General features: G+C 59.6%; 98 protein-coding genes, 1 other RNA gene and 3 pseudogenes (2 of these 102 cut by a window edge). 42 read left to right on the plus strand and 60 right to left on the minus strand.

The features are described 5' to 3' along the window. The 6 genes from carB to grpE form a co-directional block, all read right to left on the minus strand. A protein-coding gene (gene carB, locus ACP7BX_RS21145) for a carbamoyl-phosphate synthase large subunit (protein ID WP_038843804.1) crosses the window boundary here: on the minus strand, window positions 1–849 show its start. 2,373 nt of this gene lie to the left of the window's left edge; 849 of the gene's 3,222 nt are visible here — the first part of the coding sequence; the start codon lies at window positions 847–849; its stop codon lies off the left edge, out of view. A gap of 105 nt (window positions 850–954) precedes the next feature. Next, window positions 955–2,091, minus strand: coding sequence for a glutamine-hydrolyzing carbamoyl-phosphate synthase small subunit (carA, locus tag ACP7BX_RS21150; protein WP_033898257.1), 1,137 nt, complete (start codon window positions 2,089–2,091; stop codon window positions 955–957). Between the two features lie 258 nt (window positions 2,092–2,349). After that, on the minus strand, window positions 2,350–3,156 hold the full coding sequence (gene dapB / locus ACP7BX_RS21155; protein WP_033898256.1) for a 4-hydroxy-tetrahydrodipicolinate reductase: 807 nt from the start codon (window positions 3,154–3,156) through the stop codon (window positions 2,350–2,352). A 10-nt stretch (window positions 3,157–3,166) separates the two neighbouring features. Continuing rightward, a complete protein-coding gene (gene dnaJ / locus ACP7BX_RS21160; RefSeq protein WP_016976814.1) occupies window positions 3,167–4,291 on the minus strand; it encodes a molecular chaperone DnaJ in 1,125 nt (374 codons plus the stop codon). Between the two features lie 318 nt (window positions 4,292–4,609). Next, window positions 4,610–6,526: a molecular chaperone DnaK gene (dnaK, locus tag ACP7BX_RS21165; protein ID WP_025857104.1), complete on the minus strand. Its 1,917-nt coding sequence runs from the start codon at window positions 6,524–6,526 to the stop codon at window positions 4,610–4,612. A gap of 102 nt (window positions 6,527–6,628) precedes the next feature. After that, the gene (gene grpE / locus ACP7BX_RS21170; protein WP_016976812.1) at window positions 6,629–7,189 is read right to left on the minus strand and encodes a nucleotide exchange factor GrpE; all 561 of its coding nucleotides are present in this window, start codon (window positions 7,187–7,189) and stop codon (window positions 6,629–6,631) included. Between the two features lie 254 nt (window positions 7,190–7,443). Between grpE and recN the strand changes: the two genes are divergently transcribed. After that, window positions 7,444–9,117: a DNA repair protein RecN gene (gene recN / locus ACP7BX_RS21175; protein ID WP_426130045.1), complete on the plus strand. Its 1,674-nt coding sequence runs from the start codon at window positions 7,444–7,446 to the stop codon at window positions 9,115–9,117. A gap of 87 nt (window positions 9,118–9,204) precedes the next feature. Here the strand turns inward: recN and fur are convergent, their stop codons facing one another. Beyond that, on the minus strand, window positions 9,205–9,609 hold the full coding sequence (gene fur / locus ACP7BX_RS21180) for a ferric iron uptake transcriptional regulator (protein ID WP_003194220.1): 405 nt from the start codon (window positions 9,607–9,609) through the stop codon (window positions 9,205–9,207). A 98-nt stretch (window positions 9,610–9,707) separates the two neighbouring features. Between fur and ACP7BX_RS21185 the strand changes: the two genes are divergently transcribed. After that, window positions 9,708–10,235, plus strand: a complete 528-nt coding sequence (locus ACP7BX_RS21185; protein ID WP_016976810.1) for an outer membrane protein assembly factor BamE — start codon at window positions 9,708–9,710, stop codon at window positions 10,233–10,235. Window positions 10,236–10,301: 66 nt separating this feature from the next. Here the strand turns inward: ACP7BX_RS21185 and ACP7BX_RS21190 are convergent, their stop codons facing one another. Both ACP7BX_RS21190 and ACP7BX_RS21195 read right to left on the minus strand, forming a co-directional pair. Next, window positions 10,302–10,604: an RnfH family protein gene (locus ACP7BX_RS21190; RefSeq protein ID WP_269132054.1), complete on the minus strand. Its 303-nt coding sequence runs from the start codon at window positions 10,602–10,604 to the stop codon at window positions 10,302–10,304. Then, the gene (locus ACP7BX_RS21195) at window positions 10,597–11,031 is read right to left on the minus strand and encodes a type II toxin-antitoxin system RatA family toxin (RefSeq protein WP_005791512.1); all 435 of its coding nucleotides are present in this window, start codon (window positions 11,029–11,031) and stop codon (window positions 10,597–10,599) included. Before ACP7BX_RS21195 ends, ACP7BX_RS21190 begins: the two co-directional genes overlap by 8 nt. 167 nt (window positions 11,032–11,198) lie before the next feature. On the opposite strand from ACP7BX_RS21195, the gene smpB reads away from it, so the two are divergent. Further along, on the plus strand, window positions 11,199–11,681 hold the full coding sequence (gene smpB / locus ACP7BX_RS21200) for an SsrA-binding protein SmpB (protein WP_005791513.1): 483 nt from the start codon (window positions 11,199–11,201) through the stop codon (window positions 11,679–11,681). Between the two features lie 36 nt (window positions 11,682–11,717). Here smpB and ACP7BX_RS21205 read toward each other — a convergent pair whose 3' ends face one another. Next, complete coding sequence (locus ACP7BX_RS21205) at window positions 11,718–12,485, minus strand: GntR family transcriptional regulator (RefSeq protein ID WP_426130042.1); 768 nt, start codon at window positions 12,483–12,485, stop codon at window positions 11,718–11,720. 251 nt (window positions 12,486–12,736) lie between these two features. Between ACP7BX_RS21205 and ACP7BX_RS21210 the strand changes: the two genes are divergently transcribed. The 5 genes and pseudogenes from ACP7BX_RS21210 to ACP7BX_RS21230 form a co-directional block, all read left to right on the plus strand. After that, window positions 12,737–14,431: a lactate permease LctP family transporter gene (locus ACP7BX_RS21210; protein ID WP_426130040.1), complete on the plus strand. Its 1,695-nt coding sequence runs from the start codon at window positions 12,737–12,739 to the stop codon at window positions 14,429–14,431. Window positions 14,432–14,489: 58 nt separating this feature from the next. Beyond that, complete coding sequence (locus ACP7BX_RS21215) at window positions 14,490–17,300, plus strand: FAD-binding and (Fe-S)-binding domain-containing protein (protein WP_426130038.1); 2,811 nt, start codon at window positions 14,490–14,492, stop codon at window positions 17,298–17,300. Window positions 17,301–17,437: 137 nt separating this feature from the next. Continuing rightward, complete coding sequence (locus tag ACP7BX_RS21220; protein ID WP_033898249.1) at window positions 17,438–17,716, plus strand: hypothetical protein; 279 nt, start codon at window positions 17,438–17,440, stop codon at window positions 17,714–17,716. A gap of 104 nt (window positions 17,717–17,820) precedes the next feature. After that, window positions 17,821–18,217, plus strand: a transfer-messenger RNA (tmRNA) gene (gene ssrA, locus ACP7BX_RS21225). 182 nt (window positions 18,218–18,399) lie between these two features. Continuing rightward, window positions 18,400–18,780 (plus strand): annotated as a pseudogene (locus ACP7BX_RS21230) (integrase arm-type DNA-binding domain-containing protein); the annotation flags it as partial. 237 nt (window positions 18,781–19,017) lie between these two features. Here ACP7BX_RS21230 and ACP7BX_RS21235 read toward each other — a convergent pair. Next, window positions 19,018–20,700, minus strand: coding sequence for a DNA cytosine methyltransferase (locus tag ACP7BX_RS21235; RefSeq protein WP_426130036.1), 1,683 nt, complete (start codon window positions 20,698–20,700; stop codon window positions 19,018–19,020). 322 nt (window positions 20,701–21,022) lie between these two features. Between ACP7BX_RS21235 and ACP7BX_RS21240 the strand changes: the two genes are divergently transcribed. Beyond that, window positions 21,023–21,445 (plus strand): very short patch repair endonuclease, encoded by a 423-nt coding sequence (locus ACP7BX_RS21240; protein WP_426160666.1) that lies wholly within the window; start codon window positions 21,023–21,025, stop codon window positions 21,443–21,445. 50 nt (window positions 21,446–21,495) lie between these two features. Here the strand turns inward: ACP7BX_RS21240 and ACP7BX_RS21245 are convergent, their stop codons facing one another. From ACP7BX_RS21245 to ACP7BX_RS21265, 5 genes are read right to left on the minus strand one after another with little or no spacing between them, the layout of a single operon-like run. Next, window positions 21,496–22,431: a PD-(D/E)XK motif protein gene (locus ACP7BX_RS21245; protein WP_426130032.1), complete on the minus strand. Its 936-nt coding sequence runs from the start codon at window positions 22,429–22,431 to the stop codon at window positions 21,496–21,498. Continuing rightward, the gene (locus ACP7BX_RS21250; RefSeq protein WP_426130030.1) at window positions 22,424–23,122 is read right to left on the minus strand and encodes a hypothetical protein; all 699 of its coding nucleotides are present in this window, start codon (window positions 23,120–23,122) and stop codon (window positions 22,424–22,426) included. Before ACP7BX_RS21250 ends, ACP7BX_RS21245 begins: the two co-directional genes overlap by 8 nt. Next, window positions 23,119–24,078 (minus strand): hypothetical protein, encoded by a 960-nt coding sequence (locus tag ACP7BX_RS21255; RefSeq protein ID WP_426130028.1) that lies wholly within the window; start codon window positions 24,076–24,078, stop codon window positions 23,119–23,121. The genes ACP7BX_RS21250 and ACP7BX_RS21255 overlap by 4 nt, the downstream gene beginning before the upstream one ends. Then, complete coding sequence (locus ACP7BX_RS21260; RefSeq protein ID WP_426130026.1) at window positions 24,075–26,120, minus strand: hypothetical protein; 2,046 nt, start codon at window positions 26,118–26,120, stop codon at window positions 24,075–24,077. Before ACP7BX_RS21260 ends, ACP7BX_RS21255 begins: the two co-directional genes overlap by 4 nt. Before the next feature lie 3 nt (window positions 26,121–26,123). Continuing rightward, on the minus strand, window positions 26,124–28,952 hold the full coding sequence (locus ACP7BX_RS21265; protein ID WP_426130024.1) for a Z1 domain-containing protein: 2,829 nt from the start codon (window positions 28,950–28,952) through the stop codon (window positions 26,124–26,126). A 742-nt stretch (window positions 28,953–29,694) separates the two neighbouring features. On the opposite strand from ACP7BX_RS21265, the gene ACP7BX_RS21270 reads away from it, so the two are divergent. Beyond that, complete coding sequence (locus tag ACP7BX_RS21270; RefSeq protein WP_426130022.1) at window positions 29,695–29,946, plus strand: DUF6124 family protein; 252 nt, start codon at window positions 29,695–29,697, stop codon at window positions 29,944–29,946. A 43-nt stretch (window positions 29,947–29,989) separates the two neighbouring features. On the opposite strand, the gene ACP7BX_RS21275 is transcribed toward ACP7BX_RS21270, so the two are convergent. From ACP7BX_RS21275 to ACP7BX_RS21285, 3 genes are all read right to left on the minus strand, one after another. Next, window positions 29,990–32,398, minus strand: coding sequence for a TonB-dependent siderophore receptor (locus ACP7BX_RS21275; RefSeq protein WP_426130020.1), 2,409 nt, complete (start codon window positions 32,396–32,398; stop codon window positions 29,990–29,992). Between the two features lie 109 nt (window positions 32,399–32,507). Further along, the gene (locus ACP7BX_RS21280; RefSeq protein WP_426130018.1) at window positions 32,508–33,476 is read right to left on the minus strand and encodes a DUF4880 domain-containing protein; all 969 of its coding nucleotides are present in this window, start codon (window positions 33,474–33,476) and stop codon (window positions 32,508–32,510) included. Further along, window positions 33,473–33,982, minus strand: coding sequence for a sigma-70 family RNA polymerase sigma factor (locus ACP7BX_RS21285; protein WP_426130016.1), 510 nt, complete (start codon window positions 33,980–33,982; stop codon window positions 33,473–33,475). Before ACP7BX_RS21285 ends, ACP7BX_RS21280 begins: the two co-directional genes overlap by 4 nt. Before the next feature lie 405 nt (window positions 33,983–34,387). Between ACP7BX_RS21285 and ACP7BX_RS21290 the strand changes: the two genes are divergently transcribed. The 4 genes and pseudogenes from ACP7BX_RS21290 to ACP7BX_RS21305 all read left to right on the plus strand — a co-directional run bounded on the left by ACP7BX_RS21290 (window position 34,388) and on the right by ACP7BX_RS21305 (window position 38,057). Beyond that, on the plus strand, window positions 34,388–34,975 hold the full coding sequence (locus ACP7BX_RS21290) for a DUF433 domain-containing protein (protein ID WP_426130102.1): 588 nt from the start codon (window positions 34,388–34,390) through the stop codon (window positions 34,973–34,975). Continuing rightward, window positions 34,972–35,381: pseudogene (locus ACP7BX_RS21295) on the plus strand (hypothetical protein). Before ACP7BX_RS21290 ends, ACP7BX_RS21295 begins: the two are co-directional and overlap by 4 nt. A 92-nt stretch (window positions 35,382–35,473) precedes the next feature. Beyond that, on the plus strand, window positions 35,474–36,499 hold the full coding sequence (locus ACP7BX_RS21300; RefSeq protein ID WP_426130014.1) for a hypothetical protein: 1,026 nt from the start codon (window positions 35,474–35,476) through the stop codon (window positions 36,497–36,499). A gap of 124 nt (window positions 36,500–36,623) precedes the next feature. Next, entirely contained in the window at window positions 36,624–38,057 is a 1,434-nt protein-coding gene (locus tag ACP7BX_RS21305; protein WP_426130012.1) for an ArnT family glycosyltransferase, read from the plus strand. Between the two features lie 15 nt (window positions 38,058–38,072). On the opposite strand, the gene ACP7BX_RS21310 is transcribed toward ACP7BX_RS21305, so the two are convergent. After that, on the minus strand, window positions 38,073–38,561 hold the full coding sequence (locus ACP7BX_RS21310) for a TIGR00645 family protein (RefSeq protein ID WP_005791582.1): 489 nt from the start codon (window positions 38,559–38,561) through the stop codon (window positions 38,073–38,075). Between the two features lie 166 nt (window positions 38,562–38,727). On the opposite strand from ACP7BX_RS21310, the gene ACP7BX_RS21315 reads away from it, so the two are divergent. Continuing rightward, entirely contained in the window at window positions 38,728–40,551 is a 1,824-nt protein-coding gene (locus ACP7BX_RS21315; protein ID WP_426130010.1) for a hypothetical protein, read from the plus strand. Window positions 40,552–40,554: 3 nt separating this feature from the next. Here the strand turns inward: ACP7BX_RS21315 and ACP7BX_RS21320 are convergent, their stop codons facing one another. Together ACP7BX_RS21320 and ACP7BX_RS21325 are read right to left on the minus strand one after the other, a co-directional pair. After that, window positions 40,555–40,863 (minus strand): hypothetical protein, encoded by a 309-nt coding sequence (locus tag ACP7BX_RS21320; protein WP_033901571.1) that lies wholly within the window; start codon window positions 40,861–40,863, stop codon window positions 40,555–40,557. Between the two features lie 353 nt (window positions 40,864–41,216). Next, on the minus strand, window positions 41,217–43,655 hold the full coding sequence (locus tag ACP7BX_RS21325) for a Lon protease family protein (RefSeq protein ID WP_010206665.1): 2,439 nt from the start codon (window positions 43,653–43,655) through the stop codon (window positions 41,217–41,219). Window positions 43,656–43,922: 267 nt separating this feature from the next. Between ACP7BX_RS21325 and ACP7BX_RS21330 the strand changes: the two genes are divergently transcribed. From ACP7BX_RS21330 to ACP7BX_RS21345, 4 genes are all read left to right on the plus strand, one after another. Next, window positions 43,923–44,411, plus strand: coding sequence for a DUF3015 domain-containing protein (locus ACP7BX_RS21330; RefSeq protein WP_015885974.1), 489 nt, complete (start codon window positions 43,923–43,925; stop codon window positions 44,409–44,411). A 93-nt stretch (window positions 44,412–44,504) separates the two neighbouring features. Beyond that, window positions 44,505–46,358: a DUF4105 domain-containing protein gene (locus ACP7BX_RS21335; RefSeq protein ID WP_426130008.1), complete on the plus strand. Its 1,854-nt coding sequence runs from the start codon at window positions 44,505–44,507 to the stop codon at window positions 46,356–46,358. An 18-nt stretch (window positions 46,359–46,376) separates the two neighbouring features. Beyond that, window positions 46,377–46,676: a chorismate mutase gene (locus ACP7BX_RS21340; RefSeq protein ID WP_426130006.1), complete on the plus strand. Its 300-nt coding sequence runs from the start codon at window positions 46,377–46,379 to the stop codon at window positions 46,674–46,676. Window positions 46,677–46,893: 217 nt separating this feature from the next. Beyond that, complete coding sequence (locus tag ACP7BX_RS21345; protein ID WP_426130004.1) at window positions 46,894–47,979, plus strand: type I restriction endonuclease; 1,086 nt, start codon at window positions 46,894–46,896, stop codon at window positions 47,977–47,979. A 202-nt stretch (window positions 47,980–48,181) separates the two neighbouring features. Here ACP7BX_RS21345 and ACP7BX_RS21350 read toward each other — a convergent pair whose 3' ends face one another. Then, window positions 48,182–48,472, minus strand: a complete 291-nt coding sequence (locus ACP7BX_RS21350) for a DUF3077 domain-containing protein (RefSeq protein ID WP_177053193.1) — start codon at window positions 48,470–48,472, stop codon at window positions 48,182–48,184. A gap of 429 nt (window positions 48,473–48,901) precedes the next feature. Between ACP7BX_RS21350 and ACP7BX_RS21355 the strand changes: the two genes are divergently transcribed. Together ACP7BX_RS21355 and ACP7BX_RS21360 are read left to right on the plus strand one after the other, a co-directional pair. Next, the gene (locus tag ACP7BX_RS21355) at window positions 48,902–49,258 is read left to right on the plus strand and encodes a hypothetical protein (RefSeq protein WP_426130002.1); all 357 of its coding nucleotides are present in this window, start codon (window positions 48,902–48,904) and stop codon (window positions 49,256–49,258) included. A gap of 70 nt (window positions 49,259–49,328) precedes the next feature. Next, a pseudogene (locus tag ACP7BX_RS21360) lies at window positions 49,329–49,817 on the plus strand (GreA/GreB family elongation factor). Here the strand turns inward: ACP7BX_RS21360 and gdhA are convergent. Together gdhA and ettA are read right to left on the minus strand one after the other, a co-directional pair. Next, the gene (gene gdhA / locus ACP7BX_RS21365) at window positions 49,814–51,151 is read right to left on the minus strand and encodes an NADP-specific glutamate dehydrogenase (protein ID WP_426130000.1); all 1,338 of its coding nucleotides are present in this window, start codon (window positions 51,149–51,151) and stop codon (window positions 49,814–49,816) included. The pseudogene ACP7BX_RS21360 and the gene gdhA sit on opposite strands and share 4 nt — an antisense overlap. A gap of 245 nt (window positions 51,152–51,396) precedes the next feature. Further along, entirely contained in the window at window positions 51,397–53,061 is a 1,665-nt protein-coding gene (ettA, locus tag ACP7BX_RS21370) for an energy-dependent translational throttle protein EttA (RefSeq protein WP_033901566.1), read from the minus strand. A gap of 159 nt (window positions 53,062–53,220) precedes the next feature. On the opposite strand from ettA, the gene ACP7BX_RS21375 reads away from it, so the two are divergent. From ACP7BX_RS21375 to glyA, 3 genes are all read left to right on the plus strand, one after another. Then, window positions 53,221–53,832 (plus strand): LysE family translocator, encoded by a 612-nt coding sequence (locus ACP7BX_RS21375; protein ID WP_426129998.1) that lies wholly within the window; start codon window positions 53,221–53,223, stop codon window positions 53,830–53,832. Between the two features lie 116 nt (window positions 53,833–53,948). Further along, a complete protein-coding gene (locus ACP7BX_RS21380; RefSeq protein ID WP_426129996.1) occupies window positions 53,949–57,800 on the plus strand; it encodes an EAL domain-containing protein in 3,852 nt (1,283 codons plus the stop codon). A gap of 238 nt (window positions 57,801–58,038) precedes the next feature. Beyond that, complete coding sequence (gene glyA, locus ACP7BX_RS21385) at window positions 58,039–59,292, plus strand: serine hydroxymethyltransferase (RefSeq protein WP_426129994.1); 1,254 nt, start codon at window positions 58,039–58,041, stop codon at window positions 59,290–59,292. 45 nt (window positions 59,293–59,337) lie between these two features. On the opposite strand, the gene yjiA is transcribed toward glyA, so the two are convergent. The 3 genes from yjiA to ACP7BX_RS21400 form a co-directional block, all read right to left on the minus strand. Then, on the minus strand, window positions 59,338–60,297 hold the full coding sequence (gene yjiA, locus ACP7BX_RS21390) for a GTPase (RefSeq protein ID WP_426129992.1): 960 nt from the start codon (window positions 60,295–60,297) through the stop codon (window positions 59,338–59,340). Window positions 60,298–60,375: 78 nt separating this feature from the next. Continuing rightward, window positions 60,376–60,573, minus strand: coding sequence for a YbdD/YjiX family protein (locus ACP7BX_RS21395; RefSeq protein ID WP_016976771.1), 198 nt, complete (start codon window positions 60,571–60,573; stop codon window positions 60,376–60,378). Between the two features lie 15 nt (window positions 60,574–60,588). Then, window positions 60,589–62,655 (minus strand): carbon starvation CstA family protein, encoded by a 2,067-nt coding sequence (locus tag ACP7BX_RS21400; protein WP_314530792.1) that lies wholly within the window; start codon window positions 62,653–62,655, stop codon window positions 60,589–60,591. 174 nt (window positions 62,656–62,829) lie between these two features. Here ACP7BX_RS21400 and ACP7BX_RS21405 point away from each other — a divergent pair, with 174 nt between their 5' ends. Next, window positions 62,830–63,195: a PilZ domain-containing protein gene (locus tag ACP7BX_RS21405; protein ID WP_314530793.1), complete on the plus strand. Its 366-nt coding sequence runs from the start codon at window positions 62,830–62,832 to the stop codon at window positions 63,193–63,195. Here ACP7BX_RS21405 and radA read toward each other — a convergent pair. The 3 genes from radA to katB are packed head-to-tail and all read right to left on the minus strand — an operon-like array spanning window position 63,184 to window position 66,726. Continuing rightward, window positions 63,184–64,551, minus strand: a complete 1,368-nt coding sequence (gene radA / locus ACP7BX_RS21410) for a DNA repair protein RadA (RefSeq protein ID WP_016976768.1) — start codon at window positions 64,549–64,551, stop codon at window positions 63,184–63,186. The genes ACP7BX_RS21405 and radA overlap by 12 nt on opposite strands. 35 nt (window positions 64,552–64,586) lie before the next feature. Beyond that, window positions 64,587–65,126, minus strand: coding sequence for an ankyrin repeat domain-containing protein (locus tag ACP7BX_RS21415; RefSeq protein ID WP_177076905.1), 540 nt, complete (start codon window positions 65,124–65,126; stop codon window positions 64,587–64,589). A 58-nt stretch (window positions 65,127–65,184) separates the two neighbouring features. Next, a complete protein-coding gene (gene katB / locus ACP7BX_RS21420) occupies window positions 65,185–66,726 on the minus strand; it encodes a catalase KatB (protein ID WP_426129989.1) in 1,542 nt (513 codons plus the stop codon). A 287-nt stretch (window positions 66,727–67,013) separates the two neighbouring features. Between katB and mscL the strand changes: the two genes are divergently transcribed. Continuing rightward, window positions 67,014–67,433, plus strand: a complete 420-nt coding sequence (mscL, locus tag ACP7BX_RS21425) for a large-conductance mechanosensitive channel protein MscL (RefSeq protein WP_010206685.1) — start codon at window positions 67,014–67,016, stop codon at window positions 67,431–67,433. A gap of 45 nt (window positions 67,434–67,478) precedes the next feature. Here the strand turns inward: mscL and ACP7BX_RS21430 are convergent, their stop codons facing one another. After that, window positions 67,479–68,255 carry a ferredoxin--NADP reductase gene (locus ACP7BX_RS21430; protein WP_426129986.1) on the minus strand — a complete coding sequence of 259 codons (777 nt, stop codon included), beginning with the start codon at window positions 68,253–68,255 and terminating at the stop codon, window positions 67,479–67,481. Between the two features lie 381 nt (window positions 68,256–68,636). Here ACP7BX_RS21430 and ACP7BX_RS21435 point away from each other — a divergent pair, with 381 nt between their 5' ends. Together ACP7BX_RS21435 and ACP7BX_RS21440 are read left to right on the plus strand one after the other, a co-directional pair. Next, a complete protein-coding gene (locus ACP7BX_RS21435; protein ID WP_426129984.1) occupies window positions 68,637–69,347 on the plus strand; it encodes a helix-turn-helix transcriptional regulator in 711 nt (236 codons plus the stop codon). A 160-nt stretch (window positions 69,348–69,507) separates the two neighbouring features. Further along, entirely contained in the window at window positions 69,508–70,632 is a 1,125-nt protein-coding gene (locus ACP7BX_RS21440) for a methyltransferase (RefSeq protein WP_426129982.1), read from the plus strand. A gap of 79 nt (window positions 70,633–70,711) precedes the next feature. Here the strand turns inward: ACP7BX_RS21440 and ACP7BX_RS21445 are convergent, their stop codons facing one another. From ACP7BX_RS21445 to ACP7BX_RS21455, 3 genes are read right to left on the minus strand one after another with little or no spacing between them, the layout of a single operon-like run. Continuing rightward, window positions 70,712–70,879, minus strand: a complete 168-nt coding sequence (locus ACP7BX_RS21445) for a DUF2474 domain-containing protein (protein ID WP_010206690.1) — start codon at window positions 70,877–70,879, stop codon at window positions 70,712–70,714. Window positions 70,880–70,891: 12 nt separating this feature from the next. Further along, on the minus strand, window positions 70,892–71,899 hold the full coding sequence (gene cydB / locus ACP7BX_RS21450) for a cytochrome d ubiquinol oxidase subunit II (protein ID WP_015885994.1): 1,008 nt from the start codon (window positions 71,897–71,899) through the stop codon (window positions 70,892–70,894). A gap of 1 nt (window position 71,900) precedes the next feature. Beyond that, window positions 71,901–73,343, minus strand: a complete 1,443-nt coding sequence (locus tag ACP7BX_RS21455; protein ID WP_033897875.1) for a cytochrome ubiquinol oxidase subunit I — start codon at window positions 73,341–73,343, stop codon at window positions 71,901–71,903. Window positions 73,344–73,661: 318 nt separating this feature from the next. On the opposite strand from ACP7BX_RS21455, the gene ACP7BX_RS21460 reads away from it, so the two are divergent. Beyond that, window positions 73,662–74,903: an MFS transporter gene (locus ACP7BX_RS21460; RefSeq protein WP_177004277.1), complete on the plus strand. Its 1,242-nt coding sequence runs from the start codon at window positions 73,662–73,664 to the stop codon at window positions 74,901–74,903. On the opposite strand, the gene ACP7BX_RS21465 is transcribed toward ACP7BX_RS21460, so the two are convergent. The 4 genes from ACP7BX_RS21465 to ACP7BX_RS21480 all read right to left on the minus strand — a co-directional run bounded on the left by ACP7BX_RS21465 (window position 74,900) and on the right by ACP7BX_RS21480 (window position 79,115). Next, a complete protein-coding gene (locus ACP7BX_RS21465) occupies window positions 74,900–77,083 on the minus strand; it encodes a xanthine dehydrogenase family protein molybdopterin-binding subunit (protein WP_426129979.1) in 2,184 nt (727 codons plus the stop codon). The genes ACP7BX_RS21460 and ACP7BX_RS21465 overlap by 4 nt on opposite strands. Next, window positions 77,080–78,069 carry an FAD binding domain-containing protein gene (locus tag ACP7BX_RS21470; RefSeq protein WP_426129977.1) on the minus strand — a complete coding sequence of 330 codons (990 nt, stop codon included), beginning with the start codon at window positions 78,067–78,069 and terminating at the stop codon, window positions 77,080–77,082. The genes ACP7BX_RS21465 and ACP7BX_RS21470 overlap by 4 nt, the downstream gene beginning before the upstream one ends. Next, window positions 78,066–78,572 carry a (2Fe-2S)-binding protein gene (locus ACP7BX_RS21475; protein WP_426129975.1) on the minus strand — a complete coding sequence of 169 codons (507 nt, stop codon included), beginning with the start codon at window positions 78,570–78,572 and terminating at the stop codon, window positions 78,066–78,068. The genes ACP7BX_RS21470 and ACP7BX_RS21475 overlap by 4 nt, the downstream gene beginning before the upstream one ends. 96 nt (window positions 78,573–78,668) lie before the next feature. Next, on the minus strand, window positions 78,669–79,115 hold the full coding sequence (locus ACP7BX_RS21480; RefSeq protein ID WP_269132080.1) for a DUF4879 domain-containing protein: 447 nt from the start codon (window positions 79,113–79,115) through the stop codon (window positions 78,669–78,671). Between the two features lie 173 nt (window positions 79,116–79,288). Here ACP7BX_RS21480 and ACP7BX_RS21485 point away from each other — a divergent pair, with 173 nt between their 5' ends. Together ACP7BX_RS21485 and trmA are read left to right on the plus strand one after the other, a co-directional pair. Further along, the gene (locus ACP7BX_RS21485; protein ID WP_038847593.1) at window positions 79,289–80,584 is read left to right on the plus strand and encodes an NCS2 family permease; all 1,296 of its coding nucleotides are present in this window, start codon (window positions 79,289–79,291) and stop codon (window positions 80,582–80,584) included. Further along, window positions 80,581–81,660: a tRNA (uridine(54)-C5)-methyltransferase TrmA gene (gene trmA, locus ACP7BX_RS21490; protein ID WP_038847591.1), complete on the plus strand. Its 1,080-nt coding sequence runs from the start codon at window positions 80,581–80,583 to the stop codon at window positions 81,658–81,660. The genes ACP7BX_RS21485 and trmA overlap by 4 nt, the downstream gene beginning before the upstream one ends. Here the strand turns inward: trmA and ACP7BX_RS21495 are convergent. The 9 genes from ACP7BX_RS21495 to ACP7BX_RS21535 all read right to left on the minus strand — a co-directional run bounded on the left by ACP7BX_RS21495 (window position 81,643) and on the right by ACP7BX_RS21535 (window position 92,298). Continuing rightward, window positions 81,643–82,113: a DUF2442 domain-containing protein gene (locus ACP7BX_RS21495; protein WP_028618024.1), complete on the minus strand. Its 471-nt coding sequence runs from the start codon at window positions 82,111–82,113 to the stop codon at window positions 81,643–81,645. The two genes, trmA and ACP7BX_RS21495, sit on opposite strands and share 18 nt — an antisense overlap. Beyond that, complete coding sequence (locus tag ACP7BX_RS21500) at window positions 82,110–82,538, minus strand: DUF4160 domain-containing protein (RefSeq protein ID WP_426129972.1); 429 nt, start codon at window positions 82,536–82,538, stop codon at window positions 82,110–82,112. Before ACP7BX_RS21500 ends, ACP7BX_RS21495 begins: the two co-directional genes overlap by 4 nt. Before the next feature lie 134 nt (window positions 82,539–82,672). After that, window positions 82,673–83,989: a TolC family outer membrane protein gene (locus ACP7BX_RS21505; protein WP_426129970.1), complete on the minus strand. Its 1,317-nt coding sequence runs from the start codon at window positions 83,987–83,989 to the stop codon at window positions 82,673–82,675. Beyond that, complete coding sequence (locus ACP7BX_RS21510; protein ID WP_426129968.1) at window positions 83,986–85,311, minus strand: HlyD family type I secretion periplasmic adaptor subunit; 1,326 nt, start codon at window positions 85,309–85,311, stop codon at window positions 83,986–83,988. The genes ACP7BX_RS21505 and ACP7BX_RS21510 overlap by 4 nt, the downstream gene beginning before the upstream one ends. Continuing rightward, a complete protein-coding gene (locus ACP7BX_RS21515; RefSeq protein WP_426129966.1) occupies window positions 85,308–87,044 on the minus strand; it encodes a type I secretion system permease/ATPase in 1,737 nt (578 codons plus the stop codon). Before ACP7BX_RS21515 ends, ACP7BX_RS21510 begins: the two co-directional genes overlap by 4 nt. A gap of 161 nt (window positions 87,045–87,205) precedes the next feature. Beyond that, on the minus strand, window positions 87,206–87,826 hold the full coding sequence (locus ACP7BX_RS21520) for a heme acquisition protein HasA (protein WP_033897897.1): 621 nt from the start codon (window positions 87,824–87,826) through the stop codon (window positions 87,206–87,208). A gap of 81 nt (window positions 87,827–87,907) precedes the next feature. Further along, entirely contained in the window at window positions 87,908–90,565 is a 2,658-nt protein-coding gene (locus ACP7BX_RS21525) for a TonB-dependent hemoglobin/transferrin/lactoferrin family receptor (protein ID WP_426129964.1), read from the minus strand. Window positions 90,566–90,714: 149 nt separating this feature from the next. Then, the gene (locus ACP7BX_RS21530) at window positions 90,715–91,713 is read right to left on the minus strand and encodes a FecR family protein (RefSeq protein ID WP_426129962.1); all 999 of its coding nucleotides are present in this window, start codon (window positions 91,711–91,713) and stop codon (window positions 90,715–90,717) included. Between the two features lie 63 nt (window positions 91,714–91,776). Continuing rightward, window positions 91,777–92,298 (minus strand): RNA polymerase sigma factor, encoded by a 522-nt coding sequence (locus tag ACP7BX_RS21535; protein WP_028618031.1) that lies wholly within the window; start codon window positions 92,296–92,298, stop codon window positions 91,777–91,779. Between the two features lie 207 nt (window positions 92,299–92,505). Between ACP7BX_RS21535 and aroQ the strand changes: the two genes are divergently transcribed. Next, window positions 92,506–92,955: a type II 3-dehydroquinate dehydratase gene (gene aroQ / locus ACP7BX_RS21540; RefSeq protein WP_010206717.1), complete on the plus strand. Its 450-nt coding sequence runs from the start codon at window positions 92,506–92,508 to the stop codon at window positions 92,953–92,955. Then, entirely contained in the window at window positions 92,952–93,812 is an 861-nt protein-coding gene (locus ACP7BX_RS21545; RefSeq protein ID WP_426129960.1) for a shikimate dehydrogenase, read from the plus strand. The genes aroQ and ACP7BX_RS21545 overlap by 4 nt, the downstream gene beginning before the upstream one ends. Here ACP7BX_RS21545 and ACP7BX_RS21550 read toward each other — a convergent pair. Further along, complete coding sequence (locus tag ACP7BX_RS21550) at window positions 93,797–94,438, minus strand: TetR/AcrR family transcriptional regulator (RefSeq protein ID WP_033897904.1); 642 nt, start codon at window positions 94,436–94,438, stop codon at window positions 93,797–93,799. The two genes, ACP7BX_RS21545 and ACP7BX_RS21550, sit on opposite strands and share 16 nt — an antisense overlap. A gap of 78 nt (window positions 94,439–94,516) precedes the next feature. Further along, the gene (quiC, locus tag ACP7BX_RS21555) at window positions 94,517–96,418 is read right to left on the minus strand and encodes a 3-dehydroshikimate dehydratase QuiC (RefSeq protein ID WP_426129957.1); all 1,902 of its coding nucleotides are present in this window, start codon (window positions 96,416–96,418) and stop codon (window positions 94,517–94,519) included. Window positions 96,419–96,628: 210 nt separating this feature from the next. Between quiC and ACP7BX_RS21560 the strand changes: the two genes are divergently transcribed. Then, on the plus strand, window positions 96,629–97,963 hold the full coding sequence (locus ACP7BX_RS21560; RefSeq protein ID WP_016976741.1) for an MFS transporter: 1,335 nt from the start codon (window positions 96,629–96,631) through the stop codon (window positions 97,961–97,963). 2 nt (window positions 97,964–97,965) lie between these two features. On the opposite strand, the gene ACP7BX_RS21565 is transcribed toward ACP7BX_RS21560, so the two are convergent. Then, a complete protein-coding gene (locus tag ACP7BX_RS21565; protein ID WP_033897907.1) occupies window positions 97,966–98,844 on the minus strand; it encodes a DMT family transporter in 879 nt (292 codons plus the stop codon). 178 nt (window positions 98,845–99,022) lie between these two features. On the opposite strand from ACP7BX_RS21565, the gene ACP7BX_RS21570 reads away from it, so the two are divergent. Genes ACP7BX_RS21570 through ACP7BX_RS21580 form a run of 3 tightly spaced genes read left to right on the plus strand, consistent with a single transcriptional unit; the run spans window position 99,023 to window position 101,355 of the window. Beyond that, window positions 99,023–99,439: a lipoprotein gene (locus ACP7BX_RS21570; protein ID WP_426129955.1), complete on the plus strand. Its 417-nt coding sequence runs from the start codon at window positions 99,023–99,025 to the stop codon at window positions 99,437–99,439. 53 nt (window positions 99,440–99,492) lie between these two features. Then, window positions 99,493–100,377 carry a KPN_02809 family neutral zinc metallopeptidase gene (gene ypfJ / locus ACP7BX_RS21575; protein ID WP_426129953.1) on the plus strand — a complete coding sequence of 295 codons (885 nt, stop codon included), beginning with the start codon at window positions 99,493–99,495 and terminating at the stop codon, window positions 100,375–100,377. Further along, window positions 100,378–101,355 carry an alpha/beta hydrolase gene (locus ACP7BX_RS21580; RefSeq protein ID WP_426129951.1) on the plus strand — a complete coding sequence of 326 codons (978 nt, stop codon included), beginning with the start codon at window positions 100,378–100,380 and terminating at the stop codon, window positions 101,353–101,355. Window positions 101,356–101,434: 79 nt separating this feature from the next. Here ACP7BX_RS21580 and ACP7BX_RS21585 read toward each other — a convergent pair whose 3' ends face one another. The 3 genes from ACP7BX_RS21585 to ACP7BX_RS21595 are packed head-to-tail and all read right to left on the minus strand — an operon-like array spanning window position 101,435 to window position 103,496. Beyond that, entirely contained in the window at window positions 101,435–102,022 is a 588-nt protein-coding gene (locus ACP7BX_RS21585; protein WP_426129949.1) for an HAD family hydrolase, read from the minus strand. Next, window positions 102,019–102,888: an acyl-CoA thioesterase II gene (gene tesB / locus ACP7BX_RS21590; protein ID WP_426129947.1), complete on the minus strand. Its 870-nt coding sequence runs from the start codon at window positions 102,886–102,888 to the stop codon at window positions 102,019–102,021. Before tesB ends, ACP7BX_RS21585 begins: the two co-directional genes overlap by 4 nt. 38 nt (window positions 102,889–102,926) lie before the next feature. Next, window positions 102,927–103,496 (minus strand): GNAT family N-acetyltransferase, encoded by a 570-nt coding sequence (locus ACP7BX_RS21595; RefSeq protein WP_033897913.1) that lies wholly within the window; start codon window positions 103,494–103,496, stop codon window positions 102,927–102,929. Between the two features lie 75 nt (window positions 103,497–103,571). On the opposite strand from ACP7BX_RS21595, the gene ACP7BX_RS21600 reads away from it, so the two are divergent. The 3 genes from ACP7BX_RS21600 (at window position 103,572) to ACP7BX_RS21610 (ending at window position 109,349) form a co-directional block, all read left to right on the plus strand. Then, a complete protein-coding gene (locus tag ACP7BX_RS21600; RefSeq protein WP_061434273.1) occupies window positions 103,572–104,492 on the plus strand; it encodes a histone deacetylase family protein in 921 nt (306 codons plus the stop codon). Window positions 104,493–104,722: 230 nt separating this feature from the next. Next, the gene (locus tag ACP7BX_RS21605; RefSeq protein ID WP_426129944.1) at window positions 104,723–108,046 is read left to right on the plus strand and encodes a type III effector HrpK domain-containing protein; all 3,324 of its coding nucleotides are present in this window, start codon (window positions 104,723–104,725) and stop codon (window positions 108,044–108,046) included. 73 nt (window positions 108,047–108,119) lie between these two features. After that, window positions 108,120–109,349 (plus strand): TIGR03862 family flavoprotein, encoded by a 1,230-nt coding sequence (locus ACP7BX_RS21610; protein ID WP_426129942.1) that lies wholly within the window; start codon window positions 108,120–108,122, stop codon window positions 109,347–109,349. 166 nt (window positions 109,350–109,515) lie between these two features. On the opposite strand, the gene ACP7BX_RS21615 is transcribed toward ACP7BX_RS21610, so the two are convergent. Then, window positions 109,516–110,850 carry a DEAD/DEAH box helicase gene (locus ACP7BX_RS21615; RefSeq protein WP_178951439.1) on the minus strand — a complete coding sequence of 445 codons (1,335 nt, stop codon included), beginning with the start codon at window positions 110,848–110,850 and terminating at the stop codon, window positions 109,516–109,518. A 48-nt stretch (window positions 110,851–110,898) separates the two neighbouring features. Further along, window positions 110,899–111,795, minus strand: coding sequence for a drug/metabolite exporter YedA (gene yedA, locus ACP7BX_RS21620; RefSeq protein WP_033896507.1), 897 nt, complete (start codon window positions 111,793–111,795; stop codon window positions 110,899–110,901). Window positions 111,796–111,955: 160 nt separating this feature from the next. On the opposite strand from yedA, the gene ACP7BX_RS21625 reads away from it, so the two are divergent. Then, window positions 111,956–112,417, plus strand: coding sequence for an Lrp/AsnC family transcriptional regulator (locus ACP7BX_RS21625; RefSeq protein ID WP_016976725.1), 462 nt, complete (start codon window positions 111,956–111,958; stop codon window positions 112,415–112,417). Between the two features lie 89 nt (window positions 112,418–112,506). On the opposite strand, the gene ACP7BX_RS21630 is transcribed toward ACP7BX_RS21625, so the two are convergent. Continuing rightward, complete coding sequence (locus ACP7BX_RS21630) at window positions 112,507–112,755, minus strand: acyl carrier protein (protein ID WP_426129940.1); 249 nt, start codon at window positions 112,753–112,755, stop codon at window positions 112,507–112,509. 233 nt (window positions 112,756–112,988) lie between these two features. On the opposite strand from ACP7BX_RS21630, the gene ACP7BX_RS21635 reads away from it, so the two are divergent. Beyond that, a complete protein-coding gene (locus ACP7BX_RS21635) occupies window positions 112,989–113,288 on the plus strand; it encodes a DUF6124 family protein (RefSeq protein WP_426129938.1) in 300 nt (99 codons plus the stop codon). A 199-nt stretch (window positions 113,289–113,487) separates the two neighbouring features. Here the strand turns inward: ACP7BX_RS21635 and ACP7BX_RS21640 are convergent, their stop codons facing one another. From ACP7BX_RS21640 to ACP7BX_RS21650, 3 genes are all read right to left on the minus strand, one after another. Continuing rightward, window positions 113,488–114,099, minus strand: a complete 612-nt coding sequence (locus tag ACP7BX_RS21640) for a 3'-5' exonuclease (protein WP_095013631.1) — start codon at window positions 114,097–114,099, stop codon at window positions 113,488–113,490. Between the two features lie 25 nt (window positions 114,100–114,124). Then, window positions 114,125–114,601 carry an NYN domain-containing protein gene (locus ACP7BX_RS21645; protein ID WP_033896500.1) on the minus strand — a complete coding sequence of 159 codons (477 nt, stop codon included), beginning with the start codon at window positions 114,599–114,601 and terminating at the stop codon, window positions 114,125–114,127. A gap of 117 nt (window positions 114,602–114,718) precedes the next feature. Further along, a protein-coding gene (locus tag ACP7BX_RS21650) for a DUF2076 domain-containing protein (RefSeq protein WP_426129935.1) crosses the window boundary here: on the minus strand, window positions 114,719–115,343 show its 3' portion. The gene runs 113 nt beyond the window's last position; 625 of the gene's 738 nt are visible here — the last part of the coding sequence; its start codon lies beyond the right edge, outside the window; it ends in the stop codon at window positions 114,719–114,721.

Here is a 115,343-nt window from a genome sequence, read left to right on the forward strand (position 1 = left end):
GTTGGAACCGCCGGTTTCAACGCCGATCTCACGCAGTACCGCCAAGGAGGCGTTACGCATGATCTGGTATTCCTTGTCCGTCAGGGTCTGCGCCGGAGCAACGGTGATCGAGTCACCGGTGTGCACACCCATCGGATCGAAGTTTTCGATGGAACAGACGATGATGCAGTTGTCCTTTTTATCGCGGACAACCTCCATCTCATACTCTTTCCAGCCGATCAGGGATTCGTCAATCAGCAGCTCTTTGGTTGGCGACAGGTCCAGGCCACGGGAGCAGATTTCTTCGAACTCTTCACGGTTGTAAGCGATACCGCCACCGGTCCCGCCCATAGTGAAGGACGGACGGATGATGCACGGGAAGCCCAGCTTCTCGAGCACTGCGTTGGCTTCTTCCATGCTGTGGGCGATGCCCGAGCGCGGGCAGTCCAGGCCGATGGACTTCATCGCCTTGTCAAAGCGCGAACGGTCTTCGGCCTTGTCGATGGTGTCGGCATTGGCGCCGATCATTTCTACGCCGAACTTCTCCAGGACGCCTTCGCGCTCCAGGTCCAGGGCGCAGTTCAGAGCAGTTTGACCACCCATGGTTGGCAGCAGCGCGTCCGGACGCTCCTTCTCGATGATCTTGGCAACGGTCTGCCACTTGATCGGTTCGATGTAGGTGGCGTCAGCCATGTCCGGGTCGGTCATGATGGTGGCCGGGTTGGAGTTCACCAGGATGACGCGGTAACCCTCTTCGCGCAGGGCTTTACAAGCCTGGGCGCCGGAGTAGTCGAATTCGCAGGCCTGGCCGATCACGATCGGGCCAGCGCCGAGAATCAGGATGCTTTTTATGTCTGTACGTTTTGGCATGGGTTTGTCACTCAAATCCGCAGGTCAGTCGGCAAGCCGTCTTGAACAATCTTTGAAGAGCCTGTGGGGGCCGCCGACATTCGGGGCCGCCCGCAGGCCGCTCAGTCAGCGTCGCTTGGCCATCTCATTGATGAAACGGTCGAACAGCGGCGCTACGTCGTTCGGGCCCGGGCTCGCTTCAGGGTGGCCCTGGAAGCTGAACGCGCTCTTGTCGGTGCGCTCGATGCCCTGCAGGGAACCATCGAACAGCGACTTGTGAATGGCGCGAACGTTGCTCGGCAGGGTGGCTTCATCCACCGCAAAACCGTGGTTCTGGCTGGTGATCATCACGACGCCAGTGTCCAGGTCTTGTACCGGGTGGTTGGCGCCGTGGTGGCCGTGGCCCATTTTCAGGGTCTTGGCGCCGGAGGCCAGGGCCAGCAGTTGGTGACCGAGGCAGATACCGAATACCGGAATCTCGGTTTCCAGCACGTCCTTGATCGCCTGGATGGCATAGTCGCATGGCTCAGGGTCGCCTGGGCCGTTGGACAGGAACACGCCGTCCGGCTGCAAGGCGAGTACGTCGCTGGCAGGCGTTTGCGCCGGCACCACAGTCACGCGGCAGCCGCGCTCGACCAGCATGCGCAGGATGTTGTACTTGACGCCGTAGTCGTAGGCCACAACGTGATAAGGCAGGTCAGCAGCTTCGATGGTCGCATGGCTGTCGGTCTTCAAGTCCCAGACAGTGGAGCGCCACTCGTACTTCTCTTTGACGCTGACGACTTTTGCCAGGTCCATGCCTTTCAGGCCTGGGAAACCTTGCGCTGCGGCAATCGCCGCCTCTTCGGAGATATTGTCACCGACCATGATGCAGCCGTTCTGCGAGCCTTTTTCACGCAGGATGCGCGTGAGGCGGCGGGTATCGATACCGGCGATCGCCACAACATTGTTGGCTTTCAAGTAATCGGACAGCGACATCGTGTTACGCCAGTTGCTCGCAACCAGTGGCAGGTCACGAATCACCAGACCGGCCGACCAGACGCAATCAGACTCGACGTCTTCCGGTGTAGTACCGGTATTGCCGATGTGCGGATAAGTCAGGGTAACGATCTGTTGGGCGTAGGAAGGATCGGTAAGGATTTCCTGATAGCCGGTCATGGCAGTGTTAAACACTACCTCTCCAACGGTCTGACCGTCGGCTCCAATGGCTTCGCCGCGAAAAATGCTGCCATCAGCAAGGGCGAGTATGGCTGGCTTAGTCAAGAAGACCTCCCGTAAATAAAGCCTGAAAGGGCGATCGCAGGTGTAAAAAAGCGGAGTGACGTATGGACACGTCACTCCGCTTATTCACTGAATTATTCTGCGCGCTTTTAGTGAACACACTAAAGCTGTAGCTTACAGAAAAAGGCTTTTTTGGTCCACCGCTAATGAGCCTTAAAGGCAGGGGAATGCGACAGGACGTCGCTTAGCGGGTAAAAACGGGGCCTAAGCATAAGCTTGAGGCCCCGTTTTAGCTACTGATCAGTGCAGATCCAGCACATCGCGCATGTCGTACAGACCAGGCGTACGACCTTCCAACCAGAGCGCAGCACGTACCGCGCCCTTGGCAAACGTCATGCGGCTGGAGGCTTTGTGCGTGATTTCCAGGCGCTCACCTTCAGTGGCGAACAACACGGTGTGATCACCCACTACATCGCCGCCACGCACCGTCGCAAAACCAATGGTGTCACGCGCACGCGCACCGGTATGGCCTTCGCGACCGTACACCGCCACTTTCGACAGGTCTCGGCCCAGCGCATCGGCAATCGCCTCACCCATGCGCAACGCAGTGCCCGACGGCGCATCGATCTTGTGGCGATGGTGAGTCTCGATGATCTCGATATCCGCCTCATCCCCCAGCACGCGAGCAGCCAGATCCAGCAACTTGAGCGACAGGTTCACACCGACGCTGAAGTTAGCAGCGAAGACGACAGGAATATCTTTGCCCGCCTCCACCAATAACTGCTTCTGCTCAGCCGTCAAACCCGTGGTGCCGATCACCATGGCCTTGCCCGCCTTGCGGCAGAACGCCAGGTTTTTCAGCATCACGTCCGGCAGAGTGAAGTCGATCAGCACGTCGAACTCGTCCGCCACCTGCTCCAGGTTGCCGGACAACGAAACGCCGATGCGCCCCAACGAGGCCAACTCACCGGCATCCGCACCAATCAACGTGCTGCCCGGACGAACGATCGCAGCGGTCAGCCCGGAAGCCGGCGAGCGCTGCTGCACCGCCTCGACCAGCGTCTTGCCCATGCGCCCGGCAGCGCCCATTACGGCTATACGTCGCATACTCAATTCCTTACAGGTCGCCGAAGAAGCGCTTCACACCATCGAAAAAGCCCGCAGTCTTCGGCGAGTGAGAGTCGTCACCCTCCATCGAGCTGCGGAACTCTTCAAGCAATTCGCGCTGACGGCGATTCAGGTTGACCGGCGTTTCCACCGCCACACGGCACATCAGGTCGCCAGCACCGCCACCGCGCACCGGCGCAACGCCTTTGCCACGAATACGGAACTGCTTGCCGGTCTGGGTGCCTTCAGGGATCTTGAGCTTGACTCGACCATCAAGGGTCGGAATTTCCAGCTCGCCACCCAAGGCTGCATCGACAAAACTGATCGGCACTTCACAGAACAGGTGCTTGCCATCACGCTGGAAGATCGAGTGCTCGCGCACATTGATCACCACGTACAGGTCGCCCGTCGGACCGCCTTGGGTACCGGCCTCTCCTTCACCCGACAGACGAATGCGATCACCGGTATCCACGCCCGCCGGCACTTTCACCGAAAGGGTTTTGTACTCTTCGACACGGCCTTCGCCGTGGCACGAGTCGCACGGATCGGAAATGATCTTGCCCTGGCCATGACAGCGCGGGCAGGTCTGCTGCACCGAGAAAAAGCCCTGCTGCATGCGGACCTGGCCAATACCGCCGCACGTCGGGCACGTGATGGGCGAGGAGCCCTTCTTGGCACCCGAACCATCGCACGGCTTGCAGTTGACCAGCGTCGGCACACGGATATTGACGCTGGTGCCGCGCACGGCTTCTTCCAGGTTCAATTCCAGGGTGTAGCGCAAATCGCTGCCACGCTGGGCGCCGCCACGCTGACCACCGCGGCCACCGCCGAAGAAGTCGCTGAACACGTCACCGAAGATATCGGAGAAGTTCTGACCGCCAAACCCGGCACCGCCGCCACCCATGCTCGGGTCGACACCGGCATGGCCATACTGGTCGTAGGCCGCGCGCTTGTTGGGATCAGACAGACACTCGTAGGCCTCGTTGGCCTCTTTGAACATTTCTTCGGATTCTTTGCTATCCGGATTACGGTCCGGGTGGTGCTTCATCGCCAGGCGACGGTAGGCCTTCTTCAGGTCCGCCTCGCTGGAGCCGCGCTCCACACCCAACACTTCGTAATAGTCACGCTTTGCCATAAGTCTTTGCACTCTTATAGGACGTTCAGCCAGACCCTCCTGAGCCTTGCCAAACTCGTTGAGCCCCAATACAGGCCCGGACCCAACTCACGTCAATTCAACGATCCTGGTCATTACTACTTTTAGCCAGGTACCCGGCCAAAAATGCGGTATTTACTGCTCGGAAAGCAGGAGCATTCCCGATCACACCGCCAGCATCCGAACGCTGTCGCATGCTGTAAAAATTCGCATACCCCAGACACGCCAACGCGGGAGCAAGCTCCCGCGCGGCGACATCCTACCAGTCACCGCTTGATAGCGGTCAACCGGGCGACCAACTTACTTCTGGTCTTTGACTTCTTCGAACTCGGCATCGACAACGTCGTCGTGCTTGGCTTCAGGCTCTGCCTGTTGCGCAGCACCGTCAGCTGGCTGACCTTGTTCGGCGTACATTTTCTGCGCCACTGGAGCGGAGACTTTCGACAGCTCTTCGATCTTGGCTTCGATAGCGGCCTTGTCGTCGCCTTTGACAGCGGCTTCCAGGGCAACCACAGCAGCTTCGATTGCAGTCTTCTCTTCAGCAGTCACTTTATCGCCCGCATCAGCGACCATTTTGCGTGTCGAGTGAACCAGTGCATCACCCTGGTTACGGGCGCCAGCCAGTTCAGCAAACTTGGCATCCGCATCAGCGTTGGCTTCAGCATCACGGATCATCTGTTGAATTTCTTCATCAGACAGACCGGAGTTGGCCTTGATGGTGATCTTCTGCTCTTTGCCAGTTGCCTTGTCTTTCGCGCCGACGTGCAGGATGCCGTTGGCGTCGATGTCGAAGGTCACTTCAATTTGCGGCACGCCACGTGGTGCTGGTGGAATCTCGGCCAGGTCGAACTTGCCCAGGGACTTGTTCTGAGCAGCCTGCTTACGCTCACCTTGCAGCACGTGAATGGTCACAGCGCCCTGGTTGTCATCGGCAGTCGAGAACACTTGCGATTTCTTGGTAGGAATCGTGGTGTTTTTCTCGATCAGCGCGGTCATCACGCCGCCCATGGTTTCGATACCCAAGGTCAGCGGGCTGACGTCCAGCAGCAGCACGTCTTTCACGTCGCCGGCCAATACCGCACCCTGGATAGCAGCACCCATGGCAACCGCTTCGTCCGGGTTCACGTCTTTACGTGCTTCTTTACCGAAGAACTCGGTCACTTTCTGCTGAACCAGTGGCATACGGGTCTGACCGCCCACCAGGATCACGTCGTTGATGGAACCAACGTCGATACCGGCGTCTTTCAGCGCGATGCGGCAAGGTTCGATGGTGCGCTGAACCAGGTCTTCAACCAGCGCTTCCAACTTGGCGCGAGAAATCTTCACGTTCAAGTGCTTAGGACCGGTGGCATCTGCAGTGATGTACGGCAGGTTCACGTCGGTCGACATGCTCGAGGACAGCTCGATCTTGGCTTTCTCGGCAGCTTCTTTCAGGCGCTGCATCGCCAGCGGATCACCCTTGAGGTTCATGCCGCTTTCTTTCTTGAATTCGTCAACGAGGTAATCGATCAGACGAATGTCAAAGTCCTCACCGCCCAGGAAAGTGTCACCGTTGGTGGCCAACACTTCGAACTGGTGCTCGCCGTCAACTTCAGCGATCTCGATGACCGACACGTCGAACGTACCACCACCCAGGTCATAAACGATCACGGTGTGGTCGCCTTTGGCCTTGTCCATACCGTAGGCCAGGGCCGCTGCGGTAGGTTCGTTGATGATACGTTTTACGTCCAGGCCCGCGATGCGGCCGGCGTCTTTGGTCGCCTGGCGCTGGCTGTCGTTGAAGTAGGCCGGAACGGTGATCACCGCTTCAGTCACGGTTTCACCCAGGTAGTCTTCGGCGGTCTTCTTCATCTTTTTCAAGACTTCAGCCGAGATCTGCGGTGCCGACATTTTGTTGCCATTTACTTCAACCCAGGCGTCACCGTTGTCAGCCTTGGCGATTTTGTAAGGCACCATCTTGATGTCTTTTTGTACGACTTCTTCGTCGAACTTACGACCGATCAGACGCTTTACCGCATACAGGGTGTTGTGCGGGTTGGTCACAGCCTGGCGCTTGGCCGACTGACCAACGAGGATCTCGCCATCATTTGCGTAAGCAATGATCGACGGCGTGGTGCGCGCGCCTTCGGCGTTTTCGATTACTTTGGCTTTGCCGTTTTCCATGACGGAGACACAGGAGTTGGTGGTCCCCAGGTCGATACCGATAATTTTGCCCATGATTTACTCTCCCGAAACTTGAATTTGGTTGCCGCAGCAGTGGTGGCTAACTGCGGTAGCACTTAAACGCTTGACTTATAGATGGGGGCTTTGCAGCGTATTTCAAGCCTGCTCATCAATAGAAGGCGAAACCGGTGCAGGCGCCTTGCTCACGACGACCATCGCCGGGCGCAGCAGGCGACCATTGAGCAGATAACCCTTCTGGAACGTTTTGAGCACGCTGTTCGGCTCCAGGTCATGGCTTTCCTGCATGGCCATGGCTTGGTGATGCTCAGCGTTGAACGGCTCGCCGCCTTGTGGATCGATCGCTTCCAGCTGATAACGCTTCAGGGTGTCCTGGAACATTTTCAGGGTCAGTTCGATCCCTTCGCGCATCGGGCGGATGTTTTCGTCGTCCGGGTTGGACAATTCAAGGCCACGCTCCAGGCTGTCGATGATCGGCAGCAAGTCATTGGCGAATTTTTCCAACGCGAATTTGTGAGCCTTTTCTACATCCTGCTCGGCACGGCGGCGGACGTTCTGCAGATCAGCGGCAACACGCAACGACTGGTCCTGCGCAGCGGCCAATTGCTCTTCGAGCACTTGCACACGAGTCGCCAGCTCATCGCCGACAGCCGAATTGGCGTCTGGAGTTTGCGTATCCTGCGTCTGTTCGTCAGCCATAGTTTTCTCCTTTCAAAATCATGCGCGAACTCAACTCGCGCTTCTGTTCCGGTATATGGGGCCACAATTTTCAGGTTCAAGGGCGCAGGCGTTACCAAAAGTCTTTCGACTGACCTTCATCAATTCCTGCGTGGTCATTCCTGGTTGCGCTTAAAAATATCCAGATTCAAGCAAATCGAGCTAAGCACCAGGATTGTCAGCGCCGAACAAAACACTGTATAAATAACCAGACCTAAAGCCTGGGAGCGGCCGTCATGCTCGTGCACCTGTCCGTACATAACTACGCCATCGTTGAACACCTGGATCTCGAACTGGATCGCGGGATGAGCGTAATCACAGGCGAAACCGGCGCCGGCAAGTCGATCATGCTCGACGCGCTGGGCTTGACCCTGGGTGATCGCGCCGACAGTGGCGTGGTGCGCCCCGGTGCGGACAAGGCCGACATCCTGGCCACTTTCGACCTGGCGGATATTCCCGAGGCTGAGGCCTGGCTGTCCGAGCGCGACCTTAATGATGAAGGGCCGTGCATCCTGCGCCGGGTCATCACGGCGGAAGGCCGCTCCCGCGGGTATATCAACGGTACGCCCTGCCCGCTTGGCGACTTAAAGGCCCTGGGCGAACTGTTGATCGATATCCACAGCCAGCATGAACATCAATCCCTGCTGAAAACCGACACCCATCGCCGCCTGCTTGATGAGTACGCTGGCGCCACAGACCTGGCCCGCCAGGTGCAACTCGCCGCCCAGCGCTGGCGCCAGACTCGCCAGGAGCTGGAGCGAATCTCCAACTCCGGCGATGAGCAACGTGCTCGCCACCAATTGCTCAGCTACCAACTCGAAGAGCTGGAAAGCCTGGGCCTGGGCGAAACCGAACTGGAGCAGCTTGAGCAGGAACACAAGAACCTCACCAACGCGGAAACCCTGCTGGGCATTTGCCGCCAGGTGGTGGAGCAATGCAGTGAGAGTGACTCCGGCAATGTGCTCAACGCACTGACTGCCAGCCTCAATCGCCTGTCCAGTGTGAACAGCGCCTCCGGCTCACTGAGCGAGGCCACGACCTTGCTGACCAGTGCACAGATCCAGGTTGAGGAAGCCGTCGGCGAGTTGAATCGCTTTCTGGATCACTTCGATGCCGACCCGGCGCGTCTGCAGGAAATAGAAGAACGCCTGGATACTATCTATACCCTGGCGCGCAAACATCGCATCCAGCCCACCGAAGTGGCAACGATGCAGCAAAAGCTGCTGGATGAAATCGAGACCCTGAACGCCAACGATGAATCCATCGAGCGCCTGGGCGACGAGCTTGCCTCTTTTGCTCGCCACTATCAGGAGAAGGCGCGCGAACTCAGCGATTTGCGCCAGCAAGCAGCCACGGGCCTGGCCAGCGCAGTGGAGTTGGAGATCCAACGCCTGGGCATGCCTGGCGGGCGCTTCACCATTGAATTGCGCACCAACGCCAGCAACGAATTGCAGCCCCACGGGCTTGAGCAGGTCGAGCTACTGGTCAGCGCCAACCCTGGGCAGCCGCTCAAAGCGCTGGCAAAAGTGGCCTCCGGCGGTGAGCTGTCGCGAATCAGCCTGGCCATCCAGGTGATCACTGCGCAAACGTCTCGGGTGCCGACACTGGTGTTCGACGAAGTTGATGTGGGGATTGGCGGGCCGACGGCAGAAATTGTTGGCCAGTTGTTGCGACGCCTGGGGGATAGAGGCCAGGTGCTCACGGTAACGCACTTGCCGCAAGTAGCGGCCCAGGGGCATCAGCACCTGTTTGTGCACAAGGTACGCGGCAGCGATGCAACACACACAGCCGTGTCCAAGTTGAATAAGTCGGAACGCGTTGAAGAAGTGGCGCGCATGCTCGGCGGGATCGACTTGACCAAGGAGTCGTTGGCGCACGCGAAGAAAATGGTCGTGGCGGCGAAAGCCTGATCGGATAATTTTCGCTTCTTATAGAAAGCACGAAGGCGACCCTAGGGTCGCCTTCGATCGTTTTGCAGCGTCAATCTGCAGCGCTTGTTACTTTTTCTTACGGATGTACAGGACCAGATTATGGTCAACCAGATCGAAGCCATGTTCCTCAGCAATCTTGTGCTGCAGCGCTTCGATTTCCGGGCTGGTGAACTCGATGACCTCATTGGTATCCAGGTCCACCATGTGATCGTGATGACCACCGTCAGCCAGTTCAAATACTGCATGACCGCCGTCGAAATTATGACGAACCACCAGCCCTGCGGCTTCAAACTGGGTCAGTACACGGTAAACCGTGGCCAGGCCGACGTCCTCGTTAGACTCCATCAGCGCCTTGTAGACATCCTCGGCACTCATGTGACGCTGCTCAGCAGAATCGAGCATTTGTAGAATCTTGACTCGTGGCAGAGTCACTTTGAGACCGGCTTTGCGTAGTTCGCTATTTTCAACCATGGTTAGCTTTCTCGCGGATGCTGCTTCGCAGCTTCTCTTAATACGGGTATGATCGGCGTTTACGTTGTCCCAGCCAAGATAGTGGAAGTCGCCCACCGATGCAAAACACCAAGCTCTTGCTAACCAGTTTCACCTTTGTGGGACTGCTCGCACTCGCCGGTTGTTCATTCCCCGGGGTTTACAAAATCGACATCCAGCAGGGCAATGTCGTCACGCAGGACATGATAGACCAGTTACGCCCCGGAATGACCCGACGGCAAGTGCGGTTTATCATGGGTAACCCCCTGCTGACCGACACTTTCCATGCCGATCGCTGGGATTATCTCTACAGCCTCCAGCCTGGTGGCGGTGAACGCCAACAGGAGCGCGTCAGTGTCATTTTCAATGGCAATGACCAGCTTGTCAGCCTGTCCGGTGACTTCATGCCCGGCGTGAGCCGTGATGAAGCCTTGCTCGGCAAGGACAACGGTACCAACGTCACTGCGCCTGCGCAGGAAGGCGAGAAGCCGAAATCCGAAGTGCCGGCCAAGCCAGGCTCTCTGCTCGACAAGATCCAGAAAGACGTCGATGGCGTGGAAACGGTTCCCGTCCCAACGCCACAACCTCTGGACACCAGCCCGCAGTAAGTGTGCGGCGCTCAACAAAAAGCCCGGCACGCCGGGCTTTTTGTTGCCTGCCAATTGGTGGCCGACCTATGAATTCTGTTGCTTGGCCAGCGCCGCCTTGGCTGCGCGCAACCTGCGTATTTCTTTAGGGTCTGCCAGCAAGGGACGGTAAATCTCAATGCGATCACCCGCCTGCACACAACGTACCTCAGCGTCCGCGACCACTTTGCCGAATATACCCAAAACGCAGTCAGCCAGATCCAACTCGGGGAATTGCGCTGCAATGCCTGACGCTTGCACCGCCGACCGCAGACTGGTGCCAGCCGGCACCGTCACCGCCAGCAGTACTTGGCGATCCACAGCGGCGTACACCACTTCAATCTCAACCATGCAGTTGCTTGGCTCGCTGGCAGAATGCATCCACCAGCGTATTGGCCGCCTGATTGAACAAAGGCCCCAGCGTCGCGCGCACGATAGGCCCGGCGTAATCAAAGGAAAGATCCAGGCTGATTTTGCAGGCCTTGTCCGTCAAGGCCTTGAATACCCAAACCCCGTGTAGCTGAGTGAAGGGCCCCTCCTGCAAATTCATTTCAATGGATTTCCCAGGCACCAGCACATTGCGCGTCACAAAATGCTGGCTCAGGCCACCCTTCGCGACACCGACACTGGCGACCATGTGCTCATCACTGCTTTCCAGCACCTCGGCCGTTGAGCACCACGGCAGGAATTCCGGGTAACGCGCCACGTCGTTGACCAGGTCATAGAGCGCCTGTGCCGGATAGGGCAGCAGCGCCGAACGTTGAATATGCGTCGTCATGTGTGCGTTATTTCCACTGCTGAGGCAAAACATCGCGGAAGAAGAGCCCGATCCGCGAAAGAAAAAAACCAGAGAACTGCCCGCATTGTCCGGGATTCGTCCAACACGCTCAAGCACGCAGGTTGACCGTAGCCGACAGCCTCGCAACTCCCTATAATGCCGCCCCTATGGCTAAACAAAAGAAACACCCTACAGGGACCATCGCGCAAAATAAAAAGGCGCGACACGATTACTTCATCGAACATCGGTTCGAGGCTGGTCTGGTCCTGGCCGGCTGGGAAGTAAAGAGTCTGCGTGCGAGCAAGCTGCAACTGGTCGACAGTTATGTGCTGCTCAAGGATGGCGAGGCATGGCTGCTCGGCAGTCATATTACCCCGCTGACCACTGCGAGCACCCACGTGATTGCCGATCCGGTGCGCACGCGCAAGCTGCTGCTCAATGCCCGCGAGCTGGAAAAGCTCGCTGCCGCCGTACAGCAGAAGGGCTATGCCTGCGTCTGCCTGTCCTGGTACTGGAGCAAGCACCTGGTCAAGTGCGAGATCGCCTTGGGCAAGGGCAAGAAGGAATACGACAAGCGCGATACCGAGCGTGAGCGCGACTCCAATCGCGAACTGCATCGCGCCGTGCGCAATAAGGGCAAGGAAGACTGATCCTTGCTGTGATGTAGCCTTGGGAGCCGCCCTTGGCTACATCCCCTTGCGCCGCTCCGCACGCGCCACGCGCTGAACTTCCTGACGCACTTCTTCCAAAACTTCCTGCACATACAGCAGGTGACGTGTTGAGACTTCCCGTGCCTGCTCAGCCCGCCCCTCGGTAATCGCCAGGTACAGATCCCGGTGCTGACTGATCAGCATGTCGCGGGTTTCCGTACGCTGCTGGTACATGCCACCGATGTTGGTCACCACGTTGCGCTTGAGCAGGTCGAACAGACCGCGAATGGTGTGCAGCAACACGGCGTTATGGCTGGCCTCGGCAATAGCCAAGTGAAACCGCGCATCCGCTGCGCCCTCCTCGGCCCGACTCACCTCATCGGACCGGGTGTAGCAATCCTGTAGTGCTTCGAAGGCCGCCGTAAGTCGCTCGCGATCAACCTCCGTCGCGCGCAACGCAGCGTAGTAGGCGCAAGAGGCCTCAAGGGTCTGACGAAACTCCAGCAGATCACGCTGAGCCTCGGGGTTGTTCTCCAACAGGTGCAGCAGCGGATCACTGAACGTGGAACCCAAGGATTCAGCCACGTAGTTACCACCGCCCTGGCGGCTGACGAGCAAACCTTTGGCTGACAGCTTCTGGATCGCCTCCCGCAAAGAAGGGCGCGACACCCCGAATTGCTCAGCCAACGCGCGTTCGGCCGGCAAGCGCTCGCCCGACTTCAGCGTGCCCTCAAGGATCATGCCCTCAAGCTGCTCGACGATGTCATCGGACAAACGGCGCTGACGCACCTGATCAAACCCCATCACTTATTCTCCACCATCCCGACCACGCGCCGGGCCTCTATTCTCGCCTATCGCAGCGCTTGCAGCACCTATCAGAACGCCCTCGTTTCAGCCGATCAGCGCGCCCTGCCCACCCACTTACGACCAAAGTTTCGCGGGCGGCAAATTGACACACCCCTGCCAAGGCTTTTACTCTAGCCCACAGCGATTGTAAATTGGTATTACCAATTATCCAAGCTGACCAAACAACAACAATCAGGGGCCACCCCACTATGCAAACCTGGCAACAGCTCTACAGTCCACTCGGCAGTCTCGGCCTGTCCGCATTGGCGGCCGTTATTCCGATCGTATTCTTCTTCCTGGCCTTGGCTGTGTTCCGCCTCAAAGGCCATGTGGCTGGCAGCATCACCCTGGCGCTGTCGATATTGGTAGCGATCTTCGCCTTCCAGATGCCGGTGGACATGGCACTGGCCGCCGCTGGTTATGGTTTTGCCTACGGCCTGTGGCCTATCGCGTGGATCATCGTCGCGGCGGTGTTCCTCTACAAACTCACGGTCAAAAGCGGCCAGTTCGAGATCATCCGCAGCTCGGTCCTGTCGATCACTGACGACCAACGTCTGCAAGTGCTGCTGATCGGCTTCTGCTTCGGCGCCTTCCTCGAGGGTGCGGCCGGTTTCGGTGCGCCCGTAGCGATCACCGCAGCACTGCTGGTCGGCCTGGGCTTCAACCCGCTGTATGCCGCCGGCTTGTGCCTGATTGCCAACACCGCTCCCGTGGCCTTTGGTGCGCTGGGTATCCCGATTATCGTTGCGGGCCAGGTGACCGGCATCGACGCGTTCAAGATCGGCGCCATGACCGGTCGCCAACTGCCGCTGCTGTCGCTGTTCGTGCCGTTCTGGTTGGTGTTCATGATGGACGGTGTACGCGGCGTGCGTGAAACCTGGCCGGCTGCGCTGGTCGCAGGCTTGAGCTTTGCCATCACCCAGTACTTCACGTCCAACTTTATCGGCCCGGAACTGCCGGACATCACCTCGGCCCTGGCCAGCCTGATTTCCCTGACGCTGTTCCTGAAAATCTGGCAGCCCAAACGCACTGCAGGCGCACAAATCGCTGGCGCTACTTCCAGCGCCGCAGTCACTGCCAGCGCCGGCGGTTTCGGCCTGCCACGCAACACCATCGTCTCGCCCTACAGCCTCGGGCAGATTTTCAAGGCTTGGTCGCCGTTCCTGATTCTCACCGTGCTGGTCACCATTTGGACCCTCAAGCCGTTCAAGGCGATGTTCGCTGCCGGCGGCTCGATGTACAGCTGGGTGTTCAACTTCGCGATCCCGCACCTGGATCAACTGGTGATCAAGGTCGCGCCAATCGTGACCAACCCCACCGCGATCCCGGCCGTGTTCAAACTCGACCCGATTTCGGCGACCGGCACTGCGATTTTCTTCTCTGCGCTGGTCTCGATGCTGGTACTGAAAATCGACGTAAAAACTGGTCTTACCACTTTAAAAGAGACCTTCTGCGAACTGCGCTGGCCGATCCTGTCGATTGGGATGGTGCTGGCCTTCGCCTTCGTCACCAACTACTCCGGCATGTCTTCGACCATGGCACTGGTATTGGCTGGCACTGGCGCAGCCTTCCCGTTCTTCTCGCCGTTCCTGGGTTGGCTGGGGGTTTTCCTGACGGGCTCCGACACTTCGTCCAACGCCCTGTTCAGCTCGTTGCAGGCCACCACCGCGCACCAGATCGGCGTCAATGACACCCTGCTGGTCGCTGCCAACACCAGCGGCGGCGTCACCGGCAAGATGATCTCGCCACAATCCATCGCCGTGGCGTGCGCCGCTACCGGCCTGGTGGGCAAGGAGTCCGACCTGTTCCGCTTTACCCTCAAGCACAGCTTGTTCTTTGCCACCATCGTCGGGTTGATCACCTTGGCCCAGGCCTACTGGTTCACCGGTATGCTGGTGCACTAACGACCTGCACGTAATGCCGCCGGATACGATTCCGGCGTCAGCTATTTCTGGAGGACCGATGAGCCTGCCTGCTGCTTTCCTGAGCGACGTCGCACAACTGATCCCGAAAGATCGACGTTTCGACGACCCACTTTCCACCCTCGCTTTCGGCACCGACGCCAGCTTTTACCGACTGATCCCACAACTGGTGATCCGCGTGGAGTCAGAAGACGAAGTCGTTGCCTTGCTGCAACTGGCTCAGCGCGACCACGTACCGGTGACCTTCCGCGCCGCTGGCACCAGCCTGTCCGGGCAAGCCATCAGCGATTCGGTACTGATCGTGCTGGGCGACAACTGGAATGGCCGCGAGATTCGCGGGCAAGGCACGCAAATCCGTCTGCAACCGGGTGTGATCGGTGCCCAGGCCAATGCGTGGCTGGCGCCGTTCGGGCGCAAGATCGGGCCAGACCCGGCGTCGATCAACGCCTGCAAGATCGGCGGTATCGTCGCCAACAATGCCAGCGGCATGTGCTGCGGCACCGCACAGAACACCTACCACACCCTGGCGGGCATACGCCTGGTACTGGCTGACGGCAGCCGCTTGGATACCGAAGACGCCACCAGCGTCAAAGCGTTTCGTGAACAACACGGCACGCTGCTGGAGCGGCTGGCGACATTGGGTCGCGAGACGCGGGCCAATGCCGAATTAGCAGCCAAGATTCGCCACAAGTACCGTCTGAAAAACACCACCGGGCTGTCGCTCAATGCCCTGGTGGATTTCGATGAACCGTTGGATATCCTCAGCCATCTGCTGGTGGGCTCCGAGGGCACCCTTGGGTTTATCAGCGCGGTCACCTACGACACCGTCATAGACCATCCGAACAAAGCCTCTGCGTTGATTGTGTTTCCAGATGTCGAGACCTGCTGCAACGCGGTCACCGTGCTCAAAACCCAGCCAGTCTCGGCCGTCGAGCTGCTGGACCGACGCAGCATGCGCTCGGTACAAAACAAGCCAGGCATGCCGGCTTTCGTACAGCAACTTTCGGAAAATGCCTGCGCCCTGTTGATCGAGTCCCGCGCAGCATCATCGACGTTGTTGCATGAGCAACTGGCGCTGATCATGGCCTCCCTGGCTCCATTCCCGGTAGAAAAACACGTCGACTTCACCGAAGACCCCACCGAGAACGCCCGACTGTGGGCAATCCGCAAAGACACCTTCCCTGCCGTCGGAGCCGTGCGCAAAACCGGCACCACCGTGATCATCGAAGACGTGACCTTCCCGGTTGAGCAACTGGCAATCGGCGTCAATCGCTTGATCGCGCTCTTCGACAAACATCACTACGACGAGGCGATCCTTTTCGGACACGCGCTGGAAGGTAATCTGCACTTCGTATTCACCCAAGGCTTCAACAGCGCGGAAGAAGTCACACGCTACCAAGCGTTCATGGACGACGTAGCGCAACTGGTGGCGGTGGAGTTCGGAGGTTCGCTTAAAGCCGAACACGGCACCGGGCGCAACATGGCGCCGTTCGTGGAGCTGGAATGGGGCAGCGACGCCTATCAATTGATGTGGCAACTCAAACGCCTGCTCGACCCCAACAGCATCCTCAACCCGGACGTGGTGCTCAGCGAAGACCCGCAAATCCACCTCAAGCACCTCAAGCCGCTACCCGCCGCTGATGAGCTTGTGGATAAGTGCATCGAATGCGGCTTCTGCGAACCGGTGTGCCCGTCGAAAGGCCTGACCTTGAGCCCGCGCCAGCGCATCGTGATCTGGCGCGACATTCAGGCGAAGAAACGCGCCGGTGTCGACACCACTGAGTTGGAAGCTGCATATCACTACCAGGGCATCGACACCTGCGCCGCGACCGGCCTTTGCGCCCAGCGCTGCCCTGTGGGAATCAATACCGGCGACCTGGTGAAAAAACTGCGTGGCCGAGACGCTGACCGTACAAAAACCGCCGAGTGGCTCGCCACCCACTTCTCCACCGCCCTGAAAGGCGCGCGCTTTACCCTGCATGTGGCCAATGGCGCTCGGATGCTGCTCGGCGCGCCGCGTCTGGCGAAGCTATCGGCCCGCGTGACCAAACTTTCCAAGGGGCAAATTCCGCAGTGGACCAACGCCATGCCGCAGCCGGAAAAAGCCATCCGTTTCAGCCCGGCAGTGACGGACGAACGGCCACGGGTGGTCTACCTGGCCGCCTGCGTTTCACGTGCCATGGGCCCGGCAGCGGGGGATAAAGAACAAATGTCGCTGTACGACAAAACCCGTGGCCTGCTGGAAAAAGCCGGTTACCAAGTCGTGTTCCCCGACAATCAGGACAGCCTCTGCTGCGGCCAACCCTTCGCCTCCAAAGGCTACGCCGAACAGGCCGAACACAAGCGCCAGGAGCTAATCGGCGCCTTGCTGCACGCCAGCCGTGGCGGGCTTGATCCGATCTATTGCGACACCAGCCCCTGCACCCTGCGCCTGGTGCAGGACCTGGGCGAAACGCGCCTGGACCTTTACGACCCCGTACGTTTTATCCGCACCCACCTGATGGACCGCCTCGACTTCACGCCCCAGGAAGCACCCATCGCCGTACACGTCACCTGCAGCACCCAACACCTGGGCGAAAGCCAGGCCCTGATCGACCTGGCCCGGCGCTGCTCCAACACCGTGGTCATCCCGGAAGGCATTCATTGCTGCGGGTTTGCCGGTGACAAGGGCTTCACCACGCCGGAACTCAACGCCCATTCACTGCGCACACTAAAAGAAGCGGTGCAATATTGCAGCGAAGGCATCTCCACCAGCCGCACTTGCGAGATCGGCCTGAGCCAGCACGGCGGCATTGATTATCACGGGTTGGTCTACCTGGTGGACCGCGTGACTCAGGCGCGCGTCCACTGATCCTGCAAAAAAAACAGAACCCCTGCGCGCCGGCGTAGTCATCTGCATAGGCCTCGACAAACGAGGCTCATCAGTGATGTCGCTGGCAGCCGTTGAACGCCAGCAGCGTCGAGCCCTTTTGCGCAAGGAGATACCCTATGAAGCGTTCCGCTCTTGCTGGCTTGTTCATTACCGCTGCGATGCTGGCTTCCCCTGCTTTTGCGGCGGGCGATAAAGACCTGTGCCAGATCAACCTGGACAAAATCAACAACGGTAAAGCGCTGCTTGCCACTGACACCAGCGGCAAAAGCGGCGAGATAGACACTGCAGTGTCCTCGGCCAAGGCTGCCCACGCTGCTGGGGATGACAAGAAGTGCATCGAGATCACCTCAAAGGCACTGCAAGACCTGCAGAACAGCGAAAAAGGCGGCCAGTAGCCCGATCAGTCACGGAAGGCCAACCTTCGGGTTGGCCTTCCGTGACGGTTTGGCGTACACTGCAAAGGCTTGTCACTCACTATGAAACAACGAGTTACAAGCACGGGGCCGTTTAGGATTCGACGCCGGTTGCGAAACTTTAGGTGCATGCCGAGTTGGTAACAGAACTCGTAAATCCACTGTTGCAACTTCTTATAGTTGCCAATGACGAAAACTACGGCCAGGAATTCGCTCTCGCTGCGTAAGCAGCCTTAGCCCTGAGCTTCTGGTACCTTCGGGTCCAGCAATCACCAGGGGATGTCTGTAAACCCAAAGTGATTGTCATATAGAACAGAATCGCCGTGCAGTACGTTGTGGACGAAGCGGCTAAAACTTACACAACTCGCCCAAAGCACCCTGCCCTTCGGGTCGCTGAGGGTTAACTTAATAGAAACGGCTACGCATGTAGTACCGACAGCGGAGTACTGGCGGACGGGGGTTCAAATCCCCCCGGCTCCACCACTTCATCATCTAAAGACGTCCACGGACGTCTTTTTTTGTGCCTGTAATCCAGTAAATACGGGGATTTCAGGTCCAACAGGGTCCGATGATATCTGAGCACATCCTACAATTCGTGTATTCCACGTGGTATTCCAAGCCTACGACAGATGTTTTTTGGAATACACGCAGTATCGGAGATTCTCATGAGCGCCCACGCCACTCGGCTTTCAGACGTCAAAGTCGCAGCAAAACCAAAGGAAAAAGACTACATCCTTACTGATGGCGACGGCCTCCAGATGAGAGTGAGGGCTAATGGCTCAAAGCTCGGGAATTTTAACTACATTCACCCAATCACTAAAAAGCGGATCAATATGGGCCTTGGTACGTTTCCGGAGGTGAGCTTGGCTCAAGCTAGAAAACAGACGGTAGAAGCCAGGGAGCTGGTGGCGCAAGGACTTGATCCGAAAGCGAAGCGTGAAGAGGATCGGCAAACGTTAACAGCGACTACAGAACATACCCTTAAAAACGTAGCCACCGCTTGGTTCGAGCTTAAGAAAGACTCGGTTACTATTGCTTATGCTGAAGGGCATACCTAGTAAAAGTGCATGTCCTCCCCTTCTTGCTGATCAAACCGTCACCTGCCTCAGCCGTTTACTGCCCCAATCGAGCTCAAACGCATCCAGCGTCAAATCCATCAGCCCCATTGCCTCATGGCCAGCGTGAATAGCACACTGCCTACACAGTCTGAAAACTTCAATATGGCCTTACTGAACCTTGAGCGCGATGCTACACACCGTGGGCCCAAAGCTGTCAGTAAGCGTCTATAGCAGAAGTGGTGATTCATTTTGTACAGGTCTTTTCATAATATCTTGACGTTCGGCAACCCGCCGACACACAACGTCATAAACAATTTCCGCGATTTTGTTTGCCAATAAAGGCGGTACCGCATTGCCCACTTGGTGGTACTGCTGGGTTCGATTCCCTTCGAAATAATAGTTATCTGGGAACGTCTGAAGCCGCGCGGCCTCGCGAACGGTCAAGCTACGACATTGCGCAGGGTCGTAATGAATAAAGTAGTGACCGTCCTTCGAGATATGACTGGTGATAGTCGTTGCCGGGAGCTCCGCGAGCTGCACCCTAAAGCGGTCAATGAATTTACCGCTTTCCCAATTCTTGTGAGCGGGAGCAAGGCCAGGTAGTGAAAATTGTTGATGGCCCTTTGGCGAATACTTGTTGTGCTCAGCGAAGGTGCTTGCAAAAGCGTATCGCCGCAGGTCGGACTGCATATGTCCGCGTGCATCGTGGCTCATCCAGTATTTGATATTGGCGTCTTGGTACCAGGCATCAAGGGTGGGTATACCCGTGTTGCCTAAACCTTGTTCCTTAGGCACTCGCTGACTGCCAGAACTCTGAGGCGCATTGAAAAGTGCTTGACGAGTAGCTCGCAGAGGCGCAATCAGTTTGCCATTTTCCATTTCCGCGTGACGCAGTAAATCGTCTACTTCGTCGGCAACCGCCCGGTACCAATCTTCTTGGGAGTCCGAACGCCGCGACAGCTTGCTTCTAAGCTTGGGCAGGCCGCCGATGGCTTGTCTGACCGATACCGGATCGGCTGTTTTCAGGAGGTCATGAAATGGGGTATTACCGTACTCGTCGAGCGCTATTCCCAGAAGAATGACTCGATGGCGAGCTTGTGGAATCCCGTATTTTTCTGCTTCGATGATAAAAGACTTCGGGTTTACCCTGCCGATGCAATCAGCAGAGCTGATCGACTCTTCGGAAACCAGAGAACAGATCTTGTATTTCTGCCCGCCCTCTACATGATCCAATGCTTGGGTAGGGTCCACTAGGTCTCTGAGAATCTGCGCAAAGATCCCTTCACCCCCAACCTTGGAAGACAATATCCCTTTGACATTTTCCATGACAAAAACAGTAGGGCGATAATTCTTGATGATGCGCAGATAATCTTTATACAGAAAATGCCGATGATCATTCTCAGCGACATAACCCTGCTTGCCTTGATTTCTAGCCCGACCAACGATTGAATACGCTTGGCATGGAGGGCCGCCTATGAGGACCCAGGGACGTCCATCTTTATTCAATCTGGCGTCGATGAGCTCATTTAGCTCAGAGTCGCCCTCCTCCGACCCTAGGGTGATCTGCCGTGCTTCCTCCTCGGCTCGAGTCCAGAAATCTCTCGTTTCAGGAGTGAAAGGCTCTGCGGCCTCACCATTGCAGTACCGGTAGTAGTCCTGAAGCCCTTTGGGATACTCGCGCTTGAGCAAGCGATAGAAGGCACGCAGTTTAAGTGTCTTCCTGGCTACAGGGTCCATTTCGGCGGAAACGATGATGTCGAATCGATTGCCATCACCTGAGGATGAAAAACCCTCACCCAGTCCGCCAGGGCCAGCGAAAAGGTCAACGATTTGGATAGCGTCCTCAACTGCAACAGCTGGCTCGGCGGTCGCCCTCGGCGGGAAAAGAGTGTTCTGGTATTGAGTCATGGGCTCATCAGTCAAGGAAACAGGAATGGCAACAGCGTAGTTAGCCGAGCAGCAATACTCTACCAGGATTGGCCCACCAGCGCAGCTTTAGCCGCGCTCACGACGATTGCCAACTAAAAGTTTTTCGGCGGAAATGACAATCTCAAATTATGGTCCATACGCAGCAAAATCGTTGTCCACCCCTCCGCGCCCAGCAAGAAAGTCAACGATTTATAGGCCTAGGGAGCGCTAGCGCAGTTGAAAGGTCATAACTTCAGCAAGAGCAAGCACATCTGGAGGGTGATCGGTGGACGTAGTCAGCAAAGAAGTCAGATCTCGCATGATGGCCAGCATCCGCGGCAGCAATACAATCCCAGAGATGAAGGTTCGAAAGCTGCTGCACAGTCATGGCTTCAGGTATCGATTGCACTCACGACAGCTTCCGGGTCGCCCCGACGTGGTGTTACCTCGGTACCGCCTCTGCTTATTCATTCATGGCTGCTTCTGGCACAGGCACCCCGGATGCCGGTACGCGACCAATCCCAAGTCTCGCGAAGATTTCTGGCGCGCAAAGTTCGAGCAGAACGTGAAGCGAGATATAAGAAACAGGGACGAACTGCTGCAACAGGGTTGGCGCGTCTTCGAACTCTGGGAGTGCGGAATCCGCAGACCGGAAGCAGAGATCCAATGGCTTCTGGAGGCCGTGCCGGATTGCGATCAACGTTATATTTCCTGGCCCGCTTTCCATACCGAGCCGTTCAGCTGACCGGGGCGCTCGGGCTACCGGGCCGGCAATTCCGAGCCTCCATCGAACCGTTACGCAACCTGAGTCAATCTCTGTAGCAGCTTGGACTTTAGACCAGAAAGATCAACGCTGTATTCGAACTGAACAACGCCTGCGGGTAACACCCCACCTATGAAACTTGCAGGCGTTATCCGGGGAAAACTGTCATCAACCGAATAGGACAGTGCCTCGAGCAGGTTGTATGCTTCTTTTCGTGCCGAACATCCTGCCTCCATGCCGAGACGCCGTAATGCTCCTTCCAGCACGGCGGCATCGATGCCGAGAGCAACGAGACGATCGCAAACGAGATCAATCGACAGACCTTCATCGACCGGCTCAAACCTGAAGTGAATCAGTTGTAGCGGCTTACCCGATGAGGCGGCCAGCTGGAACTGCCCGGAAATGTTGATCACGCTCCCGTAACGGCTGATCGTCGACTTGACTTCGTAGTCGGTCGTTGGAGTTCTAATGTCAACTACGCCGCCGAAAGGGCCGCTCCACTCATAGGAGACCCCTCCTATAACCAGCGTCTCCAAAGCCAGCAGTTCAGCGAGCACGTCATAGCCATGCTTGTCGACCAGCGCATTCCCCAGCAGGTGCCGCCACCTTTCCCACCAAACCAGAGGATCAGCCAGCAACGCTTGCCGTACCGCGGCGCCGGACTCGACGCTGACCATATGCTCGCAGATAACCCCGAACTCGTTGCGGAGCCATTCAATGGACGACTCCAACCGCAGGAAGCGTCTCTGATGTCCCGCGATCACCCGCTCCACTGTCCGGAGTTTGGCGCCAGCGAACACTTCCGAGATCTCCAAGGGGGCGGAGCACTCAACGGCAACGCCGAACCAGTCGCCTTCACGAAATACCCACGCAGGGCAGGCTGCTGGCATCGCCTTGATGGGCAACATCCGCCCGCTCTGGTCAAGGTTGGCAAAGCCTCCCTGAATCTCTTTCAACAAGTCAGTCATGATCGCGATTAATACCAATAGGGGCGCATCCTACATCCGCAAACAGTGCATCGACGTAGCCGAACAAACCGCCTTCGCAGAAAACGGGTTCCTTGAGCACGATCTGCGCCGTATTGAGCTTCATGATTGCCCTGAACTGTTCCTGGGAAGGTTTACGCAGCAATCGCATCCTGAAAATCAAGCGCGTCAGATCAATCCTGAAACCGCCCTTGCCTGGGCGCTCAACCAGTTGTACGACCGTATCGGTAGTCACGCTCTCCAACACCTTTCGAGTGTTTTCCTCGGTGCCCTGCCACGTTAGATGAACGGTCCACCACAACGCCCGTAACCAGATGCGGCTTCGGCCTTTCCAGTAACGCACGGGTGGTGCGCTGTCCCAACGATTTTTCACCAGATCAGGCAGTACACGCAGGGATAAATAGCGCCACCAGCCGTCATCAGCGGCGGTGCGAATGTCCATACCAGCCTCTCCCAAGACCTGGTACAGGGCAAGGCCAACTTTCATGTCATAGACGCCAGGGCCTGAGGCGTTGCTTCTGGCAATGGGGTCATACATCGACACAATGGCAAAGAGTTTGCGGCGTACCTCTTCCATTTCCGGACTGGAAGCTTCATGGAGAAATGAACCACTTTTGACCATCTCGTCAAAGTGGCGCTGCGACAGTTTGAGATTCAGTGTCGGGAAGCTCATACCGCGTTCTCCAGTGCCCGAATCCGCCGATCAAGCCAGCATTGGGTGGATATGAACAATTCCGGAAGCGAGGCTGTATTCAGATCACCCATTCGAATGAACGTATGCACTGCATCCGCAATACTCGCAATACCTTCATCGGTATCGAGCGTGTCCTGATATGTATCGAATTGTGCCCCCATGTCTGCTTTGACCTGCGCAATGACCAGGGCGAGCCATGCTGCGAACACCTGGCGCATTAACGGCGACTGCTCGATATTCAGCGCCCGACGGTCGCGCAACTGCTCAAAATGCGGGTGGGCATTGTTGAGTACCAGAGCGACATAGTCGCTTGAGAATGGCTCATCCTGCGGATCGCTCCAGCAAGCTTTTAACTCCCACAGTGGTCCGTCTGCACCAAGGGACTCCTCCACCACAGGGAAAAGGGAGCCGTCACCGTCGATGATGATTTCGATCGGTTGTGCCAAAGGCCCCAGTCGTGCACCTGGGTGATGCGCAAATCCGGGAACGAACTCTGCTTTGGATTGGCCTAGAAACGCCTGAACAGATAGAAAACCGCTCCCTCTGACGGTCCCGGGCTCCAGTTCGATGTTGAGCATCACACCGCCGCCTGCTTCTTCGTGACGCAGGCCATGAACGGGCCCAAGCATTCTCCAGCAGGAGTCTGCCGATGCCCATTCCAGTGCCAGCAACACTTCAGCGTCGCTGTTCGCCACCCCCTCAGGACCGAAGATAGCTTCCAGAAGCGGAGCACGCTCGATCAAGGATTGAACAATCAAGGGATGTTCGGCCGGATTCCAGTCACTGTCCTTGCCCAAAGCGTATTGATCGCCACTCACCTCCGTCGCCCCCGGATCAAGGCCATCATGTGACCGGAAAACAAAGAGCACTTCCGAATCGCTTGCGCCGCCGAGTGGCGCATTCAGCATTCGATATAGCGGCAATCGAGTACTCATTGCGCGGCTCCATTGGAATCCGAAATCCGCACACCAACCACCGGCCGCAACAACTTGCCACCAGGTTCATTTATCCTGACGTGAAGTTCCCCCTCCAGCACCAGCCCCGGTTGAACAAACGCAGTATCGACCGTGAGCCTGACACAGGTTCCGTCGCCCATTTCCGTGCACTTTACAGAAGGGATCGCACTGCTAATTAGGGGTGATTCCAATCGAAACGGAAACGTGCCGAGCCCGTTCACAATCCATCCCTCTAAGGGGATCGGCCCGGATTCGGAGTCCACGGAAACGGTGATTTCTCTGGGTATGTCTGGCTGCACAAGCCCCCACCTCAAGCACCATTTCATGACAATGGCGGATGCCGCATACTTGACTTCGGTTATTTCCAGTTCAGGCGAAGCCGCCGCCCCTTTTCTGGAACCTTGGCCGATGGACGGAGGCGGCACCGCTTTGCCAAACCGCCCATCCCCGCCAAATCCACGGCTGGGCAGCACGAGTTCGGCCAATTTGCGTGACATACGCATCGAAGGTTTGACGGTTACGCTGGGCTGGGACGGTACGCCGAAATCCTTCAGGATTCGGCCACACTGGCCACGAATCTTTTCAACCACTCGCCCTCCGTTCACGTCCACCCACGAGGCATGGTCCGCACGCTCGCAGCTTCTTAGATAACCTTCAAGATTCTGTATGTTCGAGCGCAACCCTCGGGCTGCGGATGGCTGGAGCTCCTGTGCCGAATCTGGAACAAAAAGCGCCACTACATATCGGCCGTCTGCAAAACCGGAGAACCCACCGGCCCAGCCTCGCGAATCGATACTGTCTTCCCAACAGATGTTCATTCCAGGCGAACGCATGAATGTTACTATCGGTCGATGGGGAGCGCCGCTGCCTGGCTTGGAGAAGATGCAGGTTTCCGGGCTGGGGGCGTTGTCTGGCGCCTCCATCTGCAATTGACGTGAGGTCAACGCCACGCCAAGCAGCCAGCCCGCGTGACCGGAGGCCACGAACTCACCTCGCAACTGGATAGCTTTGCAAAGCACCTCATCGCTCTTGATACCTCTGGCCGTCAAATAATCTGCCTCTTCAGGCACCTCTCCTATTGCGCGGTCATACAAGCACTGACTGGCCCGGAATATCGGCAACATATCCCCGCTGGCTATCTCCATGCCGTTAACCGAAGCACTCAGGTATCTACCACTGGCGAAGTAGGGGTTATCCAGGCGCGCACTGAACCAGCGCTGGATCGCAACATTTACGTAATCTTCGTAACTACTGTGCCACCACGGTGCCGGCCCGTCCTCATGGTCGAAGACGGGCAGCAGGTTTTCTTTGAGCAATGGGATGATGATTGCCGTGCCGGTTGTTTTACCGCTGAACGGCTGGGCACCCAATGCCTTCAGGATATTGTGGATGTACTCCGGCGCCGTGATTGCCTGCAGTCGATCATTCTCCCCCCACCAAGCAATGCCGGTTTGCGTGGTGACCTGCAAGCGGTCGACACGGTTTTCATCTTCGACCAGCGAAGCCACCAGCCGCTCTTCATATCCTTCTGAGGTCTCGATCCGGCTGTAGTATATGACGAGGCCTGCCCCCATGCGGAAGTAACAGGTCTTGCCCAATCCCCACGAACCGCCCGCACTATCATCAGTGCGAGTCCGGCCGATTTCGAACACGAGCTTCAGGAAATTGCCATGTTGACCATTGGCTAACACGCTGTCGAAGGTCATCGGCCCGGTCAGCCCCTCGGTACCTGAGTCACGGATCTCAAGCAGTTTCGGCGTACGTGGATAGCGTTTTCCGAGCATCTGCAGGTTCAGCCCTTCACTGAAGATGGAGGCGATGGCCTCCAGAGAATGCTCGCGGATATGGAAATCCACTGACACCGGCAGTTCCTGATTATCTTTGCGCCCTGCGTCGAGCGCGTTCTGAACGGATTCGCGTACCAGCAAGTCCAACAATGGCGTTTCTTCATTCTGCAGCGCGCGAAGCAGGAACGCACCGGACTCCTGCATGGGCTGCAGTGGGAGGCTGTAATACTTCATGGATCAGATCGCGCCTACCGTTTCTTCAAGATTATTTTCCGATGGCGCGAAGGTCTCCGGAATATTGACTGTCACGTGAGTGACATAGCTTTTCTGCTTGCCTTGCGAACCCGGCAGATAAAGGCTGATACCTACGATGTGCGCTTTGGCATTAAGCGATTGCCTCTCTCGGCGCGGCGCACGGGCGACCTTTGTAGAAGGTTCATAGGGGCTGTCTTTGTCGATGAGATAGATCAGCAGTTGAGGTACTGTTCCGACACCACCTTTGTCGCGCTCCTCTGCCACTTGGAAATTACTAGACCCCGGCTTCGGAAGACCAACCTCTTGAAGCGCATAGGCATCCGCCAGCAAGTCCTTCGGATCTCGCAGCGTACCAATGGACACACCATCATCCGAACGCTTATCGGCGAAGCGGCTACGGTTGATCCGGCCAATAGTCTCGCCGGAAATCTCCCAGCTATTTTCCGGTTTCGGTGTGTTGCCCGCCACTACGACATTCCACTCCGTATAGCCAGCGTCTCTATTGTGCTCACCGAGCCATGTCAAAAAAGCTGGCATGTCGGAGAAGAACTGATTACCGGGATGAAACGAGAGGTCCGCAAGATATCTGACTACCTGACCGACGTCGACATTACGCCAGACGAGGCTATTGGCCCCCTTCAATTCGGTTTTTTTGAGGTTGGTACCTGCCGAGCTCAGAAATTTCTCTGTACACAACAAATTGTTATTGAGCACCGCAGCAGCATCATCGCCGTCATGAAAAACGGTTGTTTGCCGATTGATTCCCGAAAAGTCGAATTTCGCCTTGATCGCGCGCTGCATCCTGTTCGCACCTGTCGGGCGAAGCCATGCGAGCCGAGCATGGACACGGACCCGAGGCCCGAACTCTTCAGGCTTGGCACCGGCATGCATGAAGCGCTGTAGATCGTCACGAAGTTCCTCTTCCGCGACGGTCATGAACTCGTACTTTTCTCTCGTATCATCGGACATCCACACGCGAGGCAACAGTTCATAGCCTCTGCGGTAACCAAACCAGCGCCCCATCTGCATCAGGGAATCTGCCTGCGCCGAGCCACGCAGGAAGAATGTGCTGACGAGGTTTTCAATCGTCAGCCCGCGAGAAAGAGTGCCACCGCCGATAACGATAAACGCTGTGCAGTAATTCAGAGCGTGCTCAGCGTCAGGGTAGAATAGCCGCCTGACCTCGTTCTCATCAGTCACACCGTTATTGGCACAGTTATCAACACAGATATGGATGCCCTGGTGGTATGTCCGTTGCAAATCCGCATCCAGCTGGATAGCTGTCACCGCATCCAGCAGTGTCCGCACTTCTGCAAAAAAATAGTCAAACGCCGGGAGTTCACGAAGCTCGGAGAGCCGGCCATAGTCAGGGAAACGGTCGGCAAACTGCGCACCATCGAGTTGTGACGAAACGTTGTCCCACACGGGCCTGAACGTAGCGGCCAACTGATCATCAGCGTACTTCGACCACGCTTGGAGCGCTGCCTGCACGGCTTTGCTCATGTACTCATGATCAAGCTGCCTCGCACTTGTATGGATCAACATGCTCACAGGCTTTGCAGCGCCGGACAATCGCATTACGGCTACACAGCACAGGTACCAGATCAGGCTTTCTTGCAGCGCGTGAGGCAGTGTCAAGTCTTCCCCTCGGTGAAGGCTACCCACCTGTTCCACGTCTTTTGTAGAGACTTCACGAACGATTCCAAGCGGCTCTTTATCATGTTCGGCGTAACCGAAAATCTGCACGGGCCCGAAATGTTCGTCCGCCTGCGGCAGCGCTGCAATGAAATCCGAAGGGTAAAGCGTCTCTCCTGGTCCTTCATTGAGAAAGTTGGCGGAGGGTGTGGCGGTGAACGCAACGTAGTTCACACATTGCAGAGGCAAACTGATCAATTGAAGGATGAGTTTGTTGATGGCCGTTCGCTCAGCCTTCGAAACGTCATTTGAATTGATGCCCGCTTGATCCGCCTCGTCATCAATCACCACGAGCCGCATCTGCGACATCCCCAGCGGGTGCGCTTTGATCCACGCAATGAGATGCTTCAACCGAGCCGGGTTCTTCAGGCAAACAACAAGGTGGCGGTCTCTTCGGCCAGCGTCGAACTGCATGTCCTGCGCACGGGCACCATAAGGACTGTTCTTCGATGGATGCTCGATCGCCTTCCAACTGACGTTACCATCATGCTGGAACAGATCGCCGACCAGACGCTTATTGGTTTGTACCCGAAGGTTCTCAAGGGTGCCGGTGAGCACGACGAACAGGTTCCATCTATAGTCGGCTGCCATGGAAATCAGGCCCGCCATGTTGGCCGTCTTGCCGGATTGTACATGTCCGACCACCAATCCTTTTACAGGCATGCGATCTTGGGTGGTCTGCCGCAGATGCCGAAGGACGCGCACCGCAGACTTTTGAATATTATCGACCGAGGCTTGCTTCCAGCCCTGCGCGATCAGGTGTTTTCTGTAGAGCTGCCATGCACTTCGCGCGTCTTGCGGCACTGCCATACCAGGCTCGGCTTCTTCCGCCCCAACAACAATTAAGGGTCTTGCCGCGGCGACAGATTGCTGCTCGGCCTGTTCCTTGTGCCGAACGATCTTCTGCCAACATTCAAGGCGCTCTTGCGGGCTATTGCCCAGTGAAGGCCAGTCGTCCATTTGCTCCTGCAACAGGAACCAGTCGTTGGCCTTCTCAAGTGACTGTTCCGTCCGGCCGAGTCTGGCGATATCTTCCCAACTCCAGCTTTTAAGGCGCCGTCCATCAATGAACGCACGACATTTATCGTACGCTGGGTTGATACTGTAATCAGCCATTAGCATCCCTACTGTATTCGGAAGACAACTCGAAGCAGGAACATCCCTACACTCAAGTCAAGGCTAAGGATAGTGGCACAGAGCCGGTCACCTTACAAAACCCGGCTGCTAGAAAGTGGTGAATTACGAGGTTTCTAGAGAATCCGGGGCGATTCAAAATGAAGCGAACGGCAAGTCGCAGGGGGAAACAGCAATCAGATTTTAATCAGAACCGAATATAATGGCAGGCCAATTCAAGCCGTTTGCGAAGTGAAATGGACTCAGTATTCCAAAAGGCATTCCAATACTCGCAAAAAACTAAAAATATATACAAATCAATATATTATTGAGCCGGTTCAGATTACCCCGGCCACCAATTCGAAGCATCGACAGAACCCGCCTAGTGCGGGTTTTGTTGTTTCTGGGGTTTGGAAAGCCCGACAGGATGGACCTTCAGAATTTTCCTTCAACCTATCGCGCCACTGATGAACTGGTGCAACTCCCCCCACGCAGATAGCCTCCTCCAGTCGCTGCAAAATCAGCGACCGGGTTTAGCAGCTCGTTTACTATCAAGGCTTGCAAAGCCACCATTCGTTCTAGCGATGCTTTCAGCATCTGCTGGTTCGTATTATGGCGGCTGTGCGTGGGGCACTTTCGGGTGCGCCGGGTTCCTTGATTCCTGGTCTGCTAACCCGCGTACAGTCGCCACCCTTTTCGTTTAGCAGCGATGTCTGGCGACTCCATCAATCAAGGAGTTTCAGCCATGAAAAAGATCACCCCCAATCCCCCCTCCGCAAACCTCTTTACAATCTCTCCGGACATCACCTGCGAAACCCTGCTGATCCAAGCCAGCGAAACCCTCGCCTCACTCAACGCCATGACCACCGACCTGGCCTTCGAACTCGAAGGTGCCAGCCGTCACAAGCTACTGGCCAGCCAGCAGTTGATCGTGCTGAGCGAACTGTTGGTAGAGCGAGTACGGGTCCTCACCCAAGACACACCAGCATTCCAATAACAAAAAAAGGCCGAGGTCACTCGGCCTTTTACTGTCCTCTGCCTCAGAAATCCCAACGCGTCGTGACCATCACGTTGCGTGGGTCACCGTAATACGCCGAGTCATAGAAGCCGATGTTGGTGAAGTACTTCTTGTCGAACAGGTTGTTGACGTTAAGCGTGGCCGACAGGTTCTGGGTCAGTTGATAGCGTGCCATCACGTCCACCAGCCAGTACGGGTCCTGGGTGAATTTTTCTGAGCGACCGCCACCGGGATAACCCCAGTTACGCACGGTTTGCCAACCCGCGCTCTGCCAGCGTGTGCCACCACCGAGGGTGAGTTTGTCCAGGCGGCCTTGGAGTTTGTAACTGGTGTAGAAGGTGACCTGATCCTCGGGCTCCCAGGTCGCAACCTTTTTGCCATCAGCATCGCGGGCGATCTTGTGGGTGTAACCGGCCTGCAACTGCCAGCCTGGAGCGAGTTCGCCGGAGATTTCGGCTTCGTAGCCTTTGGTTTTGCTCTCGGTGCCCATGTACGCGTAATCGACGGCGGGCTGCGAGTTCCAGGCGGTATCGGCGATGGGGCGATTGGTCTCGTGCACTTCAAAGTAGGCGAGGCTGGCGTTCAGGCGGCCATCGAAGAATTCGCCCTTGAGGCCTATCTCGTAGTTTTTGCCCTCGTCGGGTTGAAGCATGGTGTTGGTTCGATCGCGATACTGGGTCTGCGGCTTGAAGATTTCGGTGTAGCTGGCGTAGGCGGTGAAGTTTTCGTTGAGGTCGTACGTCAGGCCGGCGTACGGCACTACCTTGCCGCTTTCTTCGGTGTCGCTGGTGCCGGTGACTTGATAGTTGGCAACCCGCGTGCCCAACAACAGGTGCAGCGCATCGGTCAGGCTGAAGCGCCCGGTGACATAGGTGCCGGACTGGCGGGTGATTTCATCACTGAAGCGGGAGGCCTTGCCCCACGTAGGCTCGATAGCCTCGCCGTGCCAGTTGTAGAAATCATAGGAATTGTCGAAGTAGACGGGGTTACGGTAGTCCTTGCCCTTCCACCGTGAGCTGGAAACGGACTGCCCGATCACCAGTTCATGCTCACGCCCGAACAGCTCAAACGGCCCCGACGCGTACACATCCAGGCTGTCGCTGGTGGTGTCGCCGGTGTATTTGGCCGCATAGATCGAGCTGGCTGTCGCGGAATCCTGGGAGATGTAGCCCAGCGGTGCATCATAGCCGTTGACCTGATGGTTGTACTGGCCTTTGGTGACCCAGCCGTTGTCGAAGCTGTGTTCCAGGGTGGCGAAGACAGTGTGGCTGTATTGTTGCCATGAGCCCCATTTGGGCCCGTTGTTGAACGAGCGCGGCAGGTCGAGTTTGTTGCCGGTGGCGTCGAAGATGGTGCGGGTGCCGGTCCAGCTGGAACCTTTGGGGTCGCTGTCCTGGTAGTCGGCGCCCAGGGTCAGCAGGGTGTCCGGGGTCAGGTCGACTTCGAGGATGCCGTAGAGCACGCTGGTCTTGCGCGAGTAATGATCGAGGAACGATTTTTTGTCCTGATAGGCGGCCACTGCTCGACCGCGCACGTTCCCGGTTTCAGTCAGGGGACCGCTGACGTCGACCTGTGAGCGATAGTTATCCCAGGAGCCCGCGCCCAGTTCGATGCTGCTCTTGAACTCGGAAGTCGGCTTTTTGCGGATCAGGTTGATGGTGCCGCCAGGGCCGCCGGCACCGGTCAGCAGGCCGGTAGCGCCCTTCAGCACTTCGACGCGGTCGTAGATCGCCATGTCCGTCATGGTCTGGCCCGCTGAGTATTGGGCATCACGCAGGGTCGGTATGCCGTCGTACTGGAAGTTCTCGATGGAGAAACCGCGCGAGTAATAGTTGGTGCGTTCGGTGTCATAGGTCGACACGGTGATGCCCGGCGTGTGGCGCATCACGTCGTCGATGGACTTGAGGCCGAAGTCATCCATGACCTGGCGGGTGACCACCGAGATCGATTGCGGGGTTTCCCGTGGCGTCAGCACCAGCCGCGTGGCCGTGGCAATGGTGCCAGGGGTGTACGAGCCCGTGCCCTCGGTGACAGTGCCCAGTTGGTTGGCGCTGACTTGGGTGGTTTGCAATTCCACCTTGCCGTCCTGGGAGACCGGTTTGGCCACCACGCGATAGCCGCCCGGCTCACGCTCTGCCTGTAAATTCGCTGGGGCCAGCAGGCGCTCAAGGCCTTCATCCACAGAGAAACTGCCTTGCAAACCCTTGCTCTGAATGCCGGCAGCCAGCGCGGAATCGATACCGATCATCACACCCGCTTGCTGCCCAAACACCCCCAACACACGGTCAAGACTGCCGGGCGAAATGTCATACGCCTGAGGCTGGGATTGTTCCTGGGCGGGCGCCGCCGTGGCGGCCATGACACTGTGACTGGCGGTTGCCACCGATAAACCGAGGATAACGGTGCGCAAAGCGCTGACGCGGCTGAGCATAAAGACTGTCCTGTCGTGAAAGGGTTGGGTGGACGCTTTTTTCTGCGTCTTACCCGTCTTGATGCTCGAGACGTAAAAAACTGCCACGCGATGTAATAATAATTTCAGGTCAGGCCGGCACGACCGTGACCAGGTAGCCAAACACCCGTTGCACGCGTACAGGCAACACTTTGGCCAGCAGGTCCAGGCTGGCGTCGGGCTGGTCCAGCGAGAACGAACCCGATACCTGCAAACCCGCCACCGCGGGGTCACAGCGCAGCACGCCGCGACGGTAGCGATCGAGTTGCTCAAGTACCTCGCGCAGTGGCATGCGCTCGGCGATCAACAGGCCTTGGGTCCAGGCGTCGGCGCTGGATGGCACGGCGGCGAGCGGCCCGCCCTGCAGACGGTCGAAACTCAATTGGCGGCCCATGCCGAGCATGAGGCTCGCGCCGTGCGAAGGTTCGATGGAAGCGCTGCCCGCCAGCATCTGCACCTGCGTACCCTGCTGGCGGGGCAGGTCGTGGCTGATGATCATCCGCGACAGCGCCGCCGGGCGCACCCATCCATTAGACGTCTGGACCGTAGTGCCAGCGCTTGTGCCAGTGCTCAACAACAACCTGCCGAGGTTGAGTGCCAGGTGCGCACCACGGATATCCACAGCGGTGCGGGTATCCAATTGCAGCTCGCCGTTATCGGCCAGGCGCAGATGCCGTCGCTCCCCGGTAGCGGTGTGGTAATCGCTGAACAGCTCCGGCAACAGCACCCGCTCGCGCACGCTCAGGCCAAGCGCGGTGGCTACGCTCAAGCCTGCGAACCCCTTGAGGAGCGTGCGCCGCGACGGAACACTGCGTGCCCGTAGCAATTGTCGGGCATTGGACGCAGGCAGCGCCTGGGTGTTGAGGCGCATATCGCGGCTGAGCCCGGCCAAGCGCTGCCAGGCCAGTTCATGTTGCGGGTTCTCGTTGCGCCATTGCTGGCAGGCATGCTGCTCAGCGGCGCCGCAGGTGCCCGATTGCAACGCGACCATCCAGTTCAAGGCCTGGTCCAGCACGCATTCGTCCAAGGGTTGATCGTTGGCAGACTTGAAGCGGTTCATGCCGCGTACACCGCCAGGTAGCAATGGCGATAGGCTTTGAGCATGGCTTTTTGCACCACATTCACGCTGAGGTCCATGCGTTCGGCTATCTGTGGATAAGTCAGGCCATCCAGTTGTGACAGCAGGAAAATCTCGCGCACCTTGCTACCCAACCCATCCAGCACCTGGCCAACGGCATCCAACGCTTCGAGCACCAACAAGCGGGTTTCCGGCGAAGGCATGTGTTCGGGCTCCAGGACTGTCAGCGACTGCTCATAGGCACGTTCCAGCGCCTGACGACGGAAATACTGCCCACATAAACGGCTCGCGACCGTCGTGAGATACGCACGCGGCTCACGGAAAACCGGCACGGTGCCGCTGCTCAAAATCCGCACGAAGGTATCTTGCGCCAGATCCAGGGCCTGCTCCTGCCCGCCCAACTTGCGCCGCAGCAACTGCACTACCCAGCTATGGTGCTGGGCATAGAGCTCGCCCACGACCTGATGGGCAGAAGAAGATGAGACCATCGGTGTGATATCCAGGGGACGGCTGCGAAAAGTTACACATGATAATACTTCTCATTAGAGACGAGTTAGGAGTTTCTTCCCTGCCTCAAGAAGGTTTTTAGCTGTCACGGATTATCGACACGGACTACTTGCGCCGGCGCAAGTCACCGGAAAAGTCCTGCACGTTGGCGCGACGGGGATGAACTGGCGCGAATTGAATGGCTCGAATACGCTTCAACGACTGCTCGTCTGCCGATGATTGAAGGCGATCACTTGAGCCCCCACACTCCAGCACGCCAACCCACGACAAGGAGGCCGTTCATGCAAAACACTGTTTCGCCCAGCCCCCTGGTGGGCGTTGGTCTCTATACGCCCAGTGAAGCGTCCCTGTACACCGGCATTCCTGCGTCAGATATTCGTCGATGGTTGTTTGGCTATCGTGCCAAGGGCATTCATCATTCAGGGCTCTGGCAATCGGAACTGAGGGATGTTAACGATTGCATACTGAGTTTCCACGACCTGCTCGAAATCCGCTTTGTGCACGCATTTCGTCAGCATGGCGTGAGCTTGCAAGCCATTCGCTGCGCCTCTTGGCAGGCTTCTGAACTGTTTGGCCAGTCCTATCCATTTACCTGCAAACGCTTCCAAACAGACGGCCGCAGTATTTTCGCCACTGTTCTGGATGAAACGGGCGACGAAACACTGCTGGACCTGATCAAAAAACAGTACGCGTTCAAGCAGGTGATCAACCCATCGCTATATGAAGGGATCGACTACACCGGCAAAGGATCGGCCCAACGCTGGTACCCGATAAAACGCAGCAAGGCCATCGTCCTGGACCCCGCCAGAAATTTCGGCAAACCTGTTCTAACGGGGGCCGGTATCGACACTGCCGCACTGTTCAGTGCTTATGAGGCGGAAGGACAGGATACGAAACGTGTTGCCCTGCTCTATGAGATCTCAACATCTGCCGTAAAAGCCGCCATCAACTTCGAACAAAGGCATGCGGCTTGAACTTCCTTCTGGACCACAACCTGCCACCTGCACTAGCGCGAGCGTTGAACGAGCTTTCACACGTCTATGAGCATGGCGTAGTCCCACTCAAGGATAAATTCCCTCAGAGTGCGAGTGACATTGCCTGGATATCAGTGCTTCGCGACGAAGGCGACTGGGTTGTTATCTCTCAAGACCGATTTGCCAAAGGGCATGCTGAAAAGCAGGCATTCCGAGACTGCGGGCTGCCCATTTTTTTTGCCTGGCGAAACATTGGAGCAGCGAGACCTACTGGAATAAGGCACACAATCTTGTTCGCTGGTGGCCGGCCATCATGAAGCAATCAGCGCTGATAAGGGGAGGCGCCGCGTTCAGCGTGCCGTGGCGTTTTTCTGCGCCGGGTAAATTTGACCAGATAAAGATGTAAAGCCTTCAGCGTAAAACAGTCCCTGTCTGGAATAGCTCCGCACTTCCCATTACCCTGCTCTCCTCTATCAGACATCCGGAAGTCCGATACCCGTGTTCAAGCCACTCGCCGTTATCACCCTCGCCTGCGCTCCTCTGCTTGCCACCGCCGCCGACCTGGCCGGTGTCTGGGCGGGCACCTTGGGCAAATCCGTGATCACCGTCTGTTTCAACGGTGCCCACGGCGCCAATGGCAGTTATTACTACCAACGCATTCTCACGCCCATTCAACTGACCCAAGCCAACGCCAGCGAGCCCTGGGTGGAAGAAGGGCAAACTGGCTTTTGGCAGTTGGACGACCCGCAAGGCGATACGTTGACCGGCACCTGGAGCAAAGCCATTGGCGGCAAAAGCCTGGCGCTGATGCTCAAACGCGCGGACACGGACAGTTGTGCCAGCGACACCTACAACAACCCGCTTGAGGCCACGCCGCCTGCGGTGAAGGTCGAGAAGAAGACCTTCGCCGAACACGCCTATCAGGTGAAAACCCAAGGCGGACAGGTGATCCTGAAACTCGAAGGCGACGGGGAAGCCATCGATAAGATCAACCGGGATCTCGCACGCATGGCCATCAATCCGGATGGCCAGACCGATTTTTATAGAGAGCGGCGTAACTCACTGGACCAAAGCGGCAGCACCAGCACCAGCGAGATCACGGTGGAACCGTTCTATTGGTCATCGCACTGGATCACCGTGCGTTTCTATCGCTGGTCGGCGGGGTACGGACGCGGCGGCATCAGTTGGGGCCTGCACAGTTGGAACCTGCAAACCGGTGAAAAGGTCGACCCCTGGACCTGGCTGGGCGGCCATGAACAATGGGACAACCCCTATTCCGGCCAGGTCAAACTGCCCGTCACCTTCAGCGCCTGGCTGGCCAAGCAAACCACCGTCGACGAAGGGTGCCCGGCCGTGACCAGTTACTCCACCTTCGACTTGAGCTTCAACACCCAGGGCCTGCAACTCTCCACACCCGCCCAAGGCGATGGCTGTGACAACGAACTGAGTTTCACGTGGGAACAATTGGAACCGGTGCTGACAGCCCAAGGCAAAGCCGTTGTGCCCAGCTTGAAAGCGCCATAAAAACGTATTCAGCCTTACAAAAATCCAACACTCGTTCACGAAATATTCAGAAACGCCCACGGATACTAGCCCATTGCAATGACCGTTCCCCCGGACGGTCCTCCTGCCCTGGTAGCCACACTCCATGACACGTCCTGCTCCCCTGCTGCTCCTGCTTGCTGGTCTGTTGTTCTTCTTTGCCCTGGGCAACCATGAGCTGCAAGGCTCCACCGAAGCCCGGGTCGCCGGGATCGCCATGGCCATGCACCTGGACAATAACTGGGTAGTGCCTCAGTTGTTTCGTGAGCCGTTCCTGGAAAAACCACCTCTGAGCCTGTGGATCGACGCCGGGGCGATTCGCCTGTTCGGCGGCACCACCTGGGCGGTGCGCCTGGCTTCGGCGTTTGCTGGATTGTTCAGCGTGATGCTGCTTTACACCATGCTGCGCCGGTTCGGGCGACCGCAGACGCTGGCGTTCAGCGCGGCCTTGATCCTGGCGACCATGGCCAGTTACTGGAGCAACGCGCGTGGCGTGGGTGAGGACTCGCTGCTCACCCTCGGCGTGACCACCGCGCTGCTGGCGTTCTACCAGGCCGTGCGGCCCGATCGCCAGGGTTCCAGTACCGGCGCATGGGCACTGTTTACTGCCGGGATGGTAATCGCCACCCTCAGCAAAGGCGTGCTGGGCCTGGCCATGCCGGGCATTGTGATTTTTGTGTACCTGGCCAGCACCAGCCTGATGGACAAACGCCTGCAGATTGGCGACTGGCTCAAGCCTGCGCTGTTTACTTTGCTGGCACTGATACCGCTGGTGATCTGGCTGGGGTTCCTGTTCCAGCGCGGCGGTATGCAGGCGGTGGCCGAAGTGTTGCTGACCAACAGCGTCGGCCGTTTCAGCGGTTCGTTTGTCGAGGCTGGGCATTACGAGCCGTTCTACTACTACATCGCCAAGCTGCCCGAGGCGTTCCTGCCGTGGAATATCCTGGTGTATCTGGGCCTGTGGCACTTCCGAAAAAGCCTGGTGCGCAACCGCTACCACCTGTTTTTCAGCGTCTGGCTGGTGGCGCAGTTCACCCTGCTGACCCTGGCGTCGAGCAAACGCACCGTTTACCTGATGGCACTCGCACCGGCCGCTGCCGTGCTGGCCGCAGAATATGCACGGGTGCTGCTGGACTGGCTGAAAACCCACAAACCCGCACTGCATAAACATCACAGAACCGCAGTGGGTGGCGTGTTCACCCTGGCCGTGGGTTGCTACCTGATCGCCGCCTTCTGGTTCGCGCCCAAAGCCGATGTACGCCAGTCGTTCGTACCGGTGATCAGCCAGGTCCAGGCATTCAGAGACGAAGGTAAGGAAGTGGTGTTGTTCCAGCCCAACGAGCGCATCGCCGGGGCCAGCGTGTTCTATCTGCAGGCCTATTTGCCGATCCTGCAGACCGAAGCCGAGTTGCATCGCTACCTCGGCGCCAAGCCCGGCAACATTGCGTTGCTGGACCATACCAACGACCTGACCACCCCGGTGAAGGTGATCAAGCAGATGTCGATCAATCGCCAGCCTTACTACTTCGTCGAGCAGTAAGGCTGGCGCGGGGCATCAGTGCTTGGTGAGCTTGTCCAGGTAACCCATGGCAAACGCCGAGACCACGAAGGTCATGTGGATGATCACGTACCACATCAGGTGCTGCGGATCGACGTTCTTGGCGTCCATGAAGATACGCAGCAAGTGGATGGACGAAATCGCCACGATGGAGGCCGCCACTTTCATCTTCAACGACGAAGAGTCCATGGTGCCCAGCCAGTTGAGTTTTTCTTTGTTCTCATCGATATCCAGCTGCGAGACGAAGTTCTCGTAGCCGGAGATCATCACCATCACCAACAAGCCGCCGACCAGCGCCATGTCGATCAACGACAACAGCAACAGGATCACTTCAGCTTCCAGCATCGTGAAGATATTGGGAATGACGTGAATGATTTCCTGGAAGAACTTCAGCGCCAGGATCAACAAGCCCAAGGACAGCCCGAGATAAATAGGCGCCAACAGCCAGCGTGAGGCGTACATAGTATTTTCGATGAAGCGTTCCATGGGATCTCACACAACTAGGCTAGAAATGGCGGCGAGTATACCAGCCACCACAAGACAGCTGTAACCGCGAGAAAACTGACCTGTGCGGCATCTGTAAGAGAATTTTTCTGCTAGTGTCGAGCCCAATAACAACTCGGCTCGATGACGTCGGACAGGAAAAACTCAGATGATGGATGTGCGATCCCCCTTGGCCTGTATCGGCCTGTGCGCGGCATTGCTGCTGGCTGGCGGCTGCTCCCCCAGCGACGAGCAGAAGCAAACCACCCTCGAAGAGAAAACCGCCAAGTTCGAACAATCCCTCGATAGCATCCAGGACCCCAAGCTGCGCGACGCCGTCGCTGACCTCGGCGGTTCGCTGCTGTTGCTAGAGCGGGCGCGGGTCAAACTCGCCACCAAGCCCATCGAGGCCGAATACGGCGAGGACACCCTGGCCCTGCTCAAGCACTACCCCACGCCCCAGGCGCTGGTGGACACCTACATCAATGGCCTGTTCGTGCTGCGCAAGACCTCTCACTCCGACTATCTGACCGACCTGCAGCCGGTTTTCCCTTTCAACTTCAACATCCCGGACCAATTCCCGTTCCCCCACGGGCTGGAATGGCAGTCGGTGACCTTGAGCAACAACAAGGTCATCCCCTTCCAGCCGGAATGGTCGGAAACCGATCCGGGCATCCAACTGAGTCCCAGCAGTTCGAACCTGACCAACCCCGATGACCTGACGGTGACCTACCCGTTCATCGAGGGCATCGAGACGGAAAACAAGAGCCAGCCACAGCCTGTCAGCCTCAAGGGCACGGTTGAAGTGGTCGCGCCGGGCAAGGTGCTGACCTTTGACCTGTCGAAAAAGGACGTGGGCCACAAGCGCACCGAAGGCAACATCACCCTCAACCTGGTCTTGCTGGAAAAAAACTACGCCGAGATCGAGCTGACCAACAGCCAGCCACTGGCGCCGGAAGTCGGCGACGAATCGCCGAATCCGTTGCTGGTGCAGGCGCGGGACACCACTGGGCAATTCCTCACGCGCTCGGGTTCGATCAACGAAAGCAGCGCCCAGGTCGCGTTCTACGAGAAACAACTGGCCGAGATGCAAAAGCAGAAGGCCTGGTCGGAAGCGTTCGAAAAACAGCTGACCGACGAGCAGAAAGCCTTCGAACGCAAGCAGAGCAGCCATTACGCCAAGGTGTACTTCAATGGCGTGATCGACAACCTGCAAGTCAACGTGCTGGACTTCTCCACTGCCACACGTACCCGCAAAGACCTCGACCTGCCGGTGTTGCGCTTCGACAAGAACAGCCTGCAAAAAACCGTACAGGCCCTGCCGATGCCGGTCACCGTGTATGACGACAGCGCCGCCAACTGGCTCAAAGACGCGAGCATGACCGAAGACCAGCTGAAAAACAGCGTGACCATCAGCCAGTCGGTCGAGGACGCCAGCGCCGCGCACATCGTGTTTGACCACCCGTTCACCTTCAATGACGACCTGGTGGGCAGCGAGCGCAACAGCAGTGAATCACCGGTGACCTTCTTCACCGCCGACGAAAAAGGCGAGCGTGGCGAGCCGATTGAGCTGCCAACCGAGGCCTTCGAACTGAACCCGGCGCGTGGCACCCTGACCTATGACCTGAACCTGTTCCCGGAAAACCCGGCCTTTGTCGTGGGCTCGATTCCGCTGTTCCTGGCGACCATCGATAAGAACGAGATTGATGCAAGCAAGCTGCCCAAAGGGCTCGAACTCAAAGACAACGCGCTGATCGTCGACCAGAAGGCCTTCCCCGCCGACAGCTGGCGCTTCTACGCCAAGGACGCCAGCGGCAATTACCTCAAGGAAATCCTCGGCGTCAGCCACCGCGCCGAGGAATACGGTACGGCGATGTTTGACGTGCATTACTTCTACGGCCAGCCGACCACCCTGGAAAGCTACCAACGCACCGACCTGAGCACCGTGCAATACGGCTTCGAGGTCAAGCTGGACAAGCCCGAGAGCAAATAGCGGTCAGTGCTGGGTGTTACCGTTCAGCGCTCGCAGATGGGCCTGCATGTGCAGGCACCAGATCTGCGGGTCAGCCGCCGTCTCGTAGCCGTGCTGCGTCAGGCTGTCGACGATGGACTCCAGCATATTTTCCGCCACGAAGGGCCCTGGAAATGGGCCTTGGGACTTGATGGTGGAAGGCTGTTCACCGGTCATTCCGGCGGCAAACAACAACGTCCACATCCCGTTATCCCCCGCAAGAGGGCGAATGGAACATTCGATACGGGTGACCAGGCCGAAGCACTGGCGGGTAAGGCAAAGGTTGCGCGGCATGGCGGCGACCCTCGGTAGATCGGTGTTCAACCTGCGCCTGGGCGAGGCTGTTTCTATCCAGCGACTCCTGTGGATATCCCTTGAGCACAGAATAGAAGAAAACCACGACAAACCAAGGTTGTAGAGACCAACGGGCGCTGGCCCTACATCCGCGCCAAATTTGTGACGGTTCTGTTCACATTGTGGTGAGCGGGCTTGTTGTGGCTATGGGGCTTGTTGTGGTGAGCGGGCTTGCCCCGCGCTGGGCTGCGCAGCAGCCCCAATAGGACCGCTGCGGTGTGCCAGTGAGATTGAATTGTTTGGTTTTGGGGCTGCTTCGCAGCCCAACGCGGGGCAAGCCCGCTCACTACACATCAAGTCGGCTTGGCTTCGGCCAGTGCCTGCTGTGCCAACTCCTTCTCCGCTTCCTTCAGATCCTCTTCGCTGATCATCTCGGCAATCGCGCGCAACCGCTCGACCACGCGCGCGTTCACCGTGCCTTCCGGAAATTGCCCCTCGGCATCCGGCTCACCCGCATCCTCGCCCACCAGCAGGCTCAGCGCCTCGTCGGCCTGGCGCACCGCATAGATATGAAACTGCCCAGCGCGCACGGCCTGCAGCACCTTCTCATCGAGCATCAACGTGGCAACGTTGGCCTGGGGAATGATCGCCCCCTGCTCGCCGGTCAAACCGCGCGCTTCACACAGGCGGAAGAAACCTTCGATCTTCTCGTTGACCCCGCCCACCGCCTGCACTTCACCAAACTGGTTGATCGAGCCGGTGATGGCAAAGCACTGCTTGAGCGGCGTCTTCGACAACGCCGAGATCAAGGTGCACGCCTCGCCCAGGGACGCACTGTCGCCGTCCACATAACCGTAGGATTGCTCCAGCGCGATACTCGCCGAGATCGCCAGCGGGAATTCCTGGGCATAGCGACTGCCCAGGTAACCCGTGAGGATCATCACGCCCTTGGAGTGGATCGGCTGGCCGAGGTTGACCTCACGCTCGATGTCGACAATGCCACTGCCGCCCGGATACACCGTGGCGGAAATCCGCGCCGGTACGCCGAAGGCCGAGTCACCGACTTCCAGCACCGTCAGCCCATTGCACTTGCCCACCGCCGCACCGGCCGTGTCGATGAGGATGACCCCAGCGAGCATGTCGTCGAGAATCCGCGCCGACACGCGCCCAGTACGCGTGGCCTTGGCCTTGAGGGCGCGTTCGATATGGCCGGCATCGGTCATCTCGTCGCCCGCCAGGTGACGAATGAAATCCGCCTCGCTGACCAGTTGGAACAAGTCGCCAATACGCGCCGACAAACGCCCTTGGTGCTCTGCCAACCGCGCGCTGTAAGTCGCCAACCGCGCCACCGCATCCGACGTCAGCGGCGCCATGCCTTCTTCCGAGGTGCGGGTTTTGAGCAACTGGGCAAACTGCTCCAGGCTTTCGTCGACCATCGGGATGTCTTCGTCGAAGTCCACCAATACGCGGAACATCTCCTGGAAGTCCGGATCGGCGTCCTGCAACGCGTAGTACAGCTGACGCGAACCGATGATGATCACCTTGACCTGCAACGGGATCATCTGCGGGTTGAGGGTCACGGTGGCCAGGCGGCCCAGTTCGCCCAGCGGTGATTCCATCTTCAGTTTGCGCGACTGCAGGGAACGCTTGAGCGCGTCCCACACAAACGGCTCGCTGAGCATTTTTTCGGCTTCCAGGATCAGGAAACCGCCGTTGGCACGGTGCAGCGCGCCCGGACGCAACTGGCGATAAGTGGTGTAGAGCGCGCCCTGGTCGGTGCTGTATTCGATGCGGCCGAACAGGTTGTCGTAGGTCGGGTGCGGTTCAAACACCACCGGCGCGCCACCGTTGACCGGATGGCCCACCACCAGGCTTGGGCAGTACTGTTCTTCGAGCAGCTTGCGCGCCTGGGCGTCGGTCTTGGCGTCGTCCACCAATTGCTCGACCACGGTCTTGAGCAGGTACACCTGCATGGCTTGCAGGTAACCGCAGACGGCGGCGTTTTCTGCGTACTTTTCCGACAGCGGTGCAAGCAACGGCTGCAGGGCCAGGGTGATGGTTTCTTCGTTGAACTGACGCAGTTGGTTATTCGACTCACGCTTCCACTGCGGCAGGCTGGCCAGTTCTTCGTTGAGGCGCTCTTCCAGCTCGGAAATGTCCGTGTGGAAACGCTCGCGGTCGGCTTCCGGCAACTGCGAGAACTCGGCTTCGTCCAGCGCCTTGCCGTCGAGCATCGGCGTGAAGGCGATGTTGGTGCTGTCACGGTAGAGCGCCACGTCCTTTTCCAGGGCCAGGCGTTCGATCACGTCCAAGGCCTTGTCGTAGCGCTGGTTGAAGGCACGGTCGATGGCGCTTTTGCGCTGTTGATACGTCGGGTGTTCGAAGACCGCCGGAAAGGTGGCGACGAGGTTGTCGACCAACCCGTTGATGTCGTTGATGAACGCCGCCGCAGCGCCGCCCGGCAATTCCAGGGCGCGCGGTTCGCGAGGCTCATCGAAATTATTCACATAGACCCAATCCGCCGGGGTCTGCAGGCGCTTGCCTTCGGCTTTCAGGTAGCGTTTGACGAACGAAAAGCGGCCGGTACCCGGCTCGCCCATGACAAACACGTTGTAACCGGGGCGTGGCATGGCCACACCGAACTGCAAGGCTTCAACCGCACGTTCCTGGCCAAGCACACCGCGAAAGGGCTCCAAATCATTGGTGGTCGAGAAGCTGAACTGTTCAGCGGAGAAAGGGCGAGTCAGCGCTTCGGGCGCTAGACGCAAGCTGGCAGCAACAGGATCAGGCATCGGGCTTCCTTACATCAGGCGGGGCAGATGACGGCATTCTGGCTCCCGGTCACGCGCTCTGGCAAGGCGCGCTTTCGGGAAAGCATAGACGTGGGAGATGACCTGCAGAAATATCGCGACATCGCTGATTGTTTTATAAAAATGCACGGAACCCTTGGAACGTGCCTAAACTCCAAACTGCGCGGGTTGGACTAATAACTGGCCCCTAGGGCGCTGCGACGCGCCTGAACCCTTGTCCATTGGTTTGCACACAAAGAGAACAAAGCTATGAAACGGATCCTTCTCGGTACTCTCTTCACCGTCGTCTCCCTCAATGCAATGGCAGAAGCACCAGGTGGCCCGAACTGCGGTTGGGGCAACATGTTGTTCGAAGGCCAGCGCGGCACGCCAGCTCACTTCCTGGCTTCCACCACCAACGGTACTTCGGGTAACGCCACCTTCGGCATGACCTCGGGCACCAACGGTTGCAGCACCAACAGCGCCCTGACCTACGGCGGCAAGTCCTGGATTGCCATGAATGGCATGATGAACGAGCTGTCCGAAGACATGGCCAAGGGTAACGGCGAAGCGCTGACCACCTACGCCGTGGTACTGGGTGTGGCACCGGAAGATCGCGAGCACTTCGCGGCCGTGACCCACGAGCACTTCCAGCAGATCTTCAGCAAGGCTGACGTGACCGCTGACGACGTGCACAACAACACCATTGCCGTACTGAAAAGCGATGCCCGTCTGGCGAAATACGCAACCCAGGCTTAAGCTCGACCCGCCCGCGCCTACCCAGGCGCGGGCACTATTTTTTGGACCCGCCTCCCCTTTGGGTCTCTTTTATATCCGACTTAAGTTGCCCTTATGCTCAAACGCTTTGCCTGGATGGCACTCTTCGCCTGCGCCCCGCTGTACGCGGCCCCGCACCTTGATGATCAACGTTTGCAGCAATTGGCCAATGATCCGTTCTGGCTTTCCCTGGGCCATTACGAAGCCGGCAAGATCAGTGGCTGGCGCAGTTATGTCAGCGACAAAAAGTTCTTCCTCGCGCCCGATGGCGCCCACCACCCGGACGCCGAACTCAAGGCCACCGTTGACGCGCTCTACGCGCCGGCCAGCCTGGGTGAAAAACACGCCCAATGCGTTTACCCCGCACGGACCCGCTGGCTCAAGGATCAGTTGCACCTCACTGACCTGCCTGCCGTGGGCTGCACAGAATTCAAGCAATGGTTCAAGGACGTCGCCCCCCATAGCGCGGTGATGATCTTCCCGGCGGCCTACCTCAACAGCCCGTCGTCGATGTTCGGCCACACGCTGCTACGCATCGACCAGGCCGACGTGCAAAGTAACAACACTGCCCTGCTCAGTTATGCGATCAACTTCGGCGCCTACATCGAAGGCTCCGACAACAGCATCCTCTACGCCTGGAAAGGCCTGATGGGCGGTTATCCCGGCCTGTTCGCCCTGGTGCCTTATCAGGAAAAGCTCTCGGAGTACCGCAGCCTTGAGAACCGCGACCTGTGGGAATATCGCCTCAACCTCACGCAAGTCGAGACCGAGCGCATGGTCGAGCACGTGTGGGAGCTCAAGCAGATCCAGTTCGACTACTTCTTCTTTGACGAAAACTGCTCCTATCGTTTGCTGGAACTGCTGCAAGTGGCGCGTCCCGGCCTGCGCCTGACCGAGCAATTTCCGCTCACCGCCATCCCGACCGATACCGTAAAGGCCGTGAAAGACGCAGGCCTGGTAGAAAAGATCGACTACCGTCCTTCCCGTGAACGCGAGTTGCTGGAGCGCGCCAAGCCGCTGGACAGCGACGAACAGCAATGGGTATTGAAGGTCAGCGACGATCAGAAGCAATTGCAGGACCCCGCCTTCAAGGCCATCGCTAAAGATCGCCAGGCACTGATCATCGACGCCGCCTACCGCCTCGGCCGCTACCGCGCCAACGGCCTGGAGCGCGACACCGCCCGCTCCCAGCGCAGCTTTGAACTGCTGCGCGCAATCAACCAGAACCCGGCGCCCGACCTCAAGATCACCCCGCCCGGCCTGCCGGAAAACGGCCATGAATCACGCACCTGGCAAGCCGGCATCGGCACCCGTGGCGACAAGGCCTTTGGCGAGTACGGCCTGCGCATGGCCTACCACGACCTCAACGACAACGCCGAAGGCTTCCCCCTGGGCGCACAGATCGAAATCCTGCAGATGAAACTGCGCCAGTACGAAGGCAACCACTGGCAACTGCAGCAACTGGACCTGGCCACCATCCGCTCCCTGACCCCGCGCAACGCCTTGTTGCAGCCATGGTCATGGCAAGTCACCGGCGGCCTGGAACGCGTACCGGGCAAACACGACGACGAAACCCTGGTCGCCCACGTCAACGGCGGCGCCGGCGGCACCTGGCAACTGCGCGACGACATGCTCGGCTTCGCCCTCGGCACCGTGCGCGTGGAGCACAACAACGACTTCAACGAAGCCATCTCCCCCGCGGCCGGGTTCAATACCGGCGTGCTGTGGAAAAACCCGTTGGGTAACCTGAGCCTGGAAGCCAAGGGCGATTTCTTCACCAATGGCGAAGTGCGCCGTAGTATCAGCCTGAACCAGCAGTGGGAATTGTCGCGCAACCTGGGGCTACGCCTGAGCGCACAGCGTGAGTACAGCCACTTGTCGACGCCGGTGAATGAAGTGATGCTTGAGGTGAAGTGGTATCACTATTGACCCAGGAGCCCCAACAACATGGCTGTTAACTGCAAGACGCTGGAAGAGGTCCGCATAAACATCGACCGCCTTGACCAGCAGATCGTCGCCCTGCTGGCTGAGCGCGGTCGCTACGTGTCCCAGGCCGCAGGCTTTAAAAAAGACGCGGATGGCGTCAAGGCGCCGCAACGGGTTGAGCAAGTCATCGCCAAAGTACGTGGCCTGTCTCAGGAAACCGGCGCCAACCCGGATGTCACCGAGCAGGTGTACCGCGCGATGATTGCGGCGTTTATTCAGCAAGAGCTGGCCGAGCAGGCTGCGTTTGTGGAACGTCGCTAAAAACTACCAAATTTGTTCGTCCGATCAGAAAGTTTGAAAGCCGCCTTCAAGCCATTGATAACTAAGCAAGATGTCTTGAAGGTTTTTTAAGCTTTTTTGAGCAATCAAAAACTTGCTCTGGCTAAGCCTCGCTTTATGAGGATTTGTGTCTAGTCTCGGGTAGCAGTCAAATTGCCACCACTTCTATACACGGATCGGAATAGGTAAGAGGCTTACTATGGAATTTTTTGAAAAGCTCATGAGTCTGGCCGCAAAGGTCCGGTTGCAAGGCCCCGCCATTCAAACAGAAGAAGCAACAAAAAATGCTTTTGTAATGCCGTTCATCAATACGGTGTTGGGTTATGACGTATTTGATCCGCAGGAAGTGATGCCCGAATTTGTCTGTGATGTAGGCACAAAAAAGGGCGAAAAAATCGATTACGCCATCATGAAGGATGGCGAAGTTCAGATACTCATCGAATGCAAAAAAATCGGCGAGTCGCTTAGCATCAATCACGCCTCGCAGCTGTTTCGATACTTTCATGTCACCAGCGCAAGAATCTCGATTCTCACCAATGGTCAGGTCTACAGGTTTTTTACCGATCTGGATGCGCCCAATAAAATGGATGAAAAGCCGTTCCTGGAATTGGACCTGCTGGACATTGATGAATATTCGGTACCCGAACTGATCAAGCTCACCAAGTCGGCGTTCGATGTTGACTCCATCATCAACGCCGCTGGAGAGTTGAAGTACGTCAGCCAGCTAAAAAAGCTCATCGGCACCCAAGTCAGCAAGCCAGAAGATGACTTCGTGAAATTCTTCGCCTCCCGTGTCTATGAAGGGGTGATCACGCAAAAGGTGCGTGAGCAGTTTTTCGAGCTCACACGAAAAGCCCTAGCCCAGTTCTTGAACGATCAGATCAATGATCGCCTCAAGTCGGCCATGAGTGGCGCAATTCAGCCGACAATAGCTTCATTGACTGTCACGAACAGCGCGAATACAGATCTTCAGGAACGAGACGAATCAGAGGACAAGATCCTGACGACGCTTGAAGAACTGGAGGGTTATCACATCGTCCGCGCAGTCGTCCGCTCCGTTGTCGATGCCAAGCGAATCGTTCAACGCGATACCCAGAGCTATTTTGGGATATTACTGGACGACAACAATCGCAAGCCCATCTGTCGGCTCCACTTCAATCGCAGTCAAAAATACCTTGGGATATTCGACGAGGAAAAGAATGAAACCCGGCATGCTATTTCATCCATTGATGAGATTTACGAATATGCGGATCAATTGAAAAAAACAGTGGGTTATTACGAATGAAGGCCGCACCGGAGTATTTTCAGCCATCGAAAACCCTGTGGCGAGCGGGCTTGTCGAATCGTCGCACCGCCCGCGTTGGGCTGCGCAGCAGCCCCAAAACAATCAATTGAGGAGTGCCAGACACACCGCGCTACTCTTTATTGGGGCTGCTGCGCAGCCCAACACGGGGCAAGCCCGCTCGCCACAGAAGCAATTTCACCGCTTAAGTTGCCGGTGTCATCGCTTGGGTCAGGTCATCCACTACGGCTTTGCCCATCTCACACAGATAGTGCGCGGCCCAGGCGTATTGCTCGCCACGCACATCCATTGCAGCTTCCATGGCGAGTTTCTTGGAATAAAAAAGCAAAGTGGAGGCGTGCTCCAGCGCTTCCTCAATCGGCATGCCGGAATTGACACGAAACAGCGGTTTTTCGTTTTCGCCGTAATCGCCGAAGGTGACAACACCGAGGGTCGTAATGGAGGAAAGGGGTGGATCGGGGACGACTTTGGACATGGTGCACCTCTAAGTGAAATAAAGGACCACCACAACACGTCGCTAAACATGAAGGGGTGGCAGCTGTACGCAGGTTAGCGAACCGGTCACCTAGACACCCGGCAGATCCGAAGATCTCCCGCGCACAGCCGCCATAACACAGTTTCGACAGGCGCAAGAACCGCCTGCCGAGTGTGTAAAGGGCATGAGTCTTAGTGATTCGGGTCGCTAAACCCGTTCGCTGTTGTCACAGCGAAGCCAGGAGACTAGTAACCCAAACCCTAAGGCGCAATAGGGCCGAGATTCTCTAGGAAACGTCCTGCAATTTAAAGCGAATCGTCGTTGATGGCCCTTTAACCCAACACCTTTCTCACCTCCCTTTCACACCTCCCCGACAAATCTCCCTCTAGACTCTTCCCTATCTGCCGTGAAACGGCCAGGGAGTACGCCATGTGGCGGTATGCGGTAATGCTGTGTGCAGTAGCGTGGTTGGCCGGTTGCCAATCCACCCATCAGGAGTTGCTGGCCAAAGGTTACCCACCGGCATTTGCCGATGGTTTTGATGATGGTTGCAGCAGCGGTCGCCAGGCCGCTGGGGTGATCAGCGGGGAGTTTCGCAAGAATGTGCCGCGTTATCTGAAGGACCGTGAATACGCCGAAGGCTGGGAGGACGGTTTCCGTCAGTGCAAGGCCATGCGCGAGAACGAAGCGTTGCGTGACTACAAGGACAACCACTGGGATGACCGCGAGCGCGCCTGGCAACAGGAGAAAAACCGCGACGCCGCCAGGGCCTATCGTTCGCAATAGGTCGTTTCCAGACATCCAGCGAAACTAAAGCGCGGCGACCATGGCCCAAACTCCAGAGAGGGAGAACGTCATGAGCCGAGCTTTTGTAAACGAGGACAACGCCGCCGCCCAGGCTGATCAGCCGGTGGAACGTCAAGTGAGCGAGCAACCCAATCGCCTGACTGCGCAAGGTTTGGCGCAATTACAGGCCAAGGTTGCGCAGTTGCAGCACTAATACAGCGTTGAATCTGCCAAGGGCGATAAGCAGCGCCAGGCGGACCTTGAGCGGGATTTGCGCTACTTCAACCAGCGGGTGCAAAGCGCCCAGGTGGTCGCGCCGGCCATCTCCACCGACAAGGTGCAGATCGGCAGTTGGGTGACCTTCGCCAATGAGCAGGACGAACAACAACGCATCCAGTTGGTTGGTGAAGACCAGGCTGATGCGGGCGCAGGCTTGATCAACTGGGGTTCGCCCCTGGGCCGCGCGTTGCTGGGCGCCCAGGTGGGTGACGAGGTGCTGTGGCAGCGCCCCGTCGGCGATCAGTTGATCGAAGTGCTGCGGATCGAACCCGAAGCTTAGACGATGCCTTGGGCCAGCATCGCGTCGGCGACTTTGACGAAGCCGGCGATGTTCGCGCCTTTCACGTAGTTGATCCGGCCGTTTTCTTCGCCGTAGTGCACGCACGCATGGTGGATCGATTGCATGATGTTATGCAGCTTGCTGTCCACTTCACCGGCGGTCCACAGCAGGCGCATGGCGTTCTGCGACATTTCCAGGCCACTCACGGCCACGCCGCCAGCGTTAGAAGCTTTACCCGGCGCGAACAGAGTGCCCGCCTCGATAAAGATATCCACAGCCTCGAGCGTGGTCGGCATGTTGGCGCCTTCGGCCACGCAGATGCAGCCATTGCGCAGCAAAGTGCGGGCGGCGTCGGCATCCAGTTCGTTCTGGGTCGCGCAGGGCAACGCAATGTCGCAAGCCAGTTCCCATGGAGTCTGGCCTTTGCGGAACTCCAGGCCGAACCGCTCGGCCAGTTCGCTGATGCGGCCGCGCTGGACGTTTTTCAGCTCCAGCAGGGCCGACCATTGCTCTTCGGTCAAACCGCTTTCGGCGTACAGAGTGCCTTCGGAGTCGGACAGGGAAATCACCTTGCCGCCCAGGTCCATGACCTTACGCGCCGCGTATTGCGCCACGTTGCCGGAGCCGGACACCGCCACGCGCTTGCCCTCAACTCGCTGGTTGTTGCGCTTGAGCATCTCTTCAGCGAAATACACGCAGCCGAAACCGGTGGCTTCCGGGCGGATCAGGCTGCCGCCGTAGGTCATGCCCTTGCCGGTCAGCACGGAGGTGAACTGGTTGCTCAGACGCTTGTACTGGCCGAACAGGAAGCCGATCTCACGGGCGCCCACGCCGATATCGCCGGCCGGCACGTCCACGTCCGCGCCGATGTGGCGATACAGCTCGCTCATAAAGGCCTGGCAGAAGCGCATGACTTCAGCATCGCTCTTGCCCTTGGGGTCGAAGTCCGAGCCGCCTTTGCCGCCGCCCATGGGCAGCGAGGTCAGGGAGTTCTTGAAGGTCTGCTCGAAGGCGAGGAACTTCAGCACGCCCAGGTTCACCGATGGATGGAAGCGCAGGCCACCTTTATACGGGCCGATGGCGCTGTTCATCTGGATACGGAAACCGCGATTGACCTGGACCTTGCCATGATCATCCACCCACGACACCCGGAAGGTAATCGCGCGCTCCGGCTCGCAGATGCGCTCCAATATGCCCGAGGTCAGGTAGTGGGGGTTGGCTTCAAGAAACGGCCACAGGCTGCGTAGGACTTCTTCCACCGCCTGGTGGAATTCCGGCTGGTCTGGGTCGCGTTTCTTGAGGCGGGCAAGGAAGGATTCGACGGATTCGATCATGAAAAGTCTCGGCAAATTTTTAGTTGTTAACGGAGATTGAGCCGGACTTTATCAATTCATTCCGCACTGCGACAGGGCAAAATGTCGCCTTTGTGAATTTAAATGGTGCGTTTTATATAACTGTATCCAGTTTCAGGGACTTTTATGCACCCTTTCAGGGATCAAGCACGAACCGCGCGCACCATCAAATCCCAGGCAAAAAAACGGAGCCCGAAGGCTCCGCTCTTTCAATCCACCAACCCGAATCAGGCCAGTTTTTTGTGACGCACACGGTGCGGCTGGGCAGCAGCGTCGCCCAAGCGCTTTTTACGGTCCGCTTCGTACTCGGTGTAGTTACCTTCGAAGAACACCGCTTGCGAGTCGTCTTCGTACGCCAGGATGTGGGTCGCGACGCGGTCAAGGAACCACCGATCGTGAGAGATCACAATGGCGGCGCCCGGGAAGTCCAGCAGGGCTTCTTCCAGGGAGCGCAGGGTTTCAACGTCGAGGTCGTTGGACGGTTCGTCGAGCAGCAGGACGTTGCCGCCCTCTTTCAGGGTCAGGGCCAGGTGCAAGCGACCGCGCTCACCACCGGACAGGTCCTTGACGAACTTCTGCTGGTCGCCGCCCTTGAAGTTGAAACGGCCGACGTAGGTACGCGACGGGATTTCATAGTTGCCGATGCGGATCTGGTCGGAACCGTCGGAAATCTGCTGGAACACGGTCTTGCTGCCGTCCAGGTCTTCACGGCTCTGATCAACGCAAGCAAGCTGCACGGTTTCGCCGACTTCGATGGTGCCCGAATCCGGGGTTTCCTTGCCCATCAGCATGCGGAACAGCGTGGATTTACCCGCACCGTTACCACCAATAACGCCGACGATCGCGCCTTTTGGCATGGAGAACGACAGGTTGTCGATCAGCACGCGGTCGCCATAGCCTTTGGAAACGTTCTTGAACTCGATGACCTTGTCACCCAGGCGCGGACCGGCCGGGATGTAGATCTCGTTGGTTTCCGAACGCTTCTGGAATTCCTGCGATTGCATTTCTTCAAAGCGTTGCAGACGGGCCTTGGATTTGGACTGGCGGGCCTTGGCGCCTTTGCGCACCCACTCCAGTTCTTCCTTCATGGCTTTTTCATGGGCCGATTGCTGCTTGGATTCGGCGGCCAGACGGTCGGACTTGGCTTCCAGCCAACCGGAGTAGTTGCCCTCGTAAGGGATACCGGCGCCACGGTCGAGCTCGAGGATCCAGCCGGCCACGTTGTCCAGGAAGTACCGGTCGTGCGTGATCGCAACCACGGTGCCTGGGAAATCGTGTAGGAAGTGTTCCAGCCAGGCGACAGAATCGGCGTCCAAGTGGTTGGTAGGTTCGTCGAGCAGCAGCATGTCGGGGGCCGACAGCAGCAGGCGGCACAGGGCCACACGACGTTTTTCACCACCGGACAGGTGTTCGACCTTGGCGTCCCACGCCGGCAGGCGCAGTGCATCGGCGGCGACTTCCAGCTGGCGCTCCAGGTTGTGACCATCGCTGGCTTGCAGGATGGCTTCGAGCTTGGCCTGTTCGGCGGCCAGTTTGTCGAAGTCGGCATCTTCTTCAGCGTACGCCGCGTAGACCTCGTCCAGGCGCGCCTGGGCGTTCTTGATCACGCTGACGGCTTCTTCCACCACTTCACGCACGGTCTTGGTCGGGTCCAGGATCGGCTCTTGCGGCAGGTAGCCGATGTTCAGGTCAGGCATCGGGCGGGCTTCGCCTTCGAACTCGGTGTCGACGCCGGCCATGATTTTCAACAAGGTGGATTTACCCGAACCGTTGAGGCCGAGCACGCCGATCTTGGCGCCTGGGAAGAAGGACAGCGAAATGTTTTTCAGGATTTCCCGCTTCGGAGGGACAACTTTGCCCAGCCGATGCATGGTGAAGACGTATTGAGCCAAAATGTGGACCTCATAAAAGTAAGAACAGGCCTACGTAGCGTCATGGCGCTGTACATAGTGTTGCGAATCCTCAAGGTTAACCTAAGTGACCGAGCGTATCGAAGCCTATCTGTTAGATTAGCCGGCCAAAACCCTCAGGGGTTCCAGGAGACACCCTTCATGCTTGGCGTCCTATCCGCACTCGGGCTACTGCTATTAATGCCGGGGCCCACCAACACGCTGCTGCTGCGCTCGGGGTTACTCGTAGGATTCCGGCGCGCCTGGCCGCTGAGCCTGCTGGAATGCCTGGCCTACCTGACGCAGATCTCCTTTTGGGGCTACCTGCTCGGCCATATCGGCGACAACGCGCCCTGGGGCCTGAAGCTCATGCAGTTCGCCTCGGTCTGCTATTTGATCAGGACTTGCTACCTGCTGTGGTGCCATCCCGACGAAACACTCCACACCGAGCCGGAAGCACGGGTCTCCACGCTGAATTTCTTTTTGCTCACGCTGATCAACCCCAAGGGATTGCTGATCGTGTCGTTTATCGTCCCGATGCAGACGTTCACAGACTTGAACCTGTACGTGCATTTCGTCGCGCAGTTCACCGCCGTAGTGATACCGGTGGGCTGTGCCTGGGTGCTGCTGGGGGCCCGCATCAAACGCGGCGGATACGCATGGTTGACGCCGCACACCATCAACCGCACGGCTTCTGTGGTTATCAGCCTGTTCACGCTGGCGATCCTGACGCGGCTGGCGGACAGCCTGATCCCTACCAGCGGCGCTCTTTAGTGCCCGCCAGGCGGGGCTGGCACTTTGCCACAAGTCAAGGCATGCTAGCCGCCCTCCGGGCGTCCGGCTTATAGTGCACGTCGCGCGCCAGTCCAGCCAAACCGCAGGATCACAGCTTGTCCAAAGTCACGCCGCCAACTCCCCTGCGCGCCGCTCATATAGCGCCGGGAGCGCCCCTGCACGGCACCCTCAAAGGCGCATTGGCGACGCTCGTCCTTATGTTGCTCGCGTTATTGTTCTGGCAGTTGCTCGACCAGCTCCAGCAAAACCAGAAGAATCAACAGCAATACACCATCGACTACAGCGCCGATCTGGCTGAACAGATCAGCCTGAACATGGCCCTCAGCGCAAAAATCGCCCTGAACTTGCTGCCGATGGTCGAGCCACCGCGTGACAGCGAACAGCAACAGGCCCTGATGCGCACCTTGCAACGCTCGCTGCCGGAGCTGCGCAGCATCGCCCTGCTCGCCCCCAGCGGCGCGATGATCAGTGACAGCGCCACCGACAGCCAGGACGCCGCCTGGCTGGCAGAACTGGTGCAACGCAGCCACGCCCAATCCTATTACCTGAGCAACAGCAACGACGGCACGATTATCTATCTGTTGCTGCACCAACCCAGCGGCGGCTCGCGGATGTATTGGGCGCTGCGCCTGGCCCCCAACTACCTGAGCAATCTCACCCGCCAAGACGGCCAGGGCCAGCGCCCGCTGTGGGTCATCGAGAATCGCATCAACCATCGGGTTGTCAGCCGAGACAGCGGCATGCCAGCGCAGTGGGCGTCTGCGTTGACCCCGGACGAGCTGAATAAAAGCGTACTGGTCACGCCCCTGAGCAAGAGCGACTGGCAACTGCGTGGGCTGTTCGACCGGACGGCGGTGCTGGAACAACTGCTGCCGGCCTTTATCGGTAAATGCCTGCTGGGCCTGGCGTTCTCGCTGATCCCAGTGATCGTGCTGTTGAACATGCGTCGCCGCCAGCGCCAGGTGCATGAAGGCCGGCGGCGCTACCAGGACATTTTCGAAGGCACCGGCGTGGCCTTGTGCGTGCTCGACCTGTCGGGCCTGAATGCGTTTTTCGACAAGACCCGGCTGGAGACCCGCGAGCAACTGCACGCCTGGCTGCAGGACAGCCCTAACGAGCGCCAGCAACTGCTCAAGGAACTGCGCATCACCGAGGTCAACCAGGTGGCGGTGCGCCTGCTGAACGTGGGTTCCTGTGAAGAAGCCTGGGAGCGCCTGATCGATGATTGCCCGCGCAATGCCACGTCCATCGGCTACCAGATTCTTGAGGCGGTACTGACCCAGCAGAACCAGTTGGAACTGGAAATCCAGCTCAAGGACGTGGCCGGCAACGAGCAGTACCTGTGGCTGGTGATGCGTCTGCCGGAGCAGCAGGATGATTTCAAGGCAGTGATCCTCAGCATCAGCGATATCACCAGCCGCAAGTTGATCGAGTTGTCGCTGGTGGAGCGCGAGAGCTTCTGGTCGGACGTGGTGCGCACCGTGCCCGACCACCTGTATGTGCAGGATGTGATCAGCCAGCGCATGATTTTCAGCAACCATCACCTGGGCCACACCCTCGGCTACAACAAGGCCGAACTGCAGCAAATGGGCGAGTACTTCTGGGAAATCCTGCTGCACCCCGAAGACGCCGAGCATTACCACGACCTGCGCCAGCAGCAGCGCCAGATCGGCTACACCACCCAATTGCAATGCCAACTGCGTTTCCGCCATCGCAATAACCAATGGCGGCGCTTTGATATCCGCGAGCAGGCCCTGGCCCGCGACAAGACGGCGCAGATCACCCGCATCATCGGCGTGGCCAAGGACATCACCGACCAGATCGAGGCCAGCGAATCCCTGCGTGACAGCGAACAGCGCTACCGCATGCTGGCCGAAAGCATCAGCGACGTGATCTGCTCCACCGACAGCCAGTTGGCGCTCAACTACATCAGCCCTTCGGTCAACGCCGTGCTGGGTTATGACGTGGACTGGGTGTTCAAGAACGGCTGGCAGTCGATCATCGCCAACCCGCAGCAACTGAGCGGCATTTACAGCCTGGTGGAACAGGTCAGCCGCTCGCTGGGCGATCCTGAGGCGCTGAACCGGCTGCGTGATGAGATCCAGACCCAACTGTTCCTGTTCGACTGCCTGCGCGCAGACGGTCGCAAAGTGCCGATCGAGCTGCGACTGGTGCTGGTGTGGGATGAACACGGCGCCTTCGAGGGCATCCTCGGCGTGGGCCGCGACATCAGCCAGCAACGCCGCGCCGAGAAAGACCTGCGCATGGCGGCCACGGTATTCGAACACTCGACCTCGGCGATCCTGATTACCGACCCCGCGGGCTATATCGTGCAAGCCAACGAGGCGTTCAGCCGGGTCAGCGGCTATGCGGTCAGCGATGTGCTCGACCAGTTGCCGAACATGCTCACCGTCGACGAACAGCAGGAAGCCCATCTGCGCTACGTGCTCAAGCAACTGCACCAGCACAGCACCTGGGAAGGCGAAGTGTGGCTCAAGCGCCGCAACGGCGAGCATTACCCGGCGTGGGTGGGCATTACCGCCGTGTTCGACGATGAAGGCGACCTGGCCAGCTATGTGTGTTTCTTCAGTGACATCAGCGAGCGCAAGGCCAGCGAGCAGCGCATCCACCGCCTGGCCTACTACGACGCCCTGACCCACCTGCCCAACCGCACGCTGTTCCAGGATCGCCTGCACACCGCGTTGCAGTCGGCCGAACGGCAGAAGTCGTGGGTGGTGCTGATGTTCCTCGACCTCGACCGCTTCAAACCGATCAACGACTCCCTGGGCCACGCCGCTGGCGACCGCATGCTCAAGGAAATGGCCACGCGCCTGCTGGGTTGCGTGGCCGAAGACGACACCGTGGCGCGCATGGGCGGCGACGAGTTCACCCTGCTCCTGCAACCGCGGATCAGCCGCGAAATGGCGCTGAACCGTGCCATTCATGTGGCCGAGCAGATCCTCGCCAGCCTGGTGAAGCCCTTTGTACTGGAGGGCCGCGAGTTTTTTGTCACCGCCAGTATCGGTATCGCCCTGAGCCCCCAGGACGGCAACGAGCTGAGCCAGTTGATGAAAAACGCCGACACGGCGATGTATCACGCCAAGGAACGCGGCAAGAACAACTTCCAGTTCTACCAGGCCGATATGAACGCCAGCGCCCTGGAGCGCCTGGAGCTGGAAAGCGACCTGCGCCACGCTCTGGACCAGAATGAATTCGTGCTTTATTACCAACCGCAGTTCAGCGGCGACGGTAAACGCCTGACCGGCGCCGAAGCCCTGCTGCGCTGGCGCCACCCGCGTCGTGGCCTGGTGCCGCCGGGGGATTTCATCCCGGTGCTGGAGGAATTGGGCCTGGTGGTGGACGTGGGCGACTGGGTGATCAGCGAAGCCTGCCGACAGCTCAAGACCTGGCACCAGAACAAGGTGCGCGTGCCGAAAGTCTCGGTGAACATCTCGGCGCGGCAGTTCTCCGACGGCCAGTTGGGCACCCGCATCGCCACCATCCTCAAGGACACGGGCCTGCCGCCGGCGTGCCTGGAGCTGGAGCTGACCGAAAGTATCCTGATGCGTGAGGTCAACGAGGCCATGCAGATCCTCGACAGCCTGAAAAACCTGGGCCTGAGTATTGCGGTTGACGACTTTGGTACCGGTTATTCGTCGCTCAACTACCTCAAGCAATTCCCGATCGACGTGCTGAAGATCGACCGTACCTTCGTCGATGGCCTGCCATCAGGCGAGCAAGACGCACAAATCGCCCGCGCCATTATCGCCATGGCCCACAGCCTGAACCTGGCGGTGATCGCCGAGGGTGTGGAAACCCATGAGCAACTGGACTTCCTGCGTGAGCATGGCTGCGATGAAGTGCAGGGTTACCTGTTCGGGCGGCCGATGCCGGCGAACCGGTTCGAGGCGCAGTTCAGCAATGATGCGCTGTTCATGTTCGATTGAAGTGTTGTGGTGAGGCTGCTGGCCTCATCGCGGGCAAGCCCGCTCCCACATTTGGAATGCATTCCCCTGTGGGAGCTGGCTTGTCGGATCGCCGCACCGCTGCGATGAGGCCCTCACAGCCACCACTTATCCCCAGATGAGCCCCGCTTATCCGCGACATGATGTCCTTTCATATGCCATCTAAAACCCATTGGGTTAGAATGCCCTCCTTTTCTGCCCCCGATCCTTGAGGACCGCCATGTTCAGCCGTGATTTGACTATTGCCAAGTACGACGCCGATCTCTTCGCCGCCATGGAGCAAGAAGCCGTGCGCCAGGAAGAGCACATTGAGCTGATCGCTTCGGAAAACTACACCAGCCCAGCGGTGATGGAGGCTCAAGGTTCGGTCTTGACCAACAAGTACGCCGAAGGTTACCCAGGCAAGCGCTACTACGGTGGTTGCGAGTACGTCGATGTGGTTGAACAGCTGGCTATCGACCGCGCCAAAGAACTGTTCGGCGCCGACTACGCCAACGTCCAGCCGCACGCCGGTTCCCAAGCCAACAGCGCCGTCTACCTGGCCCTGCTGCAAGGCGGCGACACCATCCTGGGCATGAGCCTGGCCCACGGCGGTCACTTGACCCACGGCGCCAGCGTTTCCTCCTCCGGCAAACTGTACAACGCCGTTCAATACGGTATCGATGCCAACGGCCTGATCGACTACGACGAAGTCGAGCGCCTGGCGGTCGAGCACAAGCCAAAAATGATCGTGGCCGGTTTCTCTGCCTACTCGCAGATCCTGGACTTCCCACGTTTCCGCGCTATTGCGGACAAAGTCGGTGCTTACCTGTTCGTCGACATGGCTCACGTGGCTGGTCTGGTCGCCGCTGGCGTCTACCCGAACCCGGTGCCTTTCGCTGACGTGGTGACCACCACGACCCACAAGACCCTGCGCGGTCCACGTGGCGGCCTGATCCTGGCTCGCGCCAACGCCGACATCGAGAAGAAGCTGAACTCCGCTGTCTTCCCAGGCGCCCAAGGCGGCCCGCTGGAGCACGTGATCGCCGCCAAAGCGATCTGCTTCAAGGAAGCCCTGCAGCCTGAGTTCAAGACCTACCAGCAACAAGTGGTCAAGAACGCCCAGACCATGGCCAGCGTGTTCATCGAGCGTGGCTTCGACGTAGTCTCCGGCGGTACTGAAAACCACCTGTTCCTGCTGTCGCTGATCAAGCAGGACATTTCCGGTAAAGATGCTGACGCTGCCTTGGGCAAAGCCTTCATCACCGTGAACAAGAACTCCGTGCCGAACGACCCACGTTCGCCGTTCGTCACCTCCGGCCTGCGCTTCGGTACTCCGGCTGTGACCACGCGTGGCTTCAAGGAAGCAGAGTGCAAGGAACTGGCTGGCTGGATCTGCGACATCCTGGCTGACCTGAACAACGAAGTCGTGATCGACGCGGTGCGTGAGAAGGTCAAGGCCATCTGCAAGAAGCTGCCGGTGTACGGCGCTTGATTGCAGTTGCTTGAACAAGAAGCCCGGCTCTAGAGCCGGGCTTTTTTATGCCTGATAGACGCGCTGGAAACCTTCGCGAATCTTGTCTTCCGGCAGTTCATCGGCAATAAACACAATCACACTCTCCCGCGCCTCACCCTCTTCCCACTCCGTGTCCCAATCGAAGCCGTAGAGCTTGAGCACGCCCTGGAACACCATGCGGCGGTCTTCACCGGCAATGTTCAGCACGCCCTTGTAGCGCAGCAGTTGCTTGCCGTGGCCTTCGAGCAGTTCGTTCATGAACTCGCTCAGACGGTCGATATCCAGCGGCTGGTCGGTGCGCAACACCAGGCTGGAGATACGGTCGATGGACGGCGCAGCACGCACCGGGCGCAGGCTCATGGCGGCATTGAGGTTGAAACCGCGCACATCGAGCAGTTCAGCCAGGTCGATGTTGCCATGGTCCACCACCCGGATCGGCGCGCGGCGGTTGATGCGGGTGAGGCGCTCGCTGAGCGCGTCAAAGGTGGCGTCATCCACCAAGTCGCGTTTGCTCACCAGCAGGCGGTCGGCAAAGCCGATCTGGGCCTGGGCGATGGTCTGGGTCAGGTGGTGCTCAGCGTGGGCGGCGTCCACCAGGGTGATGATGCCATCGAGGATATAGCGCTCGCGCAGTTCCTCGTCGATGAAAAAGGTCTGGGCCACAGGGGCCGGGTCGGCCAGGCCGGTGCACTCGATCACCAGGCGGTCGAAGGCGATTTCGCCGCTGTCCAGGCGCTCCAGCAGCAGGTACAGGGCTTTGGTCAGATCGGTGTGGATGGTGCAGCACACGCAGCCGTTGGACAGGGTCATGACTTGTACCGGCTCGGCGCCCAATAGCTGGGTGTCGATACCGGCGTCGCTGAATTCGTTTTCGATCACGGCGATCTTCAGCCCGTGCTCGGCCTTGAGCAGGTGACGCAGCAAGGTGGTCTTGCCGGCGCCGAGGAAGCCGCTGAGGACGGTGACCGGAATGGGAGAGGACAAAAGCAGTTCTCCTTCAATAAACGGAAATAAAAATGGGAGCCCATTGGTATGGGCTCCCACAGGGGCCTGCCTAGCAGGTCAACAGCACTTGGGCCCACCCTTGCCGCCGTAACGGGCTTCCTGGCGTTCCCGGAAGAACGCCTTGTAGTCCATCACCGGCTTGTCCGGGTGTTTGGTTTGCATATGCTCGACGTACGTATCGTAGTCGGGCATGCCGACCATCAGGCGCGCGGCCTGACCGAGGTATTTACCGAGGCGATTGATGTCATTGAACATGGTTGCAATCCTCGATCACGCGTCCGGAACAGCCTGGAACGGGGCTTCTTTATCCGTACGTTCTTTGTTGCCCCAGGCGGCGACGCCGACCTTGAGCGCATAGAACAGGATACTGAACACCACGAACAGGAACAGCGCCGTCAGCGTTGCGTTGGTGTAGGCGTTCCAGATCACGTGCTGCATCTGGTCGATGCTCTTCGCCGGGGCGAGGATCTGGCCATTGGCCAATGCATCACTGTACTTCTTGGCCAGCGACAGGAAGCCGATCGCCGGGTTGGCGTCGAACAGCTTGATGAAGCCCGCGGTGGTGGTGCAGATCAGCAGCCAGACCGCCGGCAGCATGGTCACCCAGATGTAGCGTTGGCGTTTCATTTTGATCAGCACAACGGTAGCCAGCATCAGTGCGATACCTGCCAGCATCTGGTTGGAGATACCGAACAGCGGCCACAAGGTGTTGATGCCGCCCAGTGGGTCGATCACGCCTTGGTACAGCAGGTAACCCCACATGGCCACGCAACCGGCGGTCGCGATCAGGTTGGCGGTCCAGGACTCGGTGCGTTTCAGCGCCGGTACGAAGGAGCCCAACAGGTCTTGCAGCATGAAGCGACCGGCACGGGTGCCCGCGTCCACGGCCGTCAGGATGAACAACGCTTCGAACAGGATCGCGAAGTGGTACCAGAACGCCATGGTGTTTTCACCCGGCAGCACACTGTGCAGAATCTGCGCGATACCCACCGCCAGGGTCGGTGCACCGCCGGCACGCGCCAGGATGGTGGTTTCACCGATGTCATGGGCGACCGCCGTCAGTGCTTCCGGGGTAATGGCAAAGCCCCAGCTGCTGACAGTTTGCGCCACAGTCACTACATCACTGCCTACCACGGCGGCCGGGCTGTTCATGGCGAAGTACACGCCAGGCTCGATCACCGAAGCGGCAACCATCGCCATGATGGCCACGAACGACTCCATCAACATACCGCCGTAACCGATGTAGCGGGCGTTGGTTTCGTTATCCAGCAACTTGGGCGTGGTGCCCGAGGAGATCAGCGCGTGGAAACCCGAGACCGCGCCACAGGCAATGGTGATGAACAGGAACGGGAACAGGCCGCCCTTCCACACCGGGCCGGTGCCGTCGATGAACTGGGTCAGGGCCGGCATTTTCAGGTCGGGCATGGTGACCAGAATGCCGATCGCCAGGGCGATGATGGTGCCGATTTTGAGGAAGGTGGAGAGGTAGTCACGCGGCGCCAGGATCAGCCACACCGGCAGCACTGCGGCGACGAAACCGTAGCCGATCAGCATCCAGGTAATTTGAATGCCGGTGAAGGTGAAGGCCTTGGCCCAGACCGGGTCAGCGGCAATTTGCCCGCCCAGCCAGATCGAACCCAACAGCAACAGCACGCCGATGATCGAGATTTCACCGATGCGGCCCGGGCGGATGTAGCGCATGTAGATGCCCATGAACATCGCGATCGGGATGGTCGCCATCACCGTGAAGATGCCCCATGGGCTCTCGGCCAGGGCCTTGACCACGATCAGCGCCAGCACCGCGAGGATGATGATCATGATCAGGAAGCAGCCGAACAGCGCGATGGTCCCAGGGATACGGCCCATCTCTTCGCGAACCATGTCCCCCAGGGAACGGCCGTTGCGACGGGTGGACAGGAACAGGACCATGAAGTCCTGCACCGCACCGGCCAGCACCACGCCGGCAATCAGCCAGAGCGTGCCGGGCAGGTAGCCCATTTGCGCCGCCAGCACCGGGCCGACCAGCGGGCCTGCACCGGCAATCGCCGCAAAGTGGTGACCGAACAGGATGTGTTTGTTGGTCGGCACATAGTCCAGACCGTCATTATTGAGCACTGCGGGGGTGGCCCGCCGTGGATCGAGTTGCATCACGTTGTTAGCGATGAACAGACTGTAGTAACGGTACGCAACCAGGTAGATGGCCACAGCAGCGACCACAATCCACAAGGCGTTGATCGCCTCGCCGCGGCGCAAGGCCACTACGCCTAGGGCGCACGCTCCTACGATTGCCAGCACCAGCCAGGGTAGGTGGCGTAGCAGGCTATTATTATTTTTCATTTTTATATTCCAGCCAGGGTGGACAGAAAGGACAGCCATCCCGAGTTTAGCGCTGTTGGCCTCAAAGGCCACCCCCCTACGTTGGTCTAGAGCCTCCTGCACACAAAAAAAGCAGAAATACCGGGCCGATGATGGCGCAGGGCTACAATCCTTCTATCTCCAGAGGGTTTCACCATGACCGAGCAACCGTCTGATCGCCGCCGTTTCCGTCGCATCGCCTTTGATGCCAAGACGACCATTGCCCAAGACACTTGGAATTGGCCGGTGCAGCTGGTGGATTTATCGCTAAAGGGCTTGCTGGTGGAGCGCCCTGACGACTGGCGGGGTAATGGCAAGCGGCGATTTGACGTGGACATCCGGCTGGACCCACACGCGCATATAAAGATGCAGGTGAAGCTGGCCCATGAGGATCACGGGCAGTTGGGTTTCGTGTGCGAGCACATCGACCTGGACTCGATCAGCCATTTGCGACGACTGATCGAGCTGAACCTGGGTGATCAGCAAGAGTTGGAGCGCGAGCTGGGCGCCCTACTCGAATAGTGCATCCAATGCCTGTTCCAACCGCGTCACGCCAATGATCTTTATCCCCGGCGGCGACTCCTTCGGCGCATTGCCTTTGGGCACGATCGCGCGTTTGAAGCCGTGCTTGGCAGCTTCCTTCAAGCGTTCCTGGCCGCTGGGCACCGGACGCACTTCGCCCGACAGGCCCACCTCACCGAACACCAGCAAGTCATGGGGCAACGGCCGGTTACGCAGGCTGGACATCACCGCCGCCATCAACGCCAGGTCGGATGCAGTCTCCAGCACTTTGACCCCGCCGACCACGTTGAGGAACACGTCCTGGTCGTGGGTCGGGATGCCACCGTGACGGTGCAATACGGCGAGCAACATCGCCAGTCGGTTCTGATCAAGGCCCAACGTCACGCGGCGCGGGTTGGCCAGATGGCTGTCATCCACCAACGCCTGCACTTCCACCAGCATCGGGCGAGTGCCTTCCCACGTTGCCATCACCACGCTGCCGGGGACTTCTTCCTGGGCGCGAGTGAGAAAAATCGCTGAAGGGTTGGAGACTTCTTTAAGCCCCCGGTCCGTCATGGCGAACACGCCCAGTTCGTTGACCGCGCCGAAACGGTTCTTTACCGCGCGCAGCAAACGCAGACGGCCATCGGATTCGCCTTCGAAATACAGCACGGTGTCGACCATGTGCTCCAACACCCGTGGCCCGGCCAGTGCGCCCTCTTTGGTCACATGACCGACCAGGAAGATCGCCGTGCCACTCTGCTTGGCATAACGCACCAGCAGCGCCGCACTTTCACGCACCTGAGACACGCCGCCCGGCGCCGACTGCAATTGCTCGGTGAAAATCGTCTGGATCGAGTCGATCACCATGACCTTGGGTTTTTCGATACGCGCCGTGGCGATGATGCTTTCGATGCAGGTCTCGGTCATCACCCGCAGTTGATCCTGGGGCAGCCCCAGGCGACGGGCGCGCATGGCCACTTGTTGCTGGGATTCCTCGCCGGTGACATACAGCGCCGGCATGCGGCTGGCGATACTGCACAGCGTTTGCAGCAGGATTGTCGATTTGCCGATGCCTGGGTCGCCGCCGATCAGCACCACCGAGCCGTCCACCAGGCCGCCGCCCAGCACCCGGTCCAACTCACCGGAGGCCGTGGAGAAACGCGGGATCTCTTCGACACTGACTTCAGCCAGCGTCTTGATCTGCGCCTGCTGCCCAGTCCAGCCGGCACGGCCGGTGGGGGCTGCGGCGCCACCGCTCTCGATCATGGTTTCAGTCAGGGTGTTCCACGCACCGCACTCGGTGCATTGGCCAGCCCACTTGGGAAAGGTCGCGCCGCACTCCGTGCAGCCGTACATGCGCTTGGCCTTTGCCATTTGAGAACCTCCAACCGAAAAACCGCGATGATAGCTCAGCGCGACGCCGGGGTCCGGATTTCACCGCTGGCCAATCGTGAAGCGCTGTTGCCGATCGGGTCTTGCGCGTTGAGGTCGGCGCCTTTGGCCTTCAATTCATCCAGCAACTCAACCCGTTTGAACAGCCCGGCGTACATGGCCGCCGTCTGCCCGGCGCCGTTGCGTTGATCGGGGTTGCAGTCGGTCGCCAGCAGGCGCTGGGCAATTTTCAGCTCGCCCTTGAAGATCGCGCCCATCAGCGCCGTGTTGCCGCGTTTGTCCTGCACACAGGCGTCGGCACCCGCGCTGAGCAAGCGCTCCACAAACGGGCCCTGGCCGTGATAGGCGGCGAGGATCAACGCGGTGTAGCCCTTGTCGTCCTGGGTGTTGAGGCTGTAGCCGGAGTCGATAAAGGTGTTGAGCATGTCGAGGTCGCCTCGACGGGCGGCGTCGAAATAGTAGTCCTGCAACTGGGCCTTGAGCGCGACCGGGTCGGGAGACTCGGCATGGGCAACAAAGGCCAGCATGGCCATCAGCAATCCGATAGAAACTCGCATGGGTGTTCTCCTGCCAAAGGTCGACGCCTTATCAAGGGCGCCGACCAGAACCAACGGATCAGTCAGTCAGTTTGTCCGCCAGCGCCTTCACGCGCGCCAGGTCACCCTTGGCAACCTTGGCCACGCCAGTGCCATATTCCGGGTCGGCCTTGTACAAGAACGACAGGATGATGTGCTTGCTCTCGTCATCGGTGGTCGCCAGCGAGCCACCAAAATTCTCGATCAAGTCCTGGCGCTCTTTCTTCGTGAAGGAGCGGTACAGATCACCGGCCTGCTTGAAGTTCTGCTCGCGCTGGATCTTCGCCTGCTGGGTGCTGCCCGACAGGGCTGACTGGCTGTAGCGCGCGGTTTGCGGCTCGTCCCGTGGCAGCAGACGGCTTGGCTGGTAGTTCACGCCAGTGGTGGTCTTGCCGAAGTTCATGGCACCGTCCTGGTTACCGTTGTTGACGGTCACCCGTGGTGCGTTGATTGGCAATTGCAGGGCATTGGCGCCCAGGCGGTACATCTGGGTGTCGGCGTAGGAGAACACGCGACCTTGCAGCAGGCGATCCTCGGACGGCTCGATGCCCGGCACCAGGTTGGCCGGGGCCATGGCGACTTGCTCGGTTTCCTGGAACACGTTGGCGGGGTTGCGGTTCAGCACCATCTGCCCGACTTTGCGCTCGGGCACATTCGGCCAGATCTTGGTGGCGTCCAGTGGGTCGAAGTCGAACTTGGCCAGGTCTTCAGGTTTGAGCACCTGCACATACAGGTCCCACTTGGGGAAGTCGCCCTTGTTGATGTGGGTGACAAGGTCGTTGGTCATATGGCTGTAATCACGGCCCTGCACTTCGGTGATCTGCTTGGGATCAAGGTTCTTGATGCCTTGCAGGCTCTTCCAGTGGAACTTGACGTAATGCACTTCGCCCTTGGCATTGATCAGCTTGTAGGCGTGCACGCCGTTGCCGTCCATTTCCCGATAGCTGGCCGGGGTGCCGGAATCGGAGTACAGCTCGGTCAGCGTGCGGGTGGACTCGGGCACATGGGAGAAGAAGTCGAAACGACGGGAATCGTCATCCAGGTTAGTGCGCGGGTCTGGCTTGAAGGCGTGGACCATGTCCGGGAACTTGATGGCGTCGCGAATAAAGAACGTTGGGAAATTGTTGCCTACCAGGTCCCAGTTGCCGTCAGCGGTGTAGAACTTGGTGGCGAAACCACGCGGGTCACGCAGGGTTTCAGGTGAGTGGTTACCGTGGACCACGGCGGAGAAGCGCACGAACACGGGGGTGGCTTCGCCGGCCGCGAACACCTTGGCCTTGGTCAGGTCGCTGAGGTTATCGGTGACGGTGAAAGTACCGTGGGCGCCGGTGCCACGGGCGTGCACCACGCGCTCGGGGATGCGCTCACGGTCGAAGCGCTGCAGCTTCTGGATCAACTGCACGTCTTGCAGCAACACCGGGCCATTGGCGCCGGCAGTCTGCGAGTTCTGGTTGTCACCCACCGCAGCACCGTTGTCGCGGGTCAGGTTGGCGGCGTGTACGGACAGGGAAAGCAGGCTGGCGGTCGCCAGTACCAGCGCGTATCGCGCTGAAACAGGCCCGCGGCTCATTGGATTCTTCATCGAGGTTTCCTCTGGTTTTTTTAGTGCACATTCAGTTGTGCTTGCCAGAGGCTAGTGACCCGAGAGTCAGAAGATAAATAGAAAAGCCACAACAACCCGATTAATAAAATAATCTGTTAAGTCACTGATATCAGGCGTATTTCGCGCGCGATTGATGGCACTTTGCAAACTATTTGCGTTTTAATGTGTCGATAAAAACTAACAGTGTTAACGGTTGTGTCGGGCAAGCCCGCTACGACTGACTTACACTGAGTCCCACCCTTCTCATCTGTAACAAGGAATAACCTATGGGCGTGATCAGTGAGTTCAAGGCCTTCGCGGTCAAAGGTAATGTGGTCGACATGGCCGTCGGTATCATCATCGGCGCCGCCTTCGGCAAAATTGTTTCCTCGTTTGTAGGCGACGTGGTGATGCCGCCAATCGGTCTGTTGATCGGTGGCGTGGACTTCGGTGACCTTGCGATAACGCTTAAAGCCGCACAGGGCGATGTGCCTGCGGTGGTACTGGCCTACGGCAAGTTCATCCAGAGCGTCATCGACTTTGTGATCGTCGCGTTTGCGATCTTCATGGGTGTGAAGGCGATCAACCGCCTGAAGCGTGAAGAGGCCGTGGCGCCAAGCCTGCCGCCGACGCCGACCAAGGAAGAAGTGTTGCTGGGCGAGATCCGTGATCTGCTCAAGGCACAGAACGACAAGCCACGCCTGTAAAGACCGGCTTGAGAAAAAAGGCGCCTGCTAGAGGCGCCTTTTTTATTACCAGTAGTTTTCCACCGCGACTTGGCCGGGGCGACGGCTCAAGCTCAGGTTCATGTCACGCTGCTTGAGCAACTGGCGCGTGTCATCGACCATCTGCGGGTTGCCGCAGATCAGCACGCGGGAATGTTCCGGGGTCAATTCGACGCCGGCTGCGCGCTCAAGCTCGCCATTTTCGATCAGCGTGGTGATGCGCCCATTCAACGCGCCGGAATGCTGCTCACGGGTGACGATGGGAACGTAGGTGAGTTTGTGTGCGTACTCGGCGAGGTATTCACGTTCACCCAGTTCCTTGATCAGCGTTTGATACGCGAGCTCCTTGGCTTCCCGTGCGCTGTACACCAGGATGATGCGTTCGAATTTCTCCCAGACCTCGAAGTCCTGCAGGATCGACAAAAACGGCGCCACCCCGGTGCCAGTCCCCAGCATCCACAAATCGCGGCCATCGACGAAACGGTTCAAGGTCAGGAAACCCGTGGCCTGGCGCTCCACCATCAAGGTGTCGCCTACCCGCAGGCGGCTCAACTCGCTGGTGAATTCACCGCCGGGGACGACGATCGAGAAGAAGTCCAGATGCTCATCAAACGGTGAGGACACCAGCGAATAGGCACGCCATACGGTACTGCCATCCGCCTTGGTAACCCCCAAACGCACAAACTGCCCCGCCGTGAAACGAAAGCCCGGGTCACGGGTGGTGCGCAGGGTAAACAGGCTGGGGGTCAGCGATTGCACGTCGAGCAAGGTCTGGCGGGTAAATTTCTCAGCACTGGCCGTCATGGGGGGCTCCGTTCTACAGGTGCCCTAGTGTCCCTCAAAGTCGCGTGCGGAAACACCTACGGTTGGTAGTGGCATCGCCCAGCACACGCAGTAGTGGCTATGTAGTCGCACCGCCAACTCATTCGCTATTAGCCTTCACGTAAAGGTGTGAAGATGCTGTTAGTCGATCGTTACAAGTTCTATAACTCACTGATAAACAGCCACTTTCCAACTAACTCGTTAAAGAGCTAACGAACAGTTTTGCAAAAAACTATTAAACATCAGTTCGCAAGAGCAAAATTTTCCTCTCGCTGTGTAGCCGTTGTCCTACACTGATTTTCGTGCAGTTTTGGGGGTTCAGGACGTACCCCAAGTCACGGAGAACCCCATGGAGAGTGACCTATGCTCAAATGGAAAACCACGCGTCTTCCCAAGTTGGAAGGTGAAAACGAGGTCACCAGTGTATTTGAAATGGTGATCAACAAAACGTATGAACTGGGTTTCAAACACTGTTCTTTCAAGATGAGTTCCCAATCACCCAAAAACCAAATCAAGCCAATTGAATTCACAAACCATTCTAACGAGTGGCAAAAAATCTACGACGAAGCAAAATTCCTTGAAGTTGATCCCATTGTTAAGCACTGCAAAGCAAGTTTATTGCCGATTGTCTGGGAGGAGAAATTATTCAAAGACACCCAAAGCCTTTGGTCCTTGGCCCAAACGTTGGGGGTGCACAGGGCGGTAACCATCGCCGTGCATGATTTCCGGGGCGTATTCAGCATGTTGACCCTCAGCCGCGACAAGGGCGAAGTGAGTCCGGAGGAACTGTACGAAAAGGCAGGCATGCTGCTGTGGCTCTGTCATGCGATGCACGCGGTACTGGCGCAAAAGTATGCCGAGGGCCAAAGCGTCAACCCCGCCAGCAAACTGACCCCACGGGAAATAGAAGTGCTCATGTGGTCGGGCATGGGCAAGACAGCGGCGGACATCGCGGCCATCCTGTGCTTGTCCGAACGGACAGTAGGTTTTCACGTGTGCAGTTGCCTCAAGAAGCTGGGCGTCAACAACAAGATCGCCGCCGTGCTTCGTGCCGCGCAAGAAGGGATTATTTAACCGCCCAAGAAACACTGCATGTATTCCCTTTGAAAAAAACGTAACATTTGCGACCCATTCTGAGTGTTGAGCAGCCCCCCAGGTGCCGCGCGCAGTACACTCAGACGGTTCGGCCCATGACTGCCGACCCACCCATCGTTGACCCAGAGCCTCCCCCGCCATGCCCCTGCTCGAAAGCCCCTTCGCCCAGCTCGATCTGATCCGCCAGCCAGAGCAACATAACGATCCGCTGCAAGCCTTCGATGCCGCAGACGAATACTTGCTCAATCATCTGGCGGAACAGAAACCGACGAAGGCAACCCGCGTGCTGGTGCTCAATGACAGCTTCGGCGCCCTGGCCGCCAGCCTTGAGGGGCAGGTGCAGGTCACGTCCAGCGGTGACTCATTCCTGGCTGCCCAGGGCCTGGAGAAGAACCTGGTGCGCAACGGCAAGGCGTTCGATGCAGTGGCATTCATTCCCGCCAGCCAGGTTCCGGCAGGGCCTTTCGACTGCGTGCTGATCCGCGTACCGAAAACCCTGGCGCTGCTGGAAGAACAACTGATCCGCTTGCAAGGTCAACTCACGCCAGGAGCCCAAGTCATCGCCGGGGCGATGATCAAGCATCTGCCACGGGCGGCAGGCGAGTTGCTGGAGCGCTATATCGGATCGATGCAGGCGTCACTCGCAGTGAAAAAAGCGCGGCTGCTGATCGCCACTGTTGAAGACCGCCCCGCAGCCATTTCGCCCTACCCCACCCGCTACACCCTGGACACGCCGGCGATCGAACTGCTGAACCACGCCAACGTGTTCTGCCGCGAAAACCTGGACATCGGCACCCGCGCGTTCCTGCCCCACCTGCCAAAAAACCTGGGCAACGCCCGTGTCGCGGACCTGGGCTGCGGTAATGGTGTCTTGGCGATCGCCAGCGCACTGCAAAACCCCGAAGCACATTACACTTTGGTGGATGAGTCCTATATGGCCGTGCAATCAGCGGCCGAAAACTGGCAAGCCGCCCTCGGTGATCGCGACGTCATCGTGCGTGCCGCCGATGGCCTGGCTGGCCAGGAGCCGGGTTCGTTGGACGTGGTGCTGTGCAACCCGCCCTTCCACCAGCAACAGGTGGTCGGTGACTTCCTCGCCTGGCGCATGTTCCAGCAGGCACGGGAGGCGCTGGTGGTCGGCGGCGCTCTCTATATCGTCGGCAATCGCCACCTGGGTTATCACACCAAACTGGCGCGCTTGTTCCGGGGTGTCGAGCAAGTCGCCACCACGCCAAAATTCGTGATCCTCAAAGCCCGTAAATAAAGCCCGTCAATAAAAAAACCCTGCTTCTCTCGCGAAAAGCAGGGTTGAAAAACCGGGCCGTCAGGCCCGGATCGGGATATCAGTGAGTGGTCAGGCCCGCGGCATTCATGAACATGCGCATCAGGCTGGCCACGACGAACAGGGCCAGCACACTGCCGGTCCAGATCATCGCCAGCCACCCCAGGCGCCGCCACAACGGCTGCTTCTCGGCCTGTTCGATCTCGTGCAACGAAGGTTTGCCGGACATGGAACGACCCTCCTAGTGATAACCGTCTTCGTGGGTGACCTTGCCGCGGAACACGTAGTAGCTCCAGAAGGTGTAGCCCAGGATGAACGGGATGATGAACAAGGTGCCCACCAGCATGAAGCCCTGGCTCTGCGGCGGCGCGGCGGCGTCCCAGATCGACACGGACGGCGGGATGATGTTCGGCCACAGGCTGATGCCCAAACCACTGTAGCCCAGGAAGATCAGCACCAGCGTCAGCAGGAACGGCGTGTAGTGCGCATTACGTGCCACCGCGCGGATCAGCCCGTACATGGTCACCAATACCAGGATCGGCACCGGCAAGAACCAGAACAGGTTCGGCAGGGTGAACCAGCGCGAGGCGATTTCCGGGTGGGTCAATGGCGTCCAGATGCTCACGATGCCGATTACCGCCAGCACCACAAAGGCCAATGGCCGCGCCAGGTTGTGCATCTTTTCCTGCAACGGGCCTTCGGTCTTCATGATCAGCCAGGTGCAGCCGAGCAAGGCGTAGGCCACGATCAGCGCCACGCCGCAGAACATCGTAAAGGGTGTGGCCCAGTCCAGTGAACCACCGGCAAACTGGCGATTCACCACGGGGATGCCGTCGATAAACGCCCCCAGTGCCACGCCCTGGAAGAACGTCGCCGCCAGCGAGCCGCCGATAAACGCCTTGTCCCACAGGTGACGCTTGTGGTCCTTGGCCTTGAAGCGGAACTCGAACGCCACGCCACGGAAGATCAGCCCGATCAGCATCAGGATCAGCGGCAGGTACAGCGCCGACAACACCACCGAATAGGCCAGCGGGAACGCGCCGAACAACGCCGCGCCGCCCAGTACCAGCCAGGTTTCGTTGCCGTCCCACACCGGAGCCACGGTGTTCATCATCACGTCACGGTCGGTCTTGCCGGGGATAAACGGAAACAGGATGCCGATACCCAGGTCGAAGCCGTCCATGACCACGTACATCATGATGCCGAAGATGATGATCACGGCCCAGATCAGCGGAAGATCAATACCCATCTCAATGCCCCTTGTGCTGGATGTGGGTGTGGTCGTCATCGTTGCCATCATCATCGGCAGCCGACAACGGACGGGCCGGTGTGCGTTTCTGGCCAGGGCCACCGTGGGTTGGCTCGGTGCCTTCGTGGGTCACAGGGCCTTTGCGCACCAGGCGCATCATGTAGCCCAGGCCTGCGCCGAACAGCGCGAAATACACCACCACGAACAACACCAGGGTGATGGTCATCTGCGCCAGGCTATGCCCGGAGGACGCATCCGCCGTGCGCATCAAGCCGTAGACCACCCACGGCTGACGGCCGATCTCGGTGGTGAACCAGCCGGCGAGAATCGCGATCAAGCCGGACGGGCCCATCCACAATGCCAGGTAGAGGAACGGTTTGGACGTGTACATCTTGTCGCCCCGGCGCAGCCAGAGGCTGAACAGGCCGGTGAAGATCATCAGGAAGCCGAGGCCGACCATGACCCGGAACGACCAGAACACGATGGTCGAGTTGGGGCGGTCCTCAGGCGGGAACTCCTTGAGCGCCGGCACCTGTTTGTCCAGGGAGTGGGTGAGGATCAGGCTGCCCAAGTACGGGATCTCGACGGCGTACTTGGTCCTTTCCTCTTTCATGTCTGGCCAGCCGAACAGGATCAACGGCGTCGGTTCGTTGCCAATGTTTTCCCAGTGGCCTTCAATCGCGGCGATTTTCGCCGGTTGGTGCTTCAAGGTATTCAGGCCGTGGAAGTCACCGATCACGGCCTGGATAGGCGCGACGATCAGCGCCATCCACATCGCCATCGAGAGCATTTTGCGGATTGCCGGGTTGTCCTTGCCACGCAGCAAGTGCCAGGCCGCCGAGGAGCCGACGAAGAACGCAGTCGCTACGAACGCCGCCGTGGCCATGTGCGCCAGGCGATAAGGGAACGAGGGGTTGAAGACCACGGCGAACCAATCGGTGGGGATCACGCGGCCATCAATGATTTCAAAGCCCTGGGGCGTCTGCATCCAGCTGTTGGACGAGAGGATCCAGAACGTGGAAATCAAGGTGCCGACAGCCACCATCACGGTGGAGAAGAAGTGCAGGTTGCGCCCCACCTTGTTCCAGCCGAACAGCATTACGCCCAGGAAACCGGCCTCGAGGAAGAAGGCCGTGAGCACTTCGTACGTCAGAAGCGGCCCGGTGACGGCGCCGGCAAAGTCCGAGAAACGGCTCCAGTTGGTGCCGAACTGGTAGGCCATGACCAACCCGGAGACCACGCCCATGCCGAAGTTGACGGCAAAGATCTTCGACCAGAAATGGTAGAGGTCACGGTAGGTGTCGTTGTGCGTCTTGAGCCACAAACCTTCCAGCACCGCGAGGTAGCTGGCCAGGCCGATGGTGATCGCCGGGAACAGGATGTGGAAAGAGATGGTGAACGCAAATTGAATTCGGGCGAGATCTAGCGCCTCCAAACCGAACATAAGTCTTCCTCTGTCAGGTAATACCGGCTGCTGGCGGGAGCCTGCACCCACTGCCCCCACGGATATGGAGTCTGGCGAATTTCAATTCGTTTCTTTTTTTAACCAAACGCGTAGGGAATCTGGCCTTGCGGCCGCCAGGCCGATGTCCGGGCGGACATTGATCTGGATCAAGCATTGCTGAAAGAGTAGTCCCATTTTCGATGGAGGACGGCGTGGTCTTTTGCCGCGTGACAGACTGCCTCAGATCAGTTCTTGCAACTATCTGTTACAACTTGATGATAATCTCGGCGCTCCCTCCGGCCCTGACCTGAATCCCCGATGCCTAGTGAACCCGCGTTGCTGTTGCGTCACCACCGCCCTTTCATCGCGTTCTGGCTGGCGCGTATCTTCACTGCCAGCGGCTTTCAGATGCTTACCGTGGCCATCGGTTGGAACCTCTATCAACTGACCGGCAATGTGCTGGACCTGGGCCTGGTCGGCCTGGTGGAATTCGTGCCGCGCGTATTGTTCATGCTGCACACCGGGCATGTGGCCGACCGCTATGAACGGCGTAAGGTCGCCGCCATCTGCCAGACCGTGCAGGCGTTGATCGCACTGTCCCTGGCCATCGGCGGGCTGACCGGCAATGTGACCCGCGAGATGATCTTCATCCTCGCCTTCCTGCTCGGTGCCGCGCGTTCGTTTGAAATGCCGACCACTCAGGCGATGCTGCCCAGCATCGTCCCCAGCATTTTATTCCCGCGAGCCGTGGCCTCGTCGCAGTCGGCCCAGCAACTGGCAACCATCGTCGCCCCGGCCCTCGGCGGATTGCTCTACGCGTTTGGCAGCGTGTGGGTCTATGGCCCCACGGTAGTGCTGTACCTTATCGCCTGCGTGCTGACCCTGAATTTGCCAGCCCGCCAGACACCACTCAACAAAGGCAAGGCCACCCTGGACTCCCTGCTCGCCGGCATCCGCTTCATCCGCAGCCGCCCGGACATCCTCGGCGCCATCTCCCTTGACCTGTTCGCCGTGCTGCTGGGCGGCGCCACCGCGTTGCTGCCGGTGTTTGCCAAAGACATCCTGTTGACCGGCGCCTGGGGCCTGGGCCTGCTGCGTTCGGCCCCGGCGGTGGGCGCGTTGTTGATGTCGCTGTGGCTGGCGCGGTTTTCCGTGGACCGCCATGTGGGCCGCGTGATGTTCACCGCCGTCGGCGTGTTCGGCGTGGCGACCATCGCCTTCGGCCTGTCGACTTCGTTCTGGTTCTCACTGGCGGTGCTGGTGGTGCTGGGCGCGGCGGACATGATCAGCATGGTCATCCGCGCCTCCTTCGTGCAGTTAGAGACGCCGGATGAAATGCGCGGGCGGGTCAGTGCGGTCAACGGCCTGTTTATCGGCGCGTCCAACCAGTTGGGCGAATTCGAATCCGGGATTACCGCCCACTGGTTCGGCACCGTGCCCGCCGTGGTCATGGGCGGGATCGGTACGCTGGTGGTGACTGGGGTCTGGATCAAGCTGTTCCCGACCCTGGCCAACCGTGACCGCATGCATGTGCCCGTGGAAGAACCCGCGAAGGTCTAGAGCACCTTGTCGAGGGTGATGGGAAACTCCCGCACCCGCTTGCCGGTGGCGTGATAAATCGCATTGGCCACCGCCGCTGCGACCCCGACGATACCAATCTCACCGACGCCCTTGGACCCCAGGGCGTTGACGATCTCGTCGTGTTCTTCGACAAACACCACATCAATGTCGCCAATATCGGCGTTAACCGGAATGTGGTACTCCGCCAGGCTATGGTTCATATAGCGCCCCAACTGATGGTCGATCTGGGTTTCTTCATGCAATGCCATGCCGATGCCCCACACCACCCCGCCGAGGATCTGGCTGCGGGCCATCTTCGGGTTGACCACTCGCCCGGCGGCAATCGCGCTGACCACCCGGCGGACCTTGATCGTTCCCAGGTCTTCGTCCACCTGCACCTCGACGAAGACAGCTGAGTGGGTGGCGGTGCTGTAGCCCTCGCGTTTTTTGTCGGGCTCACTGTCGACCTGCACTTCCAAGGCGCCTTCGCCGCTGTCCTTGACCAACTGTGCCAGCGACACGCTCACATCGCCGGTGTGCAGTTGGCCCTCTTCGAAACGCACGGTTTCGGCGTCCTTGAACACCGGGTACGTCTGCCGGGCGATGTTCAACAGCTTGGCATTCAAGGCCTCGCAGGCTTGCTGCACGGCAGTGCCGACGGAGGACACGGTGAATGAGCCGCCCTGCAACGGTGCGGTGGGCAATGATGAATCACCCAGCAGAAATGCCACGTCGTCGACCGCCACACCACTGGCCTGGGCCGCGATCTGGGTCATCACCGTGTAGGTACCAGTGCCGATATCGGTGGTGGCGCTGCTGACGGTCAGCTTGCCTTGCGCATCGAGGCGCGCCTTGGCGCTGGCCTTCATCTGCATGGCTTCCCACACGCCGCCGGCCATGCCCCAACCGATCAACTGGCGGCCGTCGCGCATGCTGCGTGGTTCCGGGTTGCGCTGGCTCCAGCCAAAACGCTCGGCGCCTTCGCGGTAACACTCGCGCAGGGCTTTGCTCGACCAGGGCTTGTCTTCGTTCTGGTTGCGCTCGGCGTAGTTGATCAGCCGCAGTTGCACCGGGTCGATGCCTAGCGCGCAGGCCAGTTCATCCATGGCGCACTCCAGGCCGATCACGCCGAGCGCTGCGCCGGGCGCACGCATGTCCAGCGGTGTGAACACGTCCAGGGGCACCAACTTATAAGTAAGCTGCACGTTGTCGCAGTGGTAGAGCATGCCGCTCCATTCCACGACGTGTTCGCTGAAGTCTTCGAAACGCGAAGTCTGGCCAATGGCTGTGTGCCCCAATGCCAGCAAGCGCCCGTTGGCGGCGGCGCCCAGTTGCAGGCGCTGTAAGGTGCGCGGGCGATAGCCAAACGTGAACATCTGCTGGCGCGTCAGCGTGACCCGCACCGAACGCTTGAGCGCCAACGAGGCCATCACGGCCAGCGGCAATTGGTACTGCGGGCGCAGGCCGGAACCAAACGCGCCGCCAACAAACGCGGCGAAGATGCGCACCTGGCTTTTATCCAGGCCAAAGACTTTTTGCACATAGGCCTGGCAGTTCTGCGGGCCCTGGGTCTTGTCATGGATATGCAGGGTGCCGTCCGGCTGATACAGCACCGTGCTGGCGTGGGGCTCCATTGGATTGTGGTGTTCGATGGGCGTGCTGTAGTGCACATCCAGGCTGACGGCGGCACCGGTCCATTCGGCCTGGAAGTTGCCACGCGGTTCGGGCGGGGTTTGCGGCGAGGCGTGGGCCTGATCCTGCATGGCCACCAAGTCGGTTTCGAAGGCTTCGGTTTCGTACTCGATGTCCACCAGTGAACCGGCATGCCGCGCCAGTTCAAGGTTGTCGGCGATCACCAGAGCCAGGGGCTGGCCGCTGTACAGCACGCGGTCGTTGTAGAGCGGACGAAACGGCGAGCCGTCGGCGGCGTCGGCATCCTGGAACGCGTCATCGTAACTGGCGATTTTGGGGCGATTGAGGTGATGGATCACCGCCACCACGCCCGGCAGGGCCAGCGCCTTGGAAGAATCGATGCGCAACACACGGCCTTTGGCGACGGTACTGGAGACCACGCTGCCGTGCAGCAGGCCGTCCTCGGGAAACTCACCGGCATAACGCGCTTTACCTGTGACCTTGAGCAGACCGTCAACCCGGTCAAAGGGTTTGCCGATAGCGGTCATGGGCGCTCTCCTGCGACAGCCGCATCACTCAGGGCACGAATAATCCCCCGGCGTGCCAGCTTGATCTTGAAGCCGTTGTGTTCCAGGGGTTCGGCGTCTTGCAGCAGCGCGTCGGCGGCGTGGCTGAAGGTTTCGCGGCTGACGAGCTGGCCAATGAGCGCGGCTTCCACGGCACGATCACGCCAGGGTTTGTGGGCTACACCGCCAAGGGCCAGGCGCGCGTCGACGATGCGCTCGCCGTCCAATTCAAGGGCAGCAGCAACGGACACCAAGGCGAACGCGTAGGAGGCGCGGTCGCGGATTTTCAGGTAGTTGCTGTGGCTCGCCAGGTTGTCGGCGGGCAGTTCGATGGCGGTGATCAGCTCATCGTCAGCCAACTGGTTGTCACGCTGCGGCGCATCGCCGGGCAGACGGTGGAAGTCGGCAAACTCGATAACACGAGCGCCTGCACGACCTTCCACATGCACTCGCGCGTCCAGCGCCGCCAGCGCCACGCACATGTCGGAAGGATGAGTCGCGACGCACTGTTCACTGGCGCCGAGGATGGCATGAATACGATTCAACCCCGTGCGTGCCGGGCAGCCGCTGCCGGGCTCGCGCTTATTGCACGGCACAGTGGCGTCATAAAAGTAGTAACAACGGGTGCGCTGCAACAGGTTGCCGCCGGTACTGGCCATATTGCGCAGCTGCGGCGAGGCGCCCGCGAGGATGGCCTGGGACAGCAGCGGGTAACGCTGTTCGATCAGCGGGTGCCAGGCCAGGTCGGCGTTGCTCACCAGGGCGCCGATCAGCAGTCCGCCCTCGGCGGTTGCCTGAACCTCATTTAACGGTAGCCCTGTGATGTCGATGAGATGCTCGGGGCGGCTGATGTTTTCTTTCATCAGGTCCAGCAGGTTGGTGCCGCCGGCGATAAAACGCGAGGCGGCGCTGCTCAGGTGCACCGCTTCCTGCACATCGGCCGGCTTGCTGTAGTGGAAGGGATTCATCGCTCACCTCCCACGACGTCTGCAATGGCATCGCGGATATTGCTGTAGGCGCCGCAGCGACACAGGTTGCCGCTCATCAGCTCCTGGATCTGGGCGGTGTCGTGCGCACGCCCTTCATTGGCCAGGCCGACCGCCGAGCAGATCTGGCCGGGGGTGCAGTAACCGCATTGAAAGGCGTCGTGTGTAATGAAAGATTGCTGCGTCGGGTGCAGTTGGTCGCCGTCGGCCAGGCCTTCGATGGTGGTCAACTCGGCGCCGTCGCACATCACCGCCAGCGTCAGGCAGGCATTGATGCGCTTGCCGTCGCGCAACACCGTGCAGGCACCGCATTGGCCGTGGTCGCAGCCTTTTTTGCTGCCAACGAGGTCGAGCTGTTCGCGCAACAGGTCAAGCAGCGTGGTCCAGGGCAACACGTTCAGTTGGCGATCCTGGCCGTTGAGGCGCAGGCGTATCGAGTGGCTGACGAACGGCTGGGCCGCCGCGCCATTGGGGGTCGCGCTCATAAACACCTCACGGGTTGGTGTACGTCCGCGGCGTTAGGAAAGTCGCCGTCTTAAGGGGTACGACTGCCCGGGGTATTGAGCGTTCAAGCGGATTGATCAGCGGATATTGAGCTGCGTGGTCAGGGTGTTTTGCGGCGGGTTGATCGAGGAATTGCTGTACTGGAACCAGCCTTGGGCCTCGACATTCAGGTCGAACACATAGATGTAGCCCATCAGTGTGCCCACGCCGTTGCACACTTCGCTGATGTTGCCGACCTGGCAAACCGCCGTGCGTTGCCCATTCAATTCGGCGCCATCGAAGCGGCCCATGGGGTTGTTACCCAGGCCCACCTCCATGACGGACACCTTGGTAGGCCCACGGTGCGTACACATCTGTGTGCTCTGCGCGCGCTCGGGGATGCTTTCCTTACACGCTGCCGACTCGACCTGGAACACCCGCACTTCGCTCAACGGCGGTGCAGCCGCGCCCCAGGCCGGTGCTGCGCCGAGCAACAGGCTGATACAGGGGATCAGGGCTAGACTCCACGGGTTGGCGTTTTTCATGTTGCAGATGACCTTGGTTTAAACGTCGGCGCAGTATGCCTCAAGGCCTCGGCTGCTGGTATGATGCGCCGCTTTTTCCGATCCTCTCTGAAACCACAGGCGCTTGGCGCAGTTTGTGCTTTGACTTAGAGGTCAACAAATCACGACGCCACAGAGCGTCACAGGGAGCCGGCATGCTGGAAAAGCTGTTTCAACTCAAGGCACACAACACCAACGTGCGCACCGAGATTCTCGCGGGCATCACGACATTCCTGGCCATGGCCTACATCCTATTCGTGAACCCGAGCATCCTCGGCGAGACTGGCATGGACAAGGGTGCGGTGTTCGTCGCGACCTGCCTGGCGGCCGCTATAGGTTCGACCGTGATGGGCCTGATCGCCAATTACCCGATCGCCCTCGCGCCGGGCATGGGCCTCAACGCCTTCTTTACCTACACCGTGGTCCTGCACATGGGCCATACCTGGCAGGTGGCGCTGGGTGCGGTGTTTATTTCGGCGGTGCTGTTTTTCCTGCTGTCGATCTTCCGTATTCGTGAATGGATCATCAACGCCATCCCACTGCCGCTGCGTTCGGCGATTGCCGCCGGTATCGGCCTGTTCCTGGCGCTGATCGCCCTGCACAACGCTGGCATCGTGGTCGGCAATCCCAACACCCTGGTGGGCCTGGGCGACCTGAAAAAGCCCGCGCCGATCCTGGCTACGTTCGGCTTTATCCTGATCGTCGCCCTGGAAGCCCTGGCGGTGCGCGGTGCCGTACTGATCGGCATCCTGGCGGTGACCATCGTCTCGATCCTGCTGGGCGTCACCCCCTTCGGCGGCGTTGTCTCGATGCCGCCTTCCCTGGCACCGACCTTCCTGCAGCTGGATATCAAAGGCGCGCTGGATATCGGCCTGGTCAGCGTGATCTTCGCCTTCCTGTTCGTTGATCTGTTCGACAATTCCGGCACCCTGATCGGCGTGGCCAAGCGTGCCGGCCTGATGGGCAAGGACGGTCACATGCCGAAAATGGGCCGTGCACTGATCGCCGACAGTACCGCCGCCATGGCCGGCTCGCTGCTGGGTACGTCGACCACCACCAGCTACATCGAATCGGCTGCGGGCGTGAGCGCCGGCGGCCGTACCGGCTTGACCGCCATCGTGGTCGCGATCCTGTTCCTGCTGGCACTGTTCTTCTCGCCGCTGGCCGCCAGCGTTCCGGCCTTCGCCACTGCGCCGGCACTACTGTTCGTGGCGGTGCTGATGACCCAGGGCCTGGCCGAAATCGACTGGGACGACATTACCGTTGCAGCGCCGGTGGTGATCACCGCCCTGGCGATGCCTTTCACCTATTCCATCGCCAACGGCATCGCCTTCGGTTTCATCGCCTGGACCGCCATCAAGCTGCTTTCGGGCCGCTACCGTGAGCTGAACCCGGCGCTGGTGATTCTGTCGATTCTGTTTGTGATCAAGCTGGGCTGGTTCAACGCATGACTTTTGACGCCGCAAGCTACACCGCTCAACTGCAAGACAAGGTCACGCGTTTGCGTGACCTGCTGGCCCCGTTCGACGCGCCAGCGCCGCAGGTCTTCGACTCGCCGCTGCAGCACTTCCGCCTGCGCGCGGAGTTCCGCCTGTGGCGCGAGGGCGGCGAGCGCCACTACGCGATGTTCTCCCAGGACGACAAGCGCACGCCGATCCTGATCGAAGAATTCCCCATCGCCAGCCTACGTATCAACCAGTTGATGCCGCAACTCAAGGCCGCCTGGCAAGCCAGCGCAGCCCTGAGCCACAAGCTGTTCCAGGTGGAGTTCCTCACTACCTTGGCCGGGGACGCGATGATCACCCTGTGCTATCACCGCCCGCTGGACGAGCATTGGCACACCGCCGCTAACCAACTGGCAGCTGACTTGAATGTCAGCATCATCGGCCGCTCCAAGGGCAAGCGCGATGTAATCGGCCACGACTACGTGGTGGAAAAACTCGACGTCGGCGGCCGCACCTTCAGTTATCGCCAACCCGAAGGCGCCTTCACCCAGCCCAACGGCACGGTGAACCAGAAGATGCTCAACTGGGCTTATGAAGCCCTGGGTGATCGCCCGGATGATCTGCTGGAGCTGTATTGCGGCAACGGCAACTTCACCCTGCCCCTGGCTACGCGTGTTCGCAAAGTCCTGGCTACCGAAATCAGCAAGACCTCGGTGAATGCAGCCCTGAGCAACCTCGATGAAAACGCGGTGGATAACGTCACCCTGGTGCGCCTGTCAGCCGAAGAACTCACTGAAGCGCTGAACGAAGTGCGTCCGTTCCGTCGCTTGCACGGCATCGACCTGAAAAGCTATGAATTCGGCAGCGTCTTCGTCGACCCGCCGCGCGCCGGCATGGACCCGGACACCTGCGAGTTGACCCGGCGCTTCGATAACATCCTGTACATCTCCTGCAACCCGGAGACGTTGGCGGCGAACATTGCGCAACTGCATGACACGCACAAGATCACTCAGTGTGCGATGTTTGACCAATTCCCGTGGACGCACCATATGGAGTCCGGGGTGTTATTGACCCGGCGGTAATTCAACGTCTTCCGGTTCCTTCTTGCGCGGCCGCCCGCCCTTCTTGCCATTGGCACGGGCGGCGGCGGCTTTGGCGGCGCTGCTTTTGCGGCCGTTGCGCGAAGCCACCAGGCTGGTGGCCAGGTCCATCAGCGGTTTGCTGGTGGCGATCAGGCCCGTGACTGAAACATCCAGGTCCTGGGCCTCACAGCACAGCGCCTTGCCGCCAAAGCCAACTTCCAGTTGCGCAAAGTCCTCCAGGGAAAACCCCGCGAACTCGGGCAGGCCAGCCACCGGCAGTACAACACGACTGCCGTCGCTGAAACCGATGGAGATGCAGTTGTCTTCATAACGCACAGAGCTGGCACGGGCATAAAGGTGCCGTGTCTTGCGCCCTCGGGCTATCGCCTTTTCGACGTCGGCCTCAGTGAGTGGTTTATAGGGTACAGCTTTGGCTTTTACGATTTGCTTCATAGTTCAATCTCCACAAAACCCGGTGCCCTGACCAGATTCAAAATGGTTTTCTGCCCCACGACATCGTGCCGGGCACGCGCGATCACATAAACACCCGGCTGAATGATCAGCCCAGGCAACACTTCGCGAGCCTCCCAATCCCAGGAATGATTCTCCAGGCAGACCGTTTGCAGGTACTCCCACCAGATCCTGCGTGCCCGCGCCAAGTAGTGCCGCTGCATGATCGCCCCGCGTATCTCTTTCAAAACCGCCATGGGTGGCTGCCACCGCTCAGGCTCTACATCCCATAACTCCACCTCCCCATGCAGAAAACTGAAGCGAAAGCGCGCATCCCATTCGTTCCCCCGCACATGCACATGGGGCGGGCAATGCTCATCCCTGATAAACACCGAAATCACATAGCCTTTGTAAGTGCCTACTCTCATCGTAACCCATCTGTTAGGTTATTTTCCGTCAGGTAACAATTTTCCCTTGTCACCCGACAACCGGCTCCGTTCCCCAGAGCTGTTTCACAGATTAGTAAGCACAAAAAACCCGGCGAATGCCGGGTTGTAACCACTCATGCCGAGGGCTGGAAATACTCCGCCAAAGCCCGCAAGTCCTGTTCGCTCAGCAACCCCGCGTAATACTTCAGCTGAATCCTCGCCAGCAGATACGCATGCCGCGCATTCGCCAAATCACGGCGGGCGGTGAAGAGTTGTTGTTCGGCGTCGAGCACGTCGAGGTTGACCCGCTCACCACCGGCCACACTCTTTTTCGTCGCCGCGACTAAAGCCGTGGCAGAGCTGACGGCCATTTCATAAGCACGCACTTTCGCCGCGCCACTGGTGTTGAGGTTGAACTGTTTGCGCAACTCCACCAGCGTGGCCGAGGTTTGCGCGTCCAACTCGTATTGGGCCTGGGACAACTGGTTCGCCGCCTGGCGGGTCGACGCCGACACACCCCCACCGGCAAACAGCGGCAAACTGACCTGGATGCCGACGGTATTGGTGTCGTACTTCTGGTTGTAGCTGCTTTCCGAGTCGGAGTTGGTCTGACGGCTGGTGGCGTACAAGCTGACCTTGGGCAGATGGCCTGCACGTTTGCGTTCCACTTCATAGGAGGCCACGTCCAGGGCATGGTGCTGGGATTTGAGCTCCGGGTTGTTGGCCATCGCCATCTCGCGCCAGGTTTCGAAACGATTGGGCTCCAGAGGCGGAATATCGAATTGACGCGTCAGCGGCGCCAGTTCTTCGATCTGCAACGGTTGGCCGACGATGGCTTCCAGCTCGCGTAAGGCACTGTCCTGCGCGTCTTGCGATTCAATTTCTTCGGCCTGGGCCAGGCTCAAACGCGCCTGGGTTTCCAGCACATCGGTGCGTGTGCCTTCACCGCCTTTTAGAAGGCGATCATTGAGTTGCAAGCGCTCGGTATACGCGCGCTTCTGTGCACGACTCAGCTCAATGCGTTCCTGGGCCAACAACGCCTGGCTGTAGGCATTGAGTACCCGCACCGCCAGTTCCTGGCTCTTGCCGCGAAAGCGCTCGTCGGCCATCAATGCCTGAGCGGTGCCCTGGCGAAAACGCGCATAGGCTTCGTAATCCAGCAGCGGCTGCTGCAAGGTCAGGGTCGACGCATAGCTGCGGTAATCACGGTCGCTTTTGACATCACCCGCCGTTACTTCGGACTCGTTGCGCGAGTTGTTATAGCTCCACGACAAATTCGGCAACAACGCCGCACGGCCGATCGCGCGGTTTTCTTCACCGCCTTCACGCTCCTGGATGGCAGCCTGAAACGTCGGATCATTGCGCAAGGCCAAGTCATAGGCATCCAGCAAACCCAGGGCGTGGGCCACCGAGGAACAACCGAAACACAAGGTAAACAACAGCGCCTTCATTCTTCCACCAGGGCCATATGGGTGCGATCCATCAGGGGTTTGAACAGGTAGTTGAGCATCGAGCGCTCGCCGGTCTTGACGAAGGTTTCCACCGGCATGCCTGGGCGGATCTGCACACCGTCCAATTGCTGCATACCGGCTGCGTTGACTTGGGCGCGCAGCGTGTAATACGGCTCATCGGTGCGCTCATCGACCTGACGGTCCGCCGAGACCAACGTCACCTCACCGGCCACCCGTGGCGTGGTGGATTGGTTGAAGGCCGAGAACATCAGTTCCACCGGCAGGCCGGGGTGCACCTTGTCGACCATCTGCACCGGCACCCGCGCTTCCACCAGCAAGGGCTCGCCCTGGGGCACGATGTCCATCAGCGCCTGGCCAGGCTTGATCACGCCGCCTTCGGTGTACACATCCAACCCCACCACCACGCCGCTTGCGGGCGCACGCACCAGGCTGTTGGCCAATTCGAACTCGGCCGAAGCCAGGCGATTGCGCAGGTCATCGCTGCGGGTGCGGGTCTCGGCCAACTGGCCGCGCAGGTCCTTCTGGAAGTCTTCGCCGAGCTGGCGGATGCGCAGGCGCAGTTCCATCACCTGGCGTTGCAGTTGGCCGATGCGACCGTAGTCTTCGGCGATGGCGCCGTCGATCTGTGAGTACAGTCGCTCGCTGTCGAGCAGCCGATTGCGCGGGATATAACCTTCACGCGCCAACTCGCGCAGGCCCTGCAATTGCTCGTTCAACGCTGCGCGCTGCTGGACTTTGCTCGCCTGCGAATCCCGCGTACCGCGCAGTTGCGCCTCGGCCCCAGCGATGGTTTCACGCAGGCCTTGTTGCTCGGTGGCCAAGGCCTGGGCACGGCTATTGAACAACTGCCGTTGCAGGCTCAAGGTGCCCGCTGCCTCCGGATCGTTAAGCAATTCAGGGTTGAAGGTGATCGCCGGCAACCCTTCACTTTCGGCACTCAAGCGCGCCTCGCTGGCCAGCGACGCCAAGTACTGGCTGCGCAGGGACTGCATCTGCCCGCGCAACGGGGTTTCCTTCAAGCGCAACAACACTTGACCGGCGCTCACCACGTCACCGTCGCGCACGTCGATACGCTCGACAATGCCCCCGGCCGGGTGCTGCACGGTCTTGCGATGGCCCGACACCATGACCTTGCCCGGCACTGCCACGCCCTTATCGAGTGGCGCCAACGCCGCCCATCCGAGGAAGCCGGCAAAACCGCCGAGTACCAACAGCCAGCCCAGGCGCGAGTACTTTTTGTCATCCAACGCCAACACATTATTGGGCGCATCGCTGATCAATACAGGTTTGCTCGGGTTCATGCCTGTTTTCCTTCACCGAGGCGGTAGCTCATGCTCATGGTCGATACCGGTTTGGGCGCTGCCGGTTTCTGCCGTGCCTCCAACACACGCGCCGTCGGCCCGAAGGCCTGCAACTGGCCTTCCTTGAGGATCAGCAACTGGTCGGTCAGCGTCAGTACGTTGGGTTTGTGGGTGATCAGGATCACGGTGCGACGCTGTTGCTTGAGCTGGGCGATAGCATGGAGCAAGGCCTGCTCGCCCACTTCATCCAGGTTGGCGTTGGGCTCATCCAGCACGATCAGCGCAGGCAGGCCGTATAGCGCACGGGCCAGTGCAACGCGTTGCTTCTGGCCACCGGAAAGCCCGGCACCGCCTTCTCCCAATTGCGTGTCGTAGCCTTGGGGCAGTTGCAGGATCAGATCATGCACGCCGGCCATCTGCGCAGCCGCGAGGACTTTATCCGCGTCGACCTCAGCAAACCGCGCGATGTTTTCCGCGATGCTGCCAGCGAACAGCTGGATGTCTTGCGGCAGGTAACCGATGTGCGGGCCCAACTGCTGCTTGTCCCACAAGGCCAAGTCGGCGCCATCCAGGCGCACCTTGCCGGCCAGGGGCGCCCAGGCGCCCACCAGTATCCGAGCGAGGGTGGATTTGCCGCAGCCCGACGGCCCGATCACGCCCAGGACTTCCCCTGCTGCCAGATTGAAACCCAGATTGGCCAACGCGGGTCGACGGCTGCCGGGGGCGCAGGCGCTGATCTGTTCGACGCTTAGCTGGCCTTTGGGCACCGGCAGCGCCATGCGCTGCGGACGCGCGGGATTGGCCTCCAGCATCTGCGATAACCGATCAAACGCCAGGCGCGCCGAACCCCACTGTTTCCACACGCCGATCAATTGGTCGATGGGGCTCAGCACGCGGCCCATCAGGATCGAGCCGGCAATCATCATGCCCGGCGTGATCTCACCCTGTACTGCCAGCAAAGCGCCCAGGCCCAACACCAGGGATTGCAGCGCCAGGCGCACGCCCTTGGACCAGGCGGTAACGGTCGCGGTCTTTTCACTGGCCAGGTTCTGCTGCGCCAAAAACGCCTGATGCTGGCCAAACCAGCGCGCACGCAAGCTGGCGAGCATGCCCATGGCTTCGATGGTGTCGGCATTGCGCAGGTTGGCCGTGGCCTGCTGGCTGGCGCTGATGGAGAGTTGGCTGGCCAGGGCCATCGGCGCCTGGCTGACGTGATGGTTGACCCACGCCAGCACAATCAACAACAGCGCACCGACCAGCGCCAACAGACCGAGCCAGGGGTGGAACAGGAAAATCACCAGCAGGTACACCGGAAACCATGGCGCATCAAAGAACGCGAATAACGCCTGACCGGTGGCAAACTGGCGCAGCGTGGTCAGGTCATGCAGCGCCTGGCCCGCCGCTTGGGTACCGCCCTTGAGTTGCGCTTCGAACGCGGCGTCGTACACCCGTTGGTTCAAGCGCATGTCCATCTGCGTACCGAGGCGGATCACCACCTGGCTGCGCACCCATTCCAACGCGCCCATCAGGCCGAACAGGCCGAGGATCATCAGCGTCAGCATCAACAGGGTCATCTGATTGCCCGAGGCCAGCACCCGGTCGTATACCTGCAGCATGTACAGCGCCGGGGCGAGCATCAGCAGGTTGATCACCGCCGAGAACAGGCCGATGTTGAAGAAGCCACTTTTATAGGCCGTGAGGGCGGCCAGGGTTTCGTTGCCGACGTGGCGCATCTGGGGATTCTCATGGGGTTGAGCGGGCAGCGCCGCCGCGTTGACAGGCAAAGCGACGCTGCGCAGAATTCGGCACCGCCGTCGCTGAAGAGTTAGAAGGCTTGGCGACAGCGGTGTGTAAAACGGCGAATGGGAGAGCGATCTTCCATTCGCTTTTTTGCTTAAGCGGCCAGGGCGAAGTCCTGAGGCACGTCTTGCACGCCCACCAGCGCCACGTCGGACGCAGCGACCGAAGCCGAGTCCACATGGGCCACACCGGCAGCCGCCAGTTGGTCGAACGTCGAGTTGATCGACAGGCTTGGGTCGATGTCCTTGAGCAGGGAGTCGATCGCCGAAGCCAGTGCCGAGCTGTCGCCGCTCATCAGGCCGTACACGATTTTGTGCACCTGGCCGTCACGGCCTTCGGATTGCAGGCTCGACAGGCCCAGGTTGGCGAAGCTGACTTCCTGCTCGGCGAGGCTGTAGCTACCGCCGGCCCCGCCGCCGGTCAGGATGGTGCCCAGGTTCAGGGAGTCGATCGAACCCCACAAGGTGTGCGACGGCGGGTTGAACAAGGTGTAATGCAGGTCACCGTTAGCTACCACAGCCGCGTTGCTTTCAGTGCTCGACACACCGTACTGGGTGCCATCGAACGGGCCAGGATTGAAACCACCGGTGTTCGAACCCTCTTTGACCGACCCTTCACGGTGGTTCAGGTCACCAAAGTAAGCCGACCAGTCGCTCAGGTACTCGGCAACGGTGTTAGTGGCGTAGGTCGTGCTGTATGAAATAGAAATGCTCATGCAAAACTCCAAGTCATGGGGTGGTATCTCCACAGCAAGCCACTGCCTGCTGTGGTTTTGCCCGTCACTGGGCAAAATCGGTCAGAACTGATATTCAACGGTGCCCTGCAACGTGCGCCCACGCCCCAGGGTGAAGGCCAACACGTCGCCCAGCGGCACCAGGTAGGCGCGGTCGGTGACGTTTTCCATGGCCAGGCGCAAGGTCAACTGGTCGGTGGCGCGGTAGCTGCTGTAGAGGTCATAGACGGTGTAGGGCTTCCAGTCGGCCGGGTACACGCCGGTTTGCGAAGTCGTCACGCCGACACCGCCTTTGACGTAGTAACCACCGCTGTAACGGGCGCGAACGCCCACATCCAACTTGCGCTCGAGGAAGCGCGCGCCCAGCGTCGCGGTACCGCGATCCATCGGCATGTGCTCTGAGGAGCCCAGGATCGCGCTGCAACTCTGCCCCGCATTCGCCACGTCATCGGGCACCATCGCGTCTACCGGCGCCCGGCTACCCGGCCCTTTCTGGATCTTGGTCACACCACCCAGCCACGCGGTCTTGCTGCAGAACTTATTGCTACCCAGCATGCGCGTGTAGTTGAACTGGCCGTAGGCGAACCCGGCGTCGTAATCCAGCTGGTACTCCAGGCCGCGAAAACGCGTGGTCTCCAGGTTGTTCACGTACGCCGCATTACCGATATTGGCGATGCCATAACCTGGCGGCTGTACCCCCAGGGCCATATAGGAAAAGTCATCCACGCGGGTGTTGAAGTAGGACACTTTCATGCCTACGCGGTCTTCGGAGAACAGCAGGTCCTCCTTCAACACATTGAAGCCAACCTCCCAGGACGTGGACGTCTCAGGCTTCAAGTAGGGGTTTGGGAAAATCGACTCCGAGCCCCCGCCATGTGGCCGGCCACTCACCAACGTTTCGGTGACTGCCGGCGGGCGCCAGCCCTTGCCGTACGTGGCGAAGAGTTGAAGCCAATCCACGCCCGGCTTGATCGACAGGCCAAAGGTGGGCGAGAAATGCCCCTCTTCCCGATCCACGTCATAGGTCATGGGCAAGCCCACTTGCCGGGTGGTGCCAATGATGAACGTACGGGTGTTCAAACCGGTTTCGCCGCGCAGCCGATAGCGGTCGTAGCGCAACCCGGCGTTGAGGTTCAGCCAGTTGTCGTAGTCGTAGTCCAGGCGAGTGAACAGGCTGCCCATCGCCCGGTCGCCCCTGGGCGTGATGCTTTCCGCCGCCGAGGCTGTCACGGCCGAATCGGCGGCCACCATCTGGTTGGAGTCCGGGCGGACTTTGTCGTAGAAAAACTCCAGGCCATAGTTGGCCTTGATCACGGACAGCTCGCTCAAGGCAAAGGTCGAAATGTTCTGTGCCTGGAAACCATAGGTGTTGGTCTGATAGGTGACCTCGTAGCCCTTGCTGCTACCACGGGTCAGCGTGGACTGATCGTTGCGGGTATCGACGTAATAAAGCTTGGCCTTGAAATCGATCAGCGGATTGTCCGGCGTGTAGCTGTAGTCCAGCGCGAAGTTCTGCGCCGTGACGTCACTGCTGCCGAGTTTCTCCCAAAGCTGGGCTTTTTCGGCGGTCATCATGTTGACGTCGTCATAGCCGACTTCGGTGGTCAGGTAGCTCAGTTGAAGGCGCTGATCCACCGGCAGGTTGAGGCCTAGCTTGAGCAGTCGCGAGCGCATCACCGAACCGGTGTATTCCACAGTGGAGTTCTTGATCCGGTCTTCACTGGCCGGCAGGAAGGAACTGCCGGTGCGCAGCTCGCCAATGCTGCCCTTGGTGCCGGGTTTGTAGTCACCGAGGTGACGCTCACTGGCCGCCACCAACATGTCCCACACGTCGGTGCCCACGGCAAACGCCGAGCTGCCGATGAAGTGCGTGCCGTTGCTGCGCCCGCCCAAGCCCGTGGTCAAGCGGATGCGCCCGCCGATTTCCTTGCCGTCCTTGAGCAGGTCGGCCGCTTCCACGGTACGAAAGTTGGCCACCCCGCCGATCACTCCTGCCCCACCCATCGTGGAAGTGGCACCCTTCTCGATCACCACTTCAGACAGCAACTCCGGGTCGACATACAGCGTGCCATTGCGTTGCTGGTGGCCACTTTGTTGATAGTTCTGACGCATGCCGTCCACCGACATGTTGACCCGGCCGTAGTCCTGGATGCCGCGAATATTCACCGACAAACCGGGGTCTTGCTGGCTGACCGCCGAGTAGACGCCCGGTGCCTCCTCCAGCATTTCAGCGGCATGCCGGGGCGGGTTGCGATCCAGTTGCTCGCGCCCGACCACACTCACCGAACGGGGCGACGAGTACACCCAATCGTTGGGGTGCAAGCCGGTGATTGTGGTGGTGCCCAGCGCCAAGGCGGCGCCGCTCTGCTCAACGCGGGTCAGGGTGACCTGACGCTCGCCGTTGAAGCGGTACTCCACCGGGGCGTTGCCCAACAGACGCGCCAAGCCTTCCTGCACGCTGTATTGCCCTTTCACCGCCGTACTCTGCAAGCCTTCCAGACGCTGGCTGTCGAACAGCACTTGCAGGCCGGCCTGGTCGGCAAATGCCAGCACGGCACTGCCCAGGGATTGCGCAGGGATATCGATCATCAGCACGGCTGGCTGTGCAGCCTTCACCTGGGGTTGCGCGGCGTACACTGGGGCCGCAACGGCGAACAGGCTCAAGTGGATGGCCAGGGCTAACCGGCTAACGGTGATACGCCCCTTGTTGAGTGCTGACATTTCTGTTGTTCCCTGCGCTAAGCGTTTTTTGTTTATGCGAATGCTTCTCACCTAGCAAGACGTGCGACGCGCAGGAAGTCAGTAAGATTTTTTGAAAGTTTTTCAGGAGGGGGGATTTCAGGCGGTGGGAGCAGGCCCCCACCGGGTCATCAATAGATCAGGCTGAGGCCTGCCAGGTCCAGGCGTTGCACCTGGAGTTCCTGGGTCAGCGTGGCAAGGGCAGTGTCGAGCATGTCGAGGCGGAACACGCCGCTGACTTCACGCTCACCGAGGGCCGGGTCAGTCAACACCACGCGCCCGGGACGGTAACGGTTGAGTTGTTCGATGACAGTGGCCAACGGCTGGCGATCAAAGATCAACACACCGCGCCGCCAGCTGGTGGCGCGCGCAACATCGAGTTGGTCCAAGGGCACGATGCCTTGCTGAGGGCTGTAGCGTAAGGCCAGGCCTTCCTGGACCACCCTGTCGGACGGACCCTTTTTTGGCGTCGCGTTCAGGGACACCTCGACACTGTGTTCCAGCACGCCAACCCACGCCTGACTGTCGTCTTCACGCTCCACCACAAACCGCGTGCCCAGCGCGCGGGTTTGCCCCCCGGCGCTTTGCACCACAAACGGCCGGGTTTCCTCACCGACCATCGGCGCCACGTCAAAGATCGCCGAACCCTGGAGCAGGCTGATGCGACGTTGCACACCGTCGTAGTCGAGGCGGATGGCACTGGCGGAATCCAGCTCGACCTTGCTGCCGTCGGCCAGGTGCACGGTGCGCACCTCGCCTTTCGCGGTGACGTAATCGGCTTGCATGCGCAGCAACACCTCCGGCCCGCGCACCCAGCTAATTCCCGCCACCACCACGATCAATGCGACAGCGGCCGCACGTTGCCATGGCCTTCGGCGTTGGGTTCGGCGCACAGGCGCATGCGCCGCTGACGGGCGCTGGCGGCGCACGGGCTCTTCCTTGTACACATCGCCCAACGCCGCCCAGGTCTGTTCGGCAAAACGCAAGGCCGCTTCATGGCGGCTGTCGCAGGCGATCCAATGCTGCAGCTCGGCCTGCTCCTGTTCGGTCAGGGCTCCGGCGTGCAGGCGCACCGCCCACTCGGCGGCCGCCTCGGTAATGCTGTGCTGTTGCGGACCCTGGCTATTCACGTGTGAATCTCGAATTTTTCGTTATGTAACGCTGTGACGTCTGAGGCGGCGCATTTCGGTAACTCATTCGTCGGATGGCGCCACTTCGCCGTCCTGCAGGCGCTGCATCACGTAGGCCAACGCCTTGGCCAGGTGCTTTTGTACGGAGCTGTCGGAGATGTCCAGGTGCCGGGCGACCTGGGCGTGGGTCATGCCTTCGATGCGGTTGAGACGGAAAATCTGCTGGGTGCGTTCCGGCAACTCCGCCAGTGCCTGCTTCAATGCCTGTCGCTGTTGCTGCGCCATTGCCTGAGCCTCCAACCCGGCCACTTCATCTTCAATCTCGGCCAGCGCCTCATGGGGCACGGAGTCTGTCTTGCGCCGCGCTTCCTGGCGAATATGGTCGATCAGCAGATTGCTCGCCGTTCGATAGAGATAGCCCTGGGAGTTGTCGATGCGCTCGCCGGCCGGCTTTTCGGCCAGGCGCAGGAAACTCTCCTGCACCAGGTCTGCGGCCAACTGCGGGTCCCGTACCTTGCGCGCCAGATACCCGCGCAGGGTATCGGCATGCTTGAGAAACAGGCCTTTGAGATCCACGTCCGACAAACCGACTCCCTGGAATGTAAAGGAAACAGGCGGGCATATTAAGCGTTGTCGAGAATGATTTTCAATTGATATCTAATCTGATCCGTTTGTGCGAAAGGTCGGATTAACAGTTCGGTAATCGAACACATCCGCCGCCATCAATTGACCAAATTAACTAACCAGTACATTTTATCTGCACAACTAACAAGAACTGTGGAGATACTCCCAATGCCGCCTATCGTGCTGGTGCTCAACGGCCCCAACCTCAACCTGCTCGGCACCCGCGAGCCCGCCACTTACGGTCATGAAACCCTGGCCGATGTTGCCGCCCTGTGTGGCCGCAGCGCCGAACAGCTCGGGCTGAAAATCGAATTCCGCCAGACCAACCACGAAGGCGAACTGCTCGACTGGATTCACGGCGCCCGCGCCCGTTGCGCCGGCATCGTGATCAACCCGGCGGCCTGGACCCACACCTCCGTGGCGATTCGCGACGCGCTGGTGGCCAGTGAAGTGCCGGTGATCGAAGTGCACCTCTCCAACGTGCATGCCCGTGAAGCGTTCCGGCATCACTCGTTTGTGTCGCCGATTGCCAAGGCTGTCCTCGCAGGTTTCGGCAGCCACGGCTATCACCTGGCCCTGGAACATTTCAGCCAGCTGCTCAAAGGGTCGGCCCGATGAAACCGCGCATCCTCGCCGGCCTGATTGGCGCTGGCATCCAGGCTTCCCGCACGCCCGCCCTGCACGAACAGGAAGGCGATGCCCAAGGCCTGCGCTACTTGTATCGCCTGATCGACCTTGAGCCGCTGCACCTGGACACCAACGCCCTGCCCGACCTGCTCGACGCCGCCGAGTTGATGCACTTCACCGGCCTGAACATTACCTACCCGTGCAAGCAGGCGATCCTACCGCTGCTCGATGAACTGTCCGACGAGGCCCGCGGCATTGGCGCGGTCAACACCGTGGTGTTCAAGGACGGCAAGCGCATCGGCCACAACACCGATTGCCTGGGGTTCGCCGAAGGCTTTCGACGCAACCTGAAGGATGTAGCACGCCAACGCGTGGTGCAGATGGGTGCCGGCGGTGCGGGTGCGGCGGTGGCCCATGCGCTGCTGGCGGAAGGTGTGCAGCAGTTGAGTATTTTCGATGTGGACAGCAGCCGCGCCCGCGACCTTGTGGATAACCTTGCACAGCGTTTCGGCGCCGGTCGGGCCCAAGTGGGCAGCCAACTGGAAAATGCCCTGGCCGAGGCCGATGGCTTGGTCAACACCACGCCGATGGGCATGGCCAAGCTGCCGGGCACACCGGTTCCGGCCACCTGGCTACGCGCTGAATTGTGGGTGGCGGAGATCGTGTATTTCCCGCTGGAAACCGAACTGCTGCGCGACGCCCGCGCCTTGGGTTGCCGCACCTTGGATGGCGGCAACATGGCGGTGTTTCAGGCGGTGAAGGCGTTTGAGCTGTTCAGTGGGGAAGTTCCGGATGCGCAGCGCATGCTGGCGCATTTCCATAGCATGACGGATCAAGCCTGCAAGTAACGCATCACCGAATCACAAATCATGTCCCGGTGCCGCTGTTTAACCGCCTCATCCGACAGGTCGATCTGAAAAATCTCGCTGAAGGTATGGCGGTTGGACACCCGGTAAAAGCTGAACGAGTTGATCAGCAGGTGCACGTCCAACGGCTCCAGCCCTTCCCGGAACAAGCCCAGCTCGGCCCCCCGGCGCAAGGTTTCGCCCAGCCCTTCAAGGATCTTGCTGTTCATCGCCTTGATGGTGTCGGTGCGCTTCACGTACTCGGCATTGTGGATATTTTCGATGCTGACGATGCGCACGAAGTCCACGTTCTGGTCGTGGTGATCAAAGGTGAATTCCACCAGCCGCCGGATCGCCTCGCGCGGCTCCAGCGCCGTGAGATTCATGCGGGTTTCGGTGTTGCGGATGTCGCCGTAGAGCTTTTCCAGCACTTCGACGTACAACTGCTCCTTGCTGCCGAAGTAGTAATAGATCATGCGTTTGGACGTGTGGATACGCTCGGCGATCGCGTCCACGCGAGCGCCGGAAAGGCCCTGCTGGACAAACTCGACGATGGCTTCCTGGAGTATGTTTTCGCGGGTCTTTTCCGGATTGTTCTTACGACTCTTGCGAGGTGCCTCGGTGGTCATGGTGCGCTCACGGCCAGTGTTATGCAGGCCGTGATTATGGGCCGCGATGCGGCCTGAAAGAAAGCACCTGACCCACCGTTATAAACGCGCCTGACGCACCGCACCGCTGCGCGATTTGGCCATCGCCGCCAGGCGCACCGCCACATTGGCCGCGCCGTAGCCGGCATAGCCATTTTTGCGCTGGATGATCTCGAAGAAAAACCGCCCTTCGAACGGTTCGGTGTACACGTGAAACAACTCACCGCCCTGGGCGTCGCGGTCGTACAGCACGTTGTAGTACGCCAACTCGCTGAGGAACTCATCATCGAAATCGAAACGCGCCGCCAGGTCGTCGTAGTAGTTGAGCGGGATATCCAGCAGCGGCACGCCGGCCTCTTTGGCACGGCGCACCTCGGCGAAAATGTCCGCGCAGTCGAAGGCAATGTGATGCACGCCCGAGCCGCGATAGCTCGACAGCGCGTGGGAAATCGCCGTGTTGCGGTTCTCGGAGATGTTCAGCGGCAGGCGGATCGAACTGCAACGGCTGCGCAGGGCACGGCTTTTCACCAGACCGTAAGGGTCCGGCAGCACCACTTCGTCGTCGGCTTCGAAATCCAGCAGGCTCTTGTAGAACAGCACCCAACTGTCGAGGCTGTCGGCCGGTAACGCCATGGCCATATGGTCGATGCGCAGCAAGCCGCCGCTGGACGACGCGGCAGGTTGCAGGTTGAAGTCGGTGTCGTAGAGGCCGCCTTCACTCTGGTCCACCAGGTAAATCAGGCTGCCATCCGGCGCACGTACCGCCGCCAACTCCAGCTCGTTGGGTCCGACCAACCCTCGATAGGGCTGGCCTTTGTAGGCCACCGCGCGTTCCAGGGCCTTGGCGCTGTCCTTGACCCGGATCGCCGTGGCGCACAACGACGGTCCATGAGCCTCGAAGAAGTTGTGGGCGAAGGAATAGGGTTCGCAGTTGAGGATCAGGTTGATATCACCCTGGCGCAACAGGCTCACGCTCTTGGAGCGGTGCTGCCCGGCCTTGACGAAGCCCAGGCGTTCCAGCCAGTGAGTCAACTTGGCGCCGAGGCTTTCATCCACGGCGAATTCGAGGAACTCGATGCCGTCGTACTCGCTGGCGGCCGGGGTATCGAACAGAATCTCGACCGGTTGTGCAGGGGCTTCCTGCTTCAGGCGCTCGCGGGTTTTCTCTTCCAGGTACAGTAAGGAGCGCAGGCCATCCGCCGCATTCGCGCGAGTCGGCGCGGCGCGGAAGCCATCGTTGAAAATCTCCAGGGACAGCGGTCCGGTGTAACCGCTCTTGATGATCGGCGCAAGGAACCCCGCCAGGTCGAATTCACCTTGGCCGGGGAAGCAGCGAAAATGCCGGCTCCACTCCAGCACGTCCATGGCCAGGATCGGCGCGTCGGCCATTTGCACGAAGAAGATTTTGTCACCGGGGATCTCGCCAATCCCACTCGGGTCGCCTTTGAGCGACAGGGTGTGGAAGCTGTCGAGCAATACGCCGAGGCTGGGATGATCAACCTGGCGCACCAGGTTCCACACCTGTTGCCAGGTGTTCACATGCTTGCCCCAGGCCAACGCTTCGTAGCCGATGCGCAGGCCACGCCGGCCAGCGTGTTCGGCGAGCAGGCTCAGGTCATCCAGCAAAATGCGCTCATCACCCACGCTGTCGGCCGAAGCATTGCTGCACACCAGCACCAGGTCGGTGCCCAACTCCTGCATCAAATCGAATTTGCGCTCGGCACGTTCCAGGTTGCGCGCCAGGCGGTCGCGGCGGCAGCCTTCAAAGTCGCGAAACGGCTGGAACAAGGTGATGGCAATGCCGAGGTCGGCGCACATTTGCCTAACTTCGCGGGGGCTGCCGTCGTAATACAACAAGTCGTTCTCAAAGATCTCGACCCCATCAAACCCGGCGGCGGCAATGGCTTCGAGCTTTTCCGGCAGGGTGCCGCTCAAGGAAACAGTGGCAATGGAACGTTGCATGGGCGACTCCCGGCAATTGTTGTTTGTGGCAAATTATTCGCCCCTAGCCTAACCGCAGCAATTAAAATGTACGAACCAGTTAGTTTTTGGTGCGATTATCGAACACTATGCCCCTTTGGCGAATTGACGATTTTTTAGCCACTGCGCACCATCGATGACGTAACAGACCCAGAACACACCATAAAAATTTCAAAAAACGGGTACGACCTCATGCCTCTGCAAAACTCCGCCCTGGCCGCGCGCCACGGCACCCCGCACGCCGGCATCGGCGACAAGATCCGCGGCGCCCTGGCCGTGGGTAAAACGCGCTGGGGCATGTTGGCCCTGGTGTTTTTCGCCACCACCCTCAACTACATCGACCGCGCCGCGCTGGGCGTCATGCAACCGATCCTCGCCAAAGAGATGAGCTGGACGGCGATGGACTACGCCAACATCAACTTCTGGTTCCAGGTCGGCTACGCCATCGGTTTTGTGCTGCAGGGTCGCTTGATCGACCGAGTGGGCGTGAAACGCGTGTTCTTCTGCGCCGTGCTGTTGTGGAGCCTGGCCACCGGCGCCCACGGCCTGGCGACCTCGGCCGTTGGCTTTATGGTGTGCCGCTTTATCCTCGGGCTGACCGAAGCCGCCAACTACCCGGCCTGCGTCAAGACCACGCGGTTGTGGTTCCCAGCCGGTGAACGTGCAGTGGCCACCGGTATCTTCAACGCCGGCACCAACGTCGGCGCGATGATGACGCCGATGCTGCTGCCATTGATCCTGCACGTGTGGGGCTGGCAGGCGGCGTTCCTGTGCATGGCCTCGCTTGGCGCGATCTGGCTGGTGTTCTGGGGCTTGAAGTACTACAACCCCGAAGATCATCCGACCGTTAAACAATCCGAATTGGACTACGTGCAGCAGCAAGTCGAACCGGAACAACCGGGCGTACCGTTCAGCCGCATCCTGCGCATGCGCGGCACCTGGGCCTTCGCCATCGCCTATGCGCTCACCGCGCCGGTATTCTGGTTCTACCTGTATTGGCTGCCGCCGTTCCTGAACCAGCAATACAACCTGGGCATCAACGTGACCCAGATGGGCATTCCGCTGATCATCATCTACCTGACGGCGGATTTTGGCAGCGTGGGTGGCGGGATTCTGTCGTCGTTCCTGATCGGTCGTGGCATGAACTCGATCAAGGCGCGGTTGCTGTCGATGCTGCTGTTCGCCTGCTGCATCGTCGGCGTGATCATGGCGGCCGGCTCCAGCCAGTTGTGGGTCGCGGTGTTTGCCATCTCCCTGGCCATCGGCGCACACCAGGCCTGGACCGCGAACATCTGGAGCCTGGTGATGGACTACACGCCCAAGCACATGATGAGCACGGTGTTCGGTTTCGGCGGCATGTGCGCGGCCATCGGCGGCATGTTCATGACCCAGATCGTCGGCCATATCCTGACGGTGACCAACAACAACTACACCGTGTTGTTCACCCTGATCCCGGCGATGTACTTCATTGCGCTGACGTGGATGTACTTCATGGCGCCGCGCAAGATTCCTACCGTAGACGTCTAACTCTACCTACGCCGCTGCTGCCAGGCAGCGGCCAGCCCGCTCATGCAGATCACCCCGATGCCGACCACCGTGGTCACGTCGGGGGTATGGCTGAACACCAGCCAGCCCAACAACCCCGCAAACACGATCTGGCAATAGCCGAACGGCGCCAGCAAGGCCGGCGCCGCAAAGCGGAACGCCTGGGTCAGCATCAAGTGCGCGGTCATCCCGCAAGTGCCCAGGGCCAGCATCAATGCGCCATGCCACAGCGTCGGGACTTGCCAGAAGAACGGCACCATCGCACTCATCACCAAGGTATTGCACAGGCCGGCAAAGAAGTTGCTGGTGGTGGGCGTGTCGTATTGGCTGAGGATGCGCGTGAGCAGTTGGTAGAAGCAGAAGAACAACGCCGAACACAGCGGCAGCAACACCGCCGGGGTGAACAATTCGCCGCCGGGGTGGATGATGATCAGCACGCCGACAAACCCGCAGATCACCGCCAGCCATTGGCCACGGGTCACGTGTTCACCCAGCAGCGGCACCGAGAGCGCCGTCACCAGGATCGGCGCCAGGAAGTTCACCGCCGTGGCTTCCGCCAGCGGGATGTAATGCAGCGCCGCGGTAAAAAACAGGCTGGTGCCCAACAGGCACAACGCCCGTACCACCTGCATCCCCGGCCGTTTGCTGCGCAATACCCGCAGGCCCGATTGCGGCAGGAAAATCCCGGCCATCAACAAGGTGTGCACCAGGTAACGCGCCCACACCACCATCACGATCGGGTAGAACCCCGCGAGGTATTTGGACAAGGCGTCGTGACTGGAAAACAGAAACGTCGCCAAAACAATCAGCAAAATGCCCTTGAAGGGATGGTTGACGCCGGATAAAGGGGTACTGACGGTCATCGGATTCTCGTGTGTGGCGCGCGGTCGAGCTCAACCCGGTAATCTAGCAGCCGGGTCGAAGCCTGCTCCAAGAGCATAACCAAACACCGTGCGAACAGCGCACTAAATCACGGGTTTCGAGTCCAACGCTGCACGTTGACCGCCCAGTTGCACACTTTTTAACCAAGGCCTTGCTGCTATGAAAAAAATCCTCTTTGCTCTTTCTGCCCTTGCCCTGCTCACCGCCTGCAACCAGGAAAACAAGGAAGCGCCTAAACCCGCGCCGGCTTCCGTACAAGCCACCCTAGTGCCAGAAACCCCGCCCACCGACAAATGGGTCGGCAAATGGATCGGCGTCGAAGGCCTCTACCTCACCATCGCCAAGGACGACAGCATCGGCCGTGGTCACTACCTGCTGACCATGAAATACAGCCTGGATGATGACGCCGTCGGCACCTTCAAGGGTGCAGCCAACGAAGATGGCATCGCCTTTACCCGAACAGACGGCCCGCAGCAGTTGAGCGCCGGCAACGGCGAAGCCACCGGTTTGAAATGGTTGGCGGATAAAAAGGATTGCCTGATCGTCGATACCGGCGAAGGTTATTGCCGCGATTAACAGCCATACTCTTTCCCAATTAATGTAGGACCGTTCACCGAGAGGATTGCCCCATGCTATGGAAAAAAGGCCGACGCAGCGACAACGTGGTGGATGCCCGCGATGACAGCGGTGGCGGTGGCGGCATGCGCTTTGGTGGCGGCAAAGGCCTGAGCCTGACGGCCATTGTGCTGATCGTCGGCATCGGTTGGCTGACCGGCCAGGACCCGTTGCAGATCCTCGGCCAGTTGACCGGCCAGATGGAACAGGCGCCGTCGGTGAGCACGCAATCGCACCAGGCGCCACCGGCCAACGATGAACAAGCGGATTTCGTCCGCGCAGTGCTGGGCGATACCGAAGACACCTGGGCCCAGGTATTCCAGGAAAACGGCTTGGCGTACAAGAACCCGAAACTGATCTTGTTCCGTGGCCGGGTGAATTCCGCCTGCGGGGGTGCCACCTCGGCCAGCGGCCCGTTTTATTGCCCGGCTGACCAGCAGGTGTACCTGGACCTGGATTTCTTCCGGGAAATGTCACAACGCTTCCAGGCCGCCGGCGACTTTGCCCAGGCTTACGTGATCGCCCACGAAGTCGGGCACCACGTGCAGACGCTGCTGGGTATCTCGTCGAAGATCCAGGCGGCACGCCAGCAAGGTCGGCAGATGCAGGGTGACGGCGGTCTGCTGGTCCGTCAGGAACTGCAAGCCGACTGCTTCGCCGGGGTGTGGGCCAACCGTGCGCAAAAGCGTCTGAACTGGCTGGAGCCGGGCGATATTGAAGAAGCACTGAATGCGGCCAACGCCATTGGCGATGACCGGTTGCAGCAACAGGGTCAAGGGCGCGTCGTGCCGGACTCGTTTACCCACGGCACCTCGGCACAGCGGGTTCGCTGGTTCAAGACCGGCTTTGCCCAGGGCCAGATCACTCAATGCGACACTTTTACCGCCAAGAGCCTTTAGATGAATAAACGATTGGGATTGCTGCTGGGTTTGTTGGTCACCGGTTCCGCCTTGGCCGCCGGGCATAACGTCAACGAGGCCAATCTCGATCGCTTCCCCCTGAAGGCCGGGGATCTGAGCCTGGGGTTGAGCCAGGATTGGCGCCAGCCACTGCCCAACGTCACCCGTGCGTTGATCATCGTGCATGGGCGCCTGCGCGATGCGCAGACCTATCTGGAAAGCGGCGAGAAAGCAGCCGAGAATGCTGGGCAAGCGGCCAACACCTTGGTGATCGCGCCAAGGTTTCTCATTGAGTCGGATGCGCGGCACGAGCATCTGGACAATCAGCTACTGCGTTGGACCGACAACGGCTGGATGGCCGGTGAGCCGTCCACCGGCCCAGGCCAAATCAGCTCCTACGGCGCCCTCGACCAGATCATCAAGCACCTGGGCAACCGCAAACTGCTCCCTGCGTTGAAAGAAATCGTGGTGGCCGGGCATTCCGGGGGTGGCCAGGTGGTACAGCGGTTTGCCCTCACCAGCCACGACCATCCGAAACTGCAAACCGAAGGCATCCGCCTGCGTTACGTGGTGGCCAACCCGTCCTCCTACGCCTACTTCACCCCGCAGCGCCCGGTGAAATTCGACATTGCCAGTTGCCCTGGTTTCAACGACTGGAAATACGGCCTGCAAAACCTGCCGGCCTACGCCCAAGGCCAGAGCGCCGAACAGCTGGAACAGGCGTATGTGTCACGCAACATCACCTACCTGCTGGGCCAACAGGACATCGACCCAAACCATCACGCGCTGGACAAAGGCTGTGAGGCCGAAACCCAGGGCGCGTATCGCCTGATTCGCGGGCATAACTATTTTGACTACCTCAAGCAGCGGCATCCGCAGTTGGGGCATCAGTTGGTGGAGGTGCCGGGGGTGGGGCATAACGGGGATGGGATGTTTACGTCGCCGGAAGGCCAGAAGGTACTGTTTCCAAATAACTGACGGAACCGGATAAAACTGTGGGAGCGGCGGTGCGACGATTCGACTTGCTCGCTCCCACATTGGATCTTCAGAGACCGATCTAAATCATCCGGCGCAACACCGAGCAATCCTCGGCATGCCAATCTGCCAACTCCGGCCACGGATTCTCCGGCAAATTCACCAACACCGTCCGCGTCCCCGCTGCCCGGCCACAATCCAGGTCGAAGCGGTAATCACCGACCATCACCATCTCGCTCGGCGCCACGTCCCAAGCGGCCGCCAGTTTCAGCAAGCCATCCGGATCAGGCTTGGGTTGCGCATCGTCACGCCCCAGCACGTCCTCGATGGCAAAGCAGTCCGCCAGGCCGATCGCCTCCAGGGTGACGTGCGCCAGCTCCCGCGCATTGCGAGTCAGGATGCCCAGGCGGTAACCACGCCCGGCCAATTCGCGCACCAGCTCCACCGCACCTTCAGCCGCGACCGAACCCAGCGCCAACTCGCGCTCATGCTCCAGCAACCAGGCATGCTTGGCCGCCGCGACATCCGCTGGCAACGCCGCCAGGTGCGTGAGGATGTCGTCCTCGGGCGGAATATCCAGGGCCACGCGAATAGCCGCGAAGTCATGCACGGCCACCGTGAGGGTGCCGTCCATGTCGAACACCCAGTGTTTTACCTCCGACAGGCTCATGCCCAATCCTTGCGATGGCGGATCAGGCCTTCCTGGGTCACCGAGGCCACCAGTTGCCCGGCGCGGTTGTACACACTGCCACGGGAGAAACCCCGGGAATTACCGGCCCATGGGCTGTCCATGGCGTAGAGCAACCAGTCATCGGCACGCAGGTCGGCGTGGAACCACAGCGCGTGGTCGAGGCTGGCGACTTGCATGTCTTTCTGCCAGACCGTCTTGCCATGGGGCAGCAAGGAGGTGGTCAGCAGGCCGAAGTCCGAGGCGTAGGCCAGCAGGTATTTATGCAGCGCCGGCGAGTCGGCCAGGGCGCCGTCGGCACGGAACCACACGTACTTGACCGGGTCGGACGGCTGCGGGTTGAACGGGTCTTTTTCGGTGACCGGGCGCACTTCGATCGGCTTGGGGCACAGCAGCTTGTCGCGCATGGGCTCGGGGATCAGGTGCGCGCGCTGGTGGGTCAGCTCCAGCTCCGACGGCAGGTTTTCCGGGCCCACTACCACAGGCATGGTGGTCTGGTGGTCGAAGCCTTGTTCGTCGTACTGGAACGAGGTAGTGCAAGTGAAGATCGGGTGGCCCTTCTGGATCGCGGTCACACGGCGCGTGCTGAAACTGCCGCCATCACGCACACGGTCCACTGAATACACCACCGGCAACTTCGCATCGCCGGGACGCAGGAAGTAACCGTGCAGGGAATGCACGTGCCGCGCTTCTTCTACGGTCTGGCTGGCGGCCGACAGCGACTGGCCGAGCACCTGGCCGCCGAACAGTTGGCGAAAACCCAGGTCTTGGCTGCGGCCGCGAAAGAGGTTTTCCTCGATCGGCTCCAGGGTCAGCAGGTCCACCAGATCTTCCAATACTTGGCTCATAGAGCAACTCCTACAATCTATGGGGCATTCCGGGCTGCTTATCCGTGCAGCGTGTCCAACCATTGGGCGCGGGTGATGCGGTACAAAACATGAGGGCGCAGCGGGTCATCGGCTGCGACCTTGGGGTGTTCAAAATCTGCCTGGGGATCGTAATGCATACCGATGGCCTGCATGACTTTTTGTGAGGGCAGATTGGCCTCCGTGGTGAAGGCGACGATTTCGTCCAGTTTCAAACGATCAAACCCACAGCGCAATGCGGTCCAGGCCGCCTCGCTGGCATAGCCCAGCCCCCAGTGTTCACGGGCCAGGCGCCAGCCGATTTCCACCGCCGGGGTAAAATCAGCCTCGAAACTGACATTCAGCAACCCGGTGAGGCCGATGAATTCACCGGTGTCCTTGCGCTGCAACGCCCACAGGCCAAAGCCATATTCAGCAAAGTGCCCACGAATGCGGCCGATGAGCGCGGCGCTTTCCAGGTGGCTCAGCTTGGCCGGGAAATAGCGCATCACCTGTGGGTCGGCGCACATGCGCGCAAACTCCGCCAGGTCGCTGTCGCGCCATTGGCGCAGCACCAGGCGTGCGCTTTCCAATTCCAGTATCGGCTCCATGGGTCCCCTCCCTTGCCATGTGCGTGAGTGTACAACGCGGGTAAGATGCGTCGCAGGTTCCCGTCAGAAAATCCCATGCCTTTGCCATTGATCTACCACGATGACTACAGCCCCGAGTTCCCGGCGGACCACCGGTTCCCCATGGACAAATTCCGCCTGTTGCGCGACCACCTGGTGGACAGCGGCCTGACCGAGGACCGCCAACTGCTGCGCCCACAACTGTGCCCACCGGAGATTCTGGCCCTGGCCCATGACGCTGGGTATATCGAGCGCTACATGGGCGGCGAATTATCCCGGGAAGACCAACGCCGCCTCGGCCTGCCCTGGAACGAAGCCCTGGCCCGTCGTACCGTGCGGGCGGTGGGCGGTTCGATTCTCGCGGCGGAACAAGCCCTGGAACACGGCCTGGCCTGCCACCTGGCCGGCGGCACCCACCACGCCCACTACGATTACCCGGCGGGCTTCTGCATCTTCAATGACTTGGCGGTGATCAGCCATTACCTGCTGGCCAGCGGCCGGGTCAGCCGTGTGCTGATCTTCGATTGCGACGTGCACCAGGGCGACGGCACCGCGCGCATCCTCCACGACACACCGGACGCCATCACCGTGTCGCTGCACTGCGAAAAGAACTTCCCCGCGCGCAAGGCCCAGAGCGACTGGGACATCCCGTTGCCCATGGGCATGGGCGATGCCGACTACCTCAAGGTGGTGGACGATGCGCTCAACTACTTGCTGCCGCTCTACCAACCCGACCTGGTGCTGTACGACGCTGGCGTCGATGTACACAAAGACGACGCCCTCGGTTACCTCAAACTGACAGACCAGGGCGTCGCCGCCCGTGATGAAAGCGTGATGCGCCACTGCCTGGGCCGCGATATCCCGGTGATGGGCGTGATCGGTGGCGGCTACAGCAAGGACCGCCCGGCCCTCGCCCGCCGCCACGGCATCCTGCACCACAGCGCGCAACGGGTGTGGACGTCATCAGGTTGTCACTGAAATGTGGGCGTTACCCACAATCCCTGTGGAACCACCTGTGGATAACTTGAGCGTAACGGCCTGAAAGCCAGTAGCCGTATAGCCTGTAAGAAACTGTACGTTTTTTTGACCAGATACTTTTCCACAGCCGTGAAACGTTGTGGAACTTGGCGCCGGCGGCCGTTTTGCAACAAAACTGCCGCACGCCGCCGTCAACCTGAAGGCCTCTCCCGCTTTCAGAGTACCCAGCGATGGCAACTTACAAGATCGGCAGTAGCGCGACGCCCGGCAATGACGACGCCCTGAAGAAAGTCGCCGCCACCTTCGACGTGGCGATGTCCCGCGCCCTCTCCGGCTTCAAGGAAGCCGCCCACCCCGGCAACTTCAAGGTGCTGGCGGTAACCGATAACACCAAGGACAAAAAGATCGCCGACGTCAAAGCCACCGGCGACCAGGAAGCGATCAAGCGCCTCAACGACCCGAACCTGGCCGACATCAGCAACACCGGTGTGCCCCTGGCCAACATCGCCAGCATCACCAAGATTTCCGACAACGTCCTGGAGCTGAAAACCCGCGACGGCAAGGACATCATCATTATCAAGCAGATGACCCCGTACCTGTTCGACGGCATGGCTGGCAAAGTCGACGCCGTGGACGCGCTGAACAAGAGCAAGGCCGACGGCTACCGCATCGCCCAGGCCGGCGACACCGCGCCAGGCCTGGACACCTACAAGGGCATCGGCCCGGCCGATGAGGTGGGGCCGGGCATGATTCGTTACGAAACCCTGTCGGGTGACAAGGTCGTCGTCAGTAAGGAAACCAACAGCGACCTGTACGAAAAGGTTAAGTCTGACGGCGAAACCTGGGGCCTGATCAACGACAGCAAAAATGACGGGTATCGCCTGGCCGGTGCCGATGAGGCCGGCAGCGTGAGCCTGGTGGGTACGCCGGAAGAACTCGGCCACGGGCTGATCCGCTACGAGACCGCTTCCGGCGACAAGATCATCGTGTCCCAGGCCATCAGCCCCGACCTGTACGCCTCGGTGGTCAAGGAGTCCAACGGCATCTTTGGCGTCGACGGCGCCGTGGACACCAACTGGATCGACAACTCCAAGTACGCCAGCGCCAAGGACTGGGACAAGATCGTCGGCAACACCAGCGGCACACCGACCCAGGAAGAACGCGACCTCGACCGCCCGCGCGCCGCCTCGAAAATGCTCAGCGACAACTGGGACAAATGGGGCCTGCACGACCGCCCAATCGACTTCTCCAACCCGCCCGCCGACCTGCCACCCGAAGCCCAGGCTTGCCTCAAGTACCTGGCCGGCAGCCCGAGCCTGATGAACGCCCTCGACAGCGGCGGCCTGGGCAAAAGCGATGGGGTGATTACGCACGCCGATGTGGATAAGTTCATCAGCCAATCGAACAAGGATCTGTCGGCCGCTTCGAAGTCCTACAGCACCTTCCTCAGCAAGAACCCCGACGCCACCGGCCTGGCCAAGGAAAACGCCAAGTCCGCCGCCATTGTCATGGCCAATATCTCCCTGGTCAGCAGCGCCGGCCCGGAAATGCAGGGGCCCAACCAGCGTGCCAACAATGGCAGCCTGAACACCGCCAACCTCAAGGCGATCAAGGATGACTCGGGCCTGAGCCCCGAGCTGACCGGCGCCGCAGGCTATTGGTCCACCCCCGGCATGCTGCGCACCCTCGACATGGCCGGCGACCTGCCCGCCACCGCCAAGGCCGACGGCATCACTCAACAGAAAAACCTCGGCGCGTGGCTGGAAAACCAGGCGCCCAAGGACGACCACGGCGTGTTGATGATGCTCAGCAACGCCGCGGTACGCAGCTCGGTGGCCGATGTCGACACCTCCAAGCTGACCAAGGACGTGCTCGAACACCCGGAGAACTACGACGGCAAGACCAAAGCCGCCGTGATGATGGAAATCAGCGACGCCCGCGCGCGCATGGCCGCCAGTGACAAAGTGGGCGACGGCGACCTGTATGCGGGGATTACCGCGGACACCGAATACCACCTCAATCCGACCAAATCCAAGGTCACCGACCAGCTCGACGCCGCCATCGGCCAGCTGTCCAGCGACCCGGACGTGAAGACCTTCTTGGCGCAGAACCAGGCGTCCGGCATGCGCGATATCGTCAACAGCGACCCGGCGATCAAGCATGAGCTGCAGGCCTACCAGGACGGCCAGATCAACAGCGGCAACGTGCTCAACACCGCCCTGAACACCAAAGGCGCCGATGGCAAACCGCTGTCGCTCATGGACGCCCTGAGCCTGGCCGGCACCGACGCCACCCTCACCGACCTGGCCCTGGGCGGCGATGGGCATGTGGACCTCAGTGTCATCGCGGAAAAATCGGGAAAATCCGGGGACATCGAGCAGTTCTTCAAGGACCACATCCTCAACGGCAAAGACCTGCAAGACGCTCTCGCCCAGCCGAACGCCGACCCGATGACCGCCATCGGCCAGTACGCCGCCCACGCCGAGTTGCTCAAGGAATTCCTCGGTGACAAGGTCTCGGCCCAGGACTCGTCGACGGTGCAGCAATACGTCAACCAGGCGGTGTCCGACTCCCTGGTCAACGGCGCCAACGACGACGTGCTCAAAGGCGCGTTCGGCGATGCCAATGGCAACTTCGACGAGGCCAAGACCACGGCCATCATCGAGAAAGCCATGGCCGACGACCCAGAGATGTTCAAGGACGCCACGGGGGCGCAGATCAAGCCGCAGGACGTGATCTCGTTGATCCGCTCGATGTGGGACGTGAACCGCCAGGGCGAGAAGATCAGCGACGTACTGCCCAAGGCCGTGGATGGGCTGAAGCTCAACGTCAGCGATTCGTACAAACAGGGCCTGCTGCACATCGGCAGCGCCTTACTGGCCGGCGGCGTGCTGGCGGCGCGCTCGGCCACGGGCGGCAACAGCCCGGCAGACAACGCCGGGCGCGTGGCGGCAGGCATGCAGTTTGCCGGCCTGATCACCGAAGGCGGCACCAAATACGCCAAAGAAGCCGGCTACGGCATGACCTGGAAACCCACGCCGATCGACCCGAACAAACCCCAAGGCATCGGTGACTTCCCCACCGGCAAAATGGTGCAGAACACAGACGGCCTCAACCGCCTGGGCAACCTGGGCAAGATCGTCGGCGGCACCGGTAGCTTTATCGGCGGTGTGTTCGGCCTGATCAGCGGGGTCAACAGCGCGTTTGCCGGGGATAAACTCAACGCCGGTTTCTCACTCACCAGCGGCGCCCTGGGCACCGGCGCGGCCGTGGCCTCGATCATCGAAGGCGGCGCGGGCCTGTTCGGCATTGCCGACGCGGCGGCCATCGCCGGCACCTTCGCCGGGGTATTGGGTTGGGCGGCAGCCGGGGTGGGCATCGTGACCAGCTTTGTATTCCCGATCATCGAGGTGGTGAAACGGGAAAAACAACAGGACGCGTTCTTTGGCAACCTGGTGCCGACCCTGGATAAATATGGCCTCACCGGCGGCCCGATCACCGACGCCGACCGCAAGGATGAATACCCGCCCTACGCCAACACTGGTTTTGCCTGAGTACTTTTTGCCTAACGGCACGGGGCGCGCATTGCTTACAATGGGCGCCCTTTGTTTTTGACCAGGCCTGCCGATGTCCGCTACTGCTCCTTCCCACGTTGCCATTATCGGCGGTGGCCCTGCCGGGTTGATGGCCGCCGAAGTCCTGAGCCAGGCGGGCGTGCGGGTGGACCTGTACGACGGCATGCCTTCAGTGGGCCGCAAGTTCCTGCTGGCCGGCGTGGGCGGCATGAACATCACCCACTCCGAAGCGTACCCGGCATTCCTGTCACGCTACGCCGAACGCGCGCCGCACATGGCGCCGTTACTGCGTAGTTTCGGGTCCGAGGCGTTGTGTGAATGGATTCATGACTTGGGCATCGAGACGTTTGTCGGCACCTCCGGCCGCGTGTTTCCCACCGACATGAAAGCCGCGCCCCTGTTGCGCGCCTGGCTCAAACGCCTGCGCGACCAAGGCGTGGTTATCCACACCCGTCATCGCTGGCTGGGCTGGACTGCCGAGGGCGACTTACTTATCCACAGCCCCGACGGCGAAAAAACGGTCCACAGCGACGCCGTGCTGCTGGCCCTTGGCGGCGGCAGCTGGTCACGGTTGGGGTCTGACGGCGCCTGGCTCAAGTTGCTGGAGGACAAAGGCGTGCCTTACGCCCCGCTGCAACCGAGCAACTGCGGTTTCGAGGTGTCGGCCTGGAGCGGATTGATGGTCAGCAAATTCGCTGGCGCGCCGTTGAAAAACGTCGCGATGGGTTTGGGTGACGACAAGCCTCGTCTGGGTGAATGCGTAATCACCGCCAGCGGGATCGAAGGCAGCCTGATCTACGCGCTGTCGGCGCCGATCCGCGAAGCGATCAACCGCGACGGTTCGGCCACCGTGCACATCGACCTGCTGCCGAGCAAGGCGCTGGACAAGGTTCAGGCCACCTTGGCCAAACCCCGTGGCTCACGTTCGATGAGCAAACACCTGCACAGCCAGTTGGGGTTGGATGGCGTCAAAGCCGCACTGCTGCGCGAGTTGGCGCCGTCTGACCACTTCAATGATCCGGCGCAGTTGTCGGTGGATATCAAGGCGTTGCCGCTGACGCTGGTGAAGACCCGGCCGATGGATGAAGCGATCAGCACAGCGGGCGGCGTGCCGTTTGAGGCGTTGGATGAGCGCTTGATGCTCAAGCAATTGCCGGGGGTGTTTTGTGCGGGGGAGATGCTGGATTGGGAAGCACCGACGGGCGGGTATTTGCTGACGGGGTGCTTTGCCAGCGGCAGAGCAGCTGGGCGGGGGATGTTGGAGTGGCTTAATCGGCGCTGAAGATCCTGTGGTGAGCGGGCTTGCCCCGCGCTGGGCTGCGCAGCGGCCCCAATAAGGGCGCCGCGCTCTTTCAGTTAGAACGGAGTGTCAGGTTTTGGGGCTGCTACGCAGCCCAGCGCGGGGCAAGCCCGCTCACCACAGACTGCGCTCTCAATGCAGCAGTAACTTACTTCTTCTTGCGCGGCCCGGTATTAAAAACAGGCACCTTGCGCACCGGTTTGATCGACGGCTCCGACGGCGCCACTTCCCCGCTGTCCACCCACTTACCAAGGTTGCGCTTACCGCCACCGCCCGAGGTTTTAGGCTTTTTCGGTTTCTTTGGCTTCTTCACCACCTGCCCGCTGGCATCGGTGTCCGGCACGCGGTGTTCCGGTTCGAAGTCCTGCTCCATGTGGCGGGCCAAGGTCTGACGTGTCAGCATCTCGATGGCTGACAGCATGTTCACTTCATCGGCACACACCAGGGAAATCGCCTCACCGGTGTTGCCCGCACGCCCGGTACGGCCGATACGGTGGATGTAGTCTTCGGCCACGATCGGCAGGTCGAAGTTAACCACCAGCGGCAAGTCTTCGATATCCAGGCCACGGGCCGCCACGTCGGTGGCCACCAGGATCTGCACGTCACTCGACTTGAAACGGTCCAGCGCACGCTGGCGCGTGGCTTGCGGCTTGTCGCCATGGATACCGTCGGCATTGATGCCCAGGCCCTGCAACTTATCCACCAGCGCATCCACGCCGTTACGGGTCTTGGCGAACACCAGCACCTGCTTCCAGCGGCCTTTGCGCATCAGGTGCACAAACAGCTCCGGCTTGCGCTTCTTGTCCACCGGCACAATCCACTGCTTGACCGTGTTGGCAGCGACGTTGCGCGGGCTGACTTCGATGCTCAGCGGGTCGTTGAGCATCTGCCCGGCCAGCGTGCGGATCTCATCGGAGAAGGTCGCGGAGAACAGCAGGGTCTGGCGCTTTTTCGGCAGCATGCGATAGATGTTCGCCAGCTCTTCAGAGAAACCCAGGTCGAGCATGCGGTCGGCTTCGTCCAGCACCAGGGTTTGCAGCTGGTTGAGTTTCAGCGCGTTCTGGCGGAACAGGTCGATCAGGCGGCCAGGGGTGGCGACCAGGATGTCGACGCCTTTGCGCAACTTCATCATCTGCGGGTTGATGCTCACGCCGCCGTACACTGCGTAAGTGGTCAGCGGCAGGTTTTGCGCGTACTCGGCAACGCTGGCGTGCACCTGCTCGGCCAGCTCGCGGGTCGGGCACAGGATCAGCGCGCGTGCCGAGTTGGCCGCGACTTTCGGCCCTTCCATCGTCAGCAGTTGCAACAACGGCACGGCGAAACCGGCGGTCTTGCCGGTGCCGGTCTGGGCCGCAGCCATCAGGTCGCGACCGGCCAGCACCGCCGGAATGGCTTGCGCCTGCACCGGCGTCGGGGTCTGGTAGCCAAGCGTCTCAAGGGCGCGCAGCAAGGGTTCGATCAGGCCAAGGGTGGCGAAAGTCATGTGTTTACCGTAGGAAAAATTCAGCGCAAGGTCGCAATGCGCCGCAGTTTACCTTATTTCCGCCTTCGGCTTGCGCCACTGGGGCAGGCTGATCAGCAGGACGGCGCTGATAATCACCAGCATGGCCAACGCTTCTTCCAGACCAATGGTCTCGCCGACGAACACGATACCGAGCAATACAGCGACCGCCGGGTTCACATAGGCATAGCTGGTCGCCGCCGCCGGGCGCACATGCTTGAGCAGGTACATATAGGCGTTGAAGGCGATGATCGAGCCGAACACCGTCAGATAGGCCAGGGCCAGCCAGCCTTCCAGCGGTGGCACGGCCTGCAGGCGCTCACCGGACAGCGCGCTGATGATCAATAGCGCGACGCCCGCCACCAGCATTTCCGCAGCACTGGCCATGGCGCCTTGGGGCAGTGGCAATTGCCGGCTCCACACCGAACCGAACGCCCAGGAGGCCGCCGCCACCAACAGCAGCACAGCCCCCATCGGACTCGATTGCAACGTGCTGCCCATATTGAGCATGGCGATGCCGATGATCCCCAGGATCACCCCCGCCCACTCCAAGCGAGTGTTGCGCGCGCCCCAGAAATACCCACACAACAAGGTGAACAACGGCACCGTCGCCACGGCCAGCGCCGCCACGCCGGACGACACGCCCATGTGTTCCGCCACGCTGACGCCGCCGTTGCCCACGGTGAGCAGCAAAAGACCGATCATCCCGGCCGCCTTCCATTGCGGCCACGTCGGCGCCGGCACCCCGCGCCAACGCAGGAAGCCATACATCAACGCCCCCGCCGTGCAAAACCGAATCCCCGCCAGCAACAACGGTGGCCAGTACTCCACGCCGATGCGAATCACCAGATAGGTGGAACCCCAGATCACATACAGCGCAAAAAAGGCGGCGATCAACGGTAAGGGAAAGCGACGTGGGCCAGGCATTGGGCGGCTCTATGGCAGGAGATGGGAGGCTTATTCTAAAAAGGCAGGTCGTTAAACATAAGTTACAAAACCTGTTTAAAACGCCAATACACTTTTCAAAGCATGGTTGTGAAGGCTATAAACCGTGCTTTCGAAAGTCACGCGCAACCGGAGCCTTATCATGGACAAATACGACCGCATGCTCCTCAGCGCCCTGCTCGAAGACGGCCGCGCGTCCTACGCGCAACTGGCCCGCACGGTAAACCTCTCCGCCCCCGCCGTGGCCGAGCGCGTGGCCAAACTGGAGGCCAGTGGCGTGATCACCGGGTATCAGGCCAAGGTGGACCTGTCCAAAGTGGGCTTGCCGATTCAGTGCGTGATTGAGCTGCGCTTGACCAATCACGGCAGCCAGAAGGTGTATGACGCGTTGGCGGAAATTCCGGAGTTGACGGAGTGCCATCGGGTGACCGGCGATCCGTGCGTGATCATGCAGGCGGCGGTGGGGTCGATGCCAGAGTTGGAGAGTCTGATCAACCGCGTGGCCAAGTTCGGGTTCAGCAAGACTTCGATTATTTTGTCGAGCGCGATAGAACGGCGGGTGCCGTTGGGGCAGTTGGAGGGCAATGGGAAAAGTGGTGGCTGAGCCGCCGCCATCGCGGGCAAGCCCGGCTCCCACTTTTGAAATGCATTCCAACTGTGGGAGCTGGCTTGCCTGCGATGACGTAAGTTGCATCAATGCACATTTGAGCGCTCAACAATCAAATCGACAATCTGCTTGATAGTAGTGATGTGATCCCAATCCGCCTGAGTCGCTTGCAGCTTGAACTGCCACTTGATCTGCATGACGAAGCAGGTCAAGTCGTCATCAATGATCTTAAAGTCATGGATGAAATCCGTTTGCTCTGTCACTTGGCTGCGGTCGATGTAGCCAATGATATCGACGAACAGTTGGATTACCTTTTCGCTGATCTCGGCTCTCATTTGGCTAACTCTCTTTTCTTCTCCCCCGATATCGGAACAGATACCAGAGGGCTGTTCTAGATGGCCAGCAAGACCGGTCCCTTTCACTTGCGGGAAGTTTCCGAGCGAGCTTCAACCCCCTGCTCCGCAAAGACTGCACCACTAATCTGCCCCACGTCATCGGCCCCTCGATGACCGGAAGTGCAAGCCGAAATTGACGGAAGGAGCGAGTCAAATACTCTGGAGCTCTGAACATGATCAAAGCAACTTCCACATCGAACGCAAACTTCCTCAGCGAAGACGCCCTGCTCAACCGCCGCGCCCTCGACTACTACCTCAAAGCGTCCGCCCCGGATGCGCCCCATTTCATTTTGAACGACAACCTGAGCTTCGAAGACGCGCTCGCCCATGCGGCTGACTTGCTGCATTGTGCGGTGGAGACGGTGCAGGATTCGGCTGAGGTGCTGAGCGCGCAGCAGCGGGCGGTGATGCATCTGGTGGGGATGGCGAAGGGGGTGGTGGATCGGGCGTTGGAGTGTGTGCAGCCGCGATAGCCTAACTTTGTGGCGAGCGGGCTTGCCCCGCGTTGGGCTGCGAAGCGGCCCCAAAACCAGGCGCAGAGAGCTACCTGAAAACACGCGGCGCCCTTATTGGGGGCTGCTTCGCAGCCCAACGCGGGGCAAGCCCGCTCGCCACAAAAAAGCCATTTGCCACAACCATCCAGCTCGGCACAGATGCTTTGTCTACGGCGTTCTAGAACCCGCGATGCTTCTTCAGATGCTCATTGATCTTCGCCGCCGGCACTTTCTGCAAGGTGCACAGCAGGTCGTGGGACAGTTCACGCAAGCCATGGGTGCCGCGCAGCTCCTGAGCCAGATGGGCCGTGAGGTTGGCGGCCATCTCCGCATCCGCCATCGCCCGGTGGGCCTTGCCGGTGTGGGGCAACTGAGCGAAGGCGTTCAACGTGCCAAGCTTGTGATTCGGCGCCGATGGCATGAGACGGCGGGCCAGTAGCAGCGAACAGGCGAACTTCTGCAAACGCGTCCGGCGAATCAACCCCAGCTCGTAATCCCAGAACTTCTGGTCGAACGCGGCGTTGTGCGCCAGCAACGGTGTGACGCCGACGAACTCATTGACCTCATTCATCACCCGCTCCGCCGGCGGTGCGCTGCGCAGCATGGCGTTGCTGATGCCGGTGAGTTGTTCGATGAACGCGGGCACATGCACGCCGGTTTTCATCAGGCTCTGGTAGCGGTCCACGATCTGGCCACGCTCAAGGATGACCACCGCAATTTCCGTGGCCCGGCAGTGGCTGCTCGGGGTGATGCCGGTGGTTTCAAAGTCGATGACCGCTATACGTTCCAAACCTGTTCCAACTCCGTCTTGGCATTTATTTGAGCAACAACGCGCCTTCGATCGGCACATAACGGCTGGCGGCGCGTATCAATGAATTGGCCGTCAGCCCTGGTACGCCATAAGCCACGGCTTCGACGCCATGCTTGTGGATAACCCGGTCGAGCAGCATGTCGAAATCACCGTCACCGGAGGCCAGCACGATTTCGTCGACGTGGTCGGCGGCGTCCATGATGTCGATGGTGATACCCACGTCCCAGTCGCCTTTGGCCGAGCCGTCGCTGCGCTGGATGTAGGGCTTGAGTTTTACCGTGAAGCCCAGGTTGCGCAGGATCTGCTGGAACTGCTGCTGCTTGCTGTCGCCACGGTCGATGGCATACGCGTACGCCTCGACGATCTGCCCGCGCGAGCTGATGTCAGCCCACAGCGCGGCGTAGTTGAAGTGGCAACCATAGGCCTGGCGGACGGTGTAATAGAGGTTTTGCACATCGGCGAACACTGCAATTTTCTTCACCGCACTTCCTCATGACAGCCAGGCGCCAGGGCCCGGAAAGGGTGCCAGTATGCCAGCCGCGAGAAGGTTTCCGGGAAAAATCAGACCGGGGCGACTAGTCGCCCCGGTCTGGGTGGGTCAGACGAAGGAATCGTCGTCGCCGAAGGAAGAAGAGTCGTCGGAATAATCGCTGTCGGCAAAGCTGTCCGAGTTGTTGCTGCCCCAGCTGTCATTGCCAGCGTACTTCTGGTCGTCGTTGCCCCAGTTGCCGTTGTCACTGGCAGGCGCTGGCTCTTCGCGGATGATTTCTTCCACCACTTGCGGCTGTTGCGAGTTGTGGTTGAACAGGCTGCTGATGCCTTCGGCCAGCAGCACACCACCGGCCACGCCGGCAGCAGTTTTCATCGCGCCGCCGAGAAAGCCGCTGCCCACCGGAGCGGCCGGAGCAGGTTGTTGATAATTCTGCTGCGGTGCAGGCTGGCTGAACCCAGGCCGCGCCGGTTCGCGCCAGCCGCCACCGGAAGACGGCGGTGCACTTTGAGCCGGCTGCTGATCACGGGAACCGCCACCGCCAAAGATGCTCGACAGGAAACCACCGCTGCTCGCCGGAGCAGGCTGCGCGGATTTAGCCCGCTGCAGCTCGTCCTGCAATTGCCGGATCTGCTGCGCCTGCTGCTTGTTCTGCGCGTCGAGGCTCTTGAGCGCGTGTTCCTGCACCAGGATCGACTGGGTCATGTAATACCCGGCCGCCGGTTGGCGCGTC

Source organism: Pseudomonas sp. DWP3-1-3b3 (genome assembly GCF_049896305.1).
Classification (GTDB): domain Bacteria; phylum Pseudomonadota; class Gammaproteobacteria; order Pseudomonadales; family Pseudomonadaceae; genus Aquipseudomonas; species Aquipseudomonas azotoformans_A.

Coding starts and splice junctions, on each gene's coding strand:
- dapB (WP_033898256.1), bottom strand. CDS start 3,156: ATGCGACGTATAGCCGTAATGGGCGCTGCCGGGCGCATGGGCAAGACG.
- dnaJ (WP_016976814.1), bottom strand. CDS start 4,291: ATGGCAAAGCGTGACTATTACGAAGTGTTGGGTGTGGAGCGCGGCTCC.
- dnaK (WP_025857104.1), bottom strand. CDS start 6,526: ATGGGCAAAATTATCGGTATCGACCTGGGGACCACCAACTCCTGTGTC.
- grpE (WP_016976812.1), bottom strand. CDS start 7,189: ATGGCTGACGAACAGACGCAGGATACGCAAACTCCAGACGCCAATTCG.
- recN (WP_426130045.1), top strand. CDS start 7,444: ATGCTCGTGCACCTGTCCGTACATAACTACGCCATCGTTGAACACCTG.
- fur (WP_003194220.1), bottom strand. CDS start 9,609: ATGGTTGAAAATAGCGAACTACGCAAAGCCGGTCTCAAAGTGACTCTG.
- ACP7BX_RS21185 (WP_016976810.1), top strand. CDS start 9,708: ATGCAAAACACCAAGCTCTTGCTAACCAGTTTCACCTTTGTGGGACTG.
- ACP7BX_RS21190 (WP_269132054.1), bottom strand. CDS start 10,604: ATGGTTGAGATTGAAGTGGTGTACGCCGCTGTGGATCGCCAAGTACTG.
- ACP7BX_RS21195 (WP_005791512.1), bottom strand. CDS start 11,031: ATGACGACGCATATTCAACGTTCGGCGCTGCTGCCCTATCCGGCACAG.
- smpB (WP_005791513.1), top strand. CDS start 11,199: ATGGCTAAACAAAAGAAACACCCTACAGGGACCATCGCGCAAAATAAA.
- ACP7BX_RS21205 (WP_426130042.1), bottom strand. CDS start 12,485: ATGGGGTTTGATCAGGTGCGTCAGCGCCGTTTGTCCGATGACATCGTC.
- ACP7BX_RS21210 (WP_426130040.1), top strand. CDS start 12,737: ATGCAAACCTGGCAACAGCTCTACAGTCCACTCGGCAGTCTCGGCCTG.
- ACP7BX_RS21215 (WP_426130038.1), top strand. CDS start 14,490: ATGAGCCTGCCTGCTGCTTTCCTGAGCGACGTCGCACAACTGATCCCG.
- ACP7BX_RS21220 (WP_033898249.1), top strand. CDS start 17,438: ATGAAGCGTTCCGCTCTTGCTGGCTTGTTCATTACCGCTGCGATGCTG.
- ACP7BX_RS21235 (WP_426130036.1), bottom strand. CDS start 20,700: ATGACTCAATACCAGAACACTCTTTTCCCGCCGAGGGCGACCGCCGAG.
- ACP7BX_RS21240 (WP_426160666.1), top strand. CDS start 21,023: ATGGCCAGCATCCGCGGCAGCAATACAATCCCAGAGATGAAGGTTCGA.
- ACP7BX_RS21245 (WP_426130032.1), bottom strand. CDS start 22,431: ATGACTGACTTGTTGAAAGAGATTCAGGGAGGCTTTGCCAACCTTGAC.
- ACP7BX_RS21250 (WP_426130030.1), bottom strand. CDS start 23,122: ATGAGCTTCCCGACACTGAATCTCAAACTGTCGCAGCGCCACTTTGAC.
- ACP7BX_RS21255 (WP_426130028.1), bottom strand. CDS start 24,078: ATGAGTACTCGATTGCCGCTATATCGAATGCTGAATGCGCCACTCGGC.
- ACP7BX_RS21260 (WP_426130026.1), bottom strand. CDS start 26,120: ATGAAGTATTACAGCCTCCCACTGCAGCCCATGCAGGAGTCCGGTGCG.
- ACP7BX_RS21265 (WP_426130024.1), bottom strand. CDS start 28,952: ATGGCTGATTACAGTATCAACCCAGCGTACGATAAATGTCGTGCGTTC.
- ACP7BX_RS21270 (WP_426130022.1), top strand. CDS start 29,695: ATGAAAAAGATCACCCCCAATCCCCCCTCCGCAAACCTCTTTACAATC.
- ACP7BX_RS21275 (WP_426130020.1), bottom strand. CDS start 32,398: ATGCTCAGCCGCGTCAGCGCTTTGCGCACCGTTATCCTCGGTTTATCG.
- ACP7BX_RS21280 (WP_426130018.1), bottom strand. CDS start 33,476: ATGAACCGCTTCAAGTCTGCCAACGATCAACCCTTGGACGAATGCGTG.
- ACP7BX_RS21285 (WP_426130016.1), bottom strand. CDS start 33,982: ATGGTCTCATCTTCTTCTGCCCATCAGGTCGTGGGCGAGCTCTATGCC.
- ACP7BX_RS21305 (WP_426130012.1), top strand. CDS start 36,624: ATGACACGTCCTGCTCCCCTGCTGCTCCTGCTTGCTGGTCTGTTGTTC.
- ACP7BX_RS21310 (WP_005791582.1), bottom strand. CDS start 38,561: ATGGAACGCTTCATCGAAAATACTATGTACGCCTCACGCTGGCTGTTG.
- ACP7BX_RS21315 (WP_426130010.1), top strand. CDS start 38,728: ATGATGGATGTGCGATCCCCCTTGGCCTGTATCGGCCTGTGCGCGGCA.
- ACP7BX_RS21320 (WP_033901571.1), bottom strand. CDS start 40,863: ATGCCGCGCAACCTTTGCCTTACCCGCCAGTGCTTCGGCCTGGTCACC.
- ACP7BX_RS21325 (WP_010206665.1), bottom strand. CDS start 43,655: ATGCCTGATCCTGTTGCTGCCAGCTTGCGTCTAGCGCCCGAAGCGCTG.
- ACP7BX_RS21330 (WP_015885974.1), top strand. CDS start 43,923: ATGAAACGGATCCTTCTCGGTACTCTCTTCACCGTCGTCTCCCTCAAT.
- ACP7BX_RS21335 (WP_426130008.1), top strand. CDS start 44,505: ATGCTCAAACGCTTTGCCTGGATGGCACTCTTCGCCTGCGCCCCGCTG.
- ACP7BX_RS21340 (WP_426130006.1), top strand. CDS start 46,377: ATGGCTGTTAACTGCAAGACGCTGGAAGAGGTCCGCATAAACATCGAC.
- ACP7BX_RS21345 (WP_426130004.1), top strand. CDS start 46,894: ATGGAATTTTTTGAAAAGCTCATGAGTCTGGCCGCAAAGGTCCGGTTG.
- ACP7BX_RS21350 (WP_177053193.1), bottom strand. CDS start 48,472: ATGTCCAAAGTCGTCCCCGATCCACCCCTTTCCTCCATTACGACCCTC.
- ACP7BX_RS21355 (WP_426130002.1), top strand. CDS start 48,902: ATGTGGCGGTATGCGGTAATGCTGTGTGCAGTAGCGTGGTTGGCCGGT.
- gdhA (WP_426130000.1), bottom strand. CDS start 51,151: ATGATCGAATCCGTCGAATCCTTCCTTGCCCGCCTCAAGAAACGCGAC.
- ACP7BX_RS21375 (WP_426129998.1), top strand. CDS start 53,221: ATGCTTGGCGTCCTATCCGCACTCGGGCTACTGCTATTAATGCCGGGG.
- glyA (WP_426129994.1), top strand. CDS start 58,039: ATGTTCAGCCGTGATTTGACTATTGCCAAGTACGACGCCGATCTCTTC.
- ACP7BX_RS21395 (WP_016976771.1), bottom strand. CDS start 60,573: ATGTTCAATGACATCAATCGCCTCGGTAAATACCTCGGTCAGGCCGCG.
- ACP7BX_RS21400 (WP_314530792.1), bottom strand. CDS start 62,655: ATGAAAAATAATAATAGCCTGCTACGCCACCTACCCTGGCTGGTGCTG.
- ACP7BX_RS21405 (WP_314530793.1), top strand. CDS start 62,830: ATGACCGAGCAACCGTCTGATCGCCGCCGTTTCCGTCGCATCGCCTTT.
- radA (WP_016976768.1), bottom strand. CDS start 64,551: ATGGCAAAGGCCAAGCGCATGTACGGCTGCACGGAGTGCGGCGCGACC.
- ACP7BX_RS21415 (WP_177076905.1), bottom strand. CDS start 65,126: ATGCGAGTTTCTATCGGATTGCTGATGGCCATGCTGGCCTTTGTTGCC.
- katB (WP_426129989.1), bottom strand. CDS start 66,726: ATGAAGAATCCAATGAGCCGCGGGCCTGTTTCAGCGCGATACGCGCTG.
- mscL (WP_010206685.1), top strand. CDS start 67,014: ATGGGCGTGATCAGTGAGTTCAAGGCCTTCGCGGTCAAAGGTAATGTG.
- ACP7BX_RS21430 (WP_426129986.1), bottom strand. CDS start 68,255: ATGACGGCCAGTGCTGAGAAATTTACCCGCCAGACCTTGCTCGACGTG.
- ACP7BX_RS21435 (WP_426129984.1), top strand. CDS start 68,637: ATGCTCAAATGGAAAACCACGCGTCTTCCCAAGTTGGAAGGTGAAAAC.
- ACP7BX_RS21440 (WP_426129982.1), top strand. CDS start 69,508: ATGCCCCTGCTCGAAAGCCCCTTCGCCCAGCTCGATCTGATCCGCCAG.
- ACP7BX_RS21445 (WP_010206690.1), bottom strand. CDS start 70,879: ATGTCCGGCAAACCTTCGTTGCACGAGATCGAACAGGCCGAGAAGCAG.
- cydB (WP_015885994.1), bottom strand. CDS start 71,899: ATGGGTATTGATCTTCCGCTGATCTGGGCCGTGATCATCATCTTCGGC.
- ACP7BX_RS21455 (WP_033897875.1), bottom strand. CDS start 73,343: ATGTTCGGTTTGGAGGCGCTAGATCTCGCCCGAATTCAATTTGCGTTC.
- ACP7BX_RS21460 (WP_177004277.1), top strand. CDS start 73,662: ATGCCTAGTGAACCCGCGTTGCTGTTGCGTCACCACCGCCCTTTCATC.
- ACP7BX_RS21465 (WP_426129979.1), bottom strand. CDS start 77,083: ATGACCGCTATCGGCAAACCCTTTGACCGGGTTGACGGTCTGCTCAAG.
- ACP7BX_RS21470 (WP_426129977.1), bottom strand. CDS start 78,069: ATGAATCCCTTCCACTACAGCAAGCCGGCCGATGTGCAGGAAGCGGTG.
- ACP7BX_RS21475 (WP_426129975.1), bottom strand. CDS start 78,572: ATGAGCGCGACCCCCAATGGCGCGGCGGCCCAGCCGTTCGTCAGCCAC.
- ACP7BX_RS21480 (WP_269132080.1), bottom strand. CDS start 79,115: ATGAAAAACGCCAACCCGTGGAGTCTAGCCCTGATCCCCTGTATCAGC.
- ACP7BX_RS21485 (WP_038847593.1), top strand. CDS start 79,289: ATGCTGGAAAAGCTGTTTCAACTCAAGGCACACAACACCAACGTGCGC.
- trmA (WP_038847591.1), top strand. CDS start 80,581: ATGACTTTTGACGCCGCAAGCTACACCGCTCAACTGCAAGACAAGGTC.
- ACP7BX_RS21495 (WP_028618024.1), bottom strand. CDS start 82,113: ATGAAGCAAATCGTAAAAGCCAAAGCTGTACCCTATAAACCACTCACT.
- ACP7BX_RS21500 (WP_426129972.1), bottom strand. CDS start 82,538: ATGAGAGTAGGCACTTACAAAGGCTATGTGATTTCGGTGTTTATCAGG.
- ACP7BX_RS21505 (WP_426129970.1), bottom strand. CDS start 83,989: ATGAAGGCGCTGTTGTTTACCTTGTGTTTCGGTTGTTCCTCGGTGGCC.
- ACP7BX_RS21510 (WP_426129968.1), bottom strand. CDS start 85,311: ATGAACCCGAGCAAACCTGTATTGATCAGCGATGCGCCCAATAATGTG.
- ACP7BX_RS21515 (WP_426129966.1), bottom strand. CDS start 87,044: ATGCGCCACGTCGGCAACGAAACCCTGGCCGCCCTCACGGCCTATAAA.
- ACP7BX_RS21520 (WP_033897897.1), bottom strand. CDS start 87,826: ATGAGCATTTCTATTTCATACAGCACGACCTACGCCACTAACACCGTT.
- ACP7BX_RS21525 (WP_426129964.1), bottom strand. CDS start 90,565: ATGTCAGCACTCAACAAGGGGCGTATCACCGTTAGCCGGTTAGCCCTG.
- aroQ (WP_010206717.1), top strand. CDS start 92,506: ATGCCGCCTATCGTGCTGGTGCTCAACGGCCCCAACCTCAACCTGCTC.
- ACP7BX_RS21545 (WP_426129960.1), top strand. CDS start 92,952: ATGAAACCGCGCATCCTCGCCGGCCTGATTGGCGCTGGCATCCAGGCT.
- ACP7BX_RS21550 (WP_033897904.1), bottom strand. CDS start 94,438: ATGACCACCGAGGCACCTCGCAAGAGTCGTAAGAACAATCCGGAAAAG.
- quiC (WP_426129957.1), bottom strand. CDS start 96,418: ATGCAACGTTCCATTGCCACTGTTTCCTTGAGCGGCACCCTGCCGGAA.
- ACP7BX_RS21560 (WP_016976741.1), top strand. CDS start 96,629: ATGCCTCTGCAAAACTCCGCCCTGGCCGCGCGCCACGGCACCCCGCAC.
- ACP7BX_RS21565 (WP_033897907.1), bottom strand. CDS start 98,844: ATGACCGTCAGTACCCCTTTATCCGGCGTCAACCATCCCTTCAAGGGC.
- ACP7BX_RS21570 (WP_426129955.1), top strand. CDS start 99,023: ATGAAAAAAATCCTCTTTGCTCTTTCTGCCCTTGCCCTGCTCACCGCC.
- ypfJ (WP_426129953.1), top strand. CDS start 99,493: ATGCTATGGAAAAAAGGCCGACGCAGCGACAACGTGGTGGATGCCCGC.
- ACP7BX_RS21580 (WP_426129951.1), top strand. CDS start 100,378: ATGAATAAACGATTGGGATTGCTGCTGGGTTTGTTGGTCACCGGTTCC.
- ACP7BX_RS21585 (WP_426129949.1), bottom strand. CDS start 102,022: ATGAGCCTGTCGGAGGTAAAACACTGGGTGTTCGACATGGACGGCACC.
- tesB (WP_426129947.1), bottom strand. CDS start 102,888: ATGAGCCAAGTATTGGAAGATCTGGTGGACCTGCTGACCCTGGAGCCG.
- ACP7BX_RS21595 (WP_033897913.1), bottom strand. CDS start 103,496: ATGGAGCCGATACTGGAATTGGAAAGCGCACGCCTGGTGCTGCGCCAA.
- ACP7BX_RS21600 (WP_061434273.1), top strand. CDS start 103,572: ATGCCTTTGCCATTGATCTACCACGATGACTACAGCCCCGAGTTCCCG.
- ACP7BX_RS21605 (WP_426129944.1), top strand. CDS start 104,723: ATGGCAACTTACAAGATCGGCAGTAGCGCGACGCCCGGCAATGACGAC.
- ACP7BX_RS21610 (WP_426129942.1), top strand. CDS start 108,120: ATGTCCGCTACTGCTCCTTCCCACGTTGCCATTATCGGCGGTGGCCCT.
- ACP7BX_RS21615 (WP_178951439.1), bottom strand. CDS start 110,850: ATGACTTTCGCCACCCTTGGCCTGATCGAACCCTTGCTGCGCGCCCTT.
- yedA (WP_033896507.1), bottom strand. CDS start 111,795: ATGCCTGGCCCACGTCGCTTTCCCTTACCGTTGATCGCCGCCTTTTTT.
- ACP7BX_RS21625 (WP_016976725.1), top strand. CDS start 111,956: ATGGACAAATACGACCGCATGCTCCTCAGCGCCCTGCTCGAAGACGGC.
- ACP7BX_RS21630 (WP_426129940.1), bottom strand. CDS start 112,755: ATGAGAGCCGAGATCAGCGAAAAGGTAATCCAACTGTTCGTCGATATC.
- ACP7BX_RS21635 (WP_426129938.1), top strand. CDS start 112,989: ATGATCAAAGCAACTTCCACATCGAACGCAAACTTCCTCAGCGAAGAC.